Raw genomic sequence first — 115,343 nt, forward strand, 5'->3', positions numbered from 1 at the left:
CGGTTGATGTTTGTTCGCACTTACATTTTACCGGAAGGGCGATTCTTTTTGTGGACATGTAGGGCAACATTCAAACAGATTTTCATAAATAAGGGGCTCCCCCTAAGTGCACTTGGCACTTTTGGGACAGCCCCTTTGTTGGACATGCACCGATTACTGTAGTAAGGCAATAACATTTCGAACAGAATCCGCAGATCTGTCGAGCGCCGCCTTTTCCTCCGGCTGTAATTCGATTTCAACAATTCGTTCGATACCGTTTGCACCCAAAATGGTAGGTACGCCGAGGAACAAATCCTCGTAACCATATTCACCTTCCAAATAAGCTATAGCCGGCAGCAAACGCCTTTTGTCCTTCAAAATCGACTCAGCCATTTGCGCAAGGGACGCAGCAGGTGCATAATACGCGCTGCCCGTGCCGAGCAAACCGACGATTTCACCGCCTCCGGTTCGCGTACGCTGCACAATTTGTTCTATCTTCTCAGCAGGCAAAAGTTGCGTGAGCGGTACCCCGCCAACGTTCGAGTAGCGGACGAGCGGAACCATGTCGTCACCGTGCACGCCGAGGACGAAACCATGCACGTCCTCGACAGAGACGCCGAGCTCCGCGGCGACAAACGCATTGAAACGCGCGGTATCGAGCACCCCCGCCTGGCCGATGACTCGCTGTTTGGGAAAGCCACTTGCTTTGTAGGCGACATATGTCATCGCATCAACAGGGTTCGATAATACGACAATAACCGTATTGGGAGAGTATTGTACAACCTGCTCCGTTACAGCTTTCACAATACCGGCATTCGTCGTCACAAGATCATCACGGCTCATTCCCGGCTTGCGTGCAACACCAGCCGTGATGATGACGAGGTCCGAGTCAGCCGTGTCCTTGTAGTCGCTAGTTCCTATTACCTGGACATCACTGCCGACAACCGGCATCGCCTCAAGCATATCTAAGGCTTTGCCCTTGGTCGGATTCTCGAGCTGCGCAATGTCGAGCAGAACGATATCTCCCAACTCTTGCAACGCGAGCATGAAAGCCGTAGTCGCCCCGGTAAAGCCAGCGCCGATGACCGAAATCTTCTTTCGCTTAAGCATGTGGGGTGCCCCTCACTCCATGTTCTTGATGATTTGGTCGCCGAACTCGGAGCACTTGACCTCTGTAGCCCCATCCATCAAACGAGCGAAGTCATAGGTGACAACCTTTTGTTCGATGGCCTTTTCCATCGCGCGCGTGATCATGTCGGCAGCTTCTTGCCAACCAAGGTATTCAAACATCATAACGCCGGAAAGGATGACGGAGCCGGGATTCACTTTATCGAGTCCCGCATACTTCGGTGCTGTTCCGTGCGTCGCCTCGAACACGGCGTGCCCCGTTTCGTAGTTGATGTTCGCCCCCGGAGCAATGCCGATGCCGCCGACCTGGGCAGCTAAAGCGTCCGAAATGTAGTCACCATTCAAATTCAGCGTCGCAATCACGTCGTATTCTGCTGGGCGCGTCAGAATCTGTTGTAGGAACGCGTCAGCAATGACGTCTTTGACGATGATTTTTCCTGCCTGGACAGCTTCACTCTGCGCCCGATCTGCGGCTTCTGCACCTTGCTCAGCCTTGATTCGATCATACTGTGCCCAAGTGAAGACGCGATCCGAAAACTCGCGCTCAGCCAATGCGTAACCCCAATTTTTGAAAGCGCCTTCCGTAAACTTCATAATATTTCCTTTATGAACAAGCGTGACGCTCTTGCGTTTATGGCGCAGTGCATATTCAATCGCCGCGCGCACCAGACGCTCCGTGCCCTCCCGAGATACCGGTTTAATGCCAATGCCCGATGTCTCAGGGAAACGAATCTTCTTCACGCCCATCTCGTTTTGCAGGAACTGGATCACCTTTTGAACTTCGGCTGTTCCCTCCTGCCACTCGACACCTGCATAGATATCCTCGGAATTCTCGCGGAAGATCACCATATCGACCAACTCGGGGTGTTTCACAGGCGAGGGCACGCCTTGAAAATAGCGGACCGGTCGTTGGCATACATAGAGATCTAACTCTTGGCGAACCGCCACGTTGAGCGAACGAATACCGCCACCCACAGGCGTCGTCAAAGGTCCTTTAATGCTCACGATGTACTCCGAAAAAGCCGTGAGGGTATCTTGTGGAAGCCATTCCTGAAACTTATCGTACGCTTTTTCACCGGCATACACTTCATACCATGCGATTTTCCGCTTGCCGCCATAGGCTTTTTCAACGGCGGCGTCAAACACACGCTGCGAAGCACGCCAGATGTCAGGACCTGTTCCATCCCCTTCGACAAACGGAATAATGGGGTGATCCGGAACTTGTAAACGTCCATCTTTGAGCGTGATGGGCTCCCCTGAAGTCGGTAGCGAATACTGTTGAAAGCTCGGCATGGCAGGCCCTCCTCGTATGTAGTGAACCAACTCTGGCGGTCGCGACGCGACACCCTTGCGTAGGTGCAGAACATGGAAGTAGGTGGGTGTGCTCTGCAATCCATCCCATTCCATAATAGCACAACCGGTCTCGTCTGCAATCGCTATCAATGGGGGCGTAGTGCCGGAACGTTGATTTCGACAAGAAAGCGTGAGGTCGTCGTCTCGATACGCGCAACGCCGCGCATACGTTGTGCCAAGCGCTCGACAATTTTCAGCCCGACTCCCCGTTCTGGCGCCTGCCGTCGATCGCCGTCAACGCGACTTCCGACGGCATTCTCCACAAGAAACACAATCCGCCGCCCTTCGCCATAAAGCGACCATGACGCCGTGGAGGGCCTCGCCGCGTGATCGATCACGTTTTTGAACAGCGTGCTAATCAGGCGCTCCCATTCTCCTGCAGTTGTCTCGACGAACAGTCCTTCGTCCGCAGCGCCAGACACTTCAATGCCAACGCCAGCAGCCACGGCCGTAAAGCGGTCAGCTAATTCATTTGTAATGTCGGAGACGGCCACCGGTTCCGTAGGCTGATCCGCGACACCGGATCGGAGCTTGGACAAATAGAGGATGTCAGATACCATTTTTGAAGCTCGTTCCAATTCACGCCTTATGTCCGCTGCCGTGTGCGGATCGACCCCACGGCTGGCTAACATGGCGTTCGCGGTGGCAATGGGCGTCTGCAATTCATGCGACAGTTCGAGCACCGACTCATTATAAGCGGACCAGGTGCGAAACGCCGGTTGCACAAGTCTGCGAGCCAATACTAAGTCCCCCGCAACGGCGAGCAAAAATCCTGCGCCGCCGACAACTTCCATCAGGCGAAGCGTGTGGTGAAGCATGGAGCGCTCTTGTGTGATCAAACTGTACATGTACAGGACCACGGTCATCTTCGATGGAGAAGCTAAAGGGTTGTACGCCGTCTCCACGACATCGCTTGGCAGCGCGTCAGGGTCGGGAATCGTCAGGGTGTACAGACGGTACGGCTCGCCATTATAGGCAAAGGTGGCGAACTTGTGCAAAACGGCGACACCGTGAATCACCTCAAACGGCACAGGTGCGTGCGGCGAATGTGCGATCTCGGCACTGCTGCCGACGGCATAATAATAGATACTGTTGCCGAGGCTGTCGCGCACGGGAGGTCCTTCGCCTTCGCGATACGCGCTGCGGGCTAAGGCCGCTTCTACGGCGGGGACGCTGTTCTCCATCGCCAATTCGCCGTCGCGAACCAGATCGCTCTGCAATTCGTGATACACGACAATCCCCAACAGCACAAGTAAAAGGCCTGTGCTCATGATGAGCAGGCCCGATATCGTGACGTACATCCGTCGAAACATCTTTATTCGCCCTCCGGCTGCAAGGCGTAACCTCGTCCACGCACGGTGACAATCGCATTCTTCCAGCCGATGTTCGCGCACTTTCGCCGCAGAAAGTAGATATAGGTGTCAAGGGCACTGTCGGCAACCTCTGCATCTGGCCCCCAGACTTTGGCGATGAGTTGATCTCGCGTCATCAACTGGTGTTTATGCCGCATCAAGGCCTCCATAAGTGCGAATTCCTTGCTGGTCAACTCAAGAGTCCTGCCCTCGTATTCCAAGCTTCGCGACTTGGTGCGTAAGGTTGCCTTGCCATGCGTCAACACTTCCTCATCGGACAATGAGGGGGTTCTCCGCACTAACGCACCCACACGCGCCAGTAGTTCATCGGGATGAAACGGTTTGCCGAGGTAGTCGTCCGCACCCTTATTGAGACCAAACACGCGGTCTTTCGGGTCATTTTTCACCGTCAACATCAAAATCGGCGTCGGGCAACCAGCCTCGCGCAGTTGGGTGAGGGCTTCAATCCCATCGCCATCTGGCAACATGTAATCGAGCACAATACAGTCATACGCCATGCTCATCCCGTGTTCTACCGCGTCAAACACCGTTTCGACGGCATCGACCAGATAGCCGTGCCGCTCGAATAGTGCAACGAGTTCCCGGCGAAGCTGCGGCTCATCTTCGACAACCAACAGCCTCATGGCGTTCCCTCCTCGTCCCTACCTGCGAGTCGGTACGCAACCGGGATCGCAGGCTAGATTCATGCTGGTAAGAACCCTAGTTTCGATTTGACGTCCGCAAGTGTTGGCGCAGCTAATTCCGCCGCCCTCTGCGCGCCACGCGCAAGGATCTCATCGACCTCACGCGAACCGACGAGTTCACGGTACCGCGCTTGAATCGGTCTGAGGCCTTCGACGACGACTTCTGCCAACTCCTTCTTGAACGGACCATAACCTTGACCCGCAAAATGCCGCTCGACATCCTCCATCGACATATCCGCAAACAGGCCGTAAATCGTCATCAAATTGCTCACTGCGGGTTTGGCTTCGGGATCGTAGCGCACTTCTCGATCCGAGTCGGTAACAGCACGGCTGATTTTTTTCCGTATCACGTCCGGCTCATCGAGCATCGAAATGAACGCCCCTTGGCTTTCATCGCTTTTACTCATCTTTTTAGCTGGGTTTTCGAGGCTCATGATGCGTCCGCCGACTTTGGAGATGTATGGCTCCGGAACGACAAACGTCTGGCCAAACCGATTGTTGAATCGCTCGGCCACATCGCGCGTCAGTTCAAGATGCTGTTTCTGATCCTCACCAACCGGGACGACGTCTGTCTGATAAAGTAAGATGTCGGCGGCCATGAGGGCCGGGTAGGTGAATAACCCTGCCGTAACGACATCCTTTTGTGCAGACTTGTCCTTGAACTGCGTCATGCGAGACAATTCGCCGTAATACGCAATGCACTGTAGCATCCAGCCCAGCTCTGCGTGTGCTGGAACGTGTGACTGTACAAACAGGGTGGCCTTGTCTGGATCGATCCCGGCCGCAAGGTACAAGGCAGCCAAGTTGCGCGAATTGGTCCGCAACTCCTCCGGATCCTGAGGTACAGTGATGGCATGCATGTCCACCACGCAAAACAGGCACTCCGCTTCCTGCTGCAGGTGTACAAAATGCTTCATGGCACCGAGATAATTGCCAATCGTCAGCGTTCCAGATGGTTGAATCCCCGAAAACACCCGCGTCATCATGATTCCCCTAACTTCTCAAAATTGGCTCAAATAGGCCACCATGCACATTCACATGGCAGGCGCTAATCAATGTAAATGACTGCTTATAGTATGCATAAACCCGAGTATGGCAACGCGGAATCCCACTTCCGTCGAAGAGGAATTCCGCGCAATGGTTGGTGGCTCGTGTCGGCCTCGTACCCAAAAGGATGTAAATCCGTTACACGGTATGGACCTTCAGGAAGTTGGTCGTCCCGGAGGTGCCAGCCGGAATACCACCCATGATAATGACCCGATCCCCAGTGTGCACACAGCCTGTTGACAAGGCCCCCTGGATGGAGCCTTCCAGGAGTTCATCGGTGGTTTCGGCAATGTCCGGCGCAACAACAGGGTGTACACCCCAGAACACGGTCAGCCTGCGCGCAACGTGATCGTACGGTGTCACGGCAATGATAGGGGACATTGGGCGGTACTTGGATACCGAGCGAGCTGTGTGCCCCGATGTCGTTGCCGTGACGATTGCAACGACGTCGAGATCAGCCGCCAAAGTGCGCACCGCATGAGCGAGAGAATCAGACACCGATTTGGTGACCTCTGTGCGGTGGCGGTAGGTCACTTCCTCGTGCGCCAAGGCGGCCTCCGCACGCTCGGCGATTTGCGCCATCGTGCGCACAGATTCAAGCGGATAGCGGCCGGCGGCCGTCTCACCGCTAAGCATTACAGCGTCTGTGCCATCAAAAATGGCGTTTGCAACGTCACTCGCTTCTGCTCGCGTCGGCCGCGGGTTGCGCTGCATGGAATCGAGCATCTGTGTGGCGGTGATGACAGGCTTGCCGTACTTGTTACAAAGCGAAATAATACGCTTTTGCGCCAGCGGTACTTCTTCAGTCGGAATCTCAACGCCAAGATCGCCACGAGCAACCATCATGCCGTCGCTGACTTGGGCGATTTCATCGAGCCGATCCATACCTTCCTGTGTCTCGATCTTGGAAATGATGTCCGCTTGGTAATTGTGTTGCTCAAGGATTTTGCGCACTTCCAGAACGTCAGCCGCCTTGCGGACAAACGATGCGGCAATCATGTCGACCCCTTGTTGAATACCGAATACAATATCCGCTTTGTCTTTCTCTGTAACGCCAGGAATGCGCAAGGTGACGCCCGGCACGTTAATGCCTTTATTGTCCTTAAGCGTACCGCCATTCGTCACTCGGCAATGAATGTCATGGCCTTTGACAGCCGTGACTTCGAGTCCGATAAGGCCGTCGTCGATGCGGATGGGCGCGCCCGGATAGACATCATCAACAAGGCCTTCGTACGAAATCCAAACGCGTTCCTTCGTGCCGATTTCAACAGGATCAATCGTCAGCACGATCTCGTCGCCGTCCGCCAGTTCCACCTGGCCGCCTTGGATCTTGCCCGTCCGGATCTTGGGCCCTTTAATGTCCAGCATAATGCCGACATGCTTTCCGACCTTTGCGGAGGCTTCGCGAATGCGGCGAATCCTTTCAGCGTGTTCATCGTATGTACCGTGAGAGAAGTTCAAACGAGCGACGTCCAGACCAGCTTCGATCAACTTTGTCAGCGTTTCAAGCGATTCGCTCGCAGGACCAATCGTTGCAACAATCTTGGTTTTTCGCATGTGAAACCCTCTCTTTGCAGCAAGGTTGTCCGCCTCGACCTCAGGTGAGGTCGCAGCTCACCTAAAAATGGCCGAATGCGGAGTCGACAACAAAGGAAGAAGCGGAATGTCCAGCTCCAGGCTGGACACCGCTTCACTGCCGTTCGATGTATTCTCCCATATCCCGATACTTATGGTATCGCGCGGCCAGAAGTTCATCAATAGGAATCTGCGAAAGTTCACGTAAAGTTGCCATGACCTTATCGCGTACCGACTGCACCATAGCCTTAGGATCTTTTTGAGCACCGCCGCGCGGTTCGGCGATCACGCCATCGACAATGCCGAGATCGAGCAAATCGGCCGCAGTCAAACGCATAACCTCAGCAGCCTTCGGCCCGAGCTTACTGTCCTTCCACAGAATGGCGGCCGCAGATTCGGGGGCAATGACTGAATACCAGGCATAGTCAAGCATGAAAATGCGGTCTGTGATGCCAAGTCCCAGTGCACCCCCGCTGCCTCCTTCGCCGGTCACGATGGAGATGGTCGGCGTCCGCAACCCGGCCATCTCGAGCAGGTTTTCCGCGATGGCGACGCTCTGTCCGCGTTCCTCTGCCGACATGCCCGCATATGCACCGGGCGTATCGATAAAAAACACCACGGGGCGGCCAAATTTCTCAGCCTGACGCATCAAACGCAGAGCCTTCCGGTAGCCTTCCGGGTTTGCCATGCCAAAATTGCGGCGAATGTTTTCCTTCGTGTCGCGGCCCTTTTGATGCCCAATCACGGTGATGGGATGGCCCGCGACGAGCCCGATGCCGCCTACGATGGTTGGATCGTCCGCAAAATGCCTGTCGCCGTGCAACTCGAGGAACTCGTCACAAATTCCCTTGATATAGTCGAGCGTCGTCGGGCGGCCAATTTGCCTGGCCAATTGCACGCGCTGCCAGGCGGTCAAATTGGCATACGTGCTCTCCGTCAACTCTTCGAGCCGCTCTTCCAGCTTCCTTAACTCGCCGTGTAAATCTAAGCCGTTCTTCTCCATGAACGACTTCAGCTCAGCGATTTTACCTTGAAGTTCGGCTATCGGTTTTTCAAAGTCGAGTTCAGTCGGCATCGGCCCACCCCCGAGCTGTATGGATGCGGACGATGGCCGCCAACGCATCGCGCATTTGCTTGCGGTGCACGACTTTGTCAACCATGCCGTGCTTCAAATTGAATTCGGCTGTCTGAAAGTCATCCGGTAGCTTCTGGCGCATGGTCTGCTCGACGACACGGCGTCCAGCAAATCCAAACATAGCCCCAGGTTCGGCGATGATGATATCGCCAAGGCTCGCGAAGCTAGCGCTGACGCCACCCGTGGTCGGATGTGTGATCACGGAGACAAACAGCACACCACTATCGTGCATCCGGCGCAAAGCGACGCTTGTTTTGGCCATTTGCATCAACGACAAAATGGCCTCCTGCATGCGCGCACCGCCTGAAGCCGTAAACAAAATCAACGGCTTGCGTTCGACACACGCCCGTTCCATCGCGCGCGTCAGTTTTTCGCCGACAGCCGCTCCCATACTGCCCATCATAAAGCCGGGATCCATGACAGCCATCAAAACTGGCATGCCGTCGATCTCGCCTTTCCCTGTCAGTGCACCTTCCGCCATTCCCGTCGCACTTTGAGCCTTCGCCAATTTTGACTCGTATTCAGGAAAACCTAGCGGATTGGTCGACGTGATGCCCGCGTCGAGTTCAATGAATGTACCTGCGTCCAGCGTCAACTCGACGCGTGTTCGCGCATCGACGCGAAAATGAAAATTGCACTCCGGACAAGTGTACACGTGCTTTTGTAACTCTTTGGCCATCAAAAGATTGCCGCACGCCTCACACTTTTGCACAAGCCCTTTGGGCACGTCGCGCTCGACGACTTCAGGCGGCTTCTGAACAGGTTTGGGTTCGGCAGCCGTCCCTAGGGTGGCATATTGGCGCCGCCTGTAAAACAGGTCCTTTAACACGACTCCACCTCGTTTTGCAGTGGTTCCATCACAAAGAAGAGTGCAGAATCTCCTTCAGGATTTCCTGCCCCTCATCCAATTCGCTCTCGGGTATCAAGATTTCGAACTGCTCTTTCGCGCCACGCGCTTGCCTCACTTTGACTAGGAAGCCCTCTTCCGTCAACTTGTTCCGAATCTGGTCAGCCTGGCGGGCTGTCGGTGCGATGTAGATGACCGTCCACATTCGTTCTTCGCTCCTAGCAAGCAAAATGAGAATTCTTGCAAGCATTATATCATGATCAGACAGAGTGGGCTGGCCCCACTCCTTGTCTCTACCATAGCACAATCAGACAAGAGGGCAAGCACGGCTCGTTTCTACCCTACGACTGTCGACCTCAGCGTATGCCCCTTACGACGATTTCTTCGGCGCCTCACGCACACGCACGTTGCCGATGCCAACGACCTCTTCAAGCAGTGTCACAAGTTCAGGCGTCACCTCGACACGCCAGCGCTCGCCGAGCAGGCGTGTCCGCCTTGCCGTCGCGTCGTATAGCGCCACAGGCGTCACGCCCGGGAAGCCAGACAAGGCCGCCTGCACGCGACGCAGAGTCGATCCGCCCTTGTTTCCCGCGTAGCGAATATACAAGATTTTTGTTCCTTCGTCAGATATTGACGGCTGCGCAGGCGGATCGTCCGCTGGAAGTCCAAATCCCAGTGTGAGGCCTGCAAATTGACGAGCTTCCTCGGCCCGTTTCCATGCTTCTTCGAACATTTGCTGTTTGGCCGATGGCGCGGCAGCGTCCGGAAAGAATTCATCAAAAGCTCCCGCCAAGAGCAGGCTGTCTAACGCCTTGCGGTTGACCAGGCGCGATTGTATGCGCTGGAGAAAATCGACAAGCGACGAAAATGGACGCTCGCGGCGCAGGGCGAGAATGTGTTCGACCGCCGCCTCCCCAACATTGCGAATGGCGAGCAAACCTGTACGAATGGCGCCGTGCGCATCCACTGCATAACCGCGCTCACTTTGCGCGACCGACGGCGGCAAGATGGCAATGCGATGCCTGCGCGCATCCTGCTCATACGTTCGAATCTTGTCTGGTGCGCCCATTGCCATGGTCATCAAAGCAGCCAGAAATTCCGGCAGATGGTGAGCTCGCAGGTAGGCCGTGCGATACGCCAGAACCGCATAGGCGGCGGCATGTGAGCGATTGAAACCGTAGTCGGCAAAACGGACGATTAAGTCGTAAACATCATGGGCCGTCGCGGCGTCGTAACCGTTGCGCAAGCATCCGTCGACAAAGCGCGATCGCTCTTCATCGAGGATGTCCCGCTTTTTCTTGGATACAGCCCGCCGCAACAAATCGGCCTGGCCGAGGGAGAAACCCGCCATCAAGCTGGCAATTTGCATGATTTGTTCCTGATAGACGATCACGCCGTACGTATCCTGCAAAATGGGTTTCAGATCTGGGTGCGGGTAGCTCACCGCGACGCGCCCGTGCTTAGCGTCGCAAAACGCTGGGATGTTCTCCATGGGTCCTGGCCGGTTCAACGAGATCACGGCGACGATGTCGTCGAGCGTCGTCGGCCGCAACTGTTTAAGAACCCGGCGCATGCCTGGCGACTCCAATTGAAAAACGCCGTTGGTCTCCGCGCGCGTCAGCATTTCGTAGGTCGCGGGATCGTCTGTCGGTATGTGCCGCCAGTCGATCATTTCACCTGTGCGCTCGCGGACGGAACGGATACAGGCGTCGACGAGCGTCAGCGTGCGCAACCCGAGAAAATCCATTTTCACGAGCCCCAGAGCCTCGACGTCGTCCATGGCGTACTGCGTCACAGGCGCCCCATCGCCGCCAGGATCGAGCGGAACCCAGTCGACAAGCGGCCCCGGTGCAATGACCACGCCCGCCGCGTGAATCGAGGTATGATGAGGCAATCCTTCAAGGCGCACCGCGGCGTCGTAAAGGCGCAAGGCCGCTTCCGCCCCCTCGATGATCCGCTCAAATGAAGGGACCTGCGCGCGTACGGCCGAAAGCGTCACTCCCGGCTGCCCTGGCACCAACTTGCTTAATTGATCCACCAGTTGCGGATCAGCCCCCAGCATTCGGCCTGCATCGCGCAAGGCTGCGCGGGCGGCGAGTGTGCCAAACGTACCAATTTGGGCGACGCGATCCCGTCCGTACTTGTCGACCACATACGAGATGACCTCGCCCCGCCGCTCGTACTCGAAGTCAGTATCGATATCGGGCAGCGAGACGCGCTCGGGGTTTAAGAACCGCTCGAAGAGCAGGTGGTTAGCCATCGGGTCGACATCTGTGATGCGCAGTGCGTAGGCGACAAGACTGCCTGCCGCCGAACCGCGGCCAGGCCCTGTCGAGATACCTCGTTGATGCGCATAGCGAATGAAATCTGCGACAACTAAGAAATAATCGGCATACCCCATGTTGCAGATGACGTCCAACTCGTACTGCAAGCGCCGTTCGATCTCGCCGTTCACATCGCCGTAGCGCGCGGTCGCACCGACGCGCGCCGCCTCCCGCAAAACGACTTCGCTTGGGCGACCGTCTTTGGTCTGGTAGCGCGGCATCTGTACCTGGTACAAAGGCAGGTGCAACTTACACTCGTCCGCGATCGCAACGGTGTTTTGCAGAGCCTCGGGCAAATTGGCAAACCGCCTGGACATCTCGTCAGCGCCGACCAAAGCAAACCGATCGGTCGGCCACATGTCCTCGGCATCGGGGCGGTCGAGAGCGGCATAGGCGCGATGCAACTTTGCGTCCTCTGGAAAGCGATAACGGGCGTCGTTTGTAGCGACTAAAGGCACATCCCAAAGCTTCGCTGCGCGCAGCAAGCCCGGCAACCCCTGGCGCTCGACCATTTTTTGGTGGTCCTGCACATCGATGTACACTTGCCCCGCCGGGCAGGCGCCGAGCAACGTTTGTAACGATCGCTCCGCCACTTGTTCGTCGCCTGCTGCATATTGCGCCAGCAAGCGGGATTCCCCACCACCGATGAGACAGATCAAATCTGTCGCATGCATGGCGAGTTCGTCCACCCGAATGAACGGCACGGGCCCATTCGCCTTCGCGCGTGTGACGAGCCGCGTTAAAGCCCGATACCCGGCAAGCCCACGCGCAAGTAGCACAATCGTCTCCAGCTCTCGCCGCCATTCGCTTCGCGCGCGCGCTACAGGCTCCTCTACCCCTTGCATCCGCAAGTCGATTTGCAGTTGACAGCCAATCACCGGTTCGACGCCTCGCGCCTTCGCCTGACGGTAGAACGAGACAGCACCGTACATCCCGTTTGTGTCCGTCAGCGCGATTGCCGGCATCTCATACAGGGCAGCTGCCTCGACGAGATCCTCGATGCGCAACAGGCTCTCGCGAAACGAATAGGCACTGTGCACGTGCAGGTGGACGAAGTCAGCCAACGAGATTCACCTCTCGATCCATTGTGCAGTCAACAAGGCCTTGGCGAACGCATCCGCCTCATCCTCGATGACGACCTCCACTTTCGCGTAGCGCCTACCATAATCGAGTACCTGCGCGCGCGCGTCGATGGTACTATCGACCGGTACTGGTCGCAGCATATACAGCGTCATGTTTTCGACCACCATGTCGGCGTGCCGCACACGCCGCAAGCAAACGCGTGCCGCCTCTTGAATGATGGTCGTCAGCGGCCCGCTCGCGAGCGTCCCGCCACTTGTCGTCATCTGCGGCGTCACCTGTCCGCGCAAAAGCACCTGGCCATCCCCCGACTCCACCGACGCGAAATCGCGAACCACCACATCTTCCACCGTCTCTGCCACCTGTGGCTGCCGACTCATAATTTGTAGAGCCCGAATCACATCCTGACGAGTCAAGACGCCGACGAGATTGCGATCACGCACGACCGGCATCATCTCAATGCCTTCAAACGCCATGCGATGAGATGCCGAGGCAATCGTCGTCTTTGGCGTCACCGTCACCGGATGGCGAGTCATAAAGCGCGCGATGGGTGCAGATGATTCGGCTTCCGCGACGTCGCGTGGGCTGATGATCCCGACAAGCCGGCCGTTGCGATCCACCACCGGCACGCGCGAGTGTCCCGTCGCTTCAACCAAGTGGTAATAATCGCGGACCGTATCTACTGGCGTCAGCGTCGATAGCGACTGTTCCTGAACGACATCTTCCACGTAGAGAATGTCTTTTTTAATCATTTGATCATACAACGCGCGGTTGATCAGCGTCGCCGTCGTAAACGTGTCGTACGAACACGAGATGAGCGGCAACTGATATTCGTTGGCAAGTCGCTCGACCATCGGCGACGCCGTAAAGCCGCCCGTGATGAGGACGGCTGCCCCACTCTTGAGCGACATGCGCTGCACTTGCTCGCGGTTGCCGACAATCATCAGGCTACCAGGGTTCAGGTAGCGGCTGATGGACTCCGTCTTCATCGCGCCGATGACGAGGCGTCCAAGCGATTTGTGCAATCCTTCGCGCCCTCCAAGCACCGTCCCTTCGACAATGCGCACCACTTCGGCAAACGTCAGGCGCTCAATCTGTGCCTTTTCCTTGCGTTCTACACGAACGGTGCCAATGCGGTCGAGCGTCGAGACGAAGCCCTCTCGCTCGGCGTCTTTGATGGCCCGATAAGCCGTTCCCTCGGAGACATGCAACACACGGGCAATTTTTCGAACGGAAATCTGCGCGCCAAGCGGCAACGACCTTATATAGTCGAGAATTTGCTGGTGCTTGGTAACCACTGTCTTCCCTCGCCCAAGGCCGGATGCAAGTCCGCCGATTTCTATCTCCATATTACCGAAGAAGTTGGCATCGATCACGCCGCACACAGTGTACAATGTGAGGTGAGCTTACGAACAGGAGACGTGGACACATGAACATGTACGACGGCATGCGGCGCGTAGTAGGCATGAAAGGGACGGGGCACCCAGTGCTGGACTGGACATGGAGGATCGCCGTCATTCTATTTTGCGATTTGATTGGCGCCATTTCCGTCAACAACTTTTTGACACCCGCCCGGATTTTGGCCGGCGGCGTCACGGGCGTTGCGCAGATCATTCACCACTACGTACACATCCTTGGTGTCGGCACGCTGTTTTTCGTCTTCAACATTCCGCTGTTTCTCATTGGGTACAAGTATCTGGGCAGACGGTTTATTTTGCAGACCGGGATTGCCATTCTAGGGTTCTCGGTCATTGCCGACGCCGTTCACATCCAATTTCAAACGCCGAAAGACCCTCTTCTCATGGGCTTGTATGGCGGCGTCTTAAGCGGCCTATCATCCGGCCTCGTGATTCGGGTTGGCGGCTCCATGGGCGGTACGGACATCCTGAGCCTTGTTATCAATCGGCTGACGGGCCGCAGCGTCGGGTCCATCGGCTTTGTGATGAACGCCGTGATCGTCATCCTCTCGATGTTCGTCTTTGGCGTGCCGGCGGGACTTTATACGCTCGTCAGCATGTATGCAGCATCGCGTGTCGTCAGCGGCCTCATGCATTTCCAACAGCGTAAAACAGCGCTTATTGTCACCGAAAAGCCGGCAGAAGTCAGCAGTGAAATCGGCCAAAAACTCGTACGCGGCAGCACCATCATGCGCGCCTACGGAGCGTATACACAGCGTGAGCGCGGTGTGCTTTTGTGTGCCATGACACATCTCGAAATGTCGGACCTGCGAGATTTAGTACAGTCTATCGATCCCAATGCGTTTATCACGATTCTCGATACCACTGAAGTGATTGGCCACTTTCGGCAAAACAATCCATAACAACCTATTCACATCATGTTCTTGCAATAGGTTTAATTCTTACACACCCTGTCCAAACTTCTTCATAGTGATGGAATTTGCAAGTTGGACAAGGAGTGTGAGATTCGTGGCACAAATTCCGCTTCCGTTGGTATTGGCGATGATCGCCATTGGTATTGGCGAGTGGCCTGCGGTCAATGCTTGGTCAGAAGTGAGCATCTTACATCATGCACTCGTGCATGGCCTCTTTGCGTTCGCAGGTGCATTGGCGGGCTTTCAGACGGCCTGGTGGACTCGGCGCGCAGAGGACTCCGCATTTACACAGCATGAAGACAGCGATAGTGAGGTGATATCGTGAAGCAAAATCCTTTGCTGTACGTTGTCGCGCTCTACGTATCCGCAACGGTCCTGGTACTCGTATTCCTACCTGGACTGATCAACGATGAAGCACACTTCTCTCATTTCGTTCAGCATTTGTTGATTATCGCAGGCGCAGCCACATTCGCTTACGCAGCAGAGCGCTTGCGGCAACTAGCCGGACAGCGCAAGGCGTGATCGTAAAATACGGCGTAGAACAGGAAAAGTACCCCCACAGATACACCTCATCGCGGCGAATGTTATGGTAGCACGCAAATGAGGTGAATCCCGTGGCAAGAGGCTTGTTTGTCGCACTGTTTTCGACCGCTGCGGCGCTCGTCGTCACAGCATACGGATCAAACGTTCTTGCGGCATCGAACCCGGTTCCGCTGCTTACTGCGTACAGCAACGCGATAGACAACGGGACCGGAAACGCGACCATGCCATCGCGCCCCTCGTCGAACAAGTCCAACAAATCGGACATTAACCACATCATCACAGAATTTGAGCAGGCTATCGCACCCTATCAGCACATTCAGCCAAAGAAAATTCCACATCCTGACGACAACAACGACACGGCACCGGAACCGACATCGCCAAACGACATGGCCTTGGCACTGCAGCAGACACTGAATGCGTATCAGACGGCCACGCACAATGACATGGTGGCACAAGCCCAACTACAAATCGCTGTCAATGCCTATATCGCGGCCTTGCAGGAAGCCGTCTCGACATCCCAGACCGCCCTCTTGACCGCACAAGAGCCGCAGTCAACAAACGTGATTTCCTATTTGGAAGATGCACTCGTCAATCAGAATGCAGTAGAAGTTGGAGTGAAAAGTTTACGGCTGGCTGCAGCCGAAAAAGATCAATCGGCGATACTCTCCATTTTGACAGACATGACCCAAGAGGAAGAACAAAAAGTAGCTGATATTCGAACGGCATCGCGTATCTTAGAAAAGTCGACAAGCTCGTTGCTTGCTAAACTTCCAAATAACTAGAACCAGATCCTTTCATGTGTGCATGTTTTTACACGAGGCCGCCCCACAGGTGCGTTCCATGTTGGGCGGCCTCTCACACATCTGGCCGGATCAGGTCATGGAAGGCCTTTTTGTTTTTGCAACGCCTCTAACAGCGTGGCTAATCGCTCCTCGTCTAAATCTGAGGCGGGATCGTTGGCGAGTTGTCGGATATTTAAGGCCGACACAATACTATGTGCGTAAACACCGGCAACTACTCTCCCATACCAAAATGCCCGATGCTTGACGACTGAGTTCAAGCATCGGGAGACAGCCCTGTTGATTGATTCCTCGACTTACAGACCAAGGCGTGCTGCACTTTGACGATCCAGGATGACTGTAACGTCCTTATGAAGTTGCAATATACTCGCTGGAACATCTGTACGAATGCCATCTTTCAGTGCTCGGTAGATAATATCAGCCTTGTGCTCCCCGAACGCCAAAAGCATAATTTGCTTGGCTTGCAGTATGGATTGTATGCCCATCGTAATGGCCTGCCGAGGGACATCGTCCTTTCTGGAAAAGAATCTTGCATTCATCGCTATTGTTTCAGGTGTTAAGTTCACCACGTGTGTACCCGTGATCAAGGTATGGGCCGGTTCATTAAAACCGATGTGTCCATTTACGCCGATCCCAAGTACTTGCATATCGATTGGATGATTCCGTATCACCTCGTTGTATCGTTCACATTCCGCCACGAGGTCGGGGGCGACTCCATTCGGTAAATGCGTCGACTGCATACGAACGCCAATTCTTGAGAACAAATACTGATTCATGAACTGGTGATAACTCTGCGGATGGTCAGGTGCGAGACCGACATACTCGTCGAGGTTTATCGTCGTCACATGAGAAACGTTCAGCCCGCAACGAACGAAATTGACCAATGCATCATAAACCGGAATGACAGTCTCGCCTGTTGCCAGACCGATGACCGGTCGTTCCGAAGAAGTAATGACCCTTTCAAGCATTGAAGCAGCGTAAATGCCAGCATCGGAAGGCGTGCGAAACACGCGAATGTTCATAACCTCTCCACCGTCCTTCAGGTCTTCTCCGACGTTGCCTGTCTATCTAATCCACAAAGATCTGTTCAACCGACTCCATATGTTGTACCAAATACGCTTCTTGAATAACCTTTTGACCAAACGGCCATTCTCGCTTCCGATAGGCCCATACCAAGAAGGCAATAATCCCCAATACCGTCCACACAATCGCCAAACGGATCGCTGCCCAACCTGAAGAATAAAACACATACGCCCAACCGATGAAGGCAAGAATGCTAGGAATGGGATAAAGCCACTGACGGAACGGCCGTTTCAGATTCGGTTGTCGCTTTCTAAGAATTGTGAGAGCGACAATCTGTCCCATGAATTGAATGACAATCGCCATCGCCATGAGTGCGTTAATGATTTCGGTCAAATTGAAGAAACAACAAATCGCCATGATCACGCCCATGACAAGCAGGCCGACATAAGGAAACTTGAGCCTCGGATGCAGGTTCGCAAACGATTTAAAAAATAGACCGTCACGTGCCGCGTTATACGGAAGTCTGGAAGCCCCTAGAAGGCCCGTGTACACCGATGCAAAACAAGTCCATATGATGAGCAGGGTAATGACGATGGCTCCAGGACGGCCCCATACACTTTCAACCAACTGAGTGCCAATATCCGTACTTTTCATCGCCGCTTGCCATGGTATGTTTCCAATCATCCCGATGTTCATGCACAGATATATCATAGCCACGAATAGAATAGATAACAGGATTGCACGTGGAATCGTTTTACCCGGATTCGACACTTCGTCGCCAAGGTATGAAGCTGTATAGTACCCCATGTAATCGTAGATAGAAATGAGCATGCCACTTCCGAGCCCAAGTAAAAACTTTGAAGGCGCGAAAGCGTTAGGTGGAAACGAAAAAGCTAGGTGTGCGTTAAAATGTATGGAAGCCGCCACAATCACCATGACTACTGTTACGATAGCACCGATCCATAATACAGTTGTCAGCCTTGCAATGGATGTAATCCTTCTCCACAAAAGCACCATCGTGATGATGGTCACAAGCACGGCAACCAACTTCGATTCCAAGCCCGTCATATGCGGAAAGAAATAAGCCAAATACTGCGTCAGGCCAATAGCACCAGTGGACATAATGAGGGGGGTGACAATCAGTGTTGACCAGACGAAGAGGAATGGCATAAGCTTTCCCGTTCGATACTGGAACGCCTCTCGCAAATACACATAAGTTCCGCCTTCACCCGGCATCGCAGCACCCAACTCACTCCAAACCAAACCATCGAAGGCTGCCAATAGCGCGCCAACCATCCATCCAAAAATCGCTTGCGGCCCACCCATGGCTGACAAAATGATGGGCACCGTGATGAATGGACCAGCCCCCATCATCTGCGACATATTTGTGGCGGTGGCTTGGAACAGCCCGATGCCACGCTCCAACCGTTGTCCTTCCTGAAGTGCCATGCTCTGTTCACCTCGCGAGAATGAGTTCATATTAGATTCTGTACATCTCCAAAATTGGGCTTGCCGCAGCTCCATACGCACCTGCCAATTCACCCAGCTGGGCCAATGTTAAACGCGCTTGTATCGGCATGATTTGCTTCAAACGTTGATCAATTTGCTTGAGGAGGGTATCCCCAACCCGCATCACGCCTCCCCCTAAAATGATTTGCGCAGGGTTTACTAGGGCAACCATATGAGCCAAAGCAAAAGCTAAATATTTGACTGTCCTGTCCACGACATATTGGCCCAATTCATCGCCATGTCGTGCGGCTTCAAACACTTCCTCAGTGCGAATCTCTCTGCCCCGAAGCATTGATTGAGGAAATAGATTCATATTTGCTTTGGCCTCTAATCGAATTCCAGTACCCGATGCTACGTTCTCAAGCGGTCCAAATCGGGTCAGATCACCTTTAGCATCTGTAAACGGATCAACCGGAGCATATCCGACCTCACCCGCATATCCTGCCGAGCCACGGTGAATTTGGCCACCAAGCATAAGTGCAGCCCCAATGCCAGTACCAATGGCGACAAAAATGACGTCCTCATCGTCACCACCAGCCCCCACCCATTTTTCCCCAATCAACGCCATGTTGACATCGTTGTCGACAATAATCGGCTCAGGCAGATATGAATGGAAGGCATCTCGCAAATTCACGTTTATCCAATTCAACCCTGGTGCAGCGATGACCGTGCCGTCCTCATAATTGATAAGCCCTGGTGCACCAATTCCGGATCCGACAATTTTATCTTTCGGAACGCCAGACTCCTGGAGAAACATTTGCGCTTGCCTGCGCAAATGCTCGACAATATCAGCCCCGTCGGGATGCGATGCTATCTTGCGATGCGCAATGACGCTTCCAGCGAGATCCGTCAGCATCAATATCGTCTTTGTTCCGCCTATATCCATTCCAAATGAGTATCGTGCCGTTGGGACGAACTCCAGTCGAACAGAAGGGCGCCCCCCTCTCGATGTTGATCTTCCTGTCCCAACTTCACGCACAAAACCATCCATAAGTAGGGAGTCGACGATCTCGGAGACAACCGATCGACTAAGACCTAAGCGTTTCGCGATGTCAGCTCTAGAAATGGGCTGATGCAATCTCACCTCCCTTAAAACATTTGCACGATTCAGGTTGCGCACGACGGTTCCCATACGCACTTCTGCACACTCCCTAGCAGGTTTGTTTGCTCTGATACCAAACAAACTTCTTTTGAAGGCATTATATATCGGGACAACGCGGCTGTAAACGCATTCATGAGGAGCCATTTGCGTGTCTGTAAACGTATCGACTGCGAGTTTCCTGATCAATTCCGTTGTACACACGGTCGTATAAAGACATATCCCAATCCCAATGACCCAAACTTAGGAAAGCACAGAGATTTCTTGATCAAAGACAAAAAAAAGACCCATCAGCATACGGCCGATGAGCCTGCCCGCAGACCGGGCAATTCGGGTTTAGGTACAGTGTAGAACAGTTCGTCTACACTACACCATGTAGTATACTGGCCCTTCATGCCGGACACATGAGTCCTGAGACCTATCTTTTGCGAAAAAAATTCTCCCTTACGCAATGCCCTTCCGCCCGCCAGGCCAACCAAGCACCTATATCTGGTATAGATCCGATGATAGATAGCGCTCTCCAGTGTCAGGCGCCAAGCAGAGCACTCGTGCATCCTTCGGCAGTTTGCTGGCAATTTGCAAACCATGAAACACAGAAGCCGCCCCCGATGCACCAAGCAAAATACCTTCTTCTGCAGCCAAGCGCCGCGCCGTGTTTTGTGCGTCTTTGTCTTCGATCAGCAGAATTTCATCGAAAGCCTTGCGATTCAAGATGCTAGGAACAAAGCCTGGGCCGGTACCGGGAATCTTATGCGGCCCTGGTTGCCCTCCCGACAACACAGGAGACCCTTTGGGCTCGACGACATAAATTTTGAGGCCTGGGATCCTTTTCTTTAATTCTTCACCCGTGCCAGTAACGGTGCCTCCCGTGCCTGCCGTCAGCACGAAAGCGTCGAGCTTACCCTCGAAATCCTCATAAATTTCAACCGCCGTCGTGCCACGATGGGCGTCTGGATTGGCCGGATTATCGAACTGTTGGGCGATAAAGCTATACGGAATACTTGCCGCCAGTTGTTCAGCCTCTTTGATGGCTCCTGTCATGCGCTGGCCTTCTGGTGTGAGGTGCACTTCTGCCCCATAGGCCTTAAGCAATTTGACACGCTCCTCGGTGGCGTTTTCCGGCATCGTGATGATACAGCGATACCCTCTGGCAGCACAAACCATCGCCAAGCCGATACCGGTGTTCCCCGACGTCGCTTCAATCACGGTGCTCTTGCCCGGAATCAGCTTACCCTCTTTCTCGGCTTGCAGAATCATGTTTAAAGCAGGCCGATCCTTTACGCTACCGGCTGGATTTTTCCCTTCTAATTTCACGTAAACCTGTGCACCATTCGGATCCGGAAGCCGGTTAAGGCGAACTGTAGGCGTGTGGCCGACGAGTTCGAGAATCGAGTTGTACAATGGCATGGCATTTACTCCTTGTTCGCGTTGAGCTAAGTGCTTTGAGCCAGCACAGCACCGAGCATCACCAAAATGAATTCAACTCTTATAGTATAACTCGGAAAAAGTGAAATTTCAGTTGTGGCCTCAGCCGAACCCGTTTCCTTTAGCCCACATCCAATACATCGTTCAGCAAATCGATGGCGCTTTGCTCGTCCTGACACACGAGCAACATCGTGTCATCTCCACAAATCGTCCCTAAAAGACCAGGGGGATTCAGCGCATCCATCAACGCCCCAATTGCGTGTGCGTTGCCTGGCGCCACCTTGATGATAATGAGGTTACTGGCACGCGCCTGAGAGATAAACACGTCAGCCAGGCGCCTGCGCAAAGCGTCTAGCGATACCGTATTGGTCGCCGTCGGAATTGCGTATTTGTATTTTCCATTGGACCCGACGATTTTAATCAGCTGCAGTTCCTTAATATCGCGTGAGATGGTCGCCTGCGTCACCTGAAAACCGGCTTCCTCAAGTGCACGAACCAGCTCTTCCTGTGTTTCGATTTCCTGTTGGCTCACCAGTTCCCGTATCCGCAACAACCGTTGCTCTTTCACATGCGTTGCCTCCTGCCATTTGATACATCCGTCCACCGTTGACCTTGCTGCGTTCCCTTTTTGGACGCCGTCCGTTACACTAGTTACGAGAGGTGGGTCAACGATGGACCGGGAGCGACAAATTCTCCACATCGACATGAACGCGTTTTACGCGTCGTGCCACGTTGCCCAGTCACCTGATCGTTATCGCGGCAAACCCATCGCCGTCGCCGGCAATCCAGAAACCCGCCACGGCATCGTCGTTACAGCGAGCTATGAGGCGCGGGCGCGCGGCGTGCGCACGACGATGACCGTTGCCGAGGCCATGCGCGCGTGCCCCGAATTGCTTGTCATTCGCCCTGACTTCCCACTGTACCGAACATTCGCACGCCAAGTATTCGACATTGTGCGTAGATTTACGCCTGCTGTCGAAATTGTCAGCATCGACGAATGCTACGCGGACGTGACCGGCAGTGGGCAATTCGGTGACGCCATGGAGATCGCCCGTAGGATTCAATCTATCCTTCGCGCTGAATTGCAGCTTCCCTGCTCCATCGGCGTTGCCACGAACAAGTTTTTTGCGAAGATGGGGAGCGATCTGCGCAAACCGATGGCCATCACGCGCATTGACGAGGCGAATTATCAAAGTCTACTTTGGCCGTTACCCGTCTCCGCAATGTATGGTGTGGGACGCCGCACCGCGCTCGCCTTATACAAGACTGGCATTCGCACGATTGGCGATCTCGCCGTTGCCCCTTTGGAGGTTCTCGAGCGCACCTGTGGCAGTCGCGGAGCCGTGCTTCAGCAACATGCAAACGGACTGGATGAACGTCCCGTCGTCAGTGAACGTCCCTCGCCAAAAAGTGTGGGCCATTCTGTCACACTGGCCGTCGACGCCACAGACCAGGAAATCATCCGAAGGACACTTCTGCAACTCGCGGACCAAGTGGGCCGACGCCTGCGCAAGTACGGAAAAGCTGGGCGCGTCGTCACACTGACCATCCGCGACAAGTTTATGCATACCATTTCACGCCAAAGCAAACGCGCACTGGCCTCCAGTTTGACGGAGGACATCTATGGCGATGCGATGGCCTTGCTCAATGCGAATTGGCCTGAACAAAAACCAATCCGTCTGCTTGGCATCAGTGTCAGCGAGCTAGTGGATGTCAATGAGGTGGACATCACGTGGCAGCTTGGGTTGTTCGACAGCCCACGCGATCGCGCTGCCTTTGATAAACGGCTGCGCCTGCAAAAGTTGACGGAGGTCACCGATTCGTTGCGCAATCGATTTGGTGAGCATGTCGTCGTCCGCGGCCGAATGCTTGACCACGACGGCCGGGCCGCTGAAGATCAGCGCGCTCGCGGCACGTCGTTGCAGACAGACAACCTACATGAAGAGGAGTCTAACAGATGGAAGTCATGAATGGGAATCTAGATCCAATCGTTGCGATTTTAACCTGCTTTGTTTTGGCCATTGGGCTTGTGGCTTGGACGAGCAAACGCGAATAGGCGAGCTTCGTGGACAGCGGAGGTGCTCACCCACGCGCACGTGCGCGGACATGTGAGAACGGCGCCTCCGCTTCCGCTCGATACTGCTGCTCTTCGAGGAGCCGCTTGCGCTCCTTGTCTGCCCCCAAAACAAAATACAGATTGGCGCAGATCGACAAGGCTAAGACCAGCATCCACGCTGCAGTAAATGTACCTGCTATGCCGTGCGACATTCGCGGCAGCCGCGGAATGCCGTAAGCGCCAAGTGCTATTGCGGCGCACGTGTAGATTATGGACTGGCGCCGAATTTGGCGTGGAACCCCGACTTTCCTTCGCACCACAACCAACTCCTTTTTTCCACCTTGTCCACGTATATGTATGTGCCCGATGAAGTATGACCATCTGCCGCATGGGGAACATTGAGTCCGAAATCACTTATGTGGAGGAGGAGAACGCATGAGCGTACTCGACAGCTTCGACAAGTGGCGGGAGTTTCTGGGGGAACACGTCGACAAGGCACAAGCGATGGGATTTAGCGACGAGCAGATCTCGAACGTAGCGAAAAAGATGGGTGAATTCTTGGCGGATAAAGTTGATCCGAAAAATGACGAACAGCGCTTGCTTAAAGAGATGTGGGACAGCGCAAACGAGCAGGAGCGCAACGCGATTGCCAGTGTGATGGTCAAAATGGCCGACAAGGCGCACTAAAAGGCGCGGGCGGGCCGCAAGTGCGGCTCGCCCGTTTCTATGCTACCCTTGGTTACAGCTCGTACGTTTCGCCAATTTTCAATTCGACACCTTGAATTCCGCGCATCTTGAGATCCTGCACGAATTGTGCACCATCCTGAGCGATGAGCGGGAACGTATTGTAGTGCATGGGAATGACCGTTTTTGCCCGCAACCACTCGCTTGCAATCAAAGCATCCTCGGGCCCCATCGTAAAATTGTCGCCAATCGGAAGCAGAGCGAGATCGATCTGGTTCAGTTCACCAAGAATTTTCATATCACCGAACAAACCCGTATCGCCAGCATGATAAATCGTCTTTCCTTCAATGGTCAGCAAATAACCGACCGGCGGGCCCACATAGACCAGACCTTGCTCCGTCTCGACCCCAGATCCGTGGAATGCCAATGTAACCTTGACACGCCCAAACGGGAAATCAGCCTTGCCGCCGATGCCCAGTGGATGTATCTTCAGCCCTTTGCGTGCATAGTACACCGCCAACTCATTTGCCGCGATGATCGTCGCATCGTTGTTGCGAGCGATGGCTTCCGCGTCAAGGACGTGATCGGCATGGCCATGCGTCAAGACAACGTGTGAAACCTTAACGTCCTCAGGCTTGATGACAGCCTTCTCGTTACCGCTGAGAAACGGGTCAATAATCAGCCGATGCTCTCCGCTCTCGATAACAAAGCACGATTGCCCATGATATGTAATCTTCATTTGTCACGCCCCATTTCTTCAAATATCTCGGCTGCCGATACGACGTGCACGTCGGCCAATGTCGTTGACAAAATGGTGTGTACGTCCATCATCAATGTCTGCAATTCTCGATCCGCCTGCAAATACTTTTGAACACTGGGGTTCAATTGCACGACTTCCGTAAGCTTTTGCATCGTCGATCTTTCTTCGTCCGTCAGTGCTTCCCCGCGGAGCTGTTTAGCTTCCATTCTCCATTGCCGGCGAAGATAATCGACCAACATGTCTTTTGCCGCTGGCTCCTGGTCCAAGGCGCGTATTGCGTCGAGTGCTCGCTGAAAAGGTTCCCATTCACGAATCGCCCTGGCTAAGGCATGCGCATGGTCATACGGATTCACCGAACTCCCTCCCCCCAAGCATTATAATTCTTGCGAATCCATCGGCCAAATCCCATTCTCACCGTTTGGTCTTCATCAAGGTCATACAAGACTTGCTATGTCCGTTTGGTTATACTGTCATCGTGGAAAGGACGTGAACAAATGAGTGCCTTGACCGTGTATGAAGCCATCGGTGGGGAGACGACGATGCGCAGACTGGTAGAGTCGTTCTACGACAAAGTAGCTGCTGACACCCTGCTGCGCCCGCTGTTTCCGCCGACCTTTGATGAAGTGAAAGAGCGGCAATTTTGGTTTTTGACACAGTTATTTGGTGGCCCCAGGCTCTACACAGAGCGCCGCGGCCAGCCGATGCTTCGCGCCCGCCACCTGCCATTTCCGATCACGACGCGCCATGCACAGGCATGGTTGCGCTGTATGGCAAGCGCAATGGCGGATGCAGACATTCCTACACCGGCGCGCGAGGCCATGTTACAACGGTTGACAGCAACAGCCTATCACATGGTCAATACGGAACTGGAGGAGGAACAAAGGGGCATATGAAAGATGAAACACCTGTTGGCACATTAGGTGAACGGCTTGCCCAATTGCGCAAACAGCGTGGATTGACTCAAGCCAAGCTCGCGGAACGGGCCAACATTTCGACGAGCGCTATCGCGATGTACGAAACGAATCGGCGACAACCGGACGATGCTACATTAGCCGAGTTGGCAGCGGCGTTGGAAGCCCCAATTGCGATGCTCAGGCCTGACGCCCCCATCGACCAACCGACCGTTGCTCCCTTGGGCCAAGCCGTGCCGAATGGACCTGTCACGAATACAAGTCCGTTGAAAGTTCACAGCCAGTCAAGCCAAAAGGACGCCGCTGCTGACGGGCTGGGTGTCACACAGCTCGCCCTAACCCGTGAAGAGGCTAGACTTATCCTCTTTGTGCGCATGCACCCCGACGCCATGCCTTTTTTGCAGACACTTGTAACGGCCGATGCCGAGAAGCGCAAGCAATTAGAAAAAACCTGGCGGCTGATTCAAGCATTTCAAGCTTGAACCAGCCGCCACAAGTTCACGAGTTCTGCCTTATGGACGGCAACGTCAGCCCACAGACACGCGGTATGGGATTGGATCGCGTGCACCAGCCTCGGCGAAACCTTTTAAGCGCAGCCGACAGCTGTCACACTCACCGCAGGCCTCCTCGCCGCCTTGATAACACGATGTGGTAAGCTCATACGGAACGCGCAGGGCTAAGCCATTGCGAATAATTTCGGCTTTCGACCAATGTAAGAGTGGCGTTTCGATTTGCATGGACCGACCCTCCACGCCTGCCTTTGTGCCAATGCGCAGGACGTGCTGTACGCCTTCGATGAACTCCGGCCGACAATCCGGATATCCACTATAGTCTAACGCGTTGACGCCAATGTAAATCGCCGTCGCCTCAATGACTTCCGCATAGGAAGCCGCAATGGACAAAAACAAAAGATTGCGTCCAGGTACATACGTCACAGGAATATCGCGCGAAACGCCAGACGTCGGCACCTCGATAGCATCATCGGTCAATGCACTGCCGCCGATTTGCCGCAAAAAGTCGAGCGACACGATGCGATGATCGCGAACTCCATAATGGGCCGCGACCTTTTTCGCACACTCAAGTTCTATCCGATGGCGCTGCCCGTAGTCAAACGTGATGGGAAACAATTCATACCCAGCGTGCTGGGCAATCCCCATGCAGGTGGTGCTGTCAAGCCCGCCACTCAAAATGACAACTGCCTTCGCCACTCCTATACGCCCCATTTCTAGTTCATTCTCTAGGCTCGATTCTATAGCTTGTCCGACTGTCCGTTCTTATGTAAGGCGGTCGACCGTCAACAGACCGCCGAAGGCGCATCGGCAAACGTGAAGCCCGTCTCCAGAAAATCGACTGTGACGCCCTCAAGCAAATGCAAACACACCTCATCGATCACGACGGTGATGCTCTCGTCGGACTCTGCCAACGACGGCCCGGCAGCCGCTTGTGAGATTGGCACGATGCGATCCAGGCCGGTCATCACGTCGTCGACCGTCAATTGAAACCTTGGCCCCCCGCACTGATAGGCACGGGCGATGCGAATGAATTCACCCGAATATAATTCCTCGCGCTGAAACCGTGCAATTTCCTGGCACGCTCTACTGGTGAAGATCGGCATGAGGTGTCTCCCCTCTCCCCATCCATTGTAGCGCCTCGGCGAAGACGCGTCACGATGCATATCCAACCATCGAGATGCCGACACTGGACATTTGAGCAAACAAATTTACAATAAGCGATGTCAGTCAGTATACTATACGTCAATACAGAAAACTGCTACCGCCCATGATGAGGCCGAGTAGCGGCGACACGAGCGTGCTCAAGCGAATCGGGAGATGGTGTGAGCCCGTGCACGACTGCGCCGCGAAGATCCCCTCTAAGGCATCTGCTGAACCCGCCAAGGCGCCAAGCCAGCCTAGTAGGCAGCATCGGCTCCCTCCCGTTATCGAGGGCCGAATGGTGATCCTCGTCGGGCGCATATGCGCCGCGATTGCGGACACATTCGACGGATGGAGCGGTCGGCTCGAATCATAAGGCCGAATCGCTAAGTTGGGTGGTACAGCGAGCAAACACTCGTCCCTTCGCGGACGAGTGTTTTTTGATGGACAACGAAGGAGTGGAAATGAACATGTCGATCCGCAAAGTCGATGCCAAAGAGCCCGCAAAGGCGCGCGAGGAACGCGTTCTGTCGTTTTGGCGCGATCGCGACGTTTTTCACGCAAGCGAGCAGAATCGCGAAGGGTGCCCGGAATGGGTGTTCTACGAAGGTCCGCCGACGGCAAACGGCCTGCCCCACCCTGGCCATGTGTTGACGCGCGTATTCAAGGATTTATATCCCCGTTATCGGACGATGAAGGGCTTCCACGTGATGCGCAAAGCGGGCTGGGACACGCACGGGCTGCCAGTGGAAATCGAGATCGAAAAGAAGTTCCACATTAGCGGCAAAAAGCAGATCCAGGAATTCGGAGTCGAGAAGTTTGTACAGGCATGCCGTGACAGTGTCTTTAAGTACGAGATGACCTGGCGCCAATTAACGGAACGCTTAGGCTATTGGACGGATCTCGATCACCCGTATATGACACTCACCGACGATTACATCGAATCCGTATGGCACTTGCTCAGGACGATCTTCGACAAAGGTCTGTTGGTGCAAGGTCACCGCGTGAGCCCGTACTGCCCGCACTGTGAAACGACGCTGTCGAGTCACGAGGTGGCACAAGGCTATGCGGATGTCAAAGACTTGTCCGTCACTGCCAAGTTCCGCGTCAAGGACGGCGATGTGGAAGGACGTCCGACATACCTGCTCGCGTGGACGACGACGCCGTGGACCTTGCCGAGTAACGTCGCGCTCGCTGTTCACGACGACTTGACGTACGTATTAATTCATAAGGCAGAACTCGGCGAAAACGTCTGGGTTGCAGAAGGCTTAGAGGAAAACTTCCTCGCCGAAGGCGACAATGTGATCGACAAAAAGGCAGGTCGCGACCTAGTTGGCACGGCCTATGAGCCGGTTTTCCCATACGTCGTTCAGGACGGCAAAAAGCACATCGTCATCGCCTCCGATCACGTCACGGACGACAGCGGCACGGGCATTGTCCACATGGCCCCGGCCCACGGTGAAGACGACTACAAAGCGTGTCAGCGCGCTGGGCTCATTTTTATCAACTTTGTCGACGAGACCGGTTGCTACACGTCTGACGTCGCGGATTACGTGGGCCGTTTCGTCAAAGACGAAGAACTGAACGTCGATCTCGTCAAGTCGCTGGCGCACCGCGGCCTACTCTATGAGAAACACAAACATGAGCACGCCTATCCGCACTGCTGGCGGTGTGACACGCCGCTTATCTACTACGCCATCGACTCCTGGTTCATTCGTACGACAGAGTTTAAGGACGACTTGATCCGCAACTCGCAATCGGTCAATTGGATTCCGCCGCACGTTCGCGACGGGCGCATGGGCAACTTCTTGGAAAACGTGATCGACTGGAACTTGTCGCGCAGCCGCTACTGGGGAACCCCCTTGCCGATTTGGCGCTGTGAGGCGTGCGCACGGCTCGAATGCATTGGCTCAAAGGCGGAACTCGCAGCAAAAGCGGGGCGTCTGCCACAGGAACTGCATAAGCCGTATATCGACGAGTTGACATGGCCTTGTTCGTGCGGAAACGGGACGATGATTCGCGTACCTGAGGTGATCGACGTCTGGTTTGACTCAGGCTCCATGCCGTTTGCTCAGTTGCACTACCCGTTCGAGAATCAGGCGCTGTTTCAAAAACTGTATCCCGCCGACTTTGTCTGCGAGGCCATCGACCAGACGCGCGGTTGGTTTTACAGCTTGCTCGCCATCTCGACGGCCGTCACGGGCAAGGCACCTTATAAGAATGTATTGGTGCTTGGCCATGTGCTCGACGAACACGGCAAAAAGATGTCGAAGTCGAAAGGCAACGTGATCGACCCGTTCGAGGCGTTCGACATGCATGGTGCGGACGCGCTGCGCTTCTATTTTGTCGCCAACACACAACCGTGGAATTCGCAGCTGTTTTACCACCGCGCAGTCGCGGAGAGCAAGGCGAAGTTTATCGATCTGCTGCAGAACATCCACCAATTCTACGCGCTGTATGCGGGTATCGACGAGTTTGATCCGCGTACGGCTAAGGAGATCCCTGTGGCAAAGCGGCCGCTTATGGATCGTTGGCTGCTGGCGCGTTTGCACCAGACCATTGCAACTGCCGATGCTGCATATGAGCGCTATGATGCGACAACGGCTGCTCGCGCCTTGCAAGCGTTCGTCGATGAGCTTTCAACCTGGTACGTGCGACGCAACCGGGATCGTTTTTGGGCGCCAGGCATGGATGACGACAAGGTATCGGCCTATCTGACGCTGTACGAGGCACTGGCGACAACGGCGATGCTGGCGGCACCTGTGACGCCGTTCTTGGCAGAGGACATCTACCAAAATATCGTTCGGTTGAACGGCGTGCGCACGGACGTTCCCGAGAGCGTGCACCTTTGCGACTTCCCGATCCCCGACCTCACGCTTGTTGACGAAGCGCTGATTCGCGAAATGGCAACGGTTTTGCGTGTCGTCGAAACCGGGCGTCATCTGCGCAATGAAAGCAAGTTGAAGACGCGCCAACCGCTGTCTGCGATATATGTGCCGAATGCCGAACGAGCGGTGCTCGGCAAGTTCACGGAGATTCTCAAGGACGAGCTGAACGTCAAAGAGATACGATTTGTGGATCTGGATGAAATCGCGAAGCCTGAATTGTATCTGCACCTAGCCGCGGTCGGCAAAAGTTTTGGCAAGAAGACGCAACAACTAAATCAGGCTGCGAAGACGGCGACGGCGGAACAAATCGAGGCGTTCCGCAAACACGGTGCCGTCGAGCTCGAGGGCGAGACATTGACGACAGAACACGGAGAAATTCGCTATCAGGCGAATTTTGAGGGGCTGGTCAGCGTCGACAACCGCGGTTTTGTGGGTCTTGTCACGGAACTGACGCCAGAACTTATAGAAGAAGGATTTGTCCGCGAGATCATCTCGAAAATGCAGATGATGCGCAAAGAGGTGGACTATGGCGTGACGCACAAAGTGCGCTTTTTCGCCGACGGGGATGCGGATTTACTCGGCGTGATCGATCGCAACCGCACGCGCATCGAGTCGACGGTACTCATCCGCGAATGGGCAAAGACTCCGCTTGCAGATGCCGATCTCGAGAAGGAATGGGATGTCAACGGCAAGAAGCTGACGCTTGCCGTGGGGCGCTGACGGGGCACTAGGCCGTGCCCCGGGGGTCCTGATAGGTGGCCACTAACCGGAGTTTTTGGGCGTGTGTCAACCGCTTGATGGCCCTTTCGCGCCGCAAAGCCGCACCTTGGTCGGCATAGGATTCCACGTATAGCAAACGAACTGGGCCGCGCCCGCGCGTGTACTTCGCGCCGCGGCCCTCGTTGTGCATCGCAATCCGCCGCAAAACGTCCCTTGCGTAACCGGTATAAAGCGTTCCATCGCTGCATTCGACAATATAGACGAAGTGTCCTGGTACACGACCGTGCTCCCCTGTAGGGAGACGTACATCTTGGCTCATGCGTCGAGAAACGATTCGACGTCGCGGAGGACATCGCCTGCGGCTTGCAGCGTAAAGCCATGTCCGGCGCCGGAATATTCGCGCAGGGTCGAGTTCGGGAGCCTACGATGAAGCGTACGTCCGTTCTCAACCGGGATTAGGATATCATCCGTGCCGTGCAGGACGAGCGTTTCGTGCGTGATCGATGGCAGCCTGTCGTAGGTCCCAGGCCACGTCTCGATGGCATGCAGTTGCCGGAGGTAGTTGTCCCGCGGCATCGGGTGGCGCATCAGCGCGCGAAAGCTGTTTTCGAGCAACGGCAGATTGGCGGCGATAAACGCATCAGGAAAGAGGAGTCGAAGGTGGCTTTGCATCTGCCCTTCCGCAGCGCCGGCCTGTCCAACCAGCATGCTGGCGGCCTCCGCTGTCGGCGGCGTCTGCTCCTTTCCCCCACATGTCGTGCACCCAAGAATCAGCTTGCGCACGTGACCGGGGTAATTAAGAGCAACCTCCTGTGCAATCATGCCGCCCATCGAGACGCCAAACACGTCGGCAACCGCGATATCCAAGTGTCGCATAAGGCCGACCACGTCCCCCGCCATCTCGGCCAACGTAAAGTGCTCGTCCCCACGCAATACTGTCCTCGCCGCACCGCGATTGTCGAAGGCGATGACTTGATGCTTGGCAGCAAGGCGACGGACAAATCCATCGCCCCACCAGTCGGCGTTTCCACCCAGACCCATGATTAAAATAAGGGGTTGCCCTTCTCCATGCACTTCGTAGTACAGCTCAACAGCACCCAAGTCAGCTCGTGGCACCCTCGATTCCTCCCATCGAACCATCCAAATATAAAAAAAGAGGCACACCTACAAGCAGGTGGCCCAAATCAGGGGTAAAGGGTTGATACAAATGTAACACAACGCCGGAGATTTTTCCATGGCGTGAGGGACGTTTTAAGCCCGTATCACGACTTCACACCGCGCGGTCGGACGACGCTTTCTGTCTCATACACAACCTTGCTATACGGCATCACCGATTGTGTGACCCACGCGTTGCTACCGATCACGCTATGGTGACCAATGACCGTATCACCGCCGAGCACGGTCGAGTTCGCATACAACACCACATAATCCTCCACGGTCGGATGGCGCTTGATATGGCGAACCAATTCACCGCCCTCGTCTTTCGGAAAGTACAGTGCGCCAAGCGTGACGCCTTGATAAATTTTAACATGGTTCCCAACGACCGCCGTCTCCCCAACGACGATGCCTGTCGCGTGATCGATCATAATCCCGCGGCCGATGGTCGCGCCTGGGTGCAAGTCGACACCGGTCATGCGATGCCCGTATTCGGTCATCATACGCGGGAGCAATGGCACGCCAAAGCGATGCAGAAGATTGGCGGCACGGTAGATGAGCAGGGCAAGAATGCCCGGATATGTCAAAATGACCTCGTCGTGCCCAGACGCAGCCGGGTCACCATGAAGCGTTTCGACGACATCTTCGTAGACGAAATCCTGTAGAGTTGGAAGATGTTCGATAAATGCGTCCGCCTTGGCCCAAGCAGACTTGCGCGTTTCCTCGGTGCCGCCGCTGCCCAGGCAAGATTGATACGATGCACGGTGAATCTGCTCCGCAAGCACCGAGCGCAACCGTTCAATTTTATCGGCAAGGCGACGATCCGCCTCGACTTCGAAGTAATTTGGCAACAAGGATGACCTGGTTAAGAGGACGATTTCCCGGATGGCCTCCGGCTCTGGATGACAGGTACGCCCTTTAAACATACGGCAACTGTTTTGCAGCAAATGGCTAGCAATTTCCTGGGTGTTCATCCCGTTTCTCTTCTCCTCTCGCTCCCTTTGCCGATCCATCTATTACGAGTATACATCGCCGAGAGTTTGCAAAAAACTCTGTAATCCCGTGTGCAAAGTGGGTTTTACCCATCCTCGAGCATCCCAGAATGGACACCATTTTCCGTACGACCTTTTTACGATATGCTCCTATATGAAACACCTGTCAGCGATGAAGTGACAGGCCAGAGAGGAGTATAGACCGAATGGACGCTATCGAATCATACTTGTCCGCCAACCGATCGCGCCACTTGGACGAACTTGTCGAGTTGTTGTCGATTCCAAGTGTGAGCGCGCTAAGCGAACATAAGGAGGACGTGCGCCGCGCAGCCACCTGGATTTTGCAAAAACTGACGGATGCCGGCTTCGAGCACGCTACCCTCATGGAAACTGGGGGACATCCGGTCGTCTACGCCGACTGGTTGCACGCCGAAGATGCGCCAACCGTATTGGTGTATGGCCACTACGACGTTCAACCTGTCGATCCCGTTTCCCTGTGGAAGACGCCTCCGTTTACGCCAACCGTCCAAGGCAACCAAATCTACGCGCGCGGCGCAAGCGATGACAAGGGTCCTACGCTGATGCATATCCATGCTTTAGGTGCCTTGCTCGCCGTCTTGGGCAAGCTCCCCGTCAATATCAAGTTCTGCATCGAAGGCGAAGAGGAGATTGGCTCTGCTCATCTACACGCCTTTATGGAAAAAGAACGCGAGCACTTTGCTGCAGATCTCATACTCATTTCTGACACGACGATGATTTCGCCGACTCAACCAGCCGTCGTCTATGGTCTGCGAGGTCTAACCGCGTGTCAAATCGACGTCAGGACGGCGGCGAGCGACTTGCACTCCGGTCTCTATGGCGGCGCCGTCCCCAATGCAATTCACGCCTTGGTGGAGGTGCTCAATAGCCTTCACAACGCCGACGGATCCGTGGCAGTCGCAGGCTTTTACGACAATGTCGCCCCCCTTGCCCAGGAGGAGAAAGAACAGTATGCAAAGTTGGGCCATGACGACGAAGCGTATCGAGCATCGCTTGGTCTTACGCAATTGCATGGCGAACCTGGGTACACGACCCTGGAGCGGCTTTGGGCGCGCCCAACCCTCGAAGTGAATGGCATATACGGCGGGTTCCAAGGGGAAGGCACGAAAACGGTGATTCCTTGCGAAGCGCACGCGAAGATCACATGCAGATTGGTACCCAACCAAGATCCGCAGGAAATTCTCGACCTGATTGAGAACCACCTGGCGACGCATACACCACCAGGGGCAAAAATCACATTGGTTCGTCAAGATGGCGGCAAGCCGTATCTCGCGCCTTATGACCACCCAGCCATCCAACTGGCTTCTGAGGCATATGCCCACGCCTACGGTACACCAGCCGTGTTCACGCGCATGGGCGGCTCCATCCCGGTGGTCGAGACGTTCTCGAACGTGCTCCACATCCCGGTCGTGATGATGGGCTTCAGCCTTGGCGACGAAAACTTCCACGCGCCCAACGAGCATTTCTCCCTCGACAACTTTGACAAGGGATTGCGCACTTTGTGCTATTACTACACACATTTGTCCCAAGCGATGGGCCAAGCGTAATCCACCGCAGGATGGACAAAAGCCACCCGCACTCGGGTGGCTTTTGTCATACACGGATACATAGACAGCCATCAACGCTCAAACTGGCGATTGATTTCGTCTTCGACAAACTGGTTCAAAATGCGCAAGTGCGTGCCCTTCATACCAAGCGAGCGGCTTTCAATCGTTCCCGCGCTTTCCAGCTTGCGAATGCTATTCACAATGACAGATCTGGTCACGCCATGCTCATCGGCAATCTGACTGCTGACGACAATACCGTCTGGCGAGTTGCGAACAGCGTCAAGCAGATACTTGGCAGCCTGCAATTCGGAAAAGCTGAGCGATTCTACAGCCAAGTGCGCCAACGCCCGTTGCCGACCCTCTTCTTCCTTCTGTTGCTGGCGCGAGTGGACAATCTCGAGTGCGACGATGGTGGCACTATACTCAGCCAAGATGACGTCGTTCTCGTCAAATGGCTGTTCCGATCTCGCAAAGACAAGCGTACCTTGGCGCTCACGGGCGCCGATCACCGGCGTGATGGCGATATATTTACTGCGGAATGACTCGTTCTCTTCTGGTGAAAACACGTAAAAGGGTTGCTTCTGCGCATCAGATAAGTTGGCAACAGACTGTTCGATGCGCAACAAATGTTTGTTAAAATCGCCGGGGAAGCGCTGATCTTTGGTCATAATATTCAGCCATTCCTCGGTCAATGCGTGTTCCGCGACACCGTACCCGAGGATTTTCCCTTTGCGCCCGACAATATACACGTTGCTGTGCATGACTTTACTCAAAAATTCTGCAACTTCATGAAATTCTACCTGTTCGTGCGAGCGATGGAGCAGTTGCCCCAATTCCTGAACCTGTTCTAACAGCTTCACAGCTATCGTCACCTTTTTCCTTCGTAAAAAATCGATGCGTCTTTGTGCAATCATCGAATGCCTTTACAATCGATGAATTGTTTCTGTTGTTTAAATTATCGGCATAACACAGACAATTCATCCGCACCATATGAGATTACAAAGAACGTGTGAGAATGTCAAATGAACAAACTGCGACATTGGACATTCCGCAATGGAACGCTCTGCCGCAGTCCTATGTCAACTGGATGCAAAACATTTTTGCCAGGTCGTTCTATCCTTCAGTCCTCTGTCTGATTTTCCGCGAGTCGCTCAAGGATCAACCGATAACCATCGGCCCCGTAATGCAGGCAACGCTTAACACGACTGATGGTCGCCGTACTCGCCCCGGTCTGCTCTTCGATGGCGTGATACGTTGCACCATTGCGCAACATACGCGCGACAGCCAGGCGCTGGGCCAACGACTGTATTTCTCCGACCGTACACAGATCCTCAAAAAATTGAAAACACTCCTGTTCGTTTTGCAAGGCCAGAATGGCCTGAAACAATTGGCGAACGTCGTGCGTATCCAGCCTCTCGAGCGCCATTGCCATTCATCCTTTACCACTTTGACGTACGAAAGTAGTGTACCAGACAACCGCTCAAGATGCCATGCAACCTCTAGCGATGTAACGAGCGAATGACCTGCTTGATGTGCGCGATTTCATCGAGGCGCGCCTGTCGTTCTTCCTCACCGCCGGGAAGCGACTCTGGGGACTGCTCCTGCAGATGATGCTTGCGGTGCTCCAGTGCACGTTCGACGTGCCGTATGGCATCCAGATACCCGCGCTGTTCTTCCGTCTCCACGTCATCGCCTCCCACAGAATAGGAGCTTGTTCTCACCGCACTACCTTACACCCAGTACCTAGGCACCTGCAACCGAAGTTCTTGAGCGCGATCGCGCCAATATGTGGCGGCTGTGTGCCGCCCGCGCGTCGTAGCCAAGTCTGCCTCGATGACGGCAAGCACCACAAGCAAACGAATATCACCGCGCCCCAACATACTCTTTGGCAGATAACTCCGCGCCGTGACGACAAGGCTGTGCAATTCTGCCAGGCTGGCTACGGCAGGTGGTTGCGTAAACGTACAAGCAACGTCTGGTGCGACTGTGAAAAGCCACGTCTGATAACAAAGTGCATCCACAAGAAGCGCCTCGTCGGTCAGGTTTGCCAGTAAACGACCTACACCATGCGTATCCTGATGCACAAAGGCTCGCCAAAGAGCGACTTTTTGCGAAAGCCGCTCTCTATGAAGTGAACACAGTTGCGTAAGCCCTTCTACATCTTGCACACCTACGCGTAAACAAATTTGTTCGATCTCGCTATCGCTGGGCATGAGCACCCCCTGCTCGAACAACGAATACACGGTTTGTGAACAGATGCCTGAACAAGCCTGCAGCTGTGTCAGCCCATGACTGCGCCTCGCCCCGGCAATGATCTCCCAAGGCTGATTTACCATGGGCGTTCCGGCGCGTCGCCCCATAGTTCGCTCAACTGAACTCCGAGCGCCTCGGCAATCTGCCCCAGTTTCACAACATTGCTTCCCCGAACTCCCGATTCAATGGCATAAATGTAACTGACACTGACGCCAGCCTTCTCAGCCAACTCGCGGACTGACATGCCGCGCAATTTGCGATAGTATCTTAACCGCTGAGCAAGTTCACCCAACCGAACCACTCCATGACAGTTCTACGATTGAGAAAATGATATCAAACCAACCCTCATTTCGGTAGGTTGATTTTTCAATCGTAGAACGTCATTACATGGCTATAAGGCCAACCGGAAGGGATCACGATGGCGAATCAACCAGATAGCCCCGAAACGTTATTTCGTTTAGACGACTGGGAATCGCTCTGGCACCTCTATAACACGTACTCGACAGAGCCAAACTGGCCGCTCGATCTGCGAAGTCAAAAGGCGTTTGCGCAAATGATGGAGGCTTGGTCGCTGTCTGCATGGCTGAGGGATGGCCAAGTCGAAATCGCCATCGCACAGCCAAGCGCACGCCCTATCGGCTTTGCATCGCTCACGACGGCATTTGGAGAACATCCGGATCTTGGACGCGCGATGGAAATTGGCACGTATTTGGCGCCAGCCGCCCGTGGCTCCGGTCTCAATCAGAAGCTGAAACTGCGCGCCCTCCATGCAGCCAAAGAAATCTATGACGCGGACTGGCTCGTCGCATCCATCCCGCTCGCCAACGAACGCGCTAGGCGTGCATACGCAAAGCTCCCAATCGCGTTCGTTGTGTATCAAGGAGAACGTCCAAGTCCTTGGTACTCTTACTGGCGCCGCCGCCAATTTGCCGCAGGCACTCCCATCATGCTGTATATCACACCATTGCACGATTGATTATACATTTGTGGATTGATTCTGCGTCTCATTCATTCTACATTTGTAGACAGATCACCAGGAAGGGAGCTGCGCCATGCAAATAGGACGGCGTTTGCGCCAACTGCGGGAAGAGCGCGGACTCACGTTGGCCGAGGTAGCCGACGCGGCCGGGATTTCCATCAGTCACCTGAGCGCCATCGAAAACGGAACCCGTCCCAATCCGTCGTTTCTGGTCGTGGCGAAACTCGCTCGGACGTACGGCGTGCCTATCGACTCGTTTCTCGATCCGGATCTCTTCCCCAGTCACCACGATGTTGAAGATGCGGACGCGAGCCTCGACGTTTCCTATGCGGAAATGGCCAAGCGTCTCGCCGAAGCGGACGCCTTGGCCAATCCTGCAGCACTTCTCGAAGTCCTGGCGGCCTATCTGCGCGAGCGGGAACAACAATATCACTCGCATGCAAGCGAAGATGGCGGCAAATCCGCATCCGAAGAGGACGGTCAACGACCAGACCGATAGCCCTTCGGGCTGGCTATCGTCAAGCGCATGCGTCGGCCCAGGCGCTGCCAGCCATCGCTGAACGAACGACGAATGTGCATGCTCTGCGCCCGCAACCCTTCATGGACGAGCGCATACGAACCATCATGCGTGGTCGCCAGATCAATGGCCGCACTAAAGAGCAGCGTGTCAAAATAGCGAACGCCCGCGTCGGCTAAGCGAATAATTGTCAATTGTCCTTCTTGCTCCTGTTTTGCGACGAGCATCGGTGTAAACCACGCCATCGCTCGCCCGACTCGGCTGTTCTGCAAGGCGAAGGAGACGGCCGGTGTCGCGTCGCTGATGACCTCGGCCTCTGGCACGGGTCGCCCGCTCGCAGTGAACGATCCGAACCAGTATCGCTGATCGTTCACAATCACGTACTTGTGTGCCTGCGGGATGGGCAATAACATCGGCGTCACGCGGACCCTGCATGTTTCTGCTGTCGCCGCGCCGACGAGATTGGGTAACGCCAACCGCAGCCGGCGCAGGAGAAATTGGTGCAGCAGAACGCGCCAGCACGTGTATACGAGCGCGATCGCGTCAAGAGCGAAGACGAAGCTCTGCAAAGGCACTCCCTGTCGATACAGCACGATACCGATGAGCGCGAGCACGACAAAGATAGGTTCGCCGACAAAGAGGCTATCGCCGCGGAAGCGCTGGCTAGTCAATGGCCATAGAGCTTTGGTGCCGTACGTTGTCAACATATCTGAGCCGATGTGCGTGAGCACCCCAAGAAACGCAAGGCTAACCAAGAGGAGCGCGTGTCCCCCTGCCCAGAAACTTAAGGCACCACCGATAATCAGGCTGTAGGCAAACCAAAACGGCACACTATGTGACACTTGTCGGTGTTGATACAGATAAGTAACTGGATCGCCAAATATGCGCGCGACGATATCGACATCTGGGGCTTCCGCACCAATCACCGCAGCGGCGCATGCTGCCCAACCGACGGCACCGCCAATTGGGTGACCTGTCGCGGCGACGTAGGTGCCATACACGCCAAGCCCGAGACAAGCGTGTGTCAAGTTGTCCACAAGCGCTACCCCCGATCCGTTCTGATTCAAAGTATGCTGTAATTGACGACGATTGTTGCATTCCGTAAGATGGCAAGCAGGAACCTGCGTAGGAGGGCCGTCATGGCAAAGGAAAACAAATCATTCGTGAAGGAAATCACCCCTCAATCCGAGGACTTTTCTCGTTGGTATTTAGACGTCATTCAAAAGGCCGACTGGATGGACTATGCGCCAGTGCGTGGATGCATCGTCTTTAAACCGGACGCCTACGAAATATGGGAGCGATGCCAACAGGAGTTGGATCGCGAATTCAAACGCACAGGCCACCGCAATGCCTACTTTCCGCTCTTTATTCCGGAAAGCTTTTTCGAAAAGGAAAAAGAGCACGTGGAAGGCTTTAACCCAGAGTTGCCTTGGGTGACAGAGGCAGGCGGCGATATCTTGGAAGAACGCCTTGCGGTGCGCCCGACGTCCGAGACGATGTTTGGCCATATGTATGCTCAGTGGATTCAATCGTATCGCGATTTGCCTGTACTCTTAAACCAATGGGCCAATGTGGTGCGCTGGGAAAAGCGTACACTGCCATTTTTACGGACAAGCGAGTTTCTCTGGCAAGAAGGTCATACAGCCCACGCCACCGAGGACGAGGCGCGTGCGGAAACCATGCAGATGCTCGAAATCTACGCCAACTTCGTCGAGTCGTTTCTCGCGATTCCCGTCATTCGCGGACAAAAGACGCCAAGTGAAAAGTTTGCCGGAGCGGTCGACACTTACTCGCTCGAATCCTTGATGAAGGACGGCAAAGCCCTACAGACGGCAACGTCACATTATCTTGGGCAAAATTTCGCCAAGGGGTTTGACATTCAGTACCTGGATAAAGACAACCAACGCAAGTACGTGTACACCACTTCATGGGGTATCACAACACGACTACTCGGCGCCATCGTCATGGTACACGGCGACGACAGAGGCTTGGTCATCCCGCCGAAGGTCGCGCCGACTCAAGTCGTCGTAATTCCCATTGGCCCAGCCAAGACGCGTGAAACCGTCGTTCCTGCCGCCGAACAAATCGTCGCATCGCTACAAAGTTCCGGCGTCCGTGTAAACATTGACGCTCGCGACGACGTCAGTCCAGGCTGGAAGTTTAATGAATATGAAATGCGCGGTATTCCCATCCGCATCGAGATCGGCCCGCGCGATTTGGAAAGCGGCCAAGCCATTCTCGTTCGCCGTGATACGGGAGAGAAGTTGCCTGTGCCATTGACGCAAGTCGGCGAAACGGTGAATAAGCTATTGGCGACGATTCAGGCCGATATGTTCCAAGCTGCAAAAAATCGATTGCACGAGCATTCATACGTCGCCGACGATCTCGCGGCGTTGGTCAGCTACATCCAAAACGAACGCGGCCTGGTGCTTGCCGGTTGGTGTGGCGACGACGCCTGTGAGCGCGCCGTCAAAGACGCTTGCTCGGCCACCAGCCGAAACATCCCGTTCGATCCGCCGGCGCAACCAAAGCACTGTGTCACCTGTGGCAAGCCGGCGCAATACGCAGTTTGGTTCGCCAAGGCGTACTGATCTGGCCGAAAGGCCGCGTATGCAAAACAGGCCATCTCGCATCATGCGAAATGGCCTGTTTTCTGTGTAGTATTGCAGCTTAATGATGTTTGCGCTGGTGTGCCGCTTCGTCCTTGATTTCCTCGCGAAACCCTGCAATAGCCTCGCGACGCCGTTCATTCTTACGTTCGAGCGCCGACACATCCTTCGGATTCATGTCGTCCCCATGAGCAGCCAAAAATGTCTCCGCCTCACGAATGTTTTCCATAGTGTGGTTGAGAGCTTGCTGCAAATGTTCGACGTTGTCCGCGCGATTATCCGGTTTCGCCATCGCGTTCATCCCTCCATCCAGGTGATGTTCACCGCTAGGATGTTACGCGTTCGTCCATTCTATGATTTCGATTTATTGGCGATACATCCGCTCATCGCCGCCGTTTCTCCGAATGGCTGGGGCGCTCAGGCTTTGCGTCTTGTTTCGAAAACGCCGCCATGGCGGCCAACAACAGGCAGACGAAGCCCACGACATAGCCCACGATGGAAATACCCGAATCAATATGGTTGACCGCAACGCTAAAAATGACAATGACGGCACCTAAGCCGCCTAAGGCATAAAGCCAACGCCTTGCCTTTTGGATATTCGGCTCGCGTTCCACGCTGCCGCCTCCTCATATACCGATGCTTCCTTAGTGACTTTCCGCCAGCCAACGATACGCGATGTACTCGCCGTTGTCAAAGCGCACTGCCAGCCGTTCAGCGTGCATCCACTCGACGTCGTAGCCACTCCCGACCTGCCGCATCTCGGCAAGCACCTCAGCGCGCGGACGCATTTCCCACGTAACCGCCGCATCATTCACGCCGACATCGCGAACGCGAAACTGCCACCAGGCGTTCTCATGCCAAAACCACGAGATCCGCCAGCGATCCGCACGCCAATAATAGGAACTGGCCAACATGGCGTCAGGATAGGTAAGCAGCAAAAGGTGCATGCGCGATCGGGCCTTAGCTGGATCGCGCAGAATCAGCTCCAGCCAGTCGTGCCTTTGCGCGGCAGAGAGATGGGACTTAAACGCGTCAAAAGCGTGAAACAACGCATTTCTCACCCCTGCGAGCACGATGGGTTCCACCACCTCGACCCGCAACAACTCGACGAGCCATTTTCGTAAAGCAATCTCCCGATCCGCTGCTTGTTCCAGCCCCTGTGCAAAGTGTTCGGGCCACACATGCGAACGCTCATACAGCGGCAGGCGCACGTCGTGGTACAGCATCTCACACGCCTTGCGAAGCATCGCATTGCGTTCCTCGTCGCGCATGCCATCGCCTCCGTCCCGGCTCGTCCTGTACCGATTCAACGCTGCGGCAAGATAACGTCGCGGCCACCGCTTTGCGTCGCCAACGCCAAGGGCCCGTCCGCGAGGGCGAGTCTGCGTCCGAGTAGGGCCGCCGGGTCGATCCGCCCGTCTGCCGCCAACTTGACGACCTCCACGACGTCGTTTCGTTGCGAACCGTAACTGCCGATACAGCGCACGCCGCGCCGCACCAGTCGCGCCATGGGTACCGCCACATCGCCTGCCGGCATTCCCACGATCACGACGGTACCACCAGGGCGCAACGCATCTAGGGCAAAGCCAAGCGATTGTCCATCGCCAACCGTATCGAGCACGAGATCGGCCCCACCGGTGCCGGCGAAGCGGCGGATCGCCCGCGCAGCACCTCGAGCATCGGTCAACGCGACGGCGACCTCAGCTCCTGCAGACTGCGCCACATCGAGTCCAGCCTCGCGGCGGCTTGCACTCGCCACGCGTGCGACCGCGCCCGCCTTAAGCAGCTGAATGGCCGCCAGGCCCAATCCCCCAGTGCCGATGACCAAGGCCGTCGCCGCCTTGTCCGCGTGCGCGGCAACGAGCGCTCGCTGCGGCGTCGCATAAGCGTCGACCAGAATCGCTGCTGCCGCCGGATCGAGATGGGCGGGACGGCGAACGAGTTGGTCGGCGGGTACAGCGACATATTCGGCAAATCCACCCTGTCGCGTGAAGCCTATACAGCCCTGTTGTGTGCAGAGATGCGATTCACCCCGACGGCAAACCGCACAATTCCCACACGGACAAAACGGGTGCACGAGTACCGCATCACCAACGTTCCACCCGTCCACGGCATCGCCCACTGCCACGATGGTACCTGCAACTTCATGCCCTAACACAAGGGGAAACTGCGTGCCAAAGGGCGGCGTCTCACCGCGGACAATCTGCCGGTCGCTCCCACACACGCCACAGGCGTCTACCTGCAACAACACTTCGTTTGCGGCCGCCTCCGGCACAGGCAAATCCACGAGATCCGTGCCGCGATCCGGCGCGTATTGCAACGCCCGCATCTTATTCCGCCCGCTTTGCTTCGCGCTCGCGACGGCGTGCGTTGGTCAAAAGCGCTTCGGCAATCGTCATCTTCTGCATTTCGATGGTACCTTCCTCAAACCAGAGCGAACGCGCGTCGCGATACAGCCGTTCGACTGGGCTGGTCACTGCGTAGCCAATCCCACCAAACAGGCTGAGCGCGCCGTCTGTGACATCGCCGACCATGCGAATCGCATTTGCCTTGGCAATCGAGGCTTCCAGCGCGATATCCTGGCCGAGATCGTACTTATAAGCGACGTCAAGGCACAACAGGCGCGCCGCCTGGATGGCAATCTGCATTTCTGCCAGGCGCATCTGCACGGCCTGACGACTTGCCAAGGCCTTGCCGAACGTCGTGCGCTGGCGCACGAACTCGAGCGTCCTATCCAGCGATTCTTGGGCAAGGCCGACCGCACTCTGCGCAATGCAACCTCGGCTTTGATCCAGGAAACCGCGCACAGCCACGCCAAATCCTTCGCCGATCTCGCCGAGGATTTCATCCTCGCTGACCTCGCAGTTGTCAAACTCGATGATGGCATGCGAACATCCTTTGTCGCCCATCATGTGCGGCATCGGGATCAGTTTCATGCCTTTGCGACCTTGTGGCACGAGGAATGCAGTCAACCCGCCGCGGCCGGCACCGCCTTCCATCTTCGCGATCACGGCAAGAACGGCGGCTTCCTCCGCAAACGTGATCAGGTGTTTGCGGCCGTTGAGGACGTACTTGCCATTCTCATAGGTCGCGGTCGTACGCAGATCGATCCCGGTGCCATTGTCCGGCTCGGTCAACGCGAAGGCGACGAGTGCGCCTTCGTCGACCAACTTTTTCAGCCAGTACTCCTGCTGTTCGCGCGTACCTTGTCCGACGGTTCGCCAGATGCTGTTGTACGCATGAAACACCATGCGGATTGAACCGTGACAATGAGCTATTTCTTCGAGGATCGGAAAATACAGGCCGAGCGGCAAACCTTCACCGCCGACCCAGGTGGGCTGTGTCAACTTGTGAAAGCCCAGTTCGCGCATCCGCGCCCACAGCTCAGCAGGTATCTTTTCGTCGCGTTCGATCTGCAGGCCCCACTCCGCCGCCTCCTCTTGGCGGAACTGGATGACGCGATTGCGAATTTCGTTCGCCCGCTGCACAAGTGCTTCGTCATACTGCGGCAACTGCGGGCAAATCGCGTCACGCATGGACGGGTTGAGAATGTTCATGACAAGTCCTCCTAGCGGCCGTTTGCCTGACCTTCCGCTTCAAGGCGGAAGCGTTCACGCAAATCTTTCTTTTTGATTTTTCCGGAATGCGTCTGCGGGAACTCCTTCATCAGTTCGAGGCGATCCGGGAATTGGAATTTTGCCAATCCCTGTTCCGCGAGAAATTCCCGTAGTTCTTTCAGGGACAACGCCTCGTGCCCTTCGCGCAAAATCACACAGGCAACCGTGTGCTGCCCCAAGGTCGCATCTGGAGCTCCGACCACGGCGACGTTTTCCACCGATGGATGCTTGGAAATCGCATCTTCGACAGTCTTCGGATCGATTTTCGTACCGCCTCGGTTAATAATGTCGTCGGCGCGAGCGATAAACACATAACGCCCATTTTCATCCTGTCGCAAGATGTCCCCTGAGTGGAACCAGCCGTCGGCGTCCCATTGCTTGTGCGCCGCCGTCGGATTTTGGTAGTAGCCCGCGCTAAAGTTCGGGCCACGCGACCACATCTCACCCGGTTCACCCGGTTTTACGTCGTGGCCATCCTCGTCGACGAGACGAACCTCTGTACCGGGGATGGCGAAGCCGACGGTAGACGACAGAGCCTCCAGCGGATCGTCAGGGCGCGTGGCGGTTGCCAAAAAGCCTTCTGACCAGCCAAACATGCAACCGACCTTGATGCCACTATCGGCCTGTAATTGCGAAAGCACGGCACTTGGCACAGGCGCCCCTGCGTAGATGAACAGCTTGACACTTGCCGTATCAGTCGTTTTTAGGTTCGGTGCGTTTGCGACGTGAATCACATGCGGTGGCGCACCCACTAAATAAGCCGGGCGATATTCCTCTATCCACTTCAAGACGCGTGCCGCGGAGAACCGCTCGAGCAACATGATTCGCCCACCCTTGGCGACAGTCATCATGACGCCCGCAAGCATGCCGGTCTGGTGACAGATGGGCGCCAGACAGAGCACCCCTTCCCCGGGCCCGTAGCCGAAATTCTTTGCGTAGGCACGCGCCGCCCAAAGGTAGTTGGCGTGATAATGGACGACACCCTTTGGCGAACCGGTTGTGCCAGATGTAAACACCATAAGGAAGGCATCGAGGGCACCCGGGCGGTTTGCAGCAAGGTCTGTTTCGTCCAACTGTTTTCCAGAATCGCGCAAGCTGGCAAACGTCAGTGCACCTTCCGGCGCCCGCTCTGGATCTCCCTGGAGGACAATTTCCTTGAGATCAGGCAACTCGGCCTTGAGGGAAACTGCCATGTCGTACAGAGGCTGGCCACGGAAGTAATCCGCAATGATCCAGACCTTGGCGCGCGAAGTTTTAAGGCTCGTCAACAACGCCTGACGCCCGAGATCAATTTGCAGTGACACACCAATAGCGCCAATACGTGCGGCAGCGAATACCCCGACTACGTAATCGAGGGCGTTGGGCAATTGCAAGGCCACCGTATCGCCCTTGCGAACTCCCATCTCGTACAAGTTTGCAGCGACGGCCTCGATCTCGTTCCAAAGCTGTGCATAGGTCGCTTCGCGTTCCTCGTCGCGATGGACAAAGTTTGGATACTGTTGAACATCGTTATAGAACACGTCGACAAACGATTCTTCCGTCCAGAAGCCTTTGTCGATATACAACTGAGCGCGTTCAGGCGTCAAGGTCCTACCTTCAAAATCAAACATCCGACTACCCCCTCATTCGCATAGTTGGTGAAGTACAAAAGATTTGCATGTCGAGACGCGCTGTCGCTTTGTGCGATCCGCCCTAGCAGGGGAAAAGGGCAGCCATTGGCCGCCCTTTATCTGTGTCAGTGTGCTAAGCGCCCGCTGATGTATTGAACGACACCTTCAACGGTAGAAAGTTGGCCAAAATCGGCCTCTGGAATTTCGATGTCGAACTCGTCCTCAAACGCGACCGCAAGTTCAGTCAAGTCGAGCGAATCGGCACCCAGGTCATCGACAAACAAGCTGTCCGGCTTGACCTCTGCCGCGTCGACCTGAAGCTGGTTGACAACCACTTTGCGCACACGTTCTTCGATCTGTTGCTTATTCAATGCCTCTGCCATCTGTCTTCTCCTTTGCTGTTTGCGTTAGGTTGCTTCTATAAAACCGTGGTTTTGGCCACAGCCCTCTACACTCTTAAAAACTCTCAAAACCGCCTGTCAGAAGCGTCAAGCCGCCGTCGACGCGAATCACTTGCCCGGTGATGAAGCGAGACAGGTCACTCGCCAGAAAGACCGCGGTGTCTGCGACATCCTCTGGAGTCGCCAAACGACCAAGCGGCGTATGCGCAATGACGTCCTGCCGATACGCATCATAGTTGTCCCCGCCATAAAAACGCGCCGATTCGGTGTCGACGACACCAGGATTAATGCTGTTGACCGTGATTCCCTTGTCGCCCACTTCCGACGCGAGATAACGCGTCATCGCTTCGAGAGCCGCCTTCGCGGACCCCAGCGTTGCGTAGCGCGGCAAGGTGTATGTGCTTCCCATGCTCGACATCGTGATGATGCGCCCGCCGCCCCGTTTCTCCATCAACGGCACACAGCGCTGGGCGGCGAATACGAAACTGTGGATGATCACCCGATACGTCCTATCAATGTGATAGTCCTTCAGACTATCAATGGGCTTAAACGCACTGGCTGCCGCATTCGCGACGAAGATATCGAGGCCTCCGAAGACGCGCTCGATCTCGTCAAACGCAGCGTTCAATTCTTCCTGACTCTCCATCTCCGCCTTGACGACCAAGGCCTGACGCCCCAGTTCGCGGACCGCGGCTGCCGTCGCCTCTGCTTGCTCCGGCTCACGCCGATAGTGGATGACGACATCTGCGCCCTCGCGCGCCATCGCGATCGCAACAGCCCGTCCAATGCCGCGACTGCTACCGGTCACAAACGCCTTTTTCCCTGCCAACAACACGTATGTCATGCCTCCTTGCGACAAACAGAACGCCGCTTTCCACAAGCGCCTCTACTCGATTCCATACGCCGCCGCAAACGCCTCGCGAATCGCCCGCGCCGCATTGATACCGCGGCTCTCGCGCGCACCACCGACGACGTGCACGCGCACCTTCTTCGCCACATCGTCCAGCCAATCGACGCTGGCCGACTCTTGCCCCGTACAGAGCACGACCTGATCCGCCGGGATGACCTTCTTCTCACCAGCGTGATCGATCACGACGCTGTCCGGGCGAATCTCACACACGGACGCGCCCGTCAACACATCGACGCCAAGGCGCTGCATCTCCTGCTTGACCACCCAACGCGTGCTCCGCCCAATTCCGTGTCCATAGCGCTCACTGCGCGCAAGTACCGTGATATGGCGAGCGAGTGAGGCAGGCTCCGCCAGCCTTTGCGCTCGGAAGAACGACGTCGCCTCAGGCGTCGCATGCCGATGCTCGGCGAGATACGTCGCGACATCGCAGCCGATACCCCCCGCCCCGACAATCACGATGTTGCGCCCCACTTGCACTTGTCCAGTCAAAATCTGCGCGTACGTCACCACGTGCGGCAAGTCTTCGCCGGGGAGGCCTGGCCGTCTCGGCTCGACACCAACAGCGACAATCACATCGTCATACGAAGACAACTCGTCCACCGTAGGCTCTGTTTGCATTGTAACAGTCACGGCAAACCGTTCAAGCATCTCTTCATAATAACGGATGGTCTCGTAAAACTCCGCTTTTCCTGGAATCCGGCCCGCCATCCGAAATTGGCCGCCCAATTCGCGATCGCGCTCGTACAACGTCACCGCATGGCCACGCATCGCAGCCGCAGTGGCGGCTGCCAATCCGGCCGGACCGCCGCCGACCACGGCGACGCGGCGACGCGCGCCCGCCTTGACGAGCGGCCATTCCGACTCCTGCCCCGCGCGCGGATTGACCAGGCAACTCACTGGTTGATACGGCTTGACGAGCGTGTGATCCAAACACGATTGGTTGCAAGCGATACAGACGTTGAGCCCTTGCCGATCCCCTGTGAGGATCTTGCGCGCAAATTCCGCATCCGCCAACCAAGGGCGTGCGGGCGCGATGAAGTCGAGATAGCCGTCGGCCACCAACTGATCCGCCACTTCCGGCACGTTGAGCCGATTGGCGCCAAGCACCGGCACCGACACATGTTGGCGAATGCGCCCGGCAACCGCCGCAAACCCTCCGCGCGGAACCACCTGCTGCACCGTCGGCACGCGCGACTCGTGCCAGCCAATGCCGATGTTTAACGCATCGACCCCGGCATCCACCAAGGCCTGCGCAAACCGAATGGTCTCCTCATCCGTCGTGCTATCCGGCATCAAATCCGCACCTGACATCCGAAAGATGATGGGGTATTCGGCCCCGACCGCGGCGCGAACAGCGCGCACGACGTCCAGCGGCATGCGCATCCGCCGTTCGAAATCTCCCCCATACTCGTCGTCGCGCACATTGGTGAGTGGCGACAAGAACTGATTGAGGAGATAACCTTCGGATCCCATAATTTCAATTGCGTCAAAGCCAATCCGCTTCGCCGTGCTCGCTGCGTTGGCAAAGCCCAAAATCGTGCGCGCAATGTCTTCCGCCGTCATCGCACGCGGCGTCTCTCGCGTCAATCGCGACGGGATTGCGCTCGGGGCCACAGGTTGCATGCCAATCTCGTCAGAAAACGCATAGCGACCAGCGTGAAACAATTGTAAGGCAATGCGACCTCCGCCCGCATGAACAGCCTCTGGCAACCTGGCGAGCATGTCGATGTGCTCCGGATTCGTGAGCACGTACATCTCGCCACCGCCCTCCGGCAGCACCACGGCACCGCCAGTGATGATAAGTGCCGCCATACCTTCTGCGCGATCGCGATAAAATGTGCAAAGCCGCTCGATATATTCTGGGTTGCGCTCCAGACCCATGTGCATAGAACCCATCAGGATACGGTGAGGCAGCGTGAGCGAGCCAATCCGTCCGGGTTGACGCAAGGCCTCAAACTGGCGCAATACGTTCTGCGGTGCCACCTTCAACACCTCTTCAACCATGGCTTGCGGCGCAACAACCTGTTACCCGCGCATATTCCCAAGCCATTTTTATAATCTGATATTAACACCTGGTATTGAATTCGTCGACAAGCGTGCTAGAATGTTTTATAACCAGGTACGAATTTCGGAATGAAAGGAGCGGCGCCACTGTGAGCGCTCCGCTGTTTCTCGACAAATTTGACATGTTCCGGGCGCAGAGCCCGAATCAATTGGCTGTTATCGATCTCGCTGGCTCATCTCCTATTCAATTGACGTATGCCCAATTGGACGAACTCTCCACCCGCGCGGCCATCGGCCTATTACAGCGCGGTGTGCAACCGGGCGATGCAGTCGCCTATCAGTTGCCAAGCGGTTGGCCGTTTATTGTCATCACCCTTGGTCTCTGGAAGCTTGGTGCCATTCCCTGCCCGCTCTTGCCTTCCTTGCGCGAACGAGAAGTGACGTTCATCATGCAGTCTTCCGGCAGCCGCCTCCTCATTGTCCCGGACGAATTTCGACGGTTTGCCTATGTGCAGCTTGTGGATAGAATCCGGCCAGAACTGCCCGCGCTGGAACACGTGATTGTAATTGCCCAGCAACAGTACGATCCCGCCGCACACGATCTCGGCGGCATCCTGTGGCAAGGCGAGATATCCGAGGACATGCTGGCGGAAGTGACACGACGGCGCGCGACGGCGACATCCTACTCACAACTGCTCTACACATCCGGGACGACCGGTGAACCCAAAGGCGTTTTGCACACGCACCAAAGCCTGTCAAACGCATTGCTCGCGCATACGACGACACTGGGACTGAGCGCGAGCGACCGCATTTGGGTGCCATCGCCGCTTGCCCACCAGACAGGATTTCTCTATGGAATGCTCGTTTCCTTCTATATCGGGGGCACGGGCATCTATCAAGCGGTTTGGGACGTCGACACCGCCCGTGCGGCCATCGAAGTGCATGGCGCGACCTTCGTGCAGGCCGCAATGCCGTTCTTGTCCGATATTACGCGCAGCGCGCAACCGCCAAAGGGTCTGCGCCTGTTTATTGCAACCGGCGCGGCGATTCCCCGGCAATTGGCGCAAGAAGCCCGCGAAAAGTTGGCTTGCTCCATCGTCGGCGCTTGGGGGTCAACGGAAGCCTGTCTCGTCACCGTCGGCCGCCCGGACGATCCGCCGGAAAAACTATGGGGTACCGATGGCCGCGCCATCGACGGCATGGAGATCCGCGTCGTCGACGACGAGGGCCATGTTCTCCCAGCAGGGCGAGAAGGTAACTATCAAATCAAGACGCCGGCGATGTTCGCCACCTACTTGCACCACCATGAGTGGTACGAAGCCGGCTTTACAAAAGACGGATTTTTTGACACTGGCGATCTCGCCGTGATCGACGAGGATGGTTATTTGAAAATTACCGGACGCAAAAAGGACGTCGTCAATCGCGGCGGTGAGAAGATCCCGGTTGTAGAAATCGAAGACTTGCTTTACCAGCACCCTGCCATCGCGGATGCAGCGGTCGTGGCCATGCCGGACGAACGGCTCGGTGAACGTGCGTGTGCATACGTCGTGCTGCAACCTGGCCAAGCGGGTATTGACCTGTCGCAAATCACAGACTTTCTCGGCGAACGCGGGATGGCAAAGATTTATTGGCCGGAACGGGTCGAGGTCATCGACGAAATGCCTCGCACGGCAAGCGGCAAGATCCAAAAATATGTGTTGCGAAACGACATCGCGAACAAGCTGCAGCAGGAACGCACACAAGCCTAGAGCAAAGGAAGGGCGACGAACAATGCAGACGCGAACATTGGCCGATTGGATGGCGGACGTCGATGCTTATGTCGCAGGCCCTGCTGCCGTGTGGGCGCAAGAGATTGAAGCGACGGGCACCGTGCCACAGGCGGTGTGGGAAGAGTTGAACGATCGCGGCTACTTACGCCTTGCAGCCCCGCGCGATCTCGGTGGCTACGGCCTCTCCTTTACAGACTATCTGCAGCTACTCGAGAGATTCGCCGCCATGCACGGCTCGCTGCGCGTCATCGTGCATGTCACGAATAGCCTGTGGCGATCGCTCGCCAGCAAGGCGTCAGCGGAGCAGTTGGAGCGGTTTGTCAAACCGTTTATCGGCGGTCAACTGCGGGCGACGTTTACGTTGACGGAGCCCAATTCGGGATCTGGAGCAGACATCAAGACCACTGCCCGCCGCGAAGGCGATGAATACATCGTCAACGGCGAGAAGTGGATGATCATCTTCAGCGATGTTGCAGATTACTTTCTCTTGTTCTGCCGACTCGAGGGAACGAGTGGCGGTGAAGGCACGTTGGCACTCATGGTGCCCAAAGATGCAGCCGGCCTCGAGATAGAATGGATGGCTCCGGCCATGGGCATCACCGGTACCCAGCACGGCCACTTGCGGCTTGTCAATTGTCGTGTGCCCGTCGCCAATCGTCTGGGTGAAGAAGGCGATGGCCTGGAAGTTGCGTTTCGCGGTTTTCTCGATCCCTCGCGCACTGCAATCGGCATGACGTGCGTCGGCGCGGCCAAACGTAGCCTCGAGTTGGCGGCGGAACACGCGCTCGCGCGCGTAACCTTTGGGCAACCGCTCGCCAAGCGTCAGATCATCCAGATGTGGCTTGCGGAAATGGCGACGGACATCGAGGCGGCGCGCCACCTTGTCCTTCATGCTGCCCGCAAGTTCGACGCAGGTCAGCCGATCACGGTGGAAGCGAGTATGGCCAAGATGTTTGCCACGGAGATGCTGCAGCGGGTCACCGATAAAGCCCTGCAGATCCATGGTGGGCCGGGCTATTTTAAGTCGAGTGAGATCGAACGCTTGTACCGCGATGCGCGGATGCAGCGGTTTGAAGAAGGAACGTCGGAAATTCAGAAGATGGTGATTGCGCGCGACGTGCTGGACAAGGTGAAGGCGGCGCGTGAAAGGAGAAATCGCGGATGATTGTCATGCTGAACCCGAAGCACAATCAGCAACTGTTGGCACAATCCTTGGCCGAACTCGGCGTGACCGCCTACCCTGCGGGTGCCAATCGGGTCATGATTGCTGGTAACGACGCCGATTTGGCGAATCGCCTGGCCCAACTGCCCGAGGTGCTGGAAGTCGTCCCCGTCGCGCGCCCTTACCCACTCGCCAGCCGCGAGTTCCAGCAGGAAGACACCGTCATTCAGGTACGCGACGTCGTCATTGGCGGATCGAAACCGGTCGTAATGGCTGGTCCATGTTCTGTCGAGTCGGTCGAGAATATCGTCGACATCGCGAAGGCGGTCAAGCGCCTGGGTGGCCATGTGTTGCGTGGCGGCGCCTTTAAACCGCGTTCGAGCCCGTATTCGTTCCAGGGTCACGGCGAAGAGGGACTCAAGATGATGGCCATGGCGCGCGAGATCACTGGGCTCGCCATCGTCTCGGAAGTGATGGAGCCGGACAAAGTTGCGCTCGTATCGGAGTATGTCGACATTCTCCAGATTGGTGCGCGCAACATGCAGAACTACCCCTTGTTGCGCGAAGCGGGCAAGTCGATGAAGCCTGTGCTTCTCAAGCGCGGCCTGTCGGGAACGATTGAGGAATGGCTGATGGCTGCCGAATACATCTTGGCACAAGGCAACCCCAACGTTATTTTGTGCGAACGAGGTATCCGCACGTTTGAAACGGCGACGCGCAATACACTCGACCTCAATGCCGTACCGGTGGTCAAAAGCCTTACTCATCTGCCGGTTATTGTCGATCCGTCGCATGGCGTCGGCAAGCGTGCGTTCGTCCGTCCAATGGCACGTGCAGGTGTGGCAGCTGGGGCTGACGGCGTGATCGTCGAAATTCACCCGACACCGGATCAAGCGATGTCCGACGCGGCGCAGACGATCGATTATCAAGAATTCGGGCTGATGGTAGAGGAGATTAATCGGATCTCGGATGTGTTACACGGCACCCGTGAAAAAACGGTTGTCGGCGTTTGACAAGCCGAAGGCTTTCTAAGCTGTAAAGGGGGCAGGCTGCAATATGAGTGGTAGCAGCATGCCCTCTTTACATCATGGGCATCTATGTCTTTTGGTTGATTTCCCACCTGCCGTTCACGTACCATAAGTAAGGAGCCACCCTTGAGAGCGCAAAATCATGCTTGCCACGGGGTGAAGCTTTCACTCACAGGTATGTTTCGTGCTCAGACTATCCCCTGTCTCTACTAGAGCGTGCCACTTGCTTCAATCTGTTCACTCTAAAATGTCAAAACTTTATATCAAAGGAGGAGAAGATGGGGTACTTCCTCTTGTTGCTGTCCTTCATTTTACTAGCTGGCGTTTGGTCTGCTCGCGTCGGAACCCGCTTAGGCTTTCCGGTTCTTATCGGTTTTGTCGCCATCGGCATGCTGCTAGGACCGAGCGGCCTGCATGTGAGTCCGAAAGTCCCGCTGTCTGTCGCGCAATCCATCGGTTACGTCGCGCTCATCCTCATCCTGTTTGAGGGCGGATTGCATACCCCTGCAGCGAGAATTCGCAACGTGTGGAAACCTGCTATATCGCTCGCTACGGTCGGTGTCCTTGTCAGCTCGGCTATCATGACAGCCATTTCTCACTACTTGCTCAAGTTGCCGTTCTTCCCCTCCGCATTACTTGGGGTCGCCGTCAGTTCGACAGATGCCGCATCGGTGTTTTCCATACTTGGAGGCCAACCACTCCGTCGACGCCTCGTCGATGTCCTCGAAGTTGAATCGGGCACCAACGACCCGATGGCATTCTTTCTCACGATTGTCTTAATGCAATGGTCTATCCACGGATTCGGCACCGTTGAGCAAGCGGCCTGGTATGTCATCGGTACCTTAGCCTTGCAAATGCTAGTTGGTTTGGCTGTCGGCTTGCTCGCAGGCTATCTTGGCTCGCTCGCCAATCAACGTATTAAATTGGATACCGGCGGACTGTATCCGACGTTAACGCTGGCATTTGCGCTTTCCTCCTACGCTGGCGCCGCTCTGCTACATGGCAGTGGATTTCTGGCAGTCTACGTCGCGTCGGTCGTCATGGGCAACCGCAAGCTTGAACATCGCTACAGTATCATGCGCTTCCACGAAGGACTGTCATGGACGATGCACATTGTCATGTACGTCGTGCTCGGCCTTCAGATGTCGCCTGCTCGCCTTTGGGCAATTCTCTTGCCGGGAATGGGCCTGGCCGTAAGTGTCCTAGCCATAGCCAGACCGGCGGCCGTCTGGCTATCCACCATCGGAATGGGCTACACCCGCACAGAGAAAGTCTTTATATCCTGGGCGGGCTTGCGTGGAGCCGTTCCCATCGTTTTAGTGCTCACGGCCATCCTGTCGCCCACGTACACGCCTGCGACCATGCTCGATGCTGTGTTCTTCGTCGTGATCGCCTCCACATTGTTACAGGGATTGACCGTCAAACCGCTGGCGCAAAAGCTTGGCTTGTTTGAATCGTCGCCGTCCGAAGGGTTGTTGGAACTGGTGGCCATCGCGCGTGAACACGCTGTTGTGATGCCGATTGAAATTCCAGAGGAGTCTGACTTGGTGCACAAAAAGATGGTCGAAATTCAGTTCCCGCAGAATACGCTTTGTTACGCTATTATTCGCGATAGCCAGGTCATCGTGCCGCGCGGCGCAACCAAGCTCCAAGCGGGAGATCATCTACTCGTGCTATCGGATCGCCGCCACATCCCAGACTTGCGCAGATTGTTCCGTGCAGGACAAGTCGGTCAACCCGGCTTCTTGCCTTAATGCCTCGAAAACGTCAGCAACGATTGATGCAATTAGGAAAGGATTCGATCAGCGTGTTACTTCCTCATCGACAGGGCGCATCGCTCGCCTTTCGTTTGTATATGCTCGTCGTGGTCGTGCTCGATTTCACGACACAAATGGCCGCCGTGGCGATCTCCTGGCAAATGTACAGATTAACCGGTTCGGCTTTCGACCTTGGACTCATCGGTCTCATACAGTTTGCCCCCGTGTTACTCCTCACGTTCATCGTCGGGTATGCGGCGGATCGGTGGAATCGAAAGGGGATTGTTGGATGCGCCTTGGCCGCACAAGCGGTGCTCTTCGCATGGCTAGCAACGGCTAGTGGATTGGGCTGGGTCAGCCAAATGACGCTGTTTGGGGCGGTCGTCGTCCTCGGTGTGAGTGGCGCCTTTCTCGACGCCGCGATGCCAGCTCTTCTGTCCAGTCTCGTCGCACCTGAGCAACTATCGCAACAAATGGCCAAAGTTACGTCCATCTCGCAGATGGCCGTCATGGTTGGACCTGCAGTGGGCGGCGTACTATACGCACTGGGAGCCAATGTGGTTTACGGCACAGCGGCCGTCGGATGTTGCATAGCAGCGCTCCTCATGCTCGCAATCAGTGCCCACAAACAGCAGCCGACGGACGACGAGCCAATCAGCCTTCGCTCTGTGCTCGCTGGGCTCACGTTCATCCGATCCCGTCCGGTCGTGCTTGGGGCCATCTCGCTCGACCTGTTCGCTGTGCTTTTCGGTGGTGTGACCGCGCTCCTACCCATCTACGCGAACACGATCCTGCACATCGGGGCCACAGGTCTTGGCGTATTGTGGGCCGCTCCCGCAATCGGCGCCACACTGATGTCCATCGCACTCACGTGGCGTCCTATTCGCCAACGCGTCGGCCCAATGCTGTTTTTCTCAGTGCTCATCTTCGGTTGCGCGACGATCGTCTTCGCAGCTTCCAAATCGCTTGCGCTATCCATCGCGGCACTCATCATACTTGGCGCATCGGATGTGATCAGCATGGTCATTCGCTCGACCTTGGTGATGACACAAACACCCGACTCCATGCGCGGGCGCGTCAATGCCGTCAACCAAGTGTTTATCGGCACATCCAATCAAATCGGCGCCTTCGAATCAGGGCTGACAGCTTCATGGTTCGGTGCGATTCCCGCCGCCGTCCTCGGCGGTCTTGCGACCATTGCCGTGGTACTTTTATGGTCGAGGCTGTTTCCAACGTTATTCCGCGCGGACGAGTTTTCCGAAGAGGGACTTGTCGGATAGTTGAACAGGGAGCATCCGGCGGCAAACGATGGCCCGCAAGCAGGGCCATCACGCCTGCTCGCGGATCAACTCCGGCAAACTTTCATGCAATTTGCGCTCCCAGCCCATGGCCATGACCTCGCGCACCTTGCTGTACGGCTGTCCCAGCGGCGATACGCCATCCTCCATCCAGCCCGAATGAACGAGTGTCAACCGTGTTTTCGCGTCATTGACAGGTTGTAGAGCCAGCTCAAGATGCCAATTTTCATCCCAATCGAAAGCGACGCGATAGGGCGGATCGACAGCCGTCACTTTACACGGCGAATCCCCGTACGGGCCTGCATGCAATACAAACGCATGTCCGACCACCGGTTCAAACGTGTTCGGCATAAACCACTTCGCGAGTCCCTCCGACGTCGCAATAAAAGGCCACACAGAGTCGAGTGGCGCGTCAATCACGACTTCCTTCTGAATATCTGCGAGCTGTCCCATGACTAAGCCCCCCTTTCACGATCACGCAGCGTTCAAATCCGCGTGACCGATGTCCTTTCATCGCATACGCGGATACACATTGCCCTCCGTGACCACAATAAGGCCACGGAGGAATGGATATGACACAACTAGCAACCATCGGCAATCCCCATCCCCACTACGCCGTCATACTGACCGTCGTGCCTGGCGACGATCTCGATGGCTATCGCGAGATGTGTCAGCACCTCGTCGCAAAGGCTAAAACACAGCCCGGCTTTCTGGGTGTCGAAATGGCCGAATCTGAGATCAGTGTCGTCGTGTCTTACTGGGAGACAATGGACGCCATCCAAGCTTGGAGCCAAGATGCGTTTCACCGGATTGCCAAAGAACAAGCGAAACAACGTTGGTATAAGTCCTTTCACACGCGCGTCTGCAAAGTCGAATTGGAGTATTGAGCAAGTCCCGCCAACGCACGACACGTTCATCAAAACGCGGATCGACGGCCAAACAGAAGGCACTCCATGTTCGGGCCGAGACGCCAACCTCTAACGTTTAAACGACAAAGCCCCGTCGTCAACGAAGTAGGCATGCCCATTGAGGAAAGACGCTTCGTCGCTCGCGAGAAACGCCACGACCTGCGCAACCTGCTCCGGCGTGCCCAGCTTGCGGCGCATGTGCGCCTTTTGAATCGTGTTCCACACGCGCTCATCCGCCCGCCAAGCATCGACCAACCCTGTGTCGATCATCCCCGGTGCAATGGCCACCACCCGGATATTGTAGCGTGCGAGTTCCAAGGCGGCCGCCTTCGTCATGCCGACGACCGCCGCCTTGCTCGCGTGATACGGAAACTGGTTTCTATCCGCAATATAGGCATAAATCGAGGCTGTGTTGATGATGACGCCGCCGCGCTCGCGCATCCGTGCCGCCGCCGCGCGAATGCCGTAGTAGACGCCGTGCTGATTAATGGCAATCGTCCGATGATAGGTCTCCATCGGCATGTCGATCACGTTTTGCAATCCGTCACCAAACACACCAGCATTGTTAAACATGATATCGAGTTGGCCATAGGTATCCATGGCAAACTGTACGAGCGCTTCGACGCTCTCGTAAGCGGTCACGTCCACACGGCAAAACGACGCTTCACCGCCCTTTGCACGAATTTCGGCCGTCACCTTGGCCCCGGCCGCCTCGTCAATGTCGGCGACGACGACCTTGGCCCCTTGCTCGGCCAACAATCGCGCACTCGCGCCGCCAATACCTCCTGCTCCGCCTGTCACGATGGCGACGCGCCCGTCGAATCGATTCACACCGCATCCCCCTGTTCGTAACTCATCAAAGCCGTCCGCCAGTGCTCAGGTACCGGACATGGAGTTCCGGCCTCATCGACGTGGACATAGATGGATTGCGCTTCGAAAATCAGTTCGTCCTGCCTCGTGATCGCAAAGTCGAGGACGATGCTTGTATTGCCGATGTGATGGGTCCGCACCCAAATCGATAAATCGTCCTCAAACCGCGCCGACTTATGATACTGCAAGGTCGACTTGGCGAGCACGGTTGTGGGAATCTCGCCGTATAGCTTGAGTTCATGGCGGAAGAATTGTTGAAACGCGAGATCGAGATACATCAAATAATTTGCGTTATACACGATTAACTGGCCATCCACCTCAGGCCAGCGCACGCGGATGTCGTAGTGAAATCGAAAACCCTCCAATTCAACCTCTCCTTCACCGGGACTCGCAAATGGCCGATCACGGTATCGGCAAGGTAATACCGCCGTCGATGCGAATGGTCTGGCCGCGGATCATCTCAGCTTCCGGCGAACAAAGGAACAAGGCCAGGTTTGCGATGTCGTCCGGCGTCACCATGCGATGATACGGCATCTTCTCTTCCACCGCCGCCAACGTCTTGTCCATCTCCGGAAAATGACCAAGCGCATCGGTCAGCACCGCACCCGCCGAGATGGCATTGACATTGATCCGGCGCGGCGCCAGTTCGATCGCAAAATAACGGACAATCGATTCGAGCGCCGCCTTGCTCGATCCCACGGACACATAATACGGAAAGACGCGATCCGCCCCAAACGAAGACAGGGCCAACATGGCACCGCCTGTCTCCGGCATCAGATTCGCGGCCTGCTGGGCCCCAATGAGAAACGCCCGCGTGTTGACCTGTATCGTCCAATCCCAGCCCTTGGTGTCGACCTCCATCGCAGAGCGATTGCGACCCGACGCCGCGTTATGGACGAAGACGTCGATCCGCCCAAAAGCCTCGCGAATTTGTTCAAACATGGCGACGACCTTTTCCTCCTGCGCCATGTTGGCGCGAACCAACAAGGCCTTGCGCCCCAATGCCTCAATCTCCGCCGCAACCTCGCGCGCTTGATCCCCGTTTCGGAAATAGTTGATGACGACGTCCGCGCCCTCCTCGGCAAAGCGCACAGCAAGCCTGCGGCCAATGCCGCGCGAACTTCCCGTGACGCAGACGACTCGATTCTGATAGCGATTGCCTGACGGTTGTCCCATTCTCGTGCCTCCTGTAGCCGCGCTAGGGCCTAACTTCGTTCATCATAGCAAACTCGAGCGGCCTTTAGCACCTGATTGTCATCGCAGCAAGTCCAACGACGTGGTATCATAGAATCAGTTCTATGACCAAGTCATAAATTCACCGGGATGCGAGGCACGCACGTCGCCCTCGCAGCGAGAGGAGAACATACATGGCGGAAAAGACGCGCATCGTCGTCACCGGAATGGGTGCCGTTACGCCATTCGGGGTCGGGGTAACCACGTTCTGGGATGGCATTGTAGGGGGCAAATCGGCTGTGCGGCAGACCGAAGACGAGTATCTTCGCAGCTGGGCCCCGGTCGTCGCCGCGGCGCACGATTTTGATCCAACGCTGTACCTTGACAAGAAGCAAATTCAAAATAGTGATCGATTCACGCAGATGGGGCTTGTCGCCGCCATGGAGGCCATTCGCGACGCAGGACTTGGCGAGAGCGGCGAATTCGCAGCGTATGCCATGGACCGCATTGGAATTTCTGTTGGCTGTGCATTCGGTGGCGTCCAAACGCTGGAGGACGGCTCGGCGCGTTTGTCATCCGGGAGATCGTCGCGCGTCGGCCCGCGCCTGGTGCCAAAATCGATACCGAATGCGGCGGCAGCCGGCATCGCCATGCGCTATGGCATCCGCGGCCCGGTGATGACCTATTCGACCGCCTGTGCATCGTCCGCCAACGCGATTGGCGAGGCAAGCTATTGGCTGCGCTTGGGCGAGGTCGACATGGTGCTTGCAGGGGGTGCGGAGTGCTTATTCAGTCCGGCCATTCTGGCAGGACTGCGGGCAGCTGGTGCGCTCGCGACGGAGGGGCCCGCGTCGTTCTCCGCCTGGTCGCGGCCATTCGATAAAGCACGTACGGGCATGGTCATGGGCGAGGGTGCGGCGATGCTCGTGCTCGAGACGTTCGAGAGCGCACAGGCCCGGGGTGCCCATATCTATGCGGAGCTGACTGGGTATGGTTCGTCCAACGACGCCTACCATGAAACCTCGCCCGATCCGACCGGACGCGGCGCAAAGTTAGCCATTGAGCGCGCGCTCAAAAGCGCGGGGCTCAACCCTACGGACATCGACTATATCAACGCCCACGCCACAGCGACGCCTGCGGGCGATCTCGCCGAATCGACCGCATTGCGTGAGACGTTCGGCGATCACATCGACGTCATCCCTGTGAGTTCTATCAAAGGGGCGGTCGGACACATGTTGGGAACTGCTGGCGCCATCGAAAGCATCGCCTGCATTAAAGCGCTGGAGACCGGCATGCTCCCGCCGACTCTAAACTGTGACGACAAGGAGGAGTTTGCTCCTCGCGACGTGGTGGCTAACGAGAGCCGTGCGGCCGACATTGCGACGGCACTGAGCTCGTCTTTCGGCTTTGGCGGCCAAAACGGTGTGCTCATTTGGCAGAAAACATCGTTCTAAGCACACTGTCACAAATGATACAAAATCCTCTATGGACGTTTTTGTATGTTCATGTTAAAATTCGGGATGAGAGATAGAAGGTACAGTGTGGAAAGCAAAGAGCGGGGCGCATGCCCCGCTCTTTCGCGTATAGCAACCTGTTACTGGAATCAGGTTTGTCCGAGCCAGTCCGCCTCGGCCGTGCGCCGCCATGCTTCGCGAATTGCTTCGTACTCATCGGTCGGCAATGGACCTGCATCGACATACGCGGCGTTCTGTTGCCAACGGCCGGGATTTTGCGTGCCGACAATGGCCGTACTCACGCCAGGCGTCGATAGGGTAAAGCGAAGTGCAACGCCGACCGCCTCTGCAACGGGCAACTGAGTAAACGGATAAGCCAACTTCCGCAGCCTCCGCCAGTACTCGACGTAGTAGTCGACATCAGGCGTCGTCGCATATTGCCACGCGACATTCGCGATCGGCCGTTTGGCGATGACGCCCATACCATGGGCCATGGCCAGCGGCAGAACCTCGTCGAGCACGCTTTGGTCCGCGACGTTGATTGACGTCTGCAGGCTGTCGAAGACACCCAACTCCACCGCGAAGCGGGCCGCCTCGCGATCCCCGCTGTAACCTAGGAAGCGAATCTTCCCTGCCTGCTTTGCCTTTTGCAATTCCTCGATCACGCTGCCTTCTTGAAGCACGGCGACGCCACAGCTATGCAGTTGCATCAGATCCACATAGTCTGTCTGCAAACGCTTCAGGCTGCGATCGATGCTGTCGCGAATGGTGCGCGGATCCCAATCAGGCGTAGACAAGCCAGATGCATGCCCGCACTTGCTGAATACATAATATTCGGATCGACGATGTGACACCGCCTTGCCAATTAATTCTTCGCTATCTCCATAGCACGCAGCTGTGTCGATGACGTTCAGACCCGCGTCAAGCGCGCTGCCAAGCAACCGCTCGACCGTCCCCCCGTCGGCCCCACGGATTTCCGAACCACCAAAGCCGAGGGCGCTAACTTTCATTCCTGTCTTACCAAACTCGCGATACTCCATACCAGATACCTCCTAAGACAAGTGATGAGAAAGTGTATCGCTTTATTCTGCTGCTGCGCTTCGCAAAGAGCGGCGCAATACGTCAGCCAGTTCGCCGGGATGTCGAAGCTGTACCGTGACATCGGCGCGGGGTTGACCTATGTAGCGATCAATATAAATGGTGTTCATACCAAGCCTGATGGCTGGGCGCATCTCGTTGCGATAGTGATCGCCAACGCTGACCGCCTGCTCTGGAGGAATGTCATAATGCGCGAGCCAGCGTGTGAAGTGCTCTGCCGTGCGATAGGGCTTGCGCGCCTGAAACACATAGTCCTCCAACACGTCTTCCAGCTCTAATTTGCGCAGGATGGCGCGGCTGTCCGGTTCCGGACTATTGGTTGCGAGCACGACGTGACGTCCCTCGCTGCGCAGCGCCAACATCGCGTCGCGCAACCCGGCAAGCGGTGTCATCGGAAACGGCCCTGCCATAAAGTCACGCGTCCGCAAAAACGCCTTATCGCGATCCGTCACGGAGACACCATGCCGCGCGGCAACAGCCTGCAATACGCCCCAGGGGTCGTCGACGTGCAGATGTTGCTCGCTTGGTTCGTCCTCCACTGCGACGGGTTCTCCCGTTAGCCGCGTAAACGCCTGACCATAAAACCGTCCGCCCTGCTCGGCAAGACTCTCCTGCGCCTCGCGAAGAAAGGCCTCCCGCGCTTCGTCGCCAACAAATCTCGCCAACTGCTGCAGATAATGCTCAAAATGATCCGTTTCGGCGTACACTGTGCCATCGAGATCGAAGATAAACAAGTTGCAGTTTGCTAACCGGGTGTATACGTCTTGATTCATCGCTGCGGAATCTCCTTTGCCTCTCTGAGTGTCCCTCACATCTCTGTATCGACCGCCGTATAGCGAAATGCGCCGACAAGTGACTGCAAACGCTCTGCCATTTGCGTCAACGCCGAGCTCGAAGCTGTGATTTCTTCCATCGAAGCAAGCTGTTCTTCGGTCGAGGCGGCCACGGTCTGCATGCTGGCGTTGGTCATGCTGGAGACGCGTGTCAACTCAGCAATGCCGTCCTGCAGCTGCTGTGTCCCGTTCGCGATGCGGTCCATAAACCCTGAAACTTCACCGATGTGATCCGTCACAGCGTGTACAGACGCCTCAATTTCCGCGAACGACACTTCAGTGCTGCGCACCATATCCATACCCGCAGCCACTTCTTGAGTGGAAGCCGTCATCGACTCGACCGCCGCGTTCGTCTCCGCCTGAATGGATTCGATCAACTCCGCGATCTGTGTCGCCTGATCCGCCGACTGCTCAGCCAATTTGCGCACCTCATCGGCGACGACCGCAAAGCCGCGGCCACTCTCACCCGCCCTTGCCGCTTCGATCGCGGCGTTAAGCGACAACAAATGAGTCTGGCGGGCGATGCGCGTCATCACGTCGACAATGGCGCCAATCTCTGCCGAACGTTCGCCGAGGCCTTGCACGACGCCGGCCAAAGCGGCAACCGATTGCTGAATCGAAGCCATCTGCTCCATGGCCGCGCGCACCGTGGAACCACCCGCAGTCGCAGAATCGGTTGCCGCCGCGACCGACTGCGAGACTGCCCGAAATCGCTCGGCTATATCCGTAATGCCCTGTGCAATGGCGGTGAAGACATCGGTACTGCGCTCGATGCGTTCCTCTTGTCGCCCGACACCGACAGAAACTTCCTGTACCGTGACGGCGATCTGTTCGGAGGCCTGACCCGTCTGCTCGGCGCTGGCCGCAAGCTCCTCAGCCGCTGCGGCAAGTTGCTCGGCGGCAGCGCCGACCCCGCTCACCAAGCGATTCAACTGTTCTGCCATCGCATTTAATTCGTGGGCGAGTTGGCCGATTTCGTCACGGGATCGATAGCCGGAGCGAGCCGTTAGATTGCCTGCCGCAATGTCGCGCAAGACGGCGATCACGCCGTGCAATGGGCGAATCGCGAGCATTTGTACCAGCCACGTGATAATCAGGGCCGATACGATAATACTGATGGCGGTGTTGATATAGACCCCATAATGCGTATTCGGAAGGGCGCGCCGCACCAATCGGTTGAGCTCATTGGCGATAGGTGCGCTGACAATGAGGCTCAGCACGACGATGAGGATGATTTTCGTCCGTAGACTGAAGGATGTCACCTTATTCACTGCGTTTTTCCGATCCGCTGTTGCGACTGAATCATTGTCCATTCGACACACTCCTCACGAAATCACTTACGCATCCTCATCTTACTACAAATACCGTCCTTTCTCTGCAGCGCGATCGGACAAGTTTTACTGCCGAAAAAGACATGTGGCGTTGCCGTCCTACCCTCGTGACATTCATAATAGAAACGGCTTGACTGCGCCCTGTGATAGATACTTGGGCGATTGTGGAGGTGTCTAGATTGGGGTTCGACTACTGTTTTGTTTGCGGTGAGAACAATCCGCACGGCCTGCACATCCATTTCGAGAAGGACGGCGACGGGGTCGTCGGCTACTTTCAAACGGAACCGCATCATATGGGTTGGCCCAACGTACAGCACGGTGGCATCACGAGCTCGCTGCTCGACGAGGCGTCTGCGTACGTACCACTTAATTTGGGCCTGGTGACGGTGACGGCAGAGCTCAATATTGCGTTTAAGAAGCCGATTCGCGTGGGTGAACGCGTCCGCATTGAGGCGCATCCGACGAAAATATCGTCGCGGTTGCTATTGGTCGACGCGAAGATCACAGGGGAAGACGGCGAGGAAAAGGCGTCGTCGAAGGCGAAGATGATCGTTTTGACGAAAGCACAGAAAGAAGAATTGGGGATTGGAGAGTTGTCATAATGGCAGCAAGAGACAATCGGGGTAGGCTGCTCATCTCGTGTCCAGACCGATTGGGCATCGTCGCAGCCATCGGTCAATTTCTCTCCGCGCACGGTGCGAATATTGCGGAATCCGCCCAATATTCGACCGAGCCGCAGGGCGGAGACTTTTTCATGCGGATCGAGTTCGAACTGGACGACCTTGCCCAAAAGGAAAACACACTGTGCGAGGACTTCGGGCAACTGGCGAAAGAATACGGAATGCGTTGGCGCTATGCTCCAGCGCGTGCGAAAAAGCGCATGGCCATTTTTGTTTCTCGTGAACTTCACTGTTTGCAGGAACTGCTTTGGGATTGGCAGGACGGTTTACTCGACGCCGATGTGAAAATGGTTGTCAGCAATCACCCAGATGCCCGGCCACTCGTCGAAAGCCTTGGCATTCCGTTTCATCACGTCCCGGTGACGGCAGACACAAAAGCACAGGCGGAACAACGGCAACTCGAATTGCTCGCCGAGGGCATTGACGTCATTGTGCTCGCGCGTTACATGCAAATCTTGAGTCCGTCGTTTCTCGAACGGTTTCCGCAGCGGATCATCAACATTCACCACTCGTTTTTACCGGCATTTATCGGTCGCAATCCCTACCAGCGCGCGTACGATCGCGGTGTCAAGCTGATCGGCGCAACGGCACACTACGTGACTGAAGAGCTGGATGAGGGGCCCATCATCGAACAGGATGTCACGCGGGTCGATCACCGTTTTGATGCATCCGACTTGCGAATCGCAGGACGCCAAGTCGAGCGGGCCGTGCTCAGCCGCGCAGTCAAATGGCACCTCGAAGACAAGGTGATTGTGCACGGCAACAAAACCATCGTATTTGCCTGACGAGCTCTTGCGCCCAATTCCCCGGGCACGTGTACGCTTCGGCCATTTGCCGCGAGGCATACGCTGAAGCGAAAGGAGGGGAATGCAGCATGGCACATCCGTTGTACCCTGTTGCGCGGCGCCTCGTGGGCCGTCACGTCATCGCCCATCACATCAACGGCAGGTCGTACCCTGGCATTTTGCACAGCGTTTACGATCACGGCATCTATCTGATTCACACGACGCAAGCGTCATCCGACGGGGAGGCGTCCTTTGTCACTTTGCAGGAAACACCGTCCGGCGACGCGCTGGAGCACGTTTATGCACCCGCGAGCTACTTCGCGTTTGGCGCGTTAACCGGACTTACGCTGGGTGCGCTGGCCCGCCCGTATTATGGGTATGGCTACGGCTATCCAGGGTATTGGTGGTAAACTCATATAAGGCCGAGAGACCGTGGCATGTCAAAAACGCCGATCCCAATTGCATTGGATCGGCGTTCTTATCTACATATGCGCTTGGATCTGCCTGGCCACGGCTTGCGCCAGCAGCGGATGGCCACCTAGATGGCTGCCGATGCGCACATCCGCGCCCGGATGTACGCTTGCCCATTTGCCCACGCGCGTTGGTAACGTATCCGTCAGCCAGCCTGAAAACCACAAAAACGGCACGACAGTTACATTCCGCACGCCTTCCACCCATAATGCGTCCAGAGCCTGTTCGAGCGAACTTCCAGTTCCAGCGAGATAAGCCGTTTCCAGCCGCCACGGTACCACCCGTTGCGCTACCCTCCGCGCCACCTGCGCGAACGCCTGTTGGGCACTAGGTTCGCGATTGCCACGCCCAAGCAACACAATGGCAGACTCGTTTGGCGCTTTGCCCCAAAGTCCCAAGGCTTCCTGCACGCGCAAGGACGCTACGTCGACAAACTCAGGCTCGTCGCCAAACGGCTTCAGCAAGCGGATAGGCACGCCATGCAAATCGTTCTCTGCCAGAGCAAACGCCCGTGGAATGTCTATGTGCATATGACCTGCTGCAAAGAGGAGTAACGGAACCGCAAGGATCTGATCCGCCCCCGCGGCTACGAGTTGGCGTAAAGCGTCCTCGATGATCGGCGGTTCGATCTCGACGAACGCACAAGTCATCCGTGAACCTCCGTTTGGCACCCATGCCACCACTTGTCGCACAAACGTGAGCCATTCGACCACGCCATGACGCCGCCGCGTTCCGTGCCCAATAAACAGCACACCAGGCTTCACCGATTTGACCTCCACTCCGACGCCAAAACGTAGGGCGGGCTTGCGCGATCGCCTGACAAACACAGACTCTCCGCTGGCGTGTGCGCCATGATGGACGTCTCACCAACCACATCGCGATAAAGCGGCGCAAGCGTGTCCGGGTCGCCCACGATGTGAACCGCATCAGGCTTTCCGTCGCGGACCCAAGCGCGAAGCACGTCGGCCCACGTATAACGAAGTGCATCTACCCCTGCAATATCTTCGAAAATAGGTGCGGTGAAACCTTTGAACGTCCTCACAGGCCCACCAAACGCCTCGATCGCCGCGCGAAGTGCGGGGCTCAGATCCACCTGCGGTACGTCTTCCGCCCACCAGGCAGCGACCTTCGCACGTGCAACCTCGCCCAAACTCGTGAAGTCCGCCTCGATGCCGTAGCGCCGCAACTCGGCTGCCACACCGGCATCCAGCGCGGCAAAGCGCACTTGGGAAAGTCGGCGCAGGTCGATTTTGGCGACTTGCAAGGACTGCCAAAACAACCGGACCGCAAATGACGTGCGAAAAAGCACTCCGAGTGCCGTACCAGTCGCACAAGCCTCCACGAGTTTCGCCCATTGTTGCCAATCAGGGCGCCAGCGTTGTTCAAGCGTTGCGATGCACGTTTCTGCACCTTCACTTTCCAAGTGCTCCGCGATACTCAGGGCTTCGGCGTTTGTTCCGGCGGCGACCAGGATGCGCTCGCCAAACCGCGGCAACCTCTCAAACCAACGCAGTTGCTCCTGCACACGAACAACATCACCAATGACGATCACGGCTGGCGAAGAAAGCGCCGCGCGGCGTGCAATGGCCGGGAGATCCGCCAATGTCCCCGTCACCGAGCGCTGGCGCGATCGCGTTCCCCATTCGACGGCAGCCGCCGGTGTGTCGGATGCCCGCCCTGCGGCGATGAGTTCCGCCGCAAGTTCCGCGAGTTGACCGACTCCCATCAGGATGACCAAACTACCATGGACGTTGGCGGCGCCGCGGACATCGCCGAGCGTGCCATCCGCACGGTGACCTGTTAGGACGGCAAATCCGGGCGCCGCATTGCGCAACGTCACCGGAATTCCCGCAAAGGCCGGCACAGCCACGGCGGACGAGATGCCCGGAACGACCTCCCAGGCAATGCCGCGCTGTTCCAGACGAATCGCTTCTTCAGCCCCACGTCCGAATACAAATGGGTCGCCACCTTTTAGGCGAACGACAAACAGCCCGCGTTCTGCGAGCTGAATTAACAATTCCTCAATATCTCGCTGGGGCAATGTGTGGCATTTCGCTTCCTTGCCCGCATAAATCAATGTCGCATCGGGCCGAGCGTGGGCCAAAATGCGCGGTGAGACGAGCCGGTCAAACACAATGGCGTCCGCCTCACCGAGCAACTGCCGCCCGCGCTCCGTAAAGAGTCCAGGATGGCCTGGCCCGGCACCGACCAGCGCAACCTTCCCCGCTGCCACCACCGCGCACCTCCGCTTCATGCCAAGTTACGAAACAGGTACAAACCGATCCTGCAGTTGCTCAATCCCGACGCGTTCACAATAATCGCCAAACGCTTCACCCGGCTGGCGTTCGTCGCGATACGCTTGCAACAGTGGATACAGCGTCGGCACGAGTTCGGAAAGCGGCACCATTTCCCGATACACGCGGTTCGTCCGCGTCCCCACGACATTCGCACCCAACAAAATGTCATACTTGCCGATCACGCGGCCAACAAACCCGATCTCCGCAATGTAGGGGCGCGCACAGCCGTTTGCGCAACCCGTCATGCGCACGGTGATCGGTTCATCTTGCAACCCGAGCTCCTCCAACGCCTTCTCCAAGTCGGCCACAACGCCAGGCAACGCGCGTTCCGACTCTGCGATGGCCAAACCGCAGGTTGGTAATGCCGGACAGGCCATCGAACGCACTTTCACAGGTGTATACGATGAAGCCAACTTCACGCCTGCTTCTTCGAGCTTTGTGGCCACTTCGGCTGCCTGTTCACGCGTGAGATCAGTCAAAATGAGATTCTGTTGCGTCGTCAAACGGACGCCGGGCCTGTATGCCATCATGATTTCGCGCAAAACGGACTTCAGCGCCATCCCAGGCTTGTCAACAATCCGTCCGTTTTCGATGAACAAGCCAAGATGCACCTTGTCTCCTTGCACGATCTCGCCAAGGTGATCGTCCGCTGAATGCCATACGAGTTCGCGCGGATCCTCGAGCGCATAGCCCAGTCGCCTCTCCGCCTCTTCGCGGAACCACGGAATACCGCGTTCCAGCACGAGGTACTTCATTCGCGCAAATTTCCGATTTTCGCGATTTCCGTAATCGCGCTGAATGGAAATCACGGCACGGCACACGTCAATGAGCTTATCCGGAGTCACAAAGCAAAACGGCTTTGCCAAGTGGGGTGCCGTTTGCTTATCGCTGGCGGTGCGGCCCATACCGCCGCCGATGACCAGCGTATAGCCAGCCACTTGATCGCCATCGCGGTGTGCAATGAGGCCAATATCATTGGAATAGATGTCGGCGCAGTTATCACCTTCATACGCAAAGGCAATCTTGAACTTGCGCGGCAAGTACGTTTCGCCGTAAAGCGTCTCCTGCTGGCGGTCGACCTCGGGATCGACTCGTTCACCGTCGAGCCAGATTTCGTGATATGCGTGGGTTTTAGCCGAGACAGAATCGACCAAAGCCAGAATATCTCGACGAACCGCATCGTAAAAGGGTCCTTCGTGCGGGAAGGCGCAACCAACCGTGTTGCGAACTTGGTCACCACAACCGCCCAGCGTCGTGATGAGCACATCATTGATGGCGCGAATGGTGGCCTTCAAGTTCCCCTTGAGCACGCCGTGCAACTGGAACGTCTGCCGCGTGGTAATGCGCATGGTGCCGTTACCATATTCGTCGGACAGGCGATCAAATTGCAGATATTGATCTGCGTTTAACACGCCGCCTGGGATGCGGGCTCGGATCATCATCATGTAATGACGCTCCTTGCCCTCTTTGGTCAACTGCTTGCGCAAATCACGGTCATCCTGTTGATAGGTTCCGTGGAATTTCAATACCTGAATGTTCTCTTCGCTGAAGTGGCTGCTGCCATCCTCCAACGCCTCTTGTATCGAACCGCGCAGAAAACGGCTTTCGCGTTTGATGTGCTCGATCTTCGAGAGCTTCTTCTCCTCTTCCACGCTGCCACCTCGCCTCACTTTCGACTCGACTCGGATCTCACGCGCTCGGATGCAGACCGCACTCGGTCTTGTTAAAGCCTGCCCAGCGGCCGCTGCGCGGGTCTTCGCCTGGTTTAACCGGGCGCGTGCAATGCAGGCAACCGATGCTTGGATAGTTCTGGTCGTGCAACGGATTGTACGGCACGTCATGTTGCTTAATGTAGCGCCAAACCTGCCCCTCGGTCCAACGCACAAGTGGATTGACCTTCACCAAGTTGAACTTGCCATCCCATTCAAAAACCTTCGCGTTGGCGCGGGTCGGTGCCTGTTCGCGGCGGATGCCAGTAATCCAACCGTCGTACTCCTGGAGTACGTTTGTCAAAGGCTGCACCTTGCGGATGTTGCAGCACTGGTTCGGATCCCGTCCCCACAAAGCTTCCCCGTACTGCTCTGCTTGTTGTTCCAATGTGATGGCAGGCAACACTTGGCGCAAATTCGGAATTCCGTACTTTTCCACAGCGCGATCGCGCAGGTCATAGGTTTCCTGGAACAGGACATTCGTATCGAGGTAAAACACGTTCGCCTCTTTGTCGATGTTCATCAGCATATCGAGAAGAACCATGTCTTCCGCGCCGAATGAGCAAGCAAACGTGATATTCGGCACGCGCTTTAGCGCCTCTTCAATGATCTTCTCTGGTTGCGCCTCTTCAAATTCATCGGCAAGCCGTTCAATCCAACCAAGTTCCTTTTCGGTCGTGGACATGTGCCTTTCACCTCATATTCCGATAAACATATCTGGAATTAATCCTATCGTAACTGTAAACTTGTATAGCGAGAAAGTCAACGTGAAATCTGAGCTCGTCGGCAAAGGAGAGAGGGATGTGTTGTATCCTGTGTGGTTGAAACTGGCAGGCACCAAATGCCTTGTGGTGGGCGGCGGGCGGATTGCACTGCGGCGGGCAACGACACTCGTAAACTGCGGTGCGCGCGTCGTGATCGTCAGCCCACAGCTCTGTGCCGAACTGCTAACGATGCTAGAGCGCGGCGACATTGAGCATATCGCCGCCCGCTATGAGCCGATTTACTTGGCCGACACCAAGCTTGTCATCGCGGCGACAGACCGCCGTGACGTCAATGCGGCCATCGGGCGCGACGCCCGCGACCGCGGCATCCTGTGCAATATTGCCGACATGCAGGCGGAAAGTGATTTTTTCCTGCCAAGCCTCGTCAACTGCGGCGCTGTACAAGTGGCGATTTCCACAGGCGGCGCTTCTCCTGCGACTGCCAAGGCGTTGCGGCAAGCGCTGGCATCTGATCTCGAGGACGGCGGCAACCGCTTTGTGTCCCTGCTACGCACGTTGCCCGGCTCGCTTTCGCGTTGACCGTTCTGACATCGTACGTGCTTGTGAAGCCGGCTGTTCACGCCATTTGACATACTTCTGCATGCGATTCTTCAAGATTTTGTGTGATCGAGAATATAAAGTGGCCGACCGCGGGCTTCGTCGTACAGACGCCCCAGATACTGGCCCACAATGCCAAGGCCGACGAGTACCATGCTGTTGAGCAAGCCACCAGATGCCAGCACCAACGCCACAACCGACCAGCGATGCGTGAAGATAGGCGCAATGAGGAAGGCGATAAGCGCGCAGACACTAAGCCCAAAGGTGATGAGCCCCGCGTAGAGTGTCCACCTCAAAGGCTTTTCTGAAAATGACGTGATGGCATCGAAAGCGAGTCTCAGCATCCGCTTAAGCGGATATTTTGTCTCGCCCGCAAAGCGCGGTTGCCGTACATACTCGATTGCACACTGACGAAATCCCGACCATGCCACGAGTCCACGCACAAATCGGCTGTGCTCGGGCAGCATGCGCAAAACATCGCACACCTTTCGGTCGATCAGCCTGAAGTCGCCTGTGTCGACCGGAATATCGATCTCGGTCAAAGCTCGCAGCGCGCGGTAGAAGGCAGCTGCAGTGAAACGTTTGAACCACGTTTCGCCATGGCGTAGAACGCGCTTGGCATAGACGACATCGAACCCTTCCTCCCAGCGTTTGATCATGTCCGGTATCAATTCAGGCGGATCCTGCAAGTCCGCATCAATCACGATGACGGCATCGCCCATGGCGTGATCCATGCCTGCGCTAATTGCAATCTGATGACCAAAGTTGCGGGAAAAGTTGAGAAGTTTGACCGCTTGATCACCCTTTGCCAAGTCGACGATCATGCTGGCCGATGCGTCGGAACTACCGTCGTTTACAAAAATCAACTCGTAGCGAACACCCACACTCTGCATCACGGCGGTGAGACGTTCGTACGTGGCACGAATGACCGCCTCCTCATTGAATACAGGAATGACGACGGAGATTCGCACAGGTGATGACCATATATCACCAGATGCCGTTTGGCATGAGCAGTCGCTCGCGACCGCCCCGTCCGCAGCATGCACATCACGACTTTGTCGAAGCGTCGTATTCATAGAGGCTTGTACCTCCTCCCATGCCGTGAAAACCAAACCCAAACGCCGAACTTCTCGAACCACTTGCATCGGCCTGCAAAGCATTCGATCCGCCCCAAGCACTCTGCGGCACGAGCTTGCAATGCGCCGTGATCCACGCGGTCAACTTGGCTTGACCACCCATACCGCCACCCATGCCAGCAAGCAAGAAATACTTGACCTTGCCTTCTTCGACGAGCGTCTCCAGCTTGCTGACGGTCATGGCGCCGTCTTGTCCGCTAAACCCACCCATCGCCATCACAGGTAGACCTGTGGCGATGATGATCGGCTCAGCGTCGCCGGCGCTCAGCGTCGCCACGAGAAACGAACCCTTGGAAGGCCGGTAGTGCGCCTCCAAATATTTGATCAGTGCACTATCCTGACTGACATTATCATTCATGGAAGACCCAAGATTTGTGCCCAGCCTGGATTGCGATGCGTTGGCGGGACCAGCCGCAGGCATCTGGCCGTTCACACCATACAGAATAGGTGTTGCAGCCCAATAACCTGGGATGACCAACAATGCGAGCAGGCCCATGACCGCGCCGATCATCCGAGCAGATCTCGAGCGTCGTCGCAGCAGCGCCAGAAGTACCGCACAGAACCCTAATAAGACCGCGAGGGCGATGAGTACAGTGCGAATCGCTGGATAGTGCCAAACCAGAAAACACTCGTAGCCGAAAGCGATGAGGAACACGCCAGGTAGATAGAACCTCCACGCGCTGTTCGACCACAGGTCGTTCCACATGCGCACAAGCCCCGCTCCGGTTAAGGCCGCAATCGCTGGAGCAAGTGTGATGAGATAGTATTGGTGGAAAAATCCTGCAATACTAAAGAATGCGCCAACCGGGATCAACCAACCGGTCCAGAACACCGTTCCCAGTTGCCGTTTCGTGAGCGTTTTTCGCCAGCGAATGTTACGTAACAGAGGAAGCAGTGACAAGCAGGCCACTGGCAAGAGCCAACCAATCTGTGGGCCTAACTGCAATTGGAATAAGCGTAGGATGCCTGCTCGTCCAGTGTCAAACATGCCCCCACCGCCGAAATGCCCGTTACTCACGCCCGGTGGAATTGTGCCCCCGTCACCAGATGTTCCCTCAAAATGGCGGAAAGCGTACGGATAATTCGCGGTTTGCCCGTTAGGCGGTGCGCCGAACTCCCCACCCTGCCGGCTTTTCACATTGGATTGCGTCGATTGAAATCCAGGCATGTCTGGAAACCCCTGACCACGTGATTCGACAAACTCGTGACCAAGAAGCCCCGACGGACTGGCCCCCACCGACATGTCACCCGTGAGACGATTGACCCCGTTGTACCCGAAGATGAGTGTAAACTCATTGTTATCGGTGGTACTGCCGACATACGGACGCTCGTTCGCCGGCGTCAGTTGAACCACCGTCGCCCACGAGAAGGAAACGACGCCCAACACCACGGTCATCGCAATGAGGTTGACAAGTTTGCTCCGCCAAGCGACGTGATGAACCAAAGCATACGTCAAATAAATGGCCGGCAAGATGAGATAGGCTTCCATCATCTTGGTATTGAATGCAATACCTTCAATACAGCCAACTGCAATGAGCCAGCGCAAGCGATTTGTCTCGATCGACTTTTGCAAGCACCACGAGGCCATCAGCATAAGCAAAACCAGCAAACCGTCAACTTGATTTGTTCGTTGCACGGCAACAGCAATTGGCGTGCATGCTAACACTGCCGCCGCGATGAGCCCGGCCGCTTTGCCAAAGACTCGGCAAACCAAGTGATAAATGACGAAAACGGAGGCAACACCCGCTAAGGCTTGTGGTAAAAACAGCGCCCAGCCATGAAAGCCAAAAATCCAGGCGGACGCAGCTTGCAGCCAAAAGTCGAATGGAGGCTTATCAATGGTAATAAAGCCACCGGGATCGAAAGCGTTGAAGAAGAAGTTGTGCCAGCTCTCGAGCATACTGCGAATGGCCGCCGCGTAATACTCGTTGCCGTACCCCTCCTTATTCAACGCGTAAAGGTTGAGCCACCCCGATACCGCCAAAATCAAAGTCAGTAGCGAGTGGTTCCACTTCCAAGTCCATCGTCGCTGCATAGACTCAACTCCCGTGTAAAATAGCCATGGCCTGGCTGATGGCTATCATGGAACTTGAACCTGAAGCGGATTTGAGAGCAAACTGAAAGTTTCCTGAGGACAAGGCGTGATGTAAAGGTAAAGGCGCTTCTATACAATCTGAGGACGTAAATCGCTCCCTGTGTCGATGCGAAAACGAAGATGGGGCATCTCCCCTGCCGCGACATGCGGGCAGGGAAAACACCCCATTTTGCAAAATGACATCTTGCATGCTCTTATTGCGGTCGCGGCGCGAGCGTTCGGCGCACGACCACCGCCCGCCGCGCTCGTCCGTCTGGCAACGAAGAACGCGATTCGTCGCCCCCCTCATCGCTTCTTTGTGGCGACGCTGCAGGGCGTTTCGCATTGCGCAAGAACAGCGACAAAATCAACGCAAAGAGCGAAATGCCAGCCGCTACCAGATAAGCATCGTCGACCCCTTGGACAGAAGCCAGCATCTGTGCCTGCCCATACATCAGGTATGTCACGAGTTCGTGCGCCACCGACAAAGGCTGTGACATCATACGCGCCAACATGGCGGTCAACTCGGACAAAGTCGTCGACAGTTGCGGATTCGTCGAAAGGACGCTGTTGACAAATTGGTTATAGTGCATATTCGAGCGATCCGTCATGACCGTGATAAGCAGCGATGTGCCTAACGATCCGGCGATGGTCCGCACCGTATTCGCCGCTGCGGTACCGTGACTGTTGAACTGTCGCGGCAAATGATTGAGACCAGACGTCATAATGGTCATCATGATAAACCCCATGCCAAACATGCGGATCGTATAAACCCACATGATGTGACGAAGAGGTGTGTAGGACGTCAGATGACCAAGATCCCACGTCGTGATCACCGTGATGATGAGGCCGATGATCGCCAACGGCCGAATGCCAATCTTGTCGAGCAAGGCGCCGGAAATAGGCGACATGATACCCATGAGAATGGCCCCGGGTAACAAGATGAGGCCTGAGTCGAGGGCAGAATAGCCACGGATATTTTGCACGTACATCGGCGTCAGCAACGCACCACCGAACATGGCCATGTTAACCACGCAACTCACACCTGCGGCGATGGAAAATCCAGGGTAGCGGAAGACGCGCAGGTTGAGGAGCGGATGGTCTGACGTCAGTTCCCGCGCGACGAAGACGATTAAAAAGACCACTCCAACAGCGATGCTGCCAAGTACCTCGCCTGCGTGCCAGCCCTTGTTGCCAGCTTCACTAAACCCATAAAGCAAAGCGCCAAGGCCAATCGTCGACGCGACGAAACTGACGCCTTCGAACTTCGGGAATGTCCGCTCAGTCACGTTCTTCAGGAAGATGGACGCCACGATGATGTCGATCACGGCGACCGGAATCACAATATAGAACAACACGCGCCAGGAATATTGCTGAATGATCCAGCCTGACAGCGTGGGACCGACCGCTGGTGCAAAAAACATGGCGATCCCGATGGTACCCATGGCCTTGCCCCGCGTTTCTGGTGGATACAGGTTCAAGATGACCGTCATCATCAGCGGCATCATGATACCAGCGCCCGCGGCTTGCACGATGCGGCCGATCAACATCACCGGAAAGTCCGGAGCGGCGGCGCAAAACAATGTGCCAATGCCGAAACAGAACATCGCCCCAAGAAACAACTGCCGCGTCGTGAAGGTGCCAATGAGAAACGCGGTTAGTGGAATGACAATGCCGTTGGTCAGCATGTAGCCTGTCGACAACCATTGAATCGTACTCGCCGAGACATTGAACTCGGTCATAAGTTTTGGCACGGCGACGTTGAGCAAAGTCTGATTGAGAATAGCTGCAAACGCCCCCAAAATCAGCGAGATGAGAATCGGCGCTTTGTGTGCAATGGGTTCGCCTGTCGGGCCACCCGGGCCCGGGTCGACCGGCTTTGGGGCATCGTTATCCACGCTCACGGCTGCCCCTCCTCACTTGTGAATGCGTACGGTCGCACTCATCCCAGGTGCCAACTGTCCCGTGTAGGTCTGCAAGCGGATCGTCACCGGAATGACCTGCGTCACCTTGGTAAAGTTGGCATTCGTGTTCGTCTGCGGCAACAGCGAGAAGGTCGACGCGGTGGCCAGACCAATTTGCTGGACCACACCCGAAAAAGACGTTCCCGGGTAAGCATCGACATACACATCGACGGCCTGCCCCACATGGACGTCGTTGATCTGTGTCTCCTTAATGTTTGCTGTCACCCAGAGGTTGTTCAGATTGTACGCATACGCCAGTGGCGTACCAGCGGCGACAAACTCGCGGTTCACCGCCGAGTTCTGGACGATGGTCGACGTTTGTGGTGCCGTAATGTTGACCGTGGCGGTACGCGTACCGGATGGCACCGAAATCGTGCCGATCACGTCGCCGCTCGCAAATTGTGTGCCTTCTGTCCCGTTCCACGACGACAATTGTCCGCTGGCGGGCGCAGCGATGACAATCTGCTGCCCGGTCACTTGGGCATCGTCTGTGCGCAGGTACTGTGTGGATTGGTGATAAAAGTAGTACCCCACGAAGCCAGCGGCGACGACGACCACGATAATGATGACCTGAATGAAAAGCAATCGCTTCGCGCTCACCCAAGATGCCTCCTCGTTTCCATGCTCTCGAGGCTAGGATGTCCAAACGAAACGAAAATCGATCGGCCGCTAAAACGAATCCAGTCTAGAACAATATGGAAGGCAAAACCCACGACCAATGGCCGTGGGTCATGTTTGAATGATGAAAACTCTATGCCGTCATTGCGCAATACCAAAATGCGCAATGGTTTGGCGAATGCGATCAATCGCCGTTTCGACGTCGGCCTGACTGACATCTTTGTGCGTCACGAAGCGCACCGTGCGAGGACCAAAAGCAGTCGCCAACACTCCGTTATTGGCGAGTTCGGCGATGAACTGTTCGGCCATCACATCCTTGTGAGTGAGTTCAGCCAGGACGATATTCGTCTGTACCGTCTCCAGGTTCACCGTGATGCCCGGCATGTTGGCGAGCCGCTCCGCCAACACCTTCGCATGGGCGTGGTCTTCCGCCAGCCGCTCGACCATGTTGGTCAATGCCCAGATGCAAGGCGCCGCCAACACCCCCGCTTGCCGCAATCCACCACCGAGACGCTTGCGCCAGACCCTGGCGCGATCGATCATCGCGCGTGGACCGACCAGCACCGATCCAACGGGAGCACCTAGCCCCTTTGACAGACAGAACTGCAAGGAATCGACCTCGCTCGCCCACGTCCGTTCACCGATACCGGATGCGACGACCGCATTGAAGATGCGCGCACCATCCATATGTAGCGGCACACCCGCCTCACGCGCGACGCTTGCGGTCGCCCGCAGTATCTCGATGGGCAACACGGTACCTCCGGCGCGGTTATGCGTGTTCTCGACACAGATGAGCCCTGTCCTAGGCTGATGAATATCCCGCTTGCGAATGGCCTGCCGAACATCCTCCGGATCCATGGCGCCCATCTGCCCGACGATGGGGCGTGGCTGCGCCCCTGCGATCACGCTGATCCCTGCCACCTCATAATAAAAGACGTGCGACTCTGCCTCGACAATCACTTCATCCCCGCGCTCGGCCCATGCGGCAATGGCTACCTGATTTCCCTGTGTACCACTCGTGACAAAGAGCGCCGCTTCCTTTCCGAACATATCCGCGGCCAGTTCTTCCAGCCTGCGAACCGTTGGATCTTCTCCATATACGTCATCGCCCACCTCGGCCTTCGCCATAAGACGACGCATCTGTTCAGTTGGCTGTGTTACCGTGTCGCTGCGCAAATCGACTCGCTTTGGCATCGTGCATCACTCCGCTATCATGTGTTCCTTTTAGTGGCTCTGCTCCGGCAGGGTATAGGCCGGCGAAGACTTCCAATTCGATGGAATGGCAGTACTCGTCCAGCCGCTCTTTGGCATAAACGGTTCATGGTGTTCATTGAAGTAGGCATCGAGCATCTGTCGTGCAATGACCGCCGAAAACTGTGCGCCGTAACCACCGCCGGGAGCCATCACGGCGATAGCAACCTGCGGGTTATTGAGCGGTGCATAGCAAATGAACACCGAGTTGTCTGTCGGTTTGCCGCCGAGATAAATTTGCGCTGTGCCCGTCTTTCCGGCCACCTGGTATGGCGCGCCGACAAAGGCTGAATACGCCGTTCCACTCGGATTCGAGGTCACACCATACATCCCTTGCTTCACCAAGTTCCACTGCCAACTGGCAGCCTGCACTTTCCCTTCAACCTGTGGCTTTACCGTCTGCAATGGCTTCGCGCCAGAACTCGGCGTTCCATTTTCCGTAAAGACGTTCTCAAGTAAATGTGGTTTTAAGCGCAAGCCCTGATCCGCCAGCGTCATCGCATATTCAGCCAACTGCATGGGTGTAAACTGCTGCGACTGGCCAATGGCAGCGTCTGCCAAGCTGGCTGGCGATCCGTAGTTGACATATTTCCCCGTTTTTGCGACCGAGGCCTCGCTTGCTTTCAGGTTATACTGCACCTGACTGTTGCCCTGCGTATAGTCCTCGACATAAAACTTGCCGGCTGCTTCATAGGGCAAGTCAATGCCCGTAGGATAACCAAGGCCAAAATCGACTTCGCCCTGAAAAAGTCGGTTGATTCCCTTCGCAAAATCCGTATTGAGGTAGTTTTGAAAACTACCCGCCGTCGGTGGATAGCCGCCACCGCTCGACGTGCTGCTACCAAACCATTTGCCTAGCCACAGTCCGACCTGATAAAAGAAGACGTCGCTCGAGACTGTAATGGCTTCTATCGGATTGACGCCGCCAAAGGCAAAGCCTTCGTCCTCGTTTTTCCGCGACGTGCCAATATAGATGTATCCATCGTCTTCAATGACGGTATCAGGCTTGACGACGCCTGCCTTAAGAGCAGTGATCAGATTTGCGGGCTTCACAGTCGATCCAGGGTAGTTGTACATGCCAATGGCGTTATTCATCTGCGCACCGGATGTACTCAAATAATTCGCATGCTGCCCCAGCGTACCCATCGTATACCAGTTTGGATCGAGATACGGGTAACTCACCATCGCGATCACGCCGCCCGTTTTCACATTGAGCATCACCGCGGCTGCATCCTCGACGTTGTTTTTATTGCTGCTGCTGTTGATCATGTTTTGCATGATCATCTGGGCTTCAGCCTGCTCATGGCCATCGAGAGTCAACTGAATATTGTCTCCGTCCTTTGGCGCGATCTCGCCAACACTGCCGATGGCATTGCCCGCGCTGTTGATGGCCACCAATTCGTAGCCAGGCTTGCCCTGTAAAATCGGTTCATACTCCTGCTCAATGCCTGTTTCGCCGACCTTTTGACTGTACAGATAGCCTTTGTACTGGTTGACGTTTTCCGCCGTGATGGCACCCACATAGCCGAGAACTTGGCCAGCGAGATCACCATTGGGATATTGCCGCTGATAATCCTGTACCACCTGCACACCAGGAAGCTGCGACTGGTGCTCTACGACAAATGCCACCTGCGCATTGGTTACGTTGTTCGCAAGTGTCACCTGAATGGTACCCGTAGCGCTGTTCATCGTCTGATACAGCTTTGCGGGGGTGGTTTGTAAAACGGGTGCCAACACTTGCGCCACCTGATGATATGTCGCGTCGCTGACGGTGGAATAGCGGTTGAGCACGATACTCATCGTGGGTTTGTCCCACGCGAGCACCTGGCCGTTGGCGTCGTAAATCCATCCGCGCTGCGGCAAAATGGGGATTCTTGCCGTTTGGGTCGTCAACTCCGCCTGCCGGAACGACTTCCCTTTCGCGACCTGGACATAACCAGCGCGCAACACGAGCGATGTGAACGATAAAAATACGATCCCGTACACCATGTTCGTGCGAAACGCCCGGCGGCGGCGCCGTTTTTCCTCTTCCGTCAGTTGTTCTTGTTTATCCTTCCAGTTTCTCATTGCACAACCCCAACGTTGAATAAAGTATCATTTCGCTCGGCCTGGGACATCCAAACCGAGCAACAGCAGTGCACTTGGACATATAATGAGACAGACAGAGTAACACATCCCACTTTCTTGTCGACGCCTAACGACTAGATTACCATAAATGAGAACAGACAGATGGGGAATAAAGGGGACTGGTCTATGTTTTCAGATTATGCACAGACCTGGCTAACCATCCTCCAAACACTGCACTGGCACGCCGTGATTCCCACTTTGGTGGCAGCCGTTTGGACCTTTATATTCTTGCGCACCATACCGGACTTGGTCCGCACGCCGCGCTTGAAACAGGTGCGAGGTGCTGAAGACGAGCGCTGCGCCGCGAAACGAGACCTCGGCAAAGTCAGCGTGATCGTCGCGGCACGGGACGAAGCCGAACGCATTCGGCAAACGGTCGAGTCACTGACGGCACAAACATACCCGAACATGGAAATCATTTTGGTGGATGACAGGTCCAGCGACGATACGGGAGCGGAAATTGACCGCCAAGCTGCTTTGGCGGACAGCATCATACCTATCCATATAACAGAACTACCGCGCGGCTGGCTCGGGAAAAACCACGCGCTATATGTGGGATCAAAACAGGCGACGGGCGACTGGCTGTTATTCGCGGACGCTGATGTGTATTTCTACCCGGACGCAATCGAACGCGCGATGCAGTATGTACATACGCACAAACTTCAGCATTTGACCGTCGCCCCACGCCTGATTGCCACCGGCTATTGGTTGCGCATGCTGACGGCAATGTACATCTTTAATTACGTTTTGTTTAAACGCCCACAGAGTGCGTACCGCAGGCGTGCGCGGGCCCATGCGGGAATTGGTGCATTTAATCTTGTCGCCCGCCAAGCCTATGAGAAAAGTGGCACGCACAAGGCTATCTCGCTGCGCCCTGACGACGATTTGCTTCTGGGCAAACAGATTAAGCGCCACGGCTTTCGGCAACGGTTTGTCCTCGCGCAACAATGTATCGAGATTGAGTGGTATCCAGATCTATCGTCGATGATAGTGGGCATGGAAAAAGCACCTTTGCCAGCGTTTCGCTACTCGGCACTGCTGCTCTTTCTGAGTATGGTACTGATGATGGCTTTATACAGCACGCCATTCATCGGGGCGTTTGTTGGGCCCGGGTGGTACCGTCTGTTGTATGTCTACGCGTTGTTGCTCATGTGCATCCTCTACGAATTGCATGCCGTGTTTTTAAAGTTGCCAAAACACCAGTTTCTCATTTTGCCTATTGGCATGTTGCTCTACAGCTATGCATTTATTCGCTCTGCAGTTCTTGCCGTTCGCCGAGGCGGCTTAGTGTGGCGCGACACATTCTATACGTTGCGCGAGCTTCGCCGCGGCCTGTAACTAAGACCTACTTGGGAGCCATGTATGCCGTTCTAGCTTATATGAACAAAACAAGGTGCGCCGCTAGTGGCGCACCTTGTTTGTTTAGCAGTGCCATCTATCGCGACATCAGTGCGTGATGTAGCGGCGAGCCCCTATATACTTAGGTCCCCAATACGAATTGAACACGCTGTCGATAGATACACCCATGTCCTGTGAGTCAATCATCAATCCGTTGCCGATGTAGATGCCGACATGAGATGCTCCAGGTGCATACGTGCTGAAGAATACCAAGTCGCCCGGCTGTAAATCATTTTGGCTAACAGGCACACCTGCCGCAAATTGTTCTTCCGAAGTACGGCTGATATAGACACCAAAATGGGCAAACACATACTGCGTAAATCCAGAGCAATCGAACCCGCTTGGCGACGTACCGCCCCAGACGTATGGCGTACCGAGGAATTGCTCTGCATAGCCGATAATTGAGTTCGGATCCGCCGGAACCAACGCCGCCTGTTGCTGTTGAACGTATTGAGGGTTGCTCTCTTGTTGCTCGGCTGCTTGCGTCGCTGCCTGAATCGCTTGGATATCGGACTGCGTCAACTGAATTTGACTCTCGAGCAGCCCTTGTTGCTTCTTACCACTTTGGATGTCAGCCTCAACCACTGCTAAATTGTGTTGCTTCTCACCTTTAAGAGCTTCGTCTGTCGCCTGCAACGCCTGCAACTGAGCCTCTACTTGGGCAACCTGCTGCTCAGATGCCTTGACTTCATTTTGTTTATCGACAATGGCCTGTTGCAGTGTCTTGACAGACTGAACGACTTGATTCTGGGTCTTGGACACGACGGATAAATCATAGAGGCGAGAGAGAAAGTCTGTGAAGCTTGTGGCATTAAATAGAACCTCTAAATAGGAAACATTCCCGTCCTCGTATTCACTGCGGACGATCTGCGCGAGCTCGTTTTGGTCAGTTTCCAACTCCTGTTGATTCTGCGCCAATTGCACGCCTAACTGGTGTTCCTGCGCCCGCAAGGATGCCATACGCGCATGATTCGTCTCAATCTGCAACTCTACGGTATGTATCGAATTGTCAAACGTGGCAATGGCGTTTTTCAGCGCCAATTCCTTCGCTGCGTCGGATTGTACTTGTTGTTCTACAGTGGTCTTTTCGCTCTGCAACTGCGCCAATTTCTGTTGGTCTTCAGCCAATGAATTTGCGAAAATGTCACGTGGAAAAAACACAAACGACAAAGCTACGATTGCGGATACGCCATACATCCATTTTGACTTAATCTGCATACTCGCTCCTCACTGCCAATATCGGATTTGAATTCTATACCTGCAGTTCCCGACAATCCATCAATAACACTGTGTTTCTAGTTCTATTCGACAACTTCTTCGAAAATCCTGCCGCAAAAATCGATCTATTGTCTCTATATCTTCGCCGATGTCTCTTTTTACAACTTAAACCACGCGATCTACCCAGTGAATCCCGTTTCATTTTGACGATTTTTTGAGATAAAATAAGGTTCACCATCGCATGACCATCGTGAGATCCAATTGAACCAGGTAACTTCAAGGCGTTTTCAATGCTAGCTGGTTATGCTGTGCTAAACCGGAAAGGGATCAAAAGGCAAAGAACCTCAGGAGAGTGAACCCTGGTGTCAACTACACTAGAACTCGGCTTACGGTTACCGTCCCGTGACGTGAAGCCACGGACGACTGGGCTGACCATCGTGATCGACAATGGCGTGCCCCTTCGTTTTTTTGAAGATGTGATGGAGAGTTCCGGCGATTGGGTGGATCTCGTCAAGTTTGGTTGGGGCACTTCACTGGTGACCCCGCGGCTGGATGAGAAAATCGCATGCTTACGCCGTCTGGGTATCGATTATTTCTTTGGTGGAACGCTGTTTGAGAAGTTTTACGTGCAGAATCAAATCGACGCATACGAGAAGTTTTGTCTGCAACACGAGTGCCGTTACGTGGAAATTTCCAACGGGACCGCGCCGCTATCGAATGAAGAGAAATGTCGCTGGATTGCACACTTCGCCGAGCGCTTTAAAGTACTCAGTGAAGTGGGCTACAAAGATGTCAATCAATCGTTGATGCTGCCTCCCAATCGCTGGATTCAGTTTATTCAAGAGGATTTCGCAGCGGGCGCCAGCTATGTCATTACCGAAGCTCGAGAATCCGGCACAAGTGGCATTTGTCGCGAAAATGGCGAGTTGCGCTTTGGGCTCATTGAAGAAATTCTCGATGCCAATATCGAGATCGAAAAACTTGTCTTTGAAGCGCCAAACAAGTCGTTACAAACTCACTTTATCGAGAAGGTTGGAAGCAACGTCAACCTTGCGAACGTGCCGTTTGCCGATATTATTCCACTCGAGACGTTGCGACTCGGACTGCGTTCCGATACTTTCATGTTGTTTGAAGGCTGAATCTCAATTCCCTGGCACGGCCTGAAGGAGGACTATGTATGCGCGATCCCCATAACGTGTTTCACTTGGCGATCCCTGCCCGCGATCTCGATGAAACGTACGACTTTTATGTGACGAAGCTTGGATGTAAACTCGCACGCCGCTATGCGGATCGAATTACGTTAGACTTTTTCGGTGACCAAGTGGTTTGCCATCTCTCAGACAATTTCGATCGCGACGTGAAGATGTATCCGCGCCACTTTGGCGTCACGTTTAGGGACAAGCGGCAATTTGATAACCTGTACAAGCTGGCGAAACAACGCGAAATCCCGTTTTTCCAAGACCTGTCGAAGCGTTTTCAAGGAATGATTGAAGAACATGAAATGTTTTTCCTGCGCGATCCATCCAATAACCTGCTCGAATTCAAGTACTACTACGATGAGCGCATGATGTATTGAGCCACGGCGCCAGCCCAGCTGGCTGGCGCCTCATGACGGGCGCCGCAAGCGCGACTGTTGCACGCGCGCAAGGATAAGTAAGCCAACACACGCGAACACGGGAATCATGATCCACCAAAAGATGACCAGCACGGGCCAGGCATCATTGACGCTCACGACTTCCACCGAGGTGTGAAACAGCCAAAAACCAAACACGACAATCCAGGCTCCCACGGCGGGGACAACCGTCCGGGCTTCGAGCGAGGGCCAAATGCGCTGTAAAGCCGTGCAAATCACATACAGGTTGATGCCAATTTTGATGACAATGGTGGGCAACCATAACCCGACAATTGGTAGATCAAAGCGATCCAAAAAGTCCGTTAAGCGAATTTCGCGAACCGCTTCATACGCGGGATACATGAGGTGGCCTGCCAGTGTACTGCTGAGATTGAGCTGACATATGATGAGCACAAACTCGAGCAAACCACAGGAAATCAATATCGCCATACAGGACTGGCGAAACGTAAAATGCTGATTCGAGAACATCAGCGGCAAAATCATGATGTTGCCAATTGGGGTCAACGCATACCAAACCCCCACCATAGGGCGAATCATCCCTTTTTCAAAAAACGGTTGCATATACTGCCAGCTTAAGTCCGGAATGAGGAGCAACCCGGCGCACAAAGCGACAACGATAAACAGCGGTATATACAACTCCGCCATGCGCCCGACAATTTCAATTCCTCCGCGCACCATGAACACACACGTCGCTGCGATGAGCGTTGCAATCAAAATGGACGGCGTTCTGGGCAAGAAGACGACGTTAACAAAATCCGTCCCAAGCCGCAGATCTTTGCCCATGTCGAGGGTCAGTAACAGCACGTACGCACCAACCAAACACTTGCCAAGCCACCCATACTTTTCGACAAAGAGCGTCAACAAGTCTTTGCCCGGATGAGCGTGCAAGGTGCGGTTAACCACCCAAAGCACGCCAAGCATGATCAGCGCACACGTGGGCACGCCAATCCACGCGTCTTGCCTCGCCAAGCGCAGGATTTGACCAGGCCACGTGACAAGCGTCGCCGAGAATACATAACAAAGACCCATGATGACAATCTGGCGCGACGAAGCCGTTTCCAACTCAACTCACCCCGCAAATGAGAACTTCGGGAGCCACGCGAATGACGTATGTGTGAACATTAAGGTGTTCGAGAGCACCCACATGGTTGCTGCTGACAATAGACAAACAGCATAGATGATGCGGGTGACCCGATTGCTCTTTTTCCACTCGCGCCATTGAACGAACAACAAACCTCCAACTAGGCCGACTGCCTGAATCAGTAGCAAAATCAAGACTGTAGCTCCTCCTCAGGTACCCCCACGGGTGACGTCGCATTGCCGCTGTTGCGAATCTCTACCTGCGCATCGATTTGAACTGGAATGTTCGGGTAGAACTCGTCTCGCCAGTTGTGCTTAACGTGATGCCAATACCCTGGATAGTTTCGATAAACACGATTACAGATTCCAATCGGATCCGCGTGCAAGCGTTGCAGTTGATCGACTCCCAAGCGCATATCATCTGTGACGGCTTGACTTGCCTGTCGTTCGAGACTGGCAAGATTCTGACTGCGCTCATAGGTCAGATTGGATGTATTTTCACTTAATGCCCCCGTTACGCGCGCTTTGATCTGGCACACCATTCGGCCATCCGGTGTCGGTTTCACTGTCGTGCGCACATGGTAGCTCGTCACCATCACCGAAACAAAGCCACTGCCGTTTTGCGCAGGTATCGTAATGAGCGGTCGGCGAAATTCACCCATTGCCCATAAAACGCCGTCCGCGGCACGGCCTGACAACATCGCAACCATCTTTTTCTTCTGGAAGATAGCTAGCCCGTTCAGTTTTAAGTTGGTCTGTGCATCGCCTGCATCTCCAGGTTTCGTCGTCGTCCATGATACAACTGGCATGATGGGATCTTGTCCTTCAGCCAGTAGTGCTTCTGTAACCCGTTTTACGGTTCGCGGGTGGATCATCGATTCGTTGGCCAATTCCCGTAAAAACTCGGCTGGGGTCTTCTCCATGGTTGCTTGCGCATTCAACAAATCTGCCGCAGGCCCTGAACTGACAAGGAGATATGTCGTCATGCGATTTTGTGGTATGCGGCTCATGACGTCAATAGGTGAAGCAATATTCTCTCGCGCCAAATCTTCGCCGAAGACGAAAACGCGCATATGTGAAAAGTACAATTGCCTCGACATTGCATTTTGTTGCTTCGCGTTCGCCGCCCGGAAGGTATCACCAATTGTCGAGTCGAGAAAATAGGCCTTATTCCCACTCGCTCCACCGCCGCCCCCTTTCTGACCAACGTCAGAGATTTTGCCAGGTAACGGCACCTGAATTGTCACTCGATAGTGGTTATCCGGAGTGATATCGGCGGCGGCCGCGGTGACAAAGGCAATGTCGTTGATTTCGCGCCTGTCCCAACAGCCGCTGGTCAAAGGCACCAGACACAACGCACAGACGAAGGTCATTGCCACTTTGGCCTTCATCGGGCTCCCCCTCGCGAACCGGATCGCTTATCCGGCCCTGGCATCTGACGTTCCGCCATACGCTTACGGTTGTGATGCGCAAAAGACGATGGACGAAAGACCATTTTCCACCATGGCGGTCTAAAGAACAGATCTTTGATTTCCTTGCGCTTGTACGGTGCGAGTCCTGAAAGATACGGAACCCCGAAGGATCGCAACTTGCAAAGGTGAATGGAAATCCACATGACACCGATGACAATGCCGAACATACCGAGTACCGCTGCCAGAAGCATCATCGGGAATCGCAATAAGCGGATGGCAATAGCGGCATTGTAACGGGGCAATGTAAACGAAGCGATACCCGTGATGGCCACAATAATTACCATCGGCGCGGATACAATCCCTGCTTCAACGGCCGCCTGCCCGATAACTAAAGCACCAAGAATGCTGACTGCTTGTCCTACCGCCTTGGGGAGTCGAATTCCTGCCTCCCGCAACGCTTCAAAAGTGAGTTCCATGATCAAAGCTTCAATAATCGCTGGAAAGGGGATGCTTTCACGTGCGGCCGCAACACTCATGACAAGACTTGTCGGCAACATGTCCTGATGATACGTGGTCACCGCGATATACATAGCTGGCAAAAAAAGTGCCAGAAAAAGAGAAATATAGCGAAGGACACGCACCAGATAGACAAGAAAAAACCGCTCATAATAATCTTCGCTGGCCTGTACGAACTGCCACCAGGTCACCGGAGCAATGAGCACAAATGGAGTCCCCTCGGTGAAGATGGCAAAACGGCCTTCTAACAACTGTGCGGCAATCGTATCCGGTCTTTCCGAATACTGAAACTGGGGAAATGGCGACATGGGCTGATCTTCAATAAGCTCCTCAATGTAGCCACTCTCCAAAACGCCGTCGATCTCGATGCTTGAAATGCGCCGTTTGGCCTCCGCAATGACCTTTGGATCCGCCAGATCTTCAATGTAAACGAGCAAGACTGCCGTCTTGGTGTACGTGCCCAATGTAAACGAATGCGCCTTAAGTTGTGGCGTCCGAATCTTGTGACGCAATAATGCTATATTGACCGACAGATCTTCCGTGAATCCTTCGCGTGGCCCACGGACAACTGATTCCGTTTCTGGCTCAGAAATGCTGCGACGTTCTGGCCCAGAAGTGGATAACAAGAAGGCCTGCGACACGCCGTCGACAAATAAGGCGGCCTGACCACCCACAATGCCATCGATGGCCTTCCGAAAGGTATCCGCTCGACCGACCCGCGCCAGAAGAACACCTTCGTCGCGAATCTTGTCAGGCGAAAGCCGATCCATAACATGCTCATCGTTCGCTTGAAAATCGTATATGAGAGGACGAAGTGCTTCCTCGCTTAAATCGGTAGCATTGACCAGTCCAGAAAGATACAACATGCAGGCATCCCGCGCATGGCCCACACACAAATGGCGAACTTGCAAATCTGAGCAGTCAGAGAAGACTTTGAGCATCATGGTCAGGTTGTCGTGCAAGTGGTCCGAAATGGGGACCTCGCAGGATGCCGCGTATGACGAACCACCCTCTATTTCCAGGGGTGTAGACGCATCAAGTTCCGTTCCCTGCTGTTCCGGACCACGCACAGACTCCGTCGGGCGTCTGCGACGTCTGCGAATCAACACTCGTCCGCTCACGTTCACCTTCCTCCATCCAAAGAATAATATGTAAGTCCAAACAGTATTTTATCCATAGACATAACGAAGCTGGCCTTGGTGCCCATGCACCAAGGCCAGCTCCACCATGATCCATATGTTCTTGTGCAAAGTTGCCGTGATCAAACACGTTAGCCCTTAATACCCAAACGGGCTGGTCGAGTTAAAGGGATCTGGCATCACACTGCCGCCGCCCGACGAGAACGGATCCTGTCCGGAATTGCCGGCCGCTTGATTTTGACTCGAAGCGCCAGACGCAGTGGTATTCGGCGACTCTTCCGAACCGATTTTCACATTGAGCGTCTTCTTTTGGCTGCCCCGGTACACGACGATTGGCACCGTCTCACCCGGCTTAAGCGTGAACAATTCGGTCCGCAGATCCGCAATCGACTGAATGGTCTTTCCGTCGATGGAAATAATCACATCGCCCGTTCGCAAACCAGCATTCTTCGCGTTGGCCGAATCGACCTTCTCTACATACACACCGTAATTGACCGGAATGTTTCCTGGCAAGTAGCCAGACGGTATGCTCGACAGATCAATGCCTTCAATGCCAAGAGCCGGGTGCAAAGCATGCCCTGTGCGGATAATTTGGTCCGCAACGTTCAGTACTTCGTTGGACGGAATCGCAAAGCCCATCCCCTCGAAGTCCTGCTCGACAATTTTACTGCTGTTAATGCCAATGACCTGACCCGCTGCGTTCAACAAGGGCCCACCACTATTACCGGGGTTGATGGCGGCATCGGTCTGAATGACAGATTGATAATCAAGTGTCGTGTCCGAAGTTGGCTCCTCGACGGGCATCATACGCTGATCGCCACTCACGATACCCGACGTCACGGTGTCTGCAAAATCAAGTCCCATCGGTGTCCCAATGGCAATGGCCGGTTCGCCGACCTGAATGTCATCCGAGTTCGCAAACTGCGCAGGCTGAATGCCTGGGAATGTCGACGCCGGGACTTTCAACACCGCAAGGTCTGTGTACGGGTCCGTGCCGACCACCGTAGCCCTCACCTGCTTGTTGGTGTTGAGGACAATCTCGACCTTCGATCCGCCCTGCACAACGTGGTTGTTCGTCACGATATAAGCATTGTTGCCATTCTTGTAAAAGTAGACGCCAGACCCGATGTCAGATTCCTGAGTCTGTGATTGCTGTGTAAAGAAGTCACTGGTCGTCGTGTAGTTGACGACAGCAACGACATCAGGCTCAACCTTTTTGACAACCTGCGTAATATCGTCATTTATATTGACGCTCACAGACATCGGCTTACTCGCTGACGTAGTCGAGGTCGGCAACGAAGATTCCGAAGCCAACGGTGTTTGTGCGTTTCGCACCATCGGCATGAGAGCGAGCGTCGCGCCTGCACCGACAAGCGCCGAGACAACCACGGTTGCGGCCCACTTCAGCGCACCAGCAGACTCGCGAAAGAAGCCGTTGCCCTGCCTCGAACGATAATAGCCCATTCCTGTTCACACCTTTCGACGTCAAGTCAGCTTTGATGCCTTTAGTATGCATCGTAAACCTTGAAACCGTATCGAAAAGGTCAGACCAAGAATGCTTGGCGTGATCGCAATAAGGCAAAAGCCGCCGCCTCGCCGCTACGCACCGCCCCTTCGAGACAGGCAGGCCAGTCTGTGCGCGTCCAATCCCCGGCCAAGAAGAGGCCTGTCATGGGCGTCACCGGTTGCGGGCGCAAATGCCATGTACCAGGTTCGGCGAGAAACGTCGCCTTCGGCTGCCAAACGACTTTCGCGGCAAGCAGTTTGGCATCGCGTGCGTCTTTGCACGCTTTGCCGATGGCATCTTGCACGCCGCGGATAATTTCTTGATGCGTCCAATCGCGGAATCGATCCGCAGCCGAGATCGAAACGGATAACCAGCGCCCGTCTTGTCCCGAATCGGGCAGCAAGCGACCGCGGTTAAACACGAACATGCCATCAAAGTCGGTCGCGGCAAACACGTCCTCGGCCAAAACTTGACGGTCATAGTTGAGAAACACATTGAGGATGGGGCTCCAACGCAATTTTGCAATGCCGCGAAACGGCTCTTTTCCTGCCCAGTCGTCTGGCAACATACGGAGTAAAGCATCATGTGGAACCGTGGAAACGACTTGCTCCGTCGCGACGAACGAACCGTCGCGCAGAGCTAGACCACACACCTTGTTCTCTGCAACCTGCACTCGTTCCACATACGTCGAATAGCGGATGGTCACGCCCCGTGCAACCAAGCGATCGATGGCGTCGCGTGCGAGATCGCCAAGGGGCCGCGTAAACAAGCCTAGCCGCGCGGGCTGCCACCCACGCATAAAGCCGATGTGAAACGAATGGGCGGCCAAACCAGCACTGATCTCACCAGCGTGGCCGTTTAAAATCGCCGTCCCAACCAAATCCCACACCAAACGAATGGCTGTATCCGATTGTCCTGTGGTCTGAAGCCACTTGGCGAAACTTACGGCATCCAGCTTTTCGGCCCGTGGTCGCATAAAGGCGAGCGCACCCGCAAGCGTCGACACGCGCTCGCTCGGAGACAAGTGCCCGTAAGCCAACAGCGCGGGCAACAAATGCAACGGCCCTACAAGGCGTCTGCTGGCGATGCGATACATCTGCCCATCGTGGTAGACAGGAATGTCAAGCAAAGGCTGCAGCCGATAGCCGCTACGTACGTCGAGGTGCTTCAACAACGCAATGAATCGATCACAGCACCCCAACAGCACGTGTTGACCGTTGTCCAATGCGAGTCCAGTTTCGCGATCGACAAAGGAAAACGCGCGCCCTCCTGGATAGGGCGTGCGTTCGAGTAGCACAATGCGCTTAGGATCTATGCCCTTGGATAGTAAGGCCTCGGCAGTTGCAATCCCTGCCCATCCCGCACCGATGATGACTATACTGTCGCTGATGCGTTCCATAACACACCCCACACCAAGCGCAATTTACGCGAACTGGATAACGCAATTCGGCGATCAAACACATTGAACCGACTCTCTTCTATCTTCGTCAATAATTCGCGATACATGAGAAACAGCATGCGCAAACAGCGAAGACTGTCCTCCTCAACCAGCGGGAACAGCCCTTTGGCTCGTTCATAGTACATCTCAGCCCGCTCGGCCTGCTCGCGCATCAGCGCCAGAAAGCCAGGCGTCAGACGTTTTAATCGTAGATCGTCAATCGTATAACCATGCCTGGCGAGCTCTTCAGAAGGCAAATACACGCGATCGCGCTCGATGTCCTCGCCAAGATCGCGAAGGATGTTGGTCAACTGCAACGCGCGCCCCATGTCCCGCGCCAAGGAAAGGGCTTTGGGATCGCGATAGCCAAAAATGTGGACACACATGATGCCGACCGTTCCTGCAACGTAGTCGCAGTATTGTTCAAGCTCCGCCATGGTTTGCAGGCGAACCGCGCGCATATCGATACGCATGCCCTGCACCATATCGTGAAACGGCTGTATGGGGAGTTGAAACCGCCGGACGGCGTCGCCCAATGCCAAGACGACCGGATGGTCTGAGCTTTGATAGCCGTCGGCAAAGGCTTGCTCGACGATGTGTTCCGCCATCGCGAGATGCGCCTCGGCTTCCTCACCCTCGTAGTCATCGACTGCGTCGTCGCAAATGCGACTCCAGGCATAAATCGCGTACATCGCGAGGCGCTTGTGTATAGGCAAAAGACGCATGCCGTAATAAAACGAGCTTCCAGCTTGGCGGGTCAGCTTTGTGCAGTGTTGATAGGCCTGGTCGATGTTCATCCGGGAGCCACCCCTCGTTGCGCGAAGCCCATGAAGGCTCGCATCGCAATACGTAGCTTTTGGCCGCTTGTCACCACCGGTCGACGTACAAACGGATCGTAATTTTGGCGGCGCAACGCTTCCAGAACAGCTTCGCCGCCGAGCCGATAAAGGCGCAACTGTAGCCCGAGTCGCTGCGGCACCAAACGCTCCAGGCGAGCCCCCTGTGTAAACCACTCGGCTGTGCGCTCGACCTCAAACTTGATGCAGGCACGCACACCATCTGTCATTCGAGCCTGGCGGATATCTTCCAAAGAGGCCCCGAATGACTCGAGATCCGCCTTCGGTACATAAATCCTACCATTCTTCAAATCGCGATGAATATCTTGAAGGTGATTCGCGACTTGTAAGGCTGTGCATGTGTAATCGGACAATGCGGCACGCTCCTCGTCGCAGCAGCCAAAGACGCCAAGCACGAGACGGCCCACGGGATCCGCCGAATACCGGCAATAATCCCGCAGGTCGTCCCAGGTCTCGTATGTCGCTTGGCGCTGATCTCGCCGATTGGCTTCAATCAGACGCAGGAACGGATCCATCGGCAGCCCGCACGCTTCGATCGTGTGTTGCAAGGCTCGAAAAACGGGCGTCTGCGGCGTGCCACCGTACGCTCGCCGCAGTTCTTCTTCGTACGCATCGAGGGCCGCCAGCCGATCCCCTTTCAGTTCGTCACCGAGATCGTCCACGCCGCGACAAAATGCATAAATAGAACAAAAGTGCGGACGAAGCTCGCGCGGGACAAAGAGCGAGACGACTGAAAAGTTCTCGTAATGACTGGCCGTCAAGCGCGCACACACCTCGAAATCAGCTCGCAAACCGACTGGGACCGACTGCATCGCCATTACCTCGTCAACCTGCCCAAGGCATCTTTGTAGCGACCGAGTGCCATAACGGGAAAGATGTGTCGATAAAGCGTATAGCCCAGGTAAAAGTCTCCGGGGAAGCCCGTTCCGGTGTAGTACGGTTCATCCCAACCGCCATCCGGCCGCTGCGTGCGCACGAGGTATGCGACGCCGCGCGAAACCGCGTCCGCTTGCACACGCCCACCGGCAATCAAGGCCATGAGCGCCCAAGCAGTCTGTGATGGCGTGCTCGGCCCCACTCCGGCAAAGCGCTCGTCGACATACGAACGACAGTCTTCGCCCCAGCCGCCGTCCTCATTCTGGTGTGCGACCAACCAGTCGAGTGCCTTCTGAACAAAAGGTTCCTTCATATCGACGCCGACCGACTTTAAAGCTGGCACCACGGCACCAATGCCATAGATGTAATTGACACCCCAACGCCCATACCAAGAGCCGTCAGGCTTCTGTTCGCGCTTCAGATAATTCACTGCCCGCGCGACGACTTTCCAAGCTTCGTCATAGCCAAAACTGCCGAAGCACTCCAGGACGTGTGCGGTAACGTCTTCGGAAGGCGGATCGATCACTTCACCAAAGTCGCAGAACGGGATGCGATTGGGAAGCTCCTTGTTGTTGTCGACGTCGTACGCCCCCCAGCCGCCATTCGAACTCTGCATCGCCGTCAGCCAGCGGAAGCCAGCCGTCATGGCATCGCGCCGTTCCGCCTCGTTCGGCAGTTTCAGGCCGTTTAACGCCCAAACGACAACCGCCGTATCGTCGACGTCTGGATAATGTGGATTGTCAAACTGGAATGCCCAGCCACCTGGCTTCGCGTTTGGCCGCCGTACTGCCCAGTCTCCCTTCGTGGCAATGCGATGGTCGAGAAGCCACTGTCCCGCTTTGACCAGAGCAGGCTCGTCTGGAGCTAGACCGGCTGCTCGCAGTGCGAGAATGGAAAGTCCCGTATCCCATACTGGGGAAATCGAAGCTTGGAACATCCATCCGCCGTATTCCAACTCTAGTCCATAGAGTTCGAGTCCCTCCCACCCCTTGATAAACGCAGGATGGCTGGTCATATTCATGACTTTTAGGGCAAGTAAGGCATAAAACCATGGCGGCTGAATGCCACCCCAACTACCATCGCCAGCCTGATGCTCGATCAGCCATTCGATGGCACGCTGCTCGGCAGCCTTGCGAAATGGATGAAACGATCCATTCTGGTATCCTTGCAGTAACTTATCGATGGATAAAAAGAGGCTTGAATTGCCGCCTTTGGCCGCGCGCCGACGGGGAGGCACGTTGGTCTCAAACAACTCAGGCACCTTGGCGTGCGCAGGCAACGGGAATACCGCGCGGCGGCTCATCACAATGGTGAGTGCGACAATTGTCGGCCTCGCCCACGAACCGAAATCATAGATATTCAAAGGCATGTTCTTGCCCAAGAACATGATTTCAGGCGGAACGACAGGCAACTTACGCCACGGATACTCGCCGACCAAAGCCAGCCATAAGCGCGTGAATACGCGGGCTGATTCAATCCCACCCTGACTTTGAATAAAAGCCAAGGCCTTCTGCATTCGTTCATCGTCAGGGGATAACCCAATATATTTCAGAGCAACATAGGCCTCGATGGTCGTGTCGAGGTCTTGTGGCCCGCCTGGGTACTGCGCCCATGTGCCATCCTCTCGCTGCTCATGCAAAAGATATGTCTTGATCTTCTCAAGGCGCTCTTTGTCCACCTTGCCCAAACAGTGACACAAAAGCACGTATTCAGCTTCCATGGTCACGTTGCTGAGCAAAGGCCCCCACCAATATCCTTCTTCATGCTGGCGGCTCAACAGGTACTCGACGCCGTTGTCGAGCGTCTGCATATAAGCTGGAATTTCAGCTAGTTGCTTGGTCATCCGACAACCCCCTTACACGTCAGTTCTGTCATTTCGAGACAGGCGCCATACCCGCTTCGCGAAACCATGTAATCGCCCGACGCAATGCGTCTTCGACCGAGGACTGCGGCATGCCGAGTTCCTGCACGGCTTTTGTCGCGTCAAAATACATTGGTTCCCGTGCCAGTTTGACACCTGCCACCGGCGCCCGTGGAGCCCGGCGCAACAAGCGCGACAACATGTAGTCGTCCACCACAGCCACCGACATGGCGACCCAGAACGGGATTTTTGCCCGCGGCGCGCGGCGACCAGAGAGGCGCGCCACCATGGCGACAAGATCGCCAAAGTGCATATTGCGATGGCCAAGAATATAGCGCTCGCCGCGCCGCCCACGCTCATAGGCAAGGAGATGACCCAAGGCGACATCCTCCACAGCGACTAAGTTCAGCCCTGTTTCGACGTATGCAGGCATCCGTCCAAGCATCGTGTCGAGGACAATTCGCCCTGTGGGCGTCGGCTTCACGTCGTACGGTCCGACCGGTGTCGACGGATTGACGATCACGATGTCCATGCCTGACGCCGCCGCATCCATCGCCAGTCGTTCCGCTAGCACCTTCGTTTTTTTGTACGTACTGTACACCTTGTCCGGATCGTTAAAACCGTCCTCTTCCGTCGCCGGCTTTCCGTCGTGCCGCAACTTCACGGCAGCGGTCGAGCTGGTATAGACGAGCCTTGGCCCGCCCGCGCGGCGCACGGCGTCGATTAGCCTGCGCGTCCCCTCGACGTTCGCCGCGTACATCACAGCGTCATCCCGGCGATCCAGCGAGTAGTGTGCGGCCACGTGAAAGACGGCATCAGAGCCGCGCACCGCCGCCTCAATGCCCGCGCCTGTCGCGAGATCGCCTACGCAAACGTCTGCGCCAAGGGCGATAAGCGGCTGCGCCCGCACGGGATCGCGCACGAGCGCCCGCACCTTGTGCCCGCGTTCGCGCAAAGCGGCGACGACATGGTAGCCGACAAATCCTGTGCCTCCTGTCACCAGCGCAAGCACGCCAGTTCCCTCCCGATCTGCTGCAAAATCCGACGCGCGCGCAGAGCGTGCAACGGCAAGCGCAACGCATGCCCCCAAGTCCCGGGGTGCCAGGACGGCAGTTGGTCGGACGCGGTGTCGAGCACGACGCGAATGGCGTAAAACGGAACGCCCTGCGATCTCGCCGCCTGTGCCCAGGCAAATGTCTCCTGGTCCACCCAGCGAGCGCCCACACGAAGTGCCAGTTCGCGCTTGTCCGCAGGCGATGCAGCGATGCGCCCAACCGAAGCGATACCTTGGTCGGCCCGCACGCCCACCCCAACTTTGCGCGCGGCCATCTGCACGGCTTCCAATAAGGGCTCCGGCAAAGGAGCGATCCGCTCGACGGCGCCGGCATCCGAAACCGCCGTTTGTGGCAACGCAATCTCGCCGCGCCGCGCGTCCGCGGAAAGTGCCCCGCACACGCCCACCCCCAACGCAAATGCCGGGCGAGCAGCCGCAAATACCTGTTCTGCAGTGGCACGGCCGCGCGCTGGACCCACGCCCGTTGCGATCACGCCCCAATCCAGGGCGGATCGCAAAGGACGGAGGGCATTTGCTTCAAACGCAAGTGCGGTCAAAACCAGTCTGGAAGCCATTTTTCGTTATGATGCGAAGAACCAACGCACAAGCTTCCAGGTATCCGCCGGCGACACAGCCTTGACCGCGGACATCTCGTAGCCGCTGTGCATCATGCAGCTCGCGCAACGCGGGTTCTCGCCATAGCCGAACTCGTCCCAATTCGTCTTTTCCATCATCTCTTGGAACGAATCATAGTGATCGTCCGTCAATAGATAGCAAGGACCTTTCCAACCTTTTGGGTTGCGGTTTGGCATCGCCCATGGCGTGCAGCGCAAGTCCTTTTTGCCTGTGAGGAAGTCGAAGTAAATTGGCGTATCGTAGAAGCGGATTTTGTCGCCAGCGTGTTCGAGGATTTCCGAAACCAGCTGATTGACCTCTTTGCGGTGGAGGAAGATATCACTGTGTGCGGAATCCACCTCTTCGTAGGTGAACGCGGGCGACACAATGCAGTTGTCGACTCCAAGATCCATCAACTCTTGGAGCAGTTCGGCCGTGTCCTTGGCACTTGCGCCCTTATATAAGGTCGTATTGGTCGCAACGCGGAAGCCTCGCTCTTTCGCTGCCTTGATGCCTTTAATCACGATGTCGAAGACGCCAGCCCTCTCGACCATGCGGTCATGGTGCTCGCGTTTGCCATCCAGGTGAAACACGAACGTGAAGTTCGGATGTGGCTTCAACTTGTCGAGCACGCGATGCAACAGGATACCGTTAGTGCAGAGCATCACGAGCTTTCTGCGCGCCAGCATGCCGTTGACGATATCGACAATCTCGGGGTGGACAAGCGGTTCGCCGCCTGCAATGGAAACGGCGGGGGCGCCGCACTCCTCGATCGCCTTAAAGCAATCTTCCGCTGTCAGGCGCAGTTTGAGCACTTCTTCGCTTTGCCTGATCTTTCCGCAACCGGTACACGTAAGGTTGCAAATTTCTGTCGGCTCCAGCATCAATACCATGGGATAACGTTTGACACCTTTGACCTTGTTCTTGGCAAGGTACTTAACCATGTCTACCGTCGCCGACAACGACTGTCTTGCCATCCTAATCCCCTCCTAGTCAATCCGCTTCGACGAATGAGAAGATAGAAATGAATCCTGTCTGAGGGAACAATATCCCATATTCGGGGTCAGAAGCAAATTCCGGGCAACTACATGTCACCCACAATCGCGATGCCGTCGCGCTGCTGCAAGCTCTTTAAGTACGCATGCTTGCCTCGCGCCGCGAGCCATTCGCGGAGCTTCCCGGTCACGACAACTGGCTTCTTCCGCAAATCGGCCCAGGTTCGGCACCCGGTCAAAACGAGCAACGTGCGTATCCCAGCATGTAACTCTTCCAAATAGCGATCCAATGCCGCCTCGCCATCTGGCTGACCAAGCAAACGCACGAGCGGACCGGCAATTCCGACCGCCTTCGCCCCCATCGCCATCGCCTTGACGATCTCGTCGGCTGTACGCATCCCACCGGACGCAAAGACGTCCGCGCGATCGCCCACAGCGTCCATCACTTCGGCAAGCGACGCAGCCGTCGATAGTCCCCAGTTTTGCCAAGAATCCGCGAGTTGTAAGCCTCGTCGCCACGCCTCGACCGCAATAAAATTTGTTCCCCCGCGACCGCCAACATCAATTCCCCGCACACCGCACTCGACAAACTGAACTGCCTGCTCGGCCGCAATTCCCTGGCCGACTTCCTTGGCAATCACCGGTACGCCTACGCCTTGCACCACATCCACAAGTTTCGCGAGCGCACCGCGAAAGTCGCGATCTCCTTCGGTCATGAACATCTCCTGGGCGACATTCCAATGCACCTGCAGCAGCTGTGCTCCCACGATGTCAACAGCCGCCTTCGCAGTTTCCACGTCCGTGCCCATGCCGACGTTCGCGATCACGACGCCATCTGGGTGCACTTCCCGAACGACGCTGTACGTGTATGCGACTTCAGGCGAACGCACACCCGCGGTACCGGAACCCAAGGCCATGGCAAGCCCATGCCGACGAGCGGCTCCGGCAAGTTTGCGATTGATTTCATAGACCTCGTCTGCGCCACCGGTCATGGCGTTCACCACAATGGGAGACGGAAGCGTCACGCCACACACTTCGCTCGCGATGGACACCTCGTCCACTGCCAACTCTGGTGCACAGCATGGAACGAGGGACACGTCCTCGAACCAGTTGGTGCTCGCCGGGTTGTCGCCGAGCGCGCGCACCGCAGCGACGTGCTCGACCTTGCGGCGCTGCCGCAGATCTCCAACCACTTTCGCCATGTTCCGTCTCCTTCTTTCTGTCGCGAACAGGGCCGCAGCCGTGCTTACGTCCCTACTTTGTCCAATATATGCGTCGACTTCCCTTTATGACCTAAAAGTTGCAATGCATCCGCCACAATTCCTTCGGCATCCAAGCCCAACCTGTGCAATACCTCGTCGCGTCCCCCGTGTTCGACGAATGTGTCAGGCACGCCTTTGCGACGCATCGGAACGACAAGACCGCGATCGATGAGCAATTCGGCAACGGCCGAACCTGCACCACCTGCCAAGGCCGCTTCCTCAACCGTCAACATGGGTCTTCCCGTTTTACCCAATTGCACAATGAGATCCTCATCGAGCGGTTTGACAAACCGCAAATTGACGACCGTCGATTCGATTTGATAATCATCGGCAAGCGTGCGGGCGGCCTTCAGCGCCGGATCGACCATCGAGCCGAGTGCGATAATCGTCAAATCCGCCCCCTCGCGAAGCACTTCCGACTTCCCCCATGGCAAAGTCTGCAGCGTTTCATCAAGAGGCACGCCCAATCCATCTGCGCGGGGATAGCGAACAGCAACCGGCCCATCGTGCTGGCTGGCTGTATAAAGCATGTGCCGCAACTCGTTTTCGTCCTTTGGCATCATGACCGCCATGTTCGGCACCGTGCGCAGATACGCGACATCGAATACGCCCTGGTGCGTCTCGCCGTCGGGGCCAACAATGCCAGCGCGATCGACCGCGAGTAAAACTGGTAAGTTTTGGATGCAGATGTCATGGATGGTCTGGTCGTACGCGCGTTGCAGGAAGGTGGAGTAGACGGCAAAAATCGGACGCTTGCCGGCAGCCGCCAAACCTGCGCAGAACGTGCCCGCGTGCTGTTCGGCAATCCCTACGTCAAACGTGCGCGTGGGAAACTCCTTCTGAAATTTCGTCAAGCCACTCCCCGACAACATTGCAGGTGTCACGACCACGATGCGCTCATCGCGGCGCGCCAGTTCGGCCACCGTCGCCGCAAATACGTTCGTGTACGAAGGTGGTTGATTGCCCTTCACAGCACTCGGCCACGCATGCCACTTGTCTTCCGAACTCTCCGCCTGTGGATATCCCTTGCCTTTTTGTGTAAGCGTATGAATGAGGACAGGGCCGCGAATCTCCTTCGCGCGCTCAAAAACAGAAATCAATTGAGGCAAGTCGTGTCCGTCGATGGGTCCAATATACTTAAAGCCAAACCCTTCGAAAGGCGTGATCGGCAACAACATATGGCGTGCGGCGTCCTTGGCTCTGTCGAGGACTTTGGTCACCTTCGCGCCAACGCCGCTCAACTGTTTAAGAATGTGGTCGATATCCGCCTTGGCCTTGGCATAGCTCGGATCTGTGCGCAAGCGGGTCAGGTATTTGGACACAGCCCCAACGTTATTGGAAATGGACATCTCGTTGTCATTGAGGACGACAATCAGGTCGAGCCCAAGATCACCCGCGTGATTCATCGCCTCCAGGGCCATGCCTCCCGTGAGTGCACCATCGCCGATCACGGCAATGACATGATGGTTTTCACGACGGAGATCACGAGCCACCGCCATGCCTACAGCCGCCGAGATGCTGGTGCTGGAGTGACCTGCACCGAACGGATCATGCGGGCTTTCACTCCGCTTTAAAAAGCCCGCAAGGCCACCTAGCTTGCGCAAGGTCGGAAACATGTCTTTGCGGCCGGTCAAGATCTTGTGTACGTACCCCTGATGACCAACGTCCCACAAAATCTTGTCTCGAGGACTGTCGAACACCCGGTGCAGAGCCAAGGTCAATTCGACCACGCCCATATTTGCGCCGAAGTGGCCGCCCGTCCTCGAGATGGACGACACCAGGAAATCGCGGATTTCCTGAGCCAGCGTCACCAGTTGCGACTCCGTCAGTTGCTTCAAATCTTTTGGGTCTTGAATCGAATCCAGTAACGTAATCAACACCTCGATTGCACCAGAGTGTACAACAGACAACAAGCCGCAGGGGCCTTCCTGTGCACGCGGCGATCCGGTCTTCGAGGCTCCACCCCCAATCAAAGTTGGTCGAAGGAAAAATGACAAATAATAAAATTTCTCAACTTCAAGCGTACCAAATTCTGAGGTGTGCCCGCAATCGTACAACTAAATTTTTCGTGTGCCTGAACAACTGAGTTTGGCCAAAAGCAAACCATTGCCACCCATGTATGCCGCTTACGAATCCGAAACGCAAAATCAAACAAGAAAGGCCCACGCTGTCTTGTATGTCATGCACTATGCGAATATGCGGCAAATCGGGCAATGCGGCTCTATGCTCAGCGAAACAGTCCGACAATCGCCCAGCCCCCGTAGGCGATAATAAACGTAGAACTGACCATGCCGATGAGAATACTGGTCACTACCAATGTCGTGTTCCATCTCAGCAAATAGCCGATGGCCATACAAACGTAGGCACCTAAGATGGGGCACAAGGGAATGAGGATCCACACCCCGAAGCGCCCATACTTTTGAGATAGACGCTCAGCCTTCTGTAATCGCTTGCGCGCCCATTTCCACCGCTGTACGATCTCGCCGAATGCAAACATCATAATCGGCAGTGAGATAAGGTTAGCAAGGATCGAAATCACGGCACCTGTAAACGGGTGAAAGCCAAGCGGAATACTCGCTGCTGCGGCTGGTTGTGCTTCGAGTACAATCGACGTACCAATTAAAGACAGGGTCGGGACGATTCTCCCCTGACTCATTCCAACTCCTAGCGCGGCGGCAAAAAACAGCAAGGCCACGGCAACACCATACATGAGTCCGCGTACAAACGTGGAACGAACTGCAGTTGGACCCATTTGCCGCCCCATGGACATTCCCCCATTCTTTCACCATCTATTGTACCATTTGCTGGCGCTCATTTCGCTCATCATCTGTCATCCCATGGCAAGCTGCAACCTGCGCGTAACCCCTCTTATGAGAATGCGCACCAGAGGCATTCCTTATCAATGAAAGCGATTAGGTTGTGGTCTGGGCCGATGCGGGTGGCGCACTCCAAATCGAGCCGTCGAACGATGTATGTACGCCGATCTCGTTGAGGATATTGACCAAATCGTTCACGCAGACATATGGGGCTTGGCCGCCCACATCCGGATCGTTTGCGGTTTCTACGAAAGCATTTCCCAAAAGCGTTCCATTCACTATAAAATGTGCCATGCCATCGATGGGAACTTGGTGCGCGATGGCCCCTCTAAAAGGCGTGTGAATGACGACATTCAAGCCATTCATACGGCTCGACACACCGATGACATTCATCCAGCCAATCGCGCTTTGCAATGGCACAAACAAGGCCTTTCCTATTTTCTGAACGGGCATCGTGGTCGAGAGATCACCAGCAATGACAGATATCCTGTTTCTCGCCGGTAGCACAGTCACGGTCATTGCGACATGATATACACTGTCGATTGGACTTGCAAAATGATAGACCCCAGCGGCATCAAACGTAAGCGAGTAGCCGGTGTTGCTCGTCAGCACATTCGAACTGGCACTCCCTGCACCGTCGAACGCATGGCTGCCGCTCGCTGTTGGGACCATCAGCATGGAAGTAGAGCCCGCTGTATTGCTCGCTTCGTACGCCACCGCATGTATACCATGTACGCCAACTTCCTTCCAAACTACCGTATCGCCGACATGTATGGTCAACGATTTGGGTGCACAGCCAGCATAGGCATAAGCGGGCGCCGTGATGGAACACGCCGCAACCGGTTGCATGTTTGCGTTTTCCACTACGTACTCCCAAACGCCTTGCGGAACGCCAGCGGATCGAACAACCCCCTGTAAATCAACCCGCCCGCGGCTATCCGCAGTGGCGTGAAGCGTGGAGATCCCCGGAACCAACGGCCCTGTCACACTTGCATAGCGCAACTCCCCCACGTATTGGCCGCCAGCTTCCAGCCCAGTCAGGCTCACCGCGATGCTATACGCAGTGCCGTTTGCCACACTCGCATCAAGTCGCGGCGTCAGCGTGACACGCCCCTGGGCGGAACTTTTACCCAATGGTTGAAGCGGCGTTTGCACGCCTTCGCCATCTGGCAGATCGACATCCTCGACATAGGTCAGCGTGCCATTCGCATTGTCTACCACCTCAGCCCGCGTCTTGGCCAACGCCTGTTCCCCGGCCGCAATGTCGACCTCTGCCTCGTGCGCCGCCACAGCGTTATACGAAGACGCATCGGTGGGATACGGCGTTCTTGTCGGCTGGACAATCACGACGCCCTCCATACCTGGATGCAGCGGATCAAAACAGACATAAGTCCCCGGTTTGACAAACGTCAAATGATACGGAGCCGTCGTTAATATTCCAGATGCCACGGCATGCACACCATCGTATACGTCGCCGCCCAAAGCGTGCAACGAACTCGTCCACGGTGGCGGCGCAAGCTTGCCTTGCGGAGGAATGTAAATCGCTTGCCCAACGCCTGAAAATGACACGGTGTCGCCGGCGTCGATGGTGATGGTATTAGGTAGAAAAGCCGCCGCAAAGACTCCATCCGCCGCTTGTACGCCCGCCTGCATTGCCCAAGTAACCGGAAGCGGCGAATGGATGGCAGCAAGCGCGAGCGGTGCCGGTGAAATCATCATGAAGATACCTAACGCAACAGCAATGATGTGACGAATCCGATCCATGCGGTGCAAGCGCTTTCCCTCCGTGCTAGGACTGTTTATTCGGAAGCTTAACACGCATCGACTTGTTTGAATATTGTCTCAAACCGCCTTGTCCACAAGATGGGTTTGGCTTTTCAATCCGATTTCAACATAATGTTCGTATGATACAAGGAAGCCAAACCTGCGAAAAAGGGGGACTGTGCTTGGCGCGGCGGTATTTGCATGAGATTGACCTCATGCGCGCATTTGTCATCCTCGGTGTATTATCCGTGCATACGACGTCTTTTTTTAATGTGCTCAACAACGACATGACACCCGGTTTTTTAACGCTTGGCGCACTGATTACGACCATGCATTACACGCGGGAGACGTTCATGTTCGTCACGGGCCTCGTCTTATTTATCACGTACTATCGAAACCCATTCAATACACTGGTGTTTTGGCGAAAGCGCTTTTTGCTGATTGCCATTCCCTACATCATATGGACACTTGCCTATATTGCATTCGTGGGTTTGTTAACGCCCGGCTTCGACTGGTCGTGGTCCGTCCTTTGGCCTGCCATCACACACAATTTACTTACCGGAAACATGTATTTTTTATATTTTCTTGTTGTATCCATGCAGCTCTATATCGTATTCCCCTTTCTGCTGTACATGTTACGAAAGTGGGAAAAGTACCATATTCACATTCTCATCGCGAGCTTTGTCCTACAAATTAGTTTAATGTGGTTAAACAAGTACGCGCTTGGCAACATCAACGCAGCGAATTTGTCAAAAGTGCTCTATGATCTATACCAATATCGCGATCGAAACATTGTCATGTATCAGTTCTGGTTCGTTGCCGGTGGCATCCTTGCTTGCCATTATGATCGCGTGGCGGCTTTTATCTATCGGCATCGCCGTGCGCTATTCGTGTCCCTGGGAATTGGCGTGTGCCTGGTGTGGGGGTATTACTTTTTGGAACGCCTGGCCGTGGGCGAGAGCGAGAGTTCGGCGGAACTTGTGCTACAACCCATCATGGTTCCATACAGCCTGCTCGTGACATTGGTCTATTGGTATGCCGGCATGTCTTGGGCCAAACGAATGGGTCGCCCTGGGTGGCGCCCGTTCAGCAAATTCGTCAAGGTTGCGGGCAACACGTCGTTTGGCATCTACCTGGCCCAACCGTTCCCGTTGTACCTGATGGAACTGACGGTCAACCACATTGATGGCCTTGGTATTCCGACGTGGCTCCACTACGCCCTGCTGCCTGTCTCCATCTTATTTGTCTATTTCTCATCGATGCTCATTTCGTATGTTCTTGGCAAAATCCCGCTTCTCACGTATACAGTCGGCAGGCGTACACAATGGCGCCGCCACAAACACGAGGCAGTTCAGCACGCGGCATAACACATCAGGGGGCCAAGTCACTTGGCCCCCGTCTTATGATTACCTCACATCCGCCAAGATCAGGCTGCGCAACGATACGTAGTCCGTCTTCCCACTTCCAAGTAGAGGAAATTCATTAATGGTGCGCAATTCACTTGGCACATGCATCCGAGAATAGCCTGATTCCTCGACGATCTTACGCATCGGTGCCAACGTCAAACCAGCGACTGTCGTGACCAGTAAAATCCGTTCTCCTCGCACCTCGTCAGGTACCGTGATCGCGGCAAAATCGGGGCTGTCATAAGCGCGAGCTGCCAACTGTTCGACAAGATTAAGCGACACCATTTCGCCTGCAATTTTCGCAAAGCGCTTGAGACGCCCAATAATCGTGACAAAGCCATCGTCGTCCACCGTAACGACGTCCCCAGTGTCATACCAACCACTCTGTTCCACGTAGCCCTGGCCGTGCAATAAGTAGCCTTTCATCACGTTCGGACCTTGCACGTGCAGCACCCCGCCCTCGGGAATTCCCTCGACGGCAAGAAGACGATAGGCAATGCCGGGCAAGAGTCGTCCAACCGTCCCCTGGCGATGGTTGATGGGTGTATCCAAGCACAAGATGGGCGACGTCTCAGTTGCGCCATATCCCTGCATAATTTGCAACTGGAACTTTTTCAACCAAGCGCGCTCGACTTCGGGCTTTAATCGTTCAGCCCCGACGACCGCATAGCGCAGCGATGCAAATTGTTCAGGTGTGGCATGTTGGCCATACTTCTCCAAAAAGGACGACGTCCCGAAAAGAATGGTGGACCGTTCTTCCCCTGCCAATTCGGGAATTCGTTTGTAGTGCAAGGGCGATGGGTATAAGTAGGTCTGTATTCCGGCCAGGAGCGGCAACAAAGCTCCAGCTGTCAGACCGAATGAGTGAAACATTGGCATCGCGTTCAACATTCTATCCTGCGTTCCAAAGTCGATAACCGATCTGGTTTGTTGAACGTTGGCATAAATGTTCGCGTGAGACAATACCACTCCACGCGGCTTGTATTCACTGCCCGACGTAAATAAGATCAGTTCGCGCAAGCCCTTGCTCGCGCGCGCTCGGCGCTTCGATGCGAGCAGACCCTGCACCTTCTCGAATACGGAAATACGCTTGCGCACATCCTCCATTTCGTGAACGGACAGACGGACACTCAGCGCTGCCTCGACATCTTGCAACTGACCTTTCTGAATAAATTCGCGCGATGTTAAGACGGTGCGCAAATCTGCCGTCTCGCAAGCATCGAGAATCGTTTGAATTCCACTTGAATAGTTGAGCATCACAGGTGTAATCCCCGCATAAAACAGCGCGAAGAGGACGACCACTTGGCCAATGGAATTGGGCAAAAGCACACCAACGCGCTCCGTCCCGGCAAACATGCGACGAAACGTCGTCCCAAGTACATACGAGTTCAACAGGATCTCGCGATATGTTGCCTTACCGCTGATATCCTTGCAAATCACGCGCTCCTCCCCATAGTACCTGGCGGAACGAACCAGCTCATCGAACAGATTGACTTCCGCATCATCTCTTCTGCCAAGATAACTCACCAACAAAAATCTTTGTAACTCGTCGAGCGTTTTGCGCGCATCTGTCAAAGGCAAAGCCTCACCCATACTCGGGAGGCGCGTGTGTCCGTACACAGGAATCAGTGGAACTTGGCGACGAAATGCATAGCTTGCCACCGCCTGAAACGTCGCTTGATCCGTATCCAGGGCGACAAAGACCGGTTTTCCGTCTTGTAGACTGCGGATGAGTGGCGCAAACGAACGCGGCTTCGCGGCGTAAATGCACACCGCCCCCCTGTTGCGCAGGAATTCCCCATAGCGCGCCTGTACCATCTCGTTCACACAGATAAGCACATCTCGAGGTACTGCCTCTAACACTCTGCGAAAATCCGTGTGAATCGTTACGTTTAATAAGTAGATTGCACATCTTTCCGTGCGAAACGGCACATCCGATAACGCTTTCATACTCATCTCCTTGTGATCCCTACGGCGATATGTGGCACCAGTTTAGCACGCCTGTACGCAATTCGACACACTGAATTTCTCCGCACTGGTATAATTGTCTAAGGCTGATCTTCGCGATCGCGCTGAATAGCGAAACGGAGGAATTCCGATGAAATTTTCTGAAATGGTGTACGAACGGCCAAACATGGGCGACATCTCGTCGCAAATGAAAGAACGTATTGCCGCATTCTCGAGCGCTGAAACGGCCGACGAACAACTCGAACAGATTGCGGCCATCAACAATCTTCGCAATCACTTTATGTCAATGGCTGAGCTTGCATCCATTCGCAACTCCATTGATACGCGCGACGAATTCTATAAGGCTGAAAAGGAATACTTTGATACGGTATCGCCAGAGATGGAAGCTATTGAAACCGAGTTTCGTGAAGCCTTGTTAGCTTCACCGTTTCGCGCGGAACTGGAGAAACATCTGGGCGCCCAACTGTTCAAGCTTGCTGAGGTGCAAAAGCGTTCATTTGGCAACGCCATTGTTGCTGATATGCAGGAGACAAATCGGCTGGTGACGGAATACAACGCACTGGTCGCAAGTGCGAAAATCCCATTTGAAGGGAAAGAGTTGACACTCAGTCAAATGGGTCGTTATCTGAATGCGCCGGATCGCCATGTCCGACGAGCGGCTAACGAGGCGCGTTACGCCTTTTTCGCGAAGCACGAAGAGGATTTTGATAGACTTTACGACGAGATGGTGAAACTGCGCACGCGCATGGCTCGCCAACTCGGCTACGACAACTATGTGCAGATGGGCTACGACCGCATGAATCGAACCGACTATGGCCCAGCGGAGACGAGGCGGTTTCGCGACCAAATCAAGCAACACATCGTCCCACTCGCGGAATCACTGCGCGATCGACAACGGCAGCGCCTCGGCCTCGACAAACTGCAATATTACGACCTCGCCCTTCACTTCCCAACGGGCAATCCGGAACCCAAGGGAGATCCCAGCTGGATTGTCGAGAACGGGAGGCGGATGTATCGCGAGCTATCTCCCGAGACAGACGCCTTTTTCAAGTTTATGGTCGACAACGAACTGCTTGATCTGCAGAGCCGCGACGGCAAACGCGTCGGAGGTTACTGCACCATCATCCCGTCCGCCAAAGCTCCATTTATCTTCGCAAACTTCAATGGAACAGCGCATGATGTCACCGTACTTACGCACGAAGCAGGTCATGCGTTCCAAGCGTTTGAGTCGCGCAATTTGCCGTGTCCGGAGTACTATTTCCCGACGTCGGAGGCGGCTGAAATTCATTCAATGAGCATGGAGTTCTTTACGTGGAATTGGATGAACCTGTTCTTTGAAGAGGATACAGAGAAATTTAAGTTTTATCATTTGAGCACTTCGGTGTTGACGATCCCGTACTTTGCAGTCGTCGACGAGTTCCAGCACTTCGTCTATGAAAACCCGACGGCCACCCCACAGGAGCGCAAGGCGTACTGGCGGGAGTTGGAGCGCACCTACTTCCCAAGCCGTACGTACGAGGAAAGCGAATATCTCGAGCGCGGTGGCTACTGGCACCAGCAACTCCATATTTTCAATTACCCGTTTTACTACATTGATTACGGCCTGGCACAAGTCTGTGCACTGCAGTTCTGGACCAAAATACAGTCCAACAAAGAACAGGCGTGGAAGGATTATCTCCGCCTATGTCAATTGGGCGGCAGCCGTTCCTTTGTCGAACTTGTACAAGCCGCGAATCTACGTTCACCCTTTGATGAGAACTGCATTGAATCCATGATTGGCGATATCGCCAATTGGTTGGACAGCGTCGACGACAAGGCCCTGTAAAACATGGCGCCGCCGCTTCCTTAGCGGCGGCGTGCCATCCACCAAAAGCCAACGACGATTGCGATTAATAATATAAGAAGAAACGGGATATGCCGAGCGATGGAATAACCTATGCCCCAGCCGAGGCCATGCACAACACCCCGAGCAAATTCGTGTCCCAGCCCAGATCCAAAACTCGAATACGCATGATGAGAGAACGCGTACGAGCGAAGTAACATCTTTCTCCCCCATTCATTGCTCATCAATGCGCAGATCGTAAAGTAAGTCCGGGCGGGCGTCAATACTTTGTTGACGCCGCTACGAATCCGCCAACCGGATCCCTCCATGTTGAAAACGCATTTGGGCAATCACATGCCGCGAGCACTCGTTTGAATAGGCAAACGGGATCGGCCATTAGCGTACCTCCTGCCCAATGGTTTGGCGAGGGACATCAAAGTATTTCGGCAGTTCACTGGCAGTTAAAGTCTCTGGATATGCAGATTCGTGGTGCAAAGCCAGATCAAGCCCCATGATCTCTTCTTCTTTTGTCACCCTCAGACCGAACAGCTTGTCGACGACCCAAAGCAGAACGAATGTGCCAATACCGGAGAACAGCCAGGTCGCAACGATTCCCGTCAACTGCAGCAGCACCTGATGCACGTTGCCGTGGATCAACCCGTTTGCACCCGCCGAATTGACGGTGGTCGAGGCAAATAGGCCGGTCGCGAAGGCCCCCCATGTGCCGCCGATACCGTGGCCACCGAACGCGTCCAAGGCGTCGTCGTAGCCTAATTTCGACTTCATAAACGTCGAGGCAAGATAACAAATCGCGCCGCCAAGAAGTCCGAGTACAATCGACCAACCGGCTGAGACGAAACCGGCTGCCGGCGTGATCGCGACCAGCCCTGCGACAGCTCCGGCGCAAGCACCAACGAGTGTAACGTGACCGGTGCGCAGTTTCTCGGCAATCATCCAACCCACCGCAGCCGCGGCTGTGGCGGTATTCGTCGCAAGAAACGCCTCGGCCGACAGATAGTTTGCGGCAAGAGCACTGCCTGCGTTAAAACCGAACCAGCCGAACCATAGAAGTGCAGTACCAAGCAGGACGAACGGCACATTGTGTGCTTTAATCTCACCCGATCCATGTTCTGCACGACGTCCGAGATACAAAGCTGCCACCAGCCCCGCAACACCCGACGAGATGTGGACGACAGTGCCTCCTGCAAAATCCAGTACGCCGAGCGAGTGCAACCAGCCACCTGCGCCCCACACCCAGTGCGCCAGCGGATCGTAAATGATGGTTGCCCATAGGACGATAAAGACGACAAACGATGCGAACTTGACGCGCTCTGCCAAGCCGCCGACAATGAGCGCCGGTGTGATGATGGCGAACATCATCTGGAAGATGCTGAATACCATATTCGGGATGGTACTAGCATAGTCGGAGTCTGGAGCGGCGCCGACACCTCTCATCATGATCCAACTCAGGTTGCCGATGATGTGGTGGAAATCCGGCCCAAAGGCCAGGCTATAGCCAATAACAACCCACTGCAATGAAACCACCAGGATGACGGATACAACCTGCAGCATAGTCGTGATCACGTTTTTGGTGCGAACGAGGCCGCCGTAGAAAAATGCCAAGCCGGGCGTCATGAGCAATACGAGTGCGGAGGATGCGAGAATCCAAGCTGTGTCACCCGAGTTGATGGGCGACGTCGTGGCAGCAAAACTGGTGCTCGGGAACAGAATGATGCCCAAGCATGCGGATAGAATCCAAGGCCATTTTGACCCAAACCGCTTCTTCATCTCCGTCTCCACTCCTTATCCTGAATTTTTTCATAACCTTACATGGCAAGGCGGGGTGGCGTCAACGGATTATGTAATGTTTTCTAACACAAATAAAAATAACATTTTATCAAGATGGATGAGTAAGGGGTTTGCCGCGGATTCATCGCAACAAACTTTACATCACGTGGGGTAAGACTTCGTATAAAAACCGAGTCTGCCGGAAGCTCAACTCCAGCAAACTCGGTTATCGAGTTTCCTCTCGTTTTCACGTGTGAACGTCAAGCTCCAGGTTCTGATGCCGACACTGGCGATCCGGTATGCACGCGAAAATCGACACCATATCCGCCTTCTCCAACCGCCCCGTCGCGCGAAGTCCAATACACGCGGCGCTTGACTGGCTCCGTTTGCGCCACCACCATGCCATGACTCATGACGATCTCGGCAGGTGGCATGCGCCGCAGGAGATCCCACTTGTCATCCGCATCGACGAGCAACAACGACGCAGGCTTCCCGACCTCAATGCCATATCGGTCCTCAATCTGCAACGTCTTCGCGGATCGATCCGTCACCATATCGACGCAGGCCATAGCCTCTTGACGCCCAGTCATCTGCCCGACATGCATAGCCATGTGTGCCACCTGAAGCATGCTTCCAGTACCAAACGAGTACCATGGATCCATGATATCGTCGTGGCCAAGGCACACATTGATGCCCGCCTGCCATAACTCTTTTACACGCGTAAAGCCGCGCCGCTTCGGATAACTGTCAAAACGCCCTTGAAGTGTAGTGTTGATCAGTGGATTGGCAATGAAATGGATATCTGCCTTGCGCAGAAGTCCGAACAATTTATAGGCGTATGCGTCGTTGTAGCTACCCATGGCCGTCGTGTGACTGGCCGTGACACGCTGGCCCATGCCCCGCTCCAACGCTCGTGTCGCAACAACCTCGACAAACCGCGACTGCTCGTCGTCGATCTCGTCACAGTGCACGTCCACCAAGCGGTCATATTTTTCGGCGAGATCGAAACACGCGTCGATCGAGCGAACGCCGTACTCTCGCGTATACTCGTAGTGCGGAATGGCACCAACGACATCCGCCCCTAAGCGCAGGGCTTCTTCCAAAAGTTCGAGTCCGCGACCATTCTGATACGAATAGATGCCCTCCTGGGGAAACGCGACGATTTGAATGTCGATAACACCGCGGACCTTCTCCCGCAACTCCAGCAAGGCCTGTAGCGCAGTCAAGGTCGGATCAGTCACATCGACATGTGTGCGAATGTGCAGTGTGCCTTGCGCCATCATCCACTGCAAAGCCTCGTCGACTCTCGCCAGCACGTCCTCTTTTGTCAAGTAAGGCTTGCGCTCGCTCCAGCGCTGAATGCCTTCAAACAGGGTGCCGCTTTCATTCCAGCGCGGTTGTCCCGCCGTCAACACGGAATCCAGGTGGATATGCGGCTCGACGAACGGCGGCATGGCGAGCAGCCCCCTGCCTTCTATCACCTGACCACTGTATGTTCGCGTTCCTGCGGTCACAATCTCCGCAATATGACCACCCTGAACGCCGATATCAAAATGCCCTTCGCGCCCCATGATACGAACATCCGAAATCCAGACGTCAGACATGCGGCCACCTCCTCCGTACAGAGAGACTTTGTCCAACTCATCCTAACACCGCGCATAAGCTAACCACAAATGCCACCCTCCCCAAATATCTACATAAGGCCTGCGGCAACCGGAAAACATACTTTGGCCGACACGTTTGACCCATACGAAATTTGGCCTTGACGTCAGATTGATTAGCATCCGATATTGACGACTCGTACGGGCATTGTCATAGTAACAGCGTCCAACGATTGAATGAGTTGGAATAAAGGCAGAATTGTAAGGAGGCGTTTCCACATGTCGTACGCGGATCCATCGGATACATACGGCTCGGAGGTATTACATGTCGAGCCACATGGAATCGATCCGATTCCCCAATCAGAGCGTCACGGCCGGGTCAGCAGCTTGTTCACGCTCTGGTTCAGCGCAAACCTGGAGTTTGCCACACTGACGACCGGCGTTCTTGGCGTTGGCGTATTCGGACTGTCGTTTTGGCAGGCAGCCGTTTCCATTGTTATAGGTACTGTCGTGGGTGCACTCGCCATCGGTTTCCTCACGACATTCGGCTATCGTTGGGGCTTGCCACAACTGATTCAGTCGCGAGCTGCATTCGGCTACTTCGGCAATTTTTTGCCTGGAATACTCAATTTCCTCTGTGGGATCGGCTGGTACACGGTCAACACGGTTCTCGGCGTCTATGCCTTGCAGTGGTTACTACCCATCGGCTTCCTACCAAACCTGATCATTATGATCATCCTGCAAGCCATCATCAGTATTTACGGGCACAACATGATTCACTGGGTCGAACGCGTAGCAGTACTGATTTTGTTGGTCATCTTTATTTTGGTCAGCGTTTATGCGTTTCCACATATTCATTTCAACATCGCGGAAAATCCGCATGCTTCCGCGTTCTCTGGCACTTCCGGTTCCATGATTTTGTCAATTGCGATCTCGCTCTCCTACATGATGGGATGGATGACATACAGCTCAGACTACAGCCGTTACTTCCCGCGGGATACGAAATCGACGAAGGCTTTTGCCGCTGCGTTTTGGGGCAACGTCATTCCGGCCGTTTGGCTCGAGTTGCTCGGTACAGGGCTATCGACTTTCACATCCGTCAGCAAGCCGACCGACCTGGTGTCTGGCATCCTGCCACACCCACTCGCCATTGTGACCATGCTGGCGATCATTCTCGGAACCATCACCGCAAACGTCATCAACATCTACTCGGGATCCATCTCACTACTTTCCATCGACGTGGGCATTGTTCGGGCAGTTGCACCAAAGCGTTGGGTTGCGGCACTCTTGGTTGGCATCCTTGGCGGCATTCTGTCGTACGTCGGCGGCCAGTCTGGTTATTACCAAAATTATAGCAACTTCCTGTTTGTTCTTGCATACTGGATCAGCCCCTGGGCCGCCGTCGTCATTGGCGATTACCTGCTCGTCCGCCGCCACCGGGATGAGATTGACGACTTTTACGATAAGACGCGGCCGCTGCGTGTGGGGTTCTGGGCATTTCTAATTGGTTTTGCCTGTTCCATACCCTTCTTCAACCAAGTCATGTATACCGGATACTTTGCGAAGCACTATCCGCAAATCGGCGACATCTCATACTATGTGAGCTTTGTTGTCGCGTTTGTTCTGTACGCACTATTTGCAAACCGACAAACCGCCCAAGTCAGACTGTAGAAACGACAACAGGCGCCCGCACTACTCACGGGCGCCTGATGCACTGTATCGTATCACCAAATCGGCACGAACCCATCGATTTCGTGCAGGACTTCATCAATCGCACGCAAGGTGTCCGGTGTCAATTCCAACTCCACCGACTTGACGTTCTCTTCCACCTGCGCAATGCGGCTTGCCCCAATGATCGCCGATGCAACGTTTTGTTGACGCAATGTCCAGGCAATCGCCAATTGCGATAGCGAGGCTCCCAGCGACTTTGCGATGTCCTCCAGTTTAACCACACACGTCAGCACATCGTCGCGCAAATAGCTGCGAATCCAGTAATTTGTATCATCGTTTGCAGCCCGGCTCTCACGAGGCACTTGGCTACCTGGACGGTACTTACCGGTGAGAACGCCTTGCGCTAACGGCGAAAACACAACCTGCCCGACGCCTAATTGTGCACAGGTCGGCATGACGTCCTTCTCGATATAGCGGACGAGCATATTATAAATCGGTTGGTTCGAAATGATCGGGTGGAGATTGCGTTTATCGGCAATTGCGATGGCTTGTCCAATTTGGGCCGCCGACCATTCGCTGACGCCCGCATACAAAATTTTTCCTGACCGAATCAGATCGTCCAAGGCATACAGCGTCTCGTCCAACGAGACGGTGGGATCGAACCGATGGCACTGATATAGATCGATATAATCGACACCTAACCGTTGTAAGCTCGCTTCACACTGTTCGACGATGTGTTTACGCGACAGTCCGCGGTCGTTAGGCCAATCTCCCATGGGAAAGTATACTTTCGTCGCAAGGACATACGACGATCTCGGATATTTGCGCAATGCTTCACCAACGACCAACTCGGCTTGACCACGATTGTATGCGTTTGCCGTATCAAAAAAGTTGATACCGAGTTCATAGGCGCGATCGATACAGGCGATAGCCGTTTCGCGCTCCGTAGCGTTGCCGTATGTCAACCAACTG

General features: G+C 55.3%; 105 protein-coding genes and 2 pseudogenes (1 of these 107 running past the window's edge). 30 read left to right on the plus strand and 77 right to left on the minus strand.

Annotated elements, in window-relative coordinates; genetic code table 11:
- Positions 1 to 153 precede the first annotated feature (153 nt).
- From mdh to QMF38_RS02060, 11 genes and pseudogenes are all read right to left on the minus strand, one after another.
- On the minus strand, positions 154 to 1,089 hold the full coding sequence (mdh, locus tag QMF38_RS02010; RefSeq protein ID WP_006447253.1) for a malate dehydrogenase: 936 nt from the start codon (positions 1,087 to 1,089) through the stop codon (positions 154 to 156).
- Positions 1,090 to 1,101: 12 nt separating this feature from the next.
- Entirely contained in the window at positions 1,102 to 2,400 is a 1,299-nt protein-coding gene (icd, locus tag QMF38_RS02015; RefSeq protein ID WP_006447252.1) for an NADP-dependent isocitrate dehydrogenase, read from the minus strand.
- A 146-nt stretch (positions 2,401 to 2,546) separates the two neighbouring features.
- A complete protein-coding gene (locus tag QMF38_RS02020) occupies positions 2,547 to 3,773 on the minus strand; it encodes a sensor histidine kinase (RefSeq protein ID WP_058093827.1) in 1,227 nt (408 codons plus the stop codon).
- A 2-nt stretch (positions 3,774 to 3,775) separates the two neighbouring features.
- Positions 3,776 to 4,456, minus strand: coding sequence for a response regulator transcription factor (locus tag QMF38_RS02025; RefSeq protein ID WP_281758549.1), 681 nt, complete (start codon positions 4,454 to 4,456; stop codon positions 3,776 to 3,778).
- A 59-nt stretch (positions 4,457 to 4,515) separates the two neighbouring features.
- Entirely contained in the window at positions 4,516 to 5,499 is a 984-nt protein-coding gene (trpS, locus tag QMF38_RS02030; protein ID WP_058093829.1) for a tryptophan--tRNA ligase, read from the minus strand.
- A 205-nt stretch (positions 5,500 to 5,704) separates the two neighbouring features.
- Positions 5,705 to 7,120: pseudogene (gene pyk / locus QMF38_RS02035) on the minus strand (pyruvate kinase); the annotation flags it as partial.
- Positions 7,121 to 7,253: 133 nt separating this feature from the next.
- A complete protein-coding gene (locus QMF38_RS02040) occupies positions 7,254 to 8,213 on the minus strand; it encodes an acetyl-CoA carboxylase carboxyltransferase subunit alpha (protein WP_058093830.1) in 960 nt (319 codons plus the stop codon).
- Positions 8,203 to 9,102 carry an acetyl-CoA carboxylase, carboxyltransferase subunit beta gene (accD, locus tag QMF38_RS02045; protein ID WP_058093831.1) on the minus strand — a complete coding sequence of 300 codons (900 nt, stop codon included), beginning with the start codon at positions 9,100 to 9,102 and terminating at the stop codon, positions 8,203 to 8,205. Before accD ends, QMF38_RS02040 begins: the two co-directional genes overlap by 11 nt.
- 28 nt (positions 9,103 to 9,130) lie before the next feature.
- On the minus strand, positions 9,131 to 9,325 hold the full coding sequence (locus QMF38_RS02050; RefSeq protein WP_006447244.1) for a hypothetical protein: 195 nt from the start codon (positions 9,323 to 9,325) through the stop codon (positions 9,131 to 9,133).
- A 165-nt stretch (positions 9,326 to 9,490) separates the two neighbouring features.
- A complete protein-coding gene (dnaE, locus tag QMF38_RS02055) occupies positions 9,491 to 12,508 on the minus strand; it encodes a DNA polymerase III subunit alpha (RefSeq protein WP_058093832.1) in 3,018 nt (1,005 codons plus the stop codon).
- A 6-nt stretch (positions 12,509 to 12,514) separates the two neighbouring features.
- A complete protein-coding gene (locus tag QMF38_RS02060; protein WP_058093833.1) occupies positions 12,515 to 13,822 on the minus strand; it encodes a DRTGG domain-containing protein in 1,308 nt (435 codons plus the stop codon).
- Positions 13,823 to 13,953: 131 nt separating this feature from the next.
- Between QMF38_RS02060 and QMF38_RS02065 the strand changes: the two genes are divergently transcribed.
- The 4 genes from QMF38_RS02065 to QMF38_RS02080 all read left to right on the plus strand — a co-directional run bounded on the left by QMF38_RS02065 (position 13,954) and on the right by QMF38_RS02080 (position 16,181).
- Positions 13,954 to 14,844, plus strand: a complete 891-nt coding sequence (locus QMF38_RS02065; protein WP_058093834.1) for a YitT family protein — start codon at positions 13,954 to 13,956, stop codon at positions 14,842 to 14,844.
- Positions 14,845 to 14,950: 106 nt separating this feature from the next.
- Positions 14,951 to 15,181, plus strand: a complete 231-nt coding sequence (locus QMF38_RS02070; protein ID WP_083495961.1) for a hypothetical protein — start codon at positions 14,951 to 14,953, stop codon at positions 15,179 to 15,181.
- Positions 15,178 to 15,378, plus strand: a complete 201-nt coding sequence (locus QMF38_RS02075; protein WP_058093835.1) for a hypothetical protein — start codon at positions 15,178 to 15,180, stop codon at positions 15,376 to 15,378. The genes QMF38_RS02070 and QMF38_RS02075 overlap by 4 nt, the downstream gene beginning before the upstream one ends.
- Positions 15,379 to 15,470: 92 nt before the next feature.
- Entirely contained in the window at positions 15,471 to 16,181 is a 711-nt protein-coding gene (locus QMF38_RS02080) for a hypothetical protein (protein WP_058093836.1), read from the plus strand.
- Positions 16,182 to 16,495: 314 nt separating this feature from the next.
- On the opposite strand, the gene nagB is transcribed toward QMF38_RS02080, so the two are convergent.
- The 6 genes and pseudogenes from nagB to argR form a co-directional block, all read right to left on the minus strand.
- A complete protein-coding gene (nagB, locus tag QMF38_RS02085) occupies positions 16,496 to 17,221 on the minus strand; it encodes a glucosamine-6-phosphate deaminase (RefSeq protein ID WP_058093837.1) in 726 nt (241 codons plus the stop codon).
- Positions 17,222 to 17,267: 46 nt separating this feature from the next.
- On the minus strand, positions 17,268 to 18,671 hold the full coding sequence (locus QMF38_RS02090; RefSeq protein ID WP_281758550.1) for an APC family permease: 1,404 nt from the start codon (positions 18,669 to 18,671) through the stop codon (positions 17,268 to 17,270).
- Positions 18,672 to 18,702: 31 nt separating this feature from the next.
- Positions 18,703 to 19,587: an ROK family protein gene (locus QMF38_RS02095; RefSeq protein ID WP_281758551.1), complete on the minus strand. Its 885-nt coding sequence runs from the start codon at positions 19,585 to 19,587 to the stop codon at positions 18,703 to 18,705.
- Between the two features lie 129 nt (positions 19,588 to 19,716).
- Positions 19,717 to 19,977: pseudogene (locus QMF38_RS14775) on the minus strand (winged helix-turn-helix transcriptional regulator); the annotation flags it as partial.
- Positions 19,978 to 20,313: 336 nt separating this feature from the next.
- A complete protein-coding gene (gene cysK / locus QMF38_RS02100) occupies positions 20,314 to 21,237 on the minus strand; it encodes a cysteine synthase A (protein ID WP_058093839.1) in 924 nt (307 codons plus the stop codon).
- 139 nt (positions 21,238 to 21,376) lie between these two features.
- Positions 21,377 to 21,823, minus strand: coding sequence for an arginine repressor (gene argR / locus QMF38_RS02105; protein WP_058093840.1), 447 nt, complete (start codon positions 21,821 to 21,823; stop codon positions 21,377 to 21,379).
- Positions 21,824 to 21,926: 103 nt separating this feature from the next.
- Between argR and dinB the strand changes: the two genes are divergently transcribed.
- The gene (dinB, locus tag QMF38_RS02110; RefSeq protein ID WP_083495963.1) at positions 21,927 to 23,225 is read left to right on the plus strand and encodes a DNA polymerase IV; all 1,299 of its coding nucleotides are present in this window, start codon (positions 21,927 to 21,929) and stop codon (positions 23,223 to 23,225) included.
- Positions 23,226 to 23,337: 112 nt separating this feature from the next.
- Here dinB and QMF38_RS02115 read toward each other — a convergent pair whose 3' ends face one another.
- Positions 23,338 to 23,628 carry a hypothetical protein gene (locus QMF38_RS02115; RefSeq protein ID WP_058093841.1) on the minus strand — a complete coding sequence of 97 codons (291 nt, stop codon included), beginning with the start codon at positions 23,626 to 23,628 and terminating at the stop codon, positions 23,338 to 23,340.
- 118 nt (positions 23,629 to 23,746) lie between these two features.
- Between QMF38_RS02115 and QMF38_RS02120 the strand changes: the two genes are divergently transcribed.
- Positions 23,747 to 23,998 (plus strand): DUF3243 domain-containing protein, encoded by a 252-nt coding sequence (locus QMF38_RS02120; protein WP_006447229.1) that lies wholly within the window; start codon positions 23,747 to 23,749, stop codon positions 23,996 to 23,998.
- Between the two features lie 52 nt (positions 23,999 to 24,050).
- On the opposite strand, the gene QMF38_RS02125 is transcribed toward QMF38_RS02120, so the two are convergent.
- Together QMF38_RS02125 and QMF38_RS02130 are read right to left on the minus strand one after the other, a co-directional pair.
- Positions 24,051 to 24,734, minus strand: coding sequence for a metal-dependent hydrolase (locus QMF38_RS02125; RefSeq protein ID WP_058093842.1), 684 nt, complete (start codon positions 24,732 to 24,734; stop codon positions 24,051 to 24,053).
- Positions 24,731 to 25,108 (minus strand): YlbF family regulator, encoded by a 378-nt coding sequence (locus tag QMF38_RS02130; RefSeq protein ID WP_058093843.1) that lies wholly within the window; start codon positions 25,106 to 25,108, stop codon positions 24,731 to 24,733. Before QMF38_RS02130 ends, QMF38_RS02125 begins: the two co-directional genes overlap by 4 nt.
- A 141-nt stretch (positions 25,109 to 25,249) precedes the next feature.
- Between QMF38_RS02130 and QMF38_RS02135 the strand changes: the two genes are divergently transcribed.
- A complete protein-coding gene (locus tag QMF38_RS02135; protein ID WP_058093844.1) occupies positions 25,250 to 25,648 on the plus strand; it encodes a globin domain-containing protein in 399 nt (132 codons plus the stop codon).
- Complete coding sequence (locus QMF38_RS02140; RefSeq protein WP_058093845.1) at positions 25,645 to 26,148, plus strand: helix-turn-helix domain-containing protein; 504 nt, start codon at positions 25,645 to 25,647, stop codon at positions 26,146 to 26,148. The genes QMF38_RS02135 and QMF38_RS02140 overlap by 4 nt, the downstream gene beginning before the upstream one ends.
- 45 nt (positions 26,149 to 26,193) lie before the next feature.
- Here the strand turns inward: QMF38_RS02140 and queC are convergent, their stop codons facing one another.
- Positions 26,194 to 26,874, minus strand: coding sequence for a 7-cyano-7-deazaguanine synthase QueC (queC, locus tag QMF38_RS02145; RefSeq protein WP_083495964.1), 681 nt, complete (start codon positions 26,872 to 26,874; stop codon positions 26,194 to 26,196).
- Between the two features lie 86 nt (positions 26,875 to 26,960).
- Positions 26,961 to 27,281: an iron-sulfur cluster assembly accessory protein gene (locus QMF38_RS02150; protein ID WP_058093847.1), complete on the minus strand. Its 321-nt coding sequence runs from the start codon at positions 27,279 to 27,281 to the stop codon at positions 26,961 to 26,963.
- 501 nt (positions 27,282 to 27,782) lie between these two features.
- Here QMF38_RS02150 and ileS point away from each other — a divergent pair.
- Positions 27,783 to 30,926 (plus strand): isoleucine--tRNA ligase, encoded by a 3,144-nt coding sequence (ileS, locus tag QMF38_RS02155; protein ID WP_390853872.1) that lies wholly within the window; start codon positions 27,783 to 27,785, stop codon positions 30,924 to 30,926.
- A gap of 7 nt (positions 30,927 to 30,933) precedes the next feature.
- On the opposite strand, the gene QMF38_RS02160 is transcribed toward ileS, so the two are convergent.
- From QMF38_RS02160 to QMF38_RS02170, 3 genes are all read right to left on the minus strand, one after another.
- Positions 30,934 to 31,245, minus strand: coding sequence for a GIY-YIG nuclease family protein (locus tag QMF38_RS02160; protein ID WP_074691395.1), 312 nt, complete (start codon positions 31,243 to 31,245; stop codon positions 30,934 to 30,936).
- On the minus strand, positions 31,242 to 32,042 hold the full coding sequence (locus tag QMF38_RS02165; protein WP_058093849.1) for an alpha/beta fold hydrolase: 801 nt from the start codon (positions 32,040 to 32,042) through the stop codon (positions 31,242 to 31,244). The genes QMF38_RS02160 and QMF38_RS02165 overlap by 4 nt, the downstream gene beginning before the upstream one ends.
- Positions 32,043 to 32,188: 146 nt before the next feature.
- Positions 32,189 to 33,055: a serine O-acetyltransferase gene (locus QMF38_RS02170; RefSeq protein WP_058093850.1), complete on the minus strand. Its 867-nt coding sequence runs from the start codon at positions 33,053 to 33,055 to the stop codon at positions 32,189 to 32,191.
- A gap of 224 nt (positions 33,056 to 33,279) precedes the next feature.
- Between QMF38_RS02170 and QMF38_RS02175 the strand changes: the two genes are divergently transcribed.
- Positions 33,280 to 34,659: a dipeptidase gene (locus QMF38_RS02175; RefSeq protein WP_058093851.1), complete on the plus strand. Its 1,380-nt coding sequence runs from the start codon at positions 33,280 to 33,282 to the stop codon at positions 34,657 to 34,659.
- Between the two features lie 71 nt (positions 34,660 to 34,730).
- On the opposite strand, the gene codY is transcribed toward QMF38_RS02175, so the two are convergent.
- The 5 genes from codY to QMF38_RS02200 form a co-directional block, all read right to left on the minus strand.
- Positions 34,731 to 35,519, minus strand: a complete 789-nt coding sequence (codY, locus tag QMF38_RS02180; protein WP_040289638.1) for a GTP-sensing pleiotropic transcriptional regulator CodY — start codon at positions 35,517 to 35,519, stop codon at positions 34,731 to 34,733.
- Positions 35,520 to 35,779: 260 nt separating this feature from the next.
- Positions 35,780 to 36,085 (minus strand): YerC/YecD family TrpR-related protein, encoded by a 306-nt coding sequence (locus QMF38_RS02185; RefSeq protein WP_006447214.1) that lies wholly within the window; start codon positions 36,083 to 36,085, stop codon positions 35,780 to 35,782.
- 73 nt (positions 36,086 to 36,158) lie between these two features.
- Positions 36,159 to 36,344 (minus strand): hypothetical protein, encoded by a 186-nt coding sequence (locus tag QMF38_RS02190; RefSeq protein ID WP_040289636.1) that lies wholly within the window; start codon positions 36,342 to 36,344, stop codon positions 36,159 to 36,161.
- Positions 36,345 to 36,389: 45 nt separating this feature from the next.
- Entirely contained in the window at positions 36,390 to 36,872 is a 483-nt protein-coding gene (locus tag QMF38_RS02195) for a hypothetical protein (RefSeq protein WP_157057164.1), read from the minus strand.
- Positions 36,873 to 36,988: 116 nt separating this feature from the next.
- On the minus strand, positions 36,989 to 37,213 hold the full coding sequence (locus tag QMF38_RS02200; protein WP_006447211.1) for a helix-turn-helix domain-containing protein: 225 nt from the start codon (positions 37,211 to 37,213) through the stop codon (positions 36,989 to 36,991).
- A gap of 117 nt (positions 37,214 to 37,330) precedes the next feature.
- On the opposite strand from QMF38_RS02200, the gene QMF38_RS02205 reads away from it, so the two are divergent.
- On the plus strand, positions 37,331 to 37,888 hold the full coding sequence (locus tag QMF38_RS02205; RefSeq protein ID WP_058093853.1) for a GNAT family N-acetyltransferase: 558 nt from the start codon (positions 37,331 to 37,333) through the stop codon (positions 37,886 to 37,888).
- Positions 37,889 to 37,964: 76 nt separating this feature from the next.
- Complete coding sequence (locus tag QMF38_RS02210; RefSeq protein WP_058093854.1) at positions 37,965 to 38,390, plus strand: helix-turn-helix domain-containing protein; 426 nt, start codon at positions 37,965 to 37,967, stop codon at positions 38,388 to 38,390.
- Here the strand turns inward: QMF38_RS02210 and QMF38_RS02215 are convergent.
- Entirely contained in the window at positions 38,372 to 39,445 is a 1,074-nt protein-coding gene (locus tag QMF38_RS02215; protein ID WP_058093855.1) for a metal-dependent hydrolase, read from the minus strand. The two genes, QMF38_RS02210 and QMF38_RS02215, sit on opposite strands and share 19 nt — an antisense overlap.
- A gap of 102 nt (positions 39,446 to 39,547) precedes the next feature.
- Here QMF38_RS02215 and proS point away from each other — a divergent pair, with 102 nt between their 5' ends.
- Entirely contained in the window at positions 39,548 to 40,999 is a 1,452-nt protein-coding gene (proS, locus tag QMF38_RS02220; RefSeq protein ID WP_058093856.1) for a proline--tRNA ligase, read from the plus strand.
- Positions 41,000 to 41,078: 79 nt separating this feature from the next.
- Here the strand turns inward: proS and tlp are convergent, their stop codons facing one another.
- The 9 genes from tlp to QMF38_RS02265 form a co-directional block, all read right to left on the minus strand.
- Positions 41,079 to 41,309, minus strand: a complete 231-nt coding sequence (gene tlp / locus QMF38_RS02225; protein ID WP_058093857.1) for a small acid-soluble spore protein Tlp — start codon at positions 41,307 to 41,309, stop codon at positions 41,079 to 41,081.
- Between the two features lie 91 nt (positions 41,310 to 41,400).
- Positions 41,401 to 41,631 (minus strand): hypothetical protein, encoded by a 231-nt coding sequence (locus QMF38_RS02230; RefSeq protein WP_058093858.1) that lies wholly within the window; start codon positions 41,629 to 41,631, stop codon positions 41,401 to 41,403.
- A gap of 30 nt (positions 41,632 to 41,661) precedes the next feature.
- The gene (locus QMF38_RS02235; RefSeq protein ID WP_058093859.1) at positions 41,662 to 42,288 is read right to left on the minus strand and encodes a YbgA family protein; all 627 of its coding nucleotides are present in this window, start codon (positions 42,286 to 42,288) and stop codon (positions 41,662 to 41,664) included.
- Positions 42,289 to 42,323: 35 nt separating this feature from the next.
- On the minus strand, positions 42,324 to 43,346 hold the full coding sequence (locus QMF38_RS02240; RefSeq protein ID WP_058093860.1) for an alcohol dehydrogenase catalytic domain-containing protein: 1,023 nt from the start codon (positions 43,344 to 43,346) through the stop codon (positions 42,324 to 42,326).
- Between the two features lies 1 nt (position 43,347).
- The gene (locus QMF38_RS02245; protein ID WP_058093861.1) at positions 43,348 to 44,574 is read right to left on the minus strand and encodes an acyl-CoA dehydrogenase family protein; all 1,227 of its coding nucleotides are present in this window, start codon (positions 44,572 to 44,574) and stop codon (positions 43,348 to 43,350) included.
- 11 nt (positions 44,575 to 44,585) lie between these two features.
- Positions 44,586 to 46,244, minus strand: coding sequence for a class I adenylate-forming enzyme family protein (locus QMF38_RS02250; RefSeq protein WP_058093862.1), 1,659 nt, complete (start codon positions 46,242 to 46,244; stop codon positions 44,586 to 44,588).
- A gap of 125 nt (positions 46,245 to 46,369) precedes the next feature.
- On the minus strand, positions 46,370 to 46,627 hold the full coding sequence (gene acpP / locus QMF38_RS02255) for an acyl carrier protein (RefSeq protein ID WP_006447200.1): 258 nt from the start codon (positions 46,625 to 46,627) through the stop codon (positions 46,370 to 46,372).
- Between the two features lie 73 nt (positions 46,628 to 46,700).
- The gene (locus QMF38_RS02260) at positions 46,701 to 47,489 is read right to left on the minus strand and encodes an SDR family oxidoreductase (RefSeq protein WP_232302122.1); all 789 of its coding nucleotides are present in this window, start codon (positions 47,487 to 47,489) and stop codon (positions 46,701 to 46,703) included.
- A gap of 42 nt (positions 47,490 to 47,531) precedes the next feature.
- Complete coding sequence (locus tag QMF38_RS02265; RefSeq protein WP_309298685.1) at positions 47,532 to 49,538, minus strand: FAD-dependent oxidoreductase; 2,007 nt, start codon at positions 49,536 to 49,538, stop codon at positions 47,532 to 47,534.
- A 170-nt stretch (positions 49,539 to 49,708) separates the two neighbouring features.
- Between QMF38_RS02265 and QMF38_RS02270 the strand changes: the two genes are divergently transcribed.
- The 5 genes from QMF38_RS02270 (at position 49,709) to QMF38_RS02290 (ending at position 56,555) form a co-directional block, all read left to right on the plus strand.
- A complete protein-coding gene (locus QMF38_RS02270) occupies positions 49,709 to 51,307 on the plus strand; it encodes an AMP-binding protein (protein ID WP_281758554.1) in 1,599 nt (532 codons plus the stop codon).
- 22 nt (positions 51,308 to 51,329) lie between these two features.
- Entirely contained in the window at positions 51,330 to 52,493 is a 1,164-nt protein-coding gene (locus tag QMF38_RS02275; RefSeq protein WP_058093896.1) for an acyl-CoA dehydrogenase family protein, read from the plus strand.
- Positions 52,490 to 53,503 (plus strand): 3-deoxy-7-phosphoheptulonate synthase, encoded by a 1,014-nt coding sequence (aroF, locus tag QMF38_RS02280; protein ID WP_058093897.1) that lies wholly within the window; start codon positions 52,490 to 52,492, stop codon positions 53,501 to 53,503. The genes QMF38_RS02275 and aroF overlap by 4 nt, the downstream gene beginning before the upstream one ends.
- A 293-nt stretch (positions 53,504 to 53,796) precedes the next feature.
- The gene (locus tag QMF38_RS02285) at positions 53,797 to 55,272 is read left to right on the plus strand and encodes a potassium/proton antiporter (RefSeq protein WP_281758555.1); all 1,476 of its coding nucleotides are present in this window, start codon (positions 53,797 to 53,799) and stop codon (positions 55,270 to 55,272) included.
- A gap of 53 nt (positions 55,273 to 55,325) precedes the next feature.
- The gene (locus tag QMF38_RS02290) at positions 55,326 to 56,555 is read left to right on the plus strand and encodes an MFS transporter (RefSeq protein WP_198146601.1); all 1,230 of its coding nucleotides are present in this window, start codon (positions 55,326 to 55,328) and stop codon (positions 56,553 to 56,555) included.
- Positions 56,556 to 56,603: 48 nt separating this feature from the next.
- Here QMF38_RS02290 and QMF38_RS02295 read toward each other — a convergent pair whose 3' ends face one another.
- The gene (locus tag QMF38_RS02295) at positions 56,604 to 57,026 is read right to left on the minus strand and encodes an SRPBCC family protein (protein WP_058093899.1); all 423 of its coding nucleotides are present in this window, start codon (positions 57,024 to 57,026) and stop codon (positions 56,604 to 56,606) included.
- A 119-nt stretch (positions 57,027 to 57,145) separates the two neighbouring features.
- On the opposite strand from QMF38_RS02295, the gene QMF38_RS02300 reads away from it, so the two are divergent.
- On the plus strand, positions 57,146 to 57,460 hold the full coding sequence (locus QMF38_RS02300; protein ID WP_058093900.1) for an antibiotic biosynthesis monooxygenase family protein: 315 nt from the start codon (positions 57,146 to 57,148) through the stop codon (positions 57,458 to 57,460).
- 90 nt (positions 57,461 to 57,550) lie between these two features.
- Here the strand turns inward: QMF38_RS02300 and QMF38_RS02305 are convergent, their stop codons facing one another.
- The 3 genes from QMF38_RS02305 to fabL are packed head-to-tail and all read right to left on the minus strand — an operon-like array spanning position 57,551 to position 59,527.
- Complete coding sequence (locus QMF38_RS02305; protein WP_281758556.1) at positions 57,551 to 58,312, minus strand: SDR family NAD(P)-dependent oxidoreductase; 762 nt, start codon at positions 58,310 to 58,312, stop codon at positions 57,551 to 57,553.
- Entirely contained in the window at positions 58,309 to 58,716 is a 408-nt protein-coding gene (locus QMF38_RS02310; protein ID WP_058093902.1) for an acyl-CoA thioesterase, read from the minus strand. Before QMF38_RS02310 ends, QMF38_RS02305 begins: the two co-directional genes overlap by 4 nt.
- 37 nt (positions 58,717 to 58,753) lie before the next feature.
- Positions 58,754 to 59,527, minus strand: coding sequence for an enoyl-[acyl-carrier-protein] reductase FabL (gene fabL / locus QMF38_RS02315; protein WP_058093903.1), 774 nt, complete (start codon positions 59,525 to 59,527; stop codon positions 58,754 to 58,756).
- Between the two features lie 191 nt (positions 59,528 to 59,718).
- Here fabL and QMF38_RS02320 point away from each other — a divergent pair, with 191 nt between their 5' ends.
- On the plus strand, positions 59,719 to 60,978 hold the full coding sequence (locus QMF38_RS02320; protein ID WP_058093904.1) for a beta-ketoacyl-[acyl-carrier-protein] synthase family protein: 1,260 nt from the start codon (positions 59,719 to 59,721) through the stop codon (positions 60,976 to 60,978).
- Positions 60,979 to 61,127: 149 nt separating this feature from the next.
- Here QMF38_RS02320 and QMF38_RS02325 read toward each other — a convergent pair whose 3' ends face one another.
- From QMF38_RS02325 to QMF38_RS02335, 3 genes are read right to left on the minus strand one after another with little or no spacing between them, the layout of a single operon-like run.
- Positions 61,128 to 62,018 (minus strand): aldo/keto reductase, encoded by an 891-nt coding sequence (locus tag QMF38_RS02325; protein WP_058093905.1) that lies wholly within the window; start codon positions 62,016 to 62,018, stop codon positions 61,128 to 61,130.
- 42 nt (positions 62,019 to 62,060) lie between these two features.
- The gene (locus QMF38_RS02330) at positions 62,061 to 62,849 is read right to left on the minus strand and encodes an HAD family hydrolase (RefSeq protein WP_058093906.1); all 789 of its coding nucleotides are present in this window, start codon (positions 62,847 to 62,849) and stop codon (positions 62,061 to 62,063) included.
- Positions 62,850 to 62,884: 35 nt separating this feature from the next.
- Positions 62,885 to 64,222 (minus strand): methyl-accepting chemotaxis protein, encoded by a 1,338-nt coding sequence (locus QMF38_RS02335; RefSeq protein ID WP_058093907.1) that lies wholly within the window; start codon positions 64,220 to 64,222, stop codon positions 62,885 to 62,887.
- 188 nt (positions 64,223 to 64,410) lie between these two features.
- Here QMF38_RS02335 and QMF38_RS02340 point away from each other — a divergent pair, with 188 nt between their 5' ends.
- The 3 genes from QMF38_RS02340 to QMF38_RS02350 all read left to right on the plus strand — a co-directional run bounded on the left by QMF38_RS02340 (position 64,411) and on the right by QMF38_RS02350 (position 66,115).
- Entirely contained in the window at positions 64,411 to 64,842 is a 432-nt protein-coding gene (locus QMF38_RS02340) for a PaaI family thioesterase (protein WP_232302130.1), read from the plus strand.
- Positions 64,842 to 65,705 carry a formyltetrahydrofolate deformylase gene (purU, locus tag QMF38_RS02345; protein WP_040289602.1) on the plus strand — a complete coding sequence of 288 codons (864 nt, stop codon included), beginning with the start codon at positions 64,842 to 64,844 and terminating at the stop codon, positions 65,703 to 65,705. The genes QMF38_RS02340 and purU overlap by 1 nt, the downstream gene beginning before the upstream one ends.
- Before the next feature lie 89 nt (positions 65,706 to 65,794).
- Positions 65,795 to 66,115 carry a hypothetical protein gene (locus tag QMF38_RS02350; protein WP_040289599.1) on the plus strand — a complete coding sequence of 107 codons (321 nt, stop codon included), beginning with the start codon at positions 65,795 to 65,797 and terminating at the stop codon, positions 66,113 to 66,115.
- A gap of 72 nt (positions 66,116 to 66,187) precedes the next feature.
- On the opposite strand, the gene QMF38_RS02355 is transcribed toward QMF38_RS02350, so the two are convergent.
- From QMF38_RS02355 to QMF38_RS02370, 4 genes are read right to left on the minus strand one after another with little or no spacing between them, the layout of a single operon-like run.
- Complete coding sequence (locus QMF38_RS02355) at positions 66,188 to 66,940, minus strand: sirohydrochlorin chelatase (protein WP_058093909.1); 753 nt, start codon at positions 66,938 to 66,940, stop codon at positions 66,188 to 66,190.
- The gene (cobA, locus tag QMF38_RS02360) at positions 66,937 to 68,409 is read right to left on the minus strand and encodes a uroporphyrinogen-III C-methyltransferase (protein WP_198146602.1); all 1,473 of its coding nucleotides are present in this window, start codon (positions 68,407 to 68,409) and stop codon (positions 66,937 to 66,939) included. Before cobA ends, QMF38_RS02355 begins: the two co-directional genes overlap by 4 nt.
- Before the next feature lie 27 nt (positions 68,410 to 68,436).
- Complete coding sequence (locus tag QMF38_RS02365; RefSeq protein WP_281758557.1) at positions 68,437 to 70,125, minus strand: NADPH-dependent assimilatory sulfite reductase hemoprotein subunit; 1,689 nt, start codon at positions 70,123 to 70,125, stop codon at positions 68,437 to 68,439.
- Positions 70,126 to 70,162: 37 nt separating this feature from the next.
- Positions 70,163 to 70,867 (minus strand): phosphoadenylyl-sulfate reductase, encoded by a 705-nt coding sequence (locus QMF38_RS02370; protein ID WP_058093912.1) that lies wholly within the window; start codon positions 70,865 to 70,867, stop codon positions 70,163 to 70,165.
- A 118-nt stretch (positions 70,868 to 70,985) separates the two neighbouring features.
- On the opposite strand from QMF38_RS02370, the gene QMF38_RS02375 reads away from it, so the two are divergent.
- Positions 70,986 to 71,486, plus strand: a complete 501-nt coding sequence (locus QMF38_RS02375) for a precorrin-2 dehydrogenase/sirohydrochlorin ferrochelatase family protein (RefSeq protein WP_058093913.1) — start codon at positions 70,986 to 70,988, stop codon at positions 71,484 to 71,486.
- A 71-nt stretch (positions 71,487 to 71,557) separates the two neighbouring features.
- Here the strand turns inward: QMF38_RS02375 and QMF38_RS02380 are convergent, their stop codons facing one another.
- The 6 genes from QMF38_RS02380 to QMF38_RS02405 all read right to left on the minus strand — a co-directional run bounded on the left by QMF38_RS02380 (position 71,558) and on the right by QMF38_RS02405 (position 80,614).
- The gene (locus QMF38_RS02380) at positions 71,558 to 72,580 is read right to left on the minus strand and encodes a glycosyltransferase family 2 protein (RefSeq protein WP_281758558.1); all 1,023 of its coding nucleotides are present in this window, start codon (positions 72,578 to 72,580) and stop codon (positions 71,558 to 71,560) included.
- Positions 72,552 to 74,675, minus strand: a complete 2,124-nt coding sequence (locus QMF38_RS02385) for a glycosyltransferase family 39 protein (RefSeq protein ID WP_281758559.1) — start codon at positions 74,673 to 74,675, stop codon at positions 72,552 to 72,554. The genes QMF38_RS02380 and QMF38_RS02385 overlap by 29 nt, the downstream gene beginning before the upstream one ends.
- Positions 74,676 to 74,929: 254 nt before the next feature.
- Positions 74,930 to 76,618, minus strand: coding sequence for a DHA2 family efflux MFS transporter permease subunit (locus QMF38_RS02390; protein WP_058093915.1), 1,689 nt, complete (start codon positions 76,616 to 76,618; stop codon positions 74,930 to 74,932).
- A gap of 12 nt (positions 76,619 to 76,630) precedes the next feature.
- Positions 76,631 to 77,278, minus strand: a complete 648-nt coding sequence (locus QMF38_RS02395) for an HlyD family secretion protein (RefSeq protein ID WP_006447172.1) — start codon at positions 77,276 to 77,278, stop codon at positions 76,631 to 76,633.
- A 159-nt stretch (positions 77,279 to 77,437) separates the two neighbouring features.
- On the minus strand, positions 77,438 to 78,490 hold the full coding sequence (gene ltaE, locus QMF38_RS02400; protein ID WP_058093916.1) for a low-specificity L-threonine aldolase: 1,053 nt from the start codon (positions 78,488 to 78,490) through the stop codon (positions 77,438 to 77,440).
- Positions 78,491 to 78,520: 30 nt separating this feature from the next.
- Entirely contained in the window at positions 78,521 to 80,614 is a 2,094-nt protein-coding gene (locus QMF38_RS02405; RefSeq protein ID WP_058093917.1) for a peptidoglycan D,D-transpeptidase FtsI family protein, read from the minus strand.
- 186 nt (positions 80,615 to 80,800) lie between these two features.
- Between QMF38_RS02405 and QMF38_RS02410 the strand changes: the two genes are divergently transcribed.
- Positions 80,801 to 82,012, plus strand: a complete 1,212-nt coding sequence (locus tag QMF38_RS02410) for a glycosyltransferase (RefSeq protein ID WP_058093918.1) — start codon at positions 80,801 to 80,803, stop codon at positions 82,010 to 82,012.
- 108 nt (positions 82,013 to 82,120) lie between these two features.
- On the opposite strand, the gene QMF38_RS02415 is transcribed toward QMF38_RS02410, so the two are convergent.
- Positions 82,121 to 83,290, minus strand: a complete 1,170-nt coding sequence (locus QMF38_RS02415) for a C40 family peptidase (RefSeq protein ID WP_058093919.1) — start codon at positions 83,288 to 83,290, stop codon at positions 82,121 to 82,123.
- Positions 83,291 to 83,652: 362 nt separating this feature from the next.
- Between QMF38_RS02415 and QMF38_RS02420 the strand changes: the two genes are divergently transcribed.
- Both QMF38_RS02420 and QMF38_RS02425 read left to right on the plus strand, forming a co-directional pair.
- Positions 83,653 to 84,429: a phosphosulfolactate synthase gene (locus QMF38_RS02420; protein ID WP_157057169.1), complete on the plus strand. Its 777-nt coding sequence runs from the start codon at positions 83,653 to 83,655 to the stop codon at positions 84,427 to 84,429.
- Positions 84,430 to 84,467: 38 nt separating this feature from the next.
- Positions 84,468 to 84,866 carry a VOC family protein gene (locus QMF38_RS02425; RefSeq protein WP_040289593.1) on the plus strand — a complete coding sequence of 133 codons (399 nt, stop codon included), beginning with the start codon at positions 84,468 to 84,470 and terminating at the stop codon, positions 84,864 to 84,866.
- Between the two features lie 30 nt (positions 84,867 to 84,896).
- Here QMF38_RS02425 and QMF38_RS02430 read toward each other — a convergent pair whose 3' ends face one another.
- The 15 genes from QMF38_RS02430 to QMF38_RS02500 all read right to left on the minus strand — a co-directional run bounded on the left by QMF38_RS02430 (position 84,897) and on the right by QMF38_RS02500 (position 104,124).
- Positions 84,897 to 85,985: a GerAB/ArcD/ProY family transporter gene (locus tag QMF38_RS02430; protein ID WP_281758560.1), complete on the minus strand. Its 1,089-nt coding sequence runs from the start codon at positions 85,983 to 85,985 to the stop codon at positions 84,897 to 84,899.
- Between the two features lie 209 nt (positions 85,986 to 86,194).
- Entirely contained in the window at positions 86,195 to 87,394 is a 1,200-nt protein-coding gene (locus QMF38_RS02435) for a Ger(x)C family spore germination protein (RefSeq protein ID WP_058093922.1), read from the minus strand.
- Positions 87,391 to 88,953, minus strand: a complete 1,563-nt coding sequence (locus QMF38_RS02440) for a spore germination protein (protein WP_083495984.1) — start codon at positions 88,951 to 88,953, stop codon at positions 87,391 to 87,393. Before QMF38_RS02440 ends, QMF38_RS02435 begins: the two co-directional genes overlap by 4 nt.
- Before the next feature lie 255 nt (positions 88,954 to 89,208).
- Positions 89,209 to 90,534: a S1C family serine protease gene (locus tag QMF38_RS02445; RefSeq protein ID WP_058093923.1), complete on the minus strand. Its 1,326-nt coding sequence runs from the start codon at positions 90,532 to 90,534 to the stop codon at positions 89,209 to 89,211.
- Between the two features lie 80 nt (positions 90,535 to 90,614).
- Positions 90,615 to 91,976 (minus strand): hydroxysqualene dehydroxylase HpnE, encoded by a 1,362-nt coding sequence (gene hpnE / locus QMF38_RS02450; protein WP_058093924.1) that lies wholly within the window; start codon positions 91,974 to 91,976, stop codon positions 90,615 to 90,617.
- A complete protein-coding gene (locus QMF38_RS02455) occupies positions 91,952 to 92,812 on the minus strand; it encodes a phytoene/squalene synthase family protein (RefSeq protein WP_281758561.1) in 861 nt (286 codons plus the stop codon). Before QMF38_RS02455 ends, hpnE begins: the two co-directional genes overlap by 25 nt.
- Positions 92,809 to 93,684: a squalene synthase HpnC gene (gene hpnC / locus QMF38_RS02460; protein WP_058093970.1), complete on the minus strand. Its 876-nt coding sequence runs from the start codon at positions 93,682 to 93,684 to the stop codon at positions 92,809 to 92,811. The genes QMF38_RS02455 and hpnC overlap by 4 nt, the downstream gene beginning before the upstream one ends.
- A gap of 5 nt (positions 93,685 to 93,689) precedes the next feature.
- A complete protein-coding gene (gene shc / locus QMF38_RS02465; RefSeq protein ID WP_058093926.1) occupies positions 93,690 to 95,591 on the minus strand; it encodes a squalene--hopene cyclase in 1,902 nt (633 codons plus the stop codon).
- 28 nt (positions 95,592 to 95,619) lie between these two features.
- Complete coding sequence (hpnA, locus tag QMF38_RS02470) at positions 95,620 to 96,621, minus strand: hopanoid-associated sugar epimerase (RefSeq protein ID WP_058093927.1); 1,002 nt, start codon at positions 96,619 to 96,621, stop codon at positions 95,620 to 95,622.
- Positions 96,606 to 97,238, minus strand: a complete 633-nt coding sequence (locus QMF38_RS02475; RefSeq protein WP_058093928.1) for a phosphorylase family protein — start codon at positions 97,236 to 97,238, stop codon at positions 96,606 to 96,608. Before QMF38_RS02475 ends, hpnA begins: the two co-directional genes overlap by 16 nt.
- Positions 97,239 to 97,244: 6 nt before the next feature.
- Positions 97,245 to 98,255 (minus strand): adenosyl-hopene transferase HpnH, encoded by a 1,011-nt coding sequence (hpnH, locus tag QMF38_RS02480; RefSeq protein WP_040289586.1) that lies wholly within the window; start codon positions 98,253 to 98,255, stop codon positions 97,245 to 97,247.
- A gap of 107 nt (positions 98,256 to 98,362) precedes the next feature.
- Positions 98,363 to 99,475 (minus strand): type 2 isopentenyl-diphosphate Delta-isomerase, encoded by a 1,113-nt coding sequence (gene fni / locus QMF38_RS02485; RefSeq protein ID WP_058093929.1) that lies wholly within the window; start codon positions 99,473 to 99,475, stop codon positions 98,363 to 98,365.
- Positions 99,476 to 99,519: 44 nt separating this feature from the next.
- Positions 99,520 to 101,415 (minus strand): 1-deoxy-D-xylulose-5-phosphate synthase, encoded by a 1,896-nt coding sequence (gene dxs / locus QMF38_RS02490; protein ID WP_058093971.1) that lies wholly within the window; start codon positions 101,413 to 101,415, stop codon positions 99,520 to 99,522.
- A gap of 347 nt (positions 101,416 to 101,762) precedes the next feature.
- Positions 101,763 to 102,299, minus strand: a complete 537-nt coding sequence (locus tag QMF38_RS02495) for a small multi-drug export protein (protein ID WP_058093930.1) — start codon at positions 102,297 to 102,299, stop codon at positions 101,763 to 101,765.
- A gap of 148 nt (positions 102,300 to 102,447) precedes the next feature.
- Positions 102,448 to 104,124: a cupredoxin domain-containing protein gene (locus tag QMF38_RS02500; RefSeq protein WP_058093931.1), complete on the minus strand. Its 1,677-nt coding sequence runs from the start codon at positions 104,122 to 104,124 to the stop codon at positions 102,448 to 102,450.
- A 173-nt stretch (positions 104,125 to 104,297) separates the two neighbouring features.
- Here QMF38_RS02500 and QMF38_RS02505 point away from each other — a divergent pair, with 173 nt between their 5' ends.
- On the plus strand, positions 104,298 to 105,482 hold the full coding sequence (locus QMF38_RS02505) for an acyltransferase (protein ID WP_058093932.1): 1,185 nt from the start codon (positions 104,298 to 104,300) through the stop codon (positions 105,480 to 105,482).
- Between the two features lie 39 nt (positions 105,483 to 105,521).
- Here the strand turns inward: QMF38_RS02505 and QMF38_RS02510 are convergent, their stop codons facing one another.
- The gene (locus QMF38_RS02510) at positions 105,522 to 107,471 is read right to left on the minus strand and encodes an AMP-binding protein (protein WP_058093933.1); all 1,950 of its coding nucleotides are present in this window, start codon (positions 107,469 to 107,471) and stop codon (positions 105,522 to 105,524) included.
- A gap of 148 nt (positions 107,472 to 107,619) precedes the next feature.
- Here QMF38_RS02510 and QMF38_RS02515 point away from each other — a divergent pair, with 148 nt between their 5' ends.
- The gene (locus tag QMF38_RS02515; protein WP_058093934.1) at positions 107,620 to 109,314 is read left to right on the plus strand and encodes a M3 family oligoendopeptidase; all 1,695 of its coding nucleotides are present in this window, start codon (positions 107,620 to 107,622) and stop codon (positions 109,312 to 109,314) included.
- 393 nt (positions 109,315 to 109,707) lie between these two features.
- Here QMF38_RS02515 and QMF38_RS02520 read toward each other — a convergent pair whose 3' ends face one another.
- Together QMF38_RS02520 and codA are read right to left on the minus strand one after the other, a co-directional pair.
- Positions 109,708 to 111,000, minus strand: a complete 1,293-nt coding sequence (locus QMF38_RS02520; RefSeq protein WP_198146606.1) for an ammonium transporter — start codon at positions 110,998 to 111,000, stop codon at positions 109,708 to 109,710.
- A gap of 359 nt (positions 111,001 to 111,359) precedes the next feature.
- Positions 111,360 to 112,703, minus strand: coding sequence for a cytosine deaminase (codA, locus tag QMF38_RS02525; RefSeq protein ID WP_058093937.1), 1,344 nt, complete (start codon positions 112,701 to 112,703; stop codon positions 111,360 to 111,362).
- A 276-nt stretch (positions 112,704 to 112,979) separates the two neighbouring features.
- Between codA and QMF38_RS02530 the strand changes: the two genes are divergently transcribed.
- Positions 112,980 to 114,371, plus strand: a complete 1,392-nt coding sequence (locus tag QMF38_RS02530) for a purine-cytosine permease family protein (protein WP_281758562.1) — start codon at positions 112,980 to 112,982, stop codon at positions 114,369 to 114,371.
- Positions 114,372 to 114,424: 53 nt separating this feature from the next.
- Here the strand turns inward: QMF38_RS02530 and QMF38_RS02535 are convergent, their stop codons facing one another.
- A protein-coding gene (locus tag QMF38_RS02535) for an aldo/keto reductase family protein (RefSeq protein WP_281758563.1) crosses the window boundary here: on the minus strand, positions 114,425 to 115,343 show its 3' portion. It continues 56 nt past the right edge of the window; only the last 919 of its 975 coding nucleotides appear in the window; its start codon lies off the right edge, out of view; it ends in the stop codon at positions 114,425 to 114,427.

Origin of the sequence: Alicyclobacillus hesperidum subsp. aegles, assembly GCF_027923525.1 — a bacterium.
Taxonomy (GTDB): Bacteria; Bacillota; Bacilli; order Alicyclobacillales; family Alicyclobacillaceae; genus Alicyclobacillus; species Alicyclobacillus aegles.

Coding starts and splice junctions, on each gene's coding strand:
- QMF38_RS02325 (WP_058093905.1), bottom strand. CDS start 62,018: ATGGAGTATCGCGAGTTTGGTAAGACAGGAATGAAAGTTAGCGCCCTC.
- QMF38_RS02160 (WP_074691395.1), bottom strand. CDS start 31,245: ATGAGCCAAGATGTACGTCTCCCTACAGGGGAGCACGGTCGTGTACCA.
- QMF38_RS02245 (WP_058093861.1), bottom strand. CDS start 44,574: ATGAACATTCTCAACCCGTCCATGCGTGACGCGATTTGCCCGCAGTTG.
- QMF38_RS02240 (WP_058093860.1), bottom strand. CDS start 43,346: ATGCGGGCGTTGCAATACGCGCCGGATCGCGGCACGGATCTCGTGGAT.
- aroF (WP_058093897.1), top strand. CDS start 52,490: ATGATTGTCATGCTGAACCCGAAGCACAATCAGCAACTGTTGGCACAA.
- QMF38_RS02185 (WP_006447214.1), bottom strand. CDS start 36,085: ATGGCGCTCGAGAGGCTGGATACGCACGACGTTCGCCAATTGTTTCAG.
- QMF38_RS02210 (WP_058093854.1), top strand. CDS start 37,965: ATGCAAATAGGACGGCGTTTGCGCCAACTGCGGGAAGAGCGCGGACTC.
- QMF38_RS02175 (WP_058093851.1), top strand. CDS start 33,280: ATGGACGCTATCGAATCATACTTGTCCGCCAACCGATCGCGCCACTTG.
- hpnH (WP_040289586.1), bottom strand. CDS start 98,255: ATGGCAAGACAGTCGTTGTCGGCGACGGTAGACATGGTTAAGTACCTT.
- QMF38_RS02410 (WP_058093918.1), top strand. CDS start 80,801: ATGTTTTCAGATTATGCACAGACCTGGCTAACCATCCTCCAAACACTG.
- fni (WP_058093929.1), bottom strand. CDS start 99,475: ATGGCGAAAGTGGTTGGAGATCTGCGGCAGCGCCGCAAGGTCGAGCAC.
- QMF38_RS02025 (WP_281758549.1), bottom strand. CDS start 4,456: ATGAGGCTGTTGGTTGTCGAAGATGAGCCGCAGCTTCGCCGGGAACTC.
- icd (WP_006447252.1), bottom strand. CDS start 2,400: ATGCCGAGCTTTCAACAGTATTCGCTACCGACTTCAGGGGAGCCCATC.
- QMF38_RS02135 (WP_058093844.1), top strand. CDS start 25,250: ATGAGTGCCTTGACCGTGTATGAAGCCATCGGTGGGGAGACGACGATG.
- nagB (WP_058093837.1), bottom strand. CDS start 17,221: ATGAACATTCGCGTGTTTCGCACGCCTTCCGATGCTGGCATTTACGCT.
- QMF38_RS02475 (WP_058093928.1), bottom strand. CDS start 97,238: ATGGCTTCCAGACTGGTTTTGACCGCACTTGCGTTTGAAGCAAATGCC.
- QMF38_RS02095 (WP_281758551.1), bottom strand. CDS start 19,587: ATGCTGACGGATCTCGCTGGAAGCGTCATTGCGCATCGCAAGATAGCA.
- ileS (WP_390853872.1), top strand. CDS start 27,783: ATGAACATGTCGATCCGCAAAGTCGATGCCAAAGAGCCCGCAAAGGCG.
- tlp (WP_058093857.1), bottom strand. CDS start 41,309: ATGGCGAAACCGGATAATCGCGCGGACAACGTCGAACATTTGCAGCAA.
- QMF38_RS02040 (WP_058093830.1), bottom strand. CDS start 8,213: ATGCCGACTGAACTCGACTTTGAAAAACCGATAGCCGAACTTCAAGGT.
- QMF38_RS02235 (WP_058093859.1), bottom strand. CDS start 42,288: ATGCGCGACGAGGAACGCAATGCGATGCTTCGCAAGGCGTGTGAGATG.
- QMF38_RS02510 (WP_058093933.1), bottom strand. CDS start 107,471: ATGAAAGCGTTATCGGATGTGCCGTTTCGCACGGAAAGATGTGCAATC.
- QMF38_RS02335 (WP_058093907.1), bottom strand. CDS start 64,222: ATGGACAATGATTCAGTCGCAACAGCGGATCGGAAAAACGCAGTGAAT.
- QMF38_RS02260 (WP_232302122.1), bottom strand. CDS start 47,489: ATGACATACGTGTTGTTGGCAGGGAAAAAGGCGTTTGTGACCGGTAGC.
- ltaE (WP_058093916.1), bottom strand. CDS start 78,490: ATGCCAAAGCGAGTCGATTTGCGCAGCGACACGGTAACACAGCCAACT.
- QMF38_RS02320 (WP_058093904.1), top strand. CDS start 59,719: ATGGCGGAAAAGACGCGCATCGTCGTCACCGGAATGGGTGCCGTTACG.
- QMF38_RS02250 (WP_058093862.1), bottom strand. CDS start 46,244: ATGTTTGATTTTGAAGGTAGGACCTTGACGCCTGAACGCGCTCAGTTG.
- QMF38_RS02330 (WP_058093906.1), bottom strand. CDS start 62,849: ATGAATCAAGACGTATACACCCGGTTAGCAAACTGCAACTTGTTTATC.
- QMF38_RS02455 (WP_281758561.1), bottom strand. CDS start 92,812: ATGAACATCGACCAGGCCTATCAACACTGCACAAAGCTGACCCGCCAA.
- cysK (WP_058093839.1), bottom strand. CDS start 21,237: ATGCCATTGTACAACTCGATTCTCGAACTCGTCGGCCACACGCCTACA.
- QMF38_RS02415 (WP_058093919.1), bottom strand. CDS start 83,290: ATGCAGATTAAGTCAAAATGGATGTATGGCGTATCCGCAATCGTAGCT.
- QMF38_RS02050 (WP_006447244.1), bottom strand. CDS start 9,325: ATGTGGACGGTCATCTACATCGCACCGACAGCCCGCCAGGCTGACCAG.
- QMF38_RS02300 (WP_058093900.1), top strand. CDS start 57,146: ATGACACAACTAGCAACCATCGGCAATCCCCATCCCCACTACGCCGTC.
- QMF38_RS02370 (WP_058093912.1), bottom strand. CDS start 70,867: ATGTCCACGACCGAAAAGGAACTTGGTTGGATTGAACGGCTTGCCGAT.
- QMF38_RS02445 (WP_058093923.1), bottom strand. CDS start 90,534: ATGGGCTATTATCGTTCGAGGCAGGGCAACGGCTTCTTTCGCGAGTCT.
- QMF38_RS02205 (WP_058093853.1), top strand. CDS start 37,331: ATGGCGAATCAACCAGATAGCCCCGAAACGTTATTTCGTTTAGACGAC.
- QMF38_RS02170 (WP_058093850.1), bottom strand. CDS start 33,055: ATGAACACCCAGGAAATTGCTAGCCATTTGCTGCAAAACAGTTGCCGT.
- QMF38_RS02020 (WP_058093827.1), bottom strand. CDS start 3,773: ATGTTTCGACGGATGTACGTCACGATATCGGGCCTGCTCATCATGAGC.
- shc (WP_058093926.1), bottom strand. CDS start 95,591: ATGACCAAGCAACTAGCTGAAATTCCAGCTTATATGCAGACGCTCGAC.
- acpP (WP_006447200.1), bottom strand. CDS start 46,627: ATGGCAGAGGCATTGAATAAGCAACAGATCGAAGAACGTGTGCGCAAA.
- QMF38_RS02120 (WP_006447229.1), top strand. CDS start 23,747: ATGAGCGTACTCGACAGCTTCGACAAGTGGCGGGAGTTTCTGGGGGAA.
- hpnC (WP_058093970.1), bottom strand. CDS start 93,684: ATGCAGTCGGTCCCAGTCGGTTTGCGAGCTGATTTCGAGGTGTGTGCG.
- QMF38_RS02295 (WP_058093899.1), bottom strand. CDS start 57,026: ATGGGACAGCTCGCAGATATTCAGAAGGAAGTCGTGATTGACGCGCCA.
- mdh (WP_006447253.1), bottom strand. CDS start 1,089: ATGCTTAAGCGAAAGAAGATTTCGGTCATCGGCGCTGGCTTTACCGGG.
- QMF38_RS02275 (WP_058093896.1), top strand. CDS start 51,330: ATGCAGACGCGAACATTGGCCGATTGGATGGCGGACGTCGATGCTTAT.
- QMF38_RS02195 (WP_157057164.1), bottom strand. CDS start 36,872: ATGCCCAGCGATAGCGAGATCGAACAAATTTGTTTACGCGTAGGTGTG.
- fabL (WP_058093903.1), bottom strand. CDS start 59,527: ATGGGACAACCGTCAGGCAATCGCTATCAGAATCGAGTCGTCTGCGTC.
- QMF38_RS02285 (WP_281758555.1), top strand. CDS start 53,797: ATGGGGTACTTCCTCTTGTTGCTGTCCTTCATTTTACTAGCTGGCGTT.
- QMF38_RS02125 (WP_058093842.1), bottom strand. CDS start 24,734: ATGAAGATTACATATCATGGGCAATCGTGCTTTGTTATCGAGAGCGGA.
- QMF38_RS02435 (WP_058093922.1), bottom strand. CDS start 87,394: ATGAAGGCCAAAGTGGCAATGACCTTCGTCTGTGCGTTGTGTCTGGTG.
- QMF38_RS02385 (WP_281758559.1), bottom strand. CDS start 74,675: ATGCAGCGACGATGGACTTGGAAGTGGAACCACTCGCTACTGACTTTG.
- QMF38_RS02380 (WP_281758558.1), bottom strand. CDS start 72,580: ATGAATACGACGCTTCGACAAAGTCGTGATGTGCATGCTGCGGACGGG.
- trpS (WP_058093829.1), bottom strand. CDS start 5,499: ATGACGCGGGTGTTTTCGGGGATTCAACCATCTGGAACGCTGACGATT.
- QMF38_RS02530 (WP_281758562.1), top strand. CDS start 112,980: ATGTCGTACGCGGATCCATCGGATACATACGGCTCGGAGGTATTACAT.
- QMF38_RS02065 (WP_058093834.1), top strand. CDS start 13,954: ATGAACATGTACGACGGCATGCGGCGCGTAGTAGGCATGAAAGGGACG.
- purU (WP_040289602.1), top strand. CDS start 64,842: ATGGCAGCAAGAGACAATCGGGGTAGGCTGCTCATCTCGTGTCCAGAC.
- QMF38_RS02150 (WP_058093847.1), bottom strand. CDS start 27,281: ATGCCGATCTTCACCAGTAGAGCGTGCCAGGAAATTGCACGGTTTCAG.
- QMF38_RS02140 (WP_058093845.1), top strand. CDS start 25,645: ATGAAAGATGAAACACCTGTTGGCACATTAGGTGAACGGCTTGCCCAA.
- QMF38_RS02425 (WP_040289593.1), top strand. CDS start 84,468: ATGCGCGATCCCCATAACGTGTTTCACTTGGCGATCCCTGCCCGCGAT.
- dinB (WP_083495963.1), top strand. CDS start 21,927: ATGGACCGGGAGCGACAAATTCTCCACATCGACATGAACGCGTTTTAC.
- QMF38_RS02405 (WP_058093917.1), bottom strand. CDS start 80,614: ATGAGAAACTGGAAGGATAAACAAGAACAACTGACGGAAGAGGAAAAA.
- QMF38_RS02515 (WP_058093934.1), top strand. CDS start 107,620: ATGAAATTTTCTGAAATGGTGTACGAACGGCCAAACATGGGCGACATC.
- QMF38_RS02495 (WP_058093930.1), bottom strand. CDS start 102,299: ATGGGGCGGCAAATGGGTCCAACTGCAGTTCGTTCCACGTTTGTACGC.
- hpnE (WP_058093924.1), bottom strand. CDS start 91,976: ATGGAACGCATCAGCGACAGTATAGTCATCATCGGTGCGGGATGGGCA.
- proS (WP_058093856.1), top strand. CDS start 39,548: ATGGCAAAGGAAAACAAATCATTCGTGAAGGAAATCACCCCTCAATCC.
- QMF38_RS02090 (WP_281758550.1), bottom strand. CDS start 18,671: ATGGCACTTCAGGAAGGACAACGGTTGGAGCGTGGCATCGGGCTGTTC.
- QMF38_RS02350 (WP_040289599.1), top strand. CDS start 65,795: ATGGCACATCCGTTGTACCCTGTTGCGCGGCGCCTCGTGGGCCGTCAC.
- codA (WP_058093937.1), bottom strand. CDS start 112,703: ATGTCTGACGTCTGGATTTCGGATGTTCGTATCATGGGGCGCGAAGGG.